We start from the raw sequence: 113691 nt of genomic DNA on the forward strand, positions 1-113691 counted from the left end.
GGTCGTTAGCTCAGTTGGTAGAGCAGTTGACTTTTAATCAATTGGTCGCAGGTTCGAATCCTGCACGACCCACCAGCCTGAATAAATTAGCAGTACATCCCGCAAGGGGTCGTTAGCTCAGTTGGTAGAGCAGTTGACTTTTAATCAATTGGTCGCAGGTTCGAATCCTGCACGACCCACCAGCCTGAATAAATTAGCAGTACATCCCGCAAGGGGTCGTTAGCTCAGTTGGTAGAGCAGTTGACTTTTAATCAATTGGTCGCAGGTTCGAATCCTGCACGACCCACCAATGTAAAAAAGCGCCCTAAAGGCGCTTTTTTGCTATCTGCGATCTGGATGATTCGAACCTGCAGCAGGTTCGAGCCGAACGTAGTGAGGCACCGGAGCCGTTTACGGCGACGGCCCGAAGGGCGAGCGAAGCGAGTCATCCTGCACGACCCACCAGTGTAGAAAGGCGCCCTAAAGGCGCCTTTTTGCTATCTGCCGTACAACAAATGCTCCGCCCATCTATTCCCGGTGACTTTTCACTCCAGATTCGCTATCTTGTTTAGTATATAAAACACAATTGCCCTGCGTTTTGCTTTGTCAGGCAAAAGAAAGGCAATATTGTTAAGCCAGTAAAACGAGAAGCCATAATGAGCGTGATGTTCGATCCTGAAGCCGCAATCTATCCGTTTCCGCCAAAGCCTGCGCCATTAAGCCAGGATGAAAAACAATTCTACCGCGAGAAGATCAAACGGCTTCTCAAAGAGCGCGATGCGGTGATGGTGGCCCATTACTACACCGATCCGGAAATCCAGCAGCTGGCGGAAGAGACCGGGGGCTGTATTTCTGATTCACTGGAGATGGCCCGCTTCGGTGCAAAACATCCCGCTTCCACGCTGCTGGTTGCAGGCGTGCGCTTTATGGGCGAAACGGCAAAGATCCTCAGCCCGGAAAAAACCATCCTGATGCCGACGCTCAATGCGGAGTGTTCGCTCGATCTCGGCTGCCCGATTGACGAATTCAACGCCTTCTGCGACGCCCATCCTGACCGGACCGTGGTTGTTTACGCCAACACCTCTGCGGCGGTAAAAGCGCGCGCAGACTGGGTGGTCACGTCGAGCATCGCCGTTGAGCTGATTGAGCATCTGGACAGCCTGGGTGAGAAAATTATCTGGGCCCCGGACCGCCATCTTGGCAATTACGTTCAGAAGCAGACCGGCGCTGACGTTCTTTGCTGGCAGGGCGCCTGCATTGTGCACGACGAATTCAAGACCCAGGCGCTGTCCCGTATGAAGGCGCTTTATCCTGACGCGGCCATTCTTGTTCATCCTGAATCACCGCAGTCGATTGTTGATATGGCCGATGCGGTTGGCTCAACCAGCCAGCTTATCAACGCGGCCAGGACGCTGCCGCACAAGCAGCTCATCGTCGCGACCGATCGCGGTATCTTCTATAAGATGCAGCAGGCCGTACCGGAGAAAGAGCTGCTGGAAGCACCAACGGCAGGTGAGGGCGCGACGTGCCGCAGCTGCGCGCATTGCCCGTGGATGGCGATGAACGGCCTGAAGGCCATTGCCGAAGGGCTCGAGACAGGCGGTGCAGCGCATGAAATTCATGTGGACGCCGCTCTGCGTGAAGGTGCGTTAATTCCGCTTAACCGCATGCTGGATTTTGCGGCTACACTACGTACTTAATTCAAAAACGCCCTGGGGAAAAGATGGATTTTTTTAGTACGCAAAACATTCTGGTTCATATACCGATTGGTGCAGGTGGCTATGACCTGTCATGGATTGAAGCCGTAGGCACGCTGGCGGGGTTGCTGTGTATCTGGCTGGCAAGCCTGGAGAAGATCAGCAACTACGCGTTCGGGCTGATTAACGTCACGCTGTTTGCGATTATCTTCTTCCAGATCCAGCTGTACGCCAGCCTGCTTTTACAGCTGTTTTTCTTCGCCGCCAATATTTACGGCTGGTACGCCTGGTCCCGGCAGAACAGCCAGCAGGAGGCTGAGCTGCAGATCCGCTGGCTGCCCTTACCGAAAGCCATCGCCTGGTTTGTCGCCTGCGTCGTCGCCATTGGTTTGATGACCGTCTACATCAACCCGGTGTTTGCGTTCCTGACCCGCGTTGCCGTTTCGGTCATGTCCGCGATTGGCCTCAACGTGACGATGCCGGAGCTTCAGCCGGATGCCTTCCCGTTCTGGGATTCCTGCATGATGGTGCTGTCGATCGCGGCGATGGTCCTGATGACCCGTAAATACGTTGAGAACTGGCTGCTGTGGGTCATCATCAACGTCATCAGCGTGGTGATTTTTGCCCTTCAGGGCGTCTATGCCATGTCGCTGGAGTATCTGCTGCTGACCTTCATTGCCCTGAACGGCAGCCGGATGTGGATCAAGAGCGCGCGTGAGCGTGGCTCACACGCGCTTTCAAGCTAGTGGTGATGATGTGAATGGTCGGGCTGCGCCTCGTTAAGGTGGCAGTCCGGCCCGCTACAGGGCTGATACTCCATCTGGATGGTGGCGTGACCTATCTCATAGTGATGTTCAAGAAAGTGCTGGATGCGTTCAAGCAGCGCGTCGTGGTCGTGGGGCGGGATGACCTGGACGTGCAGCGTCATGACCGGCTTCTCGCCTACCAGCCAGACGTGCACGTGATGAACGTTACGCACTTCCGGGACAGTACGGCGCAGGTTTCGTTTCAGCTCGTCAATGTCCATTGATGCCGGCGCCCCTTCCAGCAGTTCATTGACGCTCTCCTTCAGCAGCCGCCAGGCGCTGCGCAAGACCAGACACGATACCAGCACGGAGAGAATGGGGTCGACAGGCGTCCAGCCGGTATAGAGGATCACCAGCGCGGCGACAATCGCCCCGACTGAGCCGAGCAAATCCCCCAGCACATGCAGAGCCGCAGCGCGAACGTTGAGGTTCTTTTCCCCGCTGCCGCGATGCAAAATCCAGAACGCCAGAATATTTGCCAGCAACCCCGCCACGGCAATCACCATCATTGTCGTCCCGGCGATGGGCTGCGGGTGCCTGAAACGCTGTACGGCCTCCCAGACGATAAGAACAGTAATAACCACCAGCGCGATGGCGTTAACAAACGCGGCAAGGGTGGTCAGCCTCAGCCAGCCGAAGGTATGACGCGCGTTGGGTGGGCGGCGAGCAAACTGCACCGCCAGCAGGGCGAAAAGCAGCGCTGCGGCATCGGTCAGCATATGTCCGGCATCAGCCAGCAGCGCCAGCGAGCCGGAAACCAGGCCGCCAATGACCTCGATAACCATAAACGTGGCCGTAACGCCAAAGGCCAGCATAAGTCGTTTTGCGTTGTCGTTGCCGGGAGAAGATGGGTGTGAGTGGGTGTGCGCCATGTCTGCTTTCCTGATTCGTTATTATTTTAGTGTAGCGTTTTTAACAGGTTACTCCAAAAAGAAAGGAGAGCCTGGGCTCTCCTTTCGCATTTGAAGCATCAAATATTACTGGGTTGTGCCATCAGTTTTGGTATTGGCGTCGTTACCCACTTTGTCGTTCGGATCGGGACATTTGCCGTCCTTGCACATCGAGTTCTTATGAACCTCATCCGAGCTCATGTTGTCATGATTCATGGTATCGGAAGCACTACCGTTCGGATGCAGCATGGTACCACCGGTGTTGGTATTGCCGGTATTGATCTGGCTGTTATCGACATTATTCGGGGCGATATTCTGTTTCGCATCAGGCGCAACCTGGCCTGCCGCTGCTGCCGCATTGGCATCACCGTTGCTGTCTGAAGCACCCGTTTCTGCGGCCAGGACGCTGCCGCTGGCAAGGGTGAGTGTGGCAGTCAGGAAGAGGGTAGTCAGTTTTGTCATTTTCATGATGGTGCTCCTGTTCTTGTCGTTACGCTGGATAACATTCTCCAACAGTGCATCTTTTTAGAGGCGAAAGATTCCGCCTTACGGACTTACGTCAGTAGGGAATCGCGTTTAAGCGTTTAAAAATGGTTGTTACAGTTAAAAAGCTTAGGTTAGATCTCATTTTTCGCTATTTTGTGGCGATTTTTAGGCGAATTCCAGGAATTATCTGCGTGAAGTGTAAAACCGTGTTTACACTTCCTGGTCGACAAGATAGATTGAAAGGATTGCTTTCATTACTAAAGATATGGCAGAGCTGGAAAGAAGATGAATTATCAGAACGACGATTTACGCATTAAAGAGATCAATGAGTTATTACCTCCTGTAGCACTCCTTGAGAAATTCCCCGCCACTGAAAATGCCGCAAATACGGTTTCTCATGCTCGTAAAGCGATCCACAAGATCCTGAAAGGTAATGACGATCGTCTTCTGGTGGTGATTGGCCCGTGCTCCATTCACGATCCTGCCGCTGCGAAAGAGTATGCGGCGCGTCTGCTCACCCTGCGTGAAGAGTTAAAGGATGAGCTGGAAATCGTCATGCGCGTCTATTTTGAAAAACCGCGCACGACCGTGGGCTGGAAAGGGCTGATTAACGATCCGCACATGGATAACAGCTTCCAGATCAACGACGGCCTGCGCATTGCGCGCAAGCTGCTGCTGGAGATCAACGACAGCGGCCTGCCTGCTGCCGGCGAGTTCCTGGATATGATTACGCCACAATACCTGGCAGACCTGATGAGCTGGGGCGCCATTGGTGCCCGTACCACTGAATCTCAGGTTCACCGCGAGCTGGCTTCCGGTCTCTCATGTCCGGTGGGCTTCAAAAACGGTACTGATGGCACCATCAAAGTGGCTATCGATGCCATCAACGCCGCGGGTGCGCCGCACTGCTTCCTGTCCGTGACCAAATGGGGTCACTCCGCCATCGTCAACACCAGCGGTAACGGTGATTGCCATATCATTCTGCGCGGCGGTAAAGAGCCAAACTACAGTGCAAAACACGTGGCAGAGGTGAAGGCCGGGCTGGAAAAAGCCGGGCTGCCACCGCAGGTGATGATCGACTTCAGCCACGCCAACTCCAGCAAGCAGTTCAAAAAGCAGATGGAAGTGGGGGCAGACGTCTGTCAGCAGATCGCTAACGGTGAGAAGGCGGTAATTGGGGTGATGATCGAAAGCCATCTGGTAGAAGGTAACCAGAACCTGGAAGGCAGCGAGCCGCTGGTGTATGGCAAAAGCGTCACCGATGCCTGCATTGGCTGGGACGATACCGATGCCATCCTGCGTCAGCTGGCGAATGCGGTAAAAGCGCGCCGCGGCTGAGTCCTCACGCACAAATAAAAAAGCGCGGAAGGCTCCGCGCTTTTTTTTATGTCCGGCGAAAATTACTTCGCTTTACCCTGGTTCGCGACAGCCGCTGCTTTCGCTGCGATCTCGTCCGCGTTACCCAGGTAGTAATGTTTGATTGGCTTGAAGTTTTCGTCGAACTCATATACCAGCGGTACGCCAGTTGGGATGTTCAGTTCGAGGATCTCGTCTTCGCCCATGTTGTCCAGATATTTCACCAGCGCGCGCAGGGAGTTACCGTGAGCAGCGATGATCACGCGCTCACCGCTTTTCAGGCGTGGCAGAATGGTTTCGTTCCAGTAAGGCACAACGCGGTCGATGGTCAGCGCCAGGCTCTCGGTGGTTGGCAGCTCAGCATCAGTCAGTTTCGCGTAGCGCGGGTCGTGGCCCGGATAGCGCTCGTCATCTTTGGTCAGCTCTGGTGGGGTGACCGCGAAGCCGCGACGCCACTGTTTAACCTGCTCGTCACCGTATTTCTCAGCGGTTTCCGCTTTGTTCAGACCCTGCAGTGCACCGTAGTGACGCTCGTTCAGTTTCCAGGATTTCTCAACCGGCAGCCAGGCCTGATCCAGTTCGTCCAGCACGTTCCACAGGGTGTGGATGGCACGTTTCAGCACAGAGGTGTAAGCAAAATCAAAGCTGAAGCCTTCTTCCTTCAGCAGTTTACCTGCTGCTTTTGCTTCGCTTACGCCTTTCTCGGACAGATCAACGTCGTACCAACCGGTAAAGCGGTTTTCGTTGTTCCACTGGCTTTCGCCGTGACGCACCAGGACCAGCTTAGTAATAGCCATCTCTTACTCCTCAAGCATTTTTAGAATGATAACAATTCTCATTATATTGCTGTGGCCGTGCCAGCAGCAACGCTTAACCCTAACCATAGCGAAAATAGTCTCTGAGTGTAAGATGCTTGTGAATCCAGGGTTAGGATTTTGTCAGCGATCGGCGCTATTTTCAGCAAGACGCGCAGAAAAAAGCCCTCCGATGGGAGGGCTGGAAATCATTTCGGAATAAAATGGTATTCCGTCACGCTAATGTACTCTTCACCGGGGCGCAGCACGCAGTCCGGCTGCGGCCATTCAGGATGATTGGGGCTGTCCGGCAGGAACTCGCTCTCAAGCGCAAGTCCTTGCCAGTCGCTGTACTCATTGTGTTCGCGCGCCGTCGTGCCGCCGAGGTAGTTGCCCGAGTAGAATTGCAGGGCAGGGGCGGTGGTATACACCGTCATCTGCAGTTTCTCATCGCTGGACCAGACCTGTGCGGCAGGCTGCTTCACATCACCTTTGGCGTGCAGCAGGAACGCGTGATCGTAGCCTTTCACCTTGCGCTGATCGTCATCGCTCAGGAAATCCTGGGCGATAACTTTCGCGCTGCGGAAATCAAAGCTGGTCCCGCTCACCTCTTTCAGGCCCTGATACGGAATGCCCATCTCGTCAACCGGCAGATACGCGTCCGCCAGGATCTGCAGCTTGTGGTTACGCACGTCGCACTGGTTGCCGTCGAGATTGAAGTAGGCATGGTTAGTCAGGTTAACCGGACACGGCTTGTCGACCGTCGCACGGTATTCAATAGCGATACGGTTGTCGTCCGTCAGCGTAAAGCGCGCGGACGCGGTAAGGTTCCCCGGGAAGCCCTGATCGCCATCAAGCGAATCCAGCGAGAACAGCACTTCGCTGTCGTTTTGACGAACAATTTTCCAGCGGCGTTTATCAAACCCGTCCGGACCGCCGTGAAGCTGGTTCTCGCCCTGGCTTGGCAGCAGCGGGTACTGCACGCCGTCGAGCTCAAAACGGCTTTTCGCGATGCGGTTGGCATAGCGCCCGACGGACGCGCCCAGATAGGCAGACTGATTAACGTACTGCTCGGGTGAGGCGCAGCCCAGCAGGGTTTCGCGCACGCTGCCGTCCGGCATCGGTACGCGGGCAGAAAGCAGGGTCGCACCCCAGTCCATCAGCGTAACCACCATCCCCGCGCTGTTGCGCAGGGTTAACAGTCGATACGGCAGACCATCCGGTGCGAGTGTAGGTGTTTCGTTTAGCACTGTCCGGCTCCTTGTGATGCTTTACATACATAGAACGTTTCTTTGATGCCCGTTTGCGCTTCGTACTGCTTCGCCACGGCGTCCTGGACGGCAGGGACCAGCTCTTCCGGCACCAGCGCGACAATGCAGCCGCCAAAGCCGCCGCCCGTCATGCGCACGCCGCCTTTATCGCCAATAACCGCTTTGACGATGTCCACCAGGGTGTCGATCTGCGGCACGGTGATTTCAAAATCATCGCGCATGGAGGCGTGAGATTCCGCCATCAGCTCACCCATGCGCTTCAGGTCACCTTTCGCCAGCGCGGAGGCGGCTTCAACGGTACGGGCATTTTCGGTCAGCACGTGGCGAACGCGTCTGGCGACGACAGGATCCAGCTCGTGCGCCACTTTGTTAAATTCATCGAGCGTCACGTCGCGCAGGGCAGGCTGCTGGAAGAAGCGCGCGCCGGTTTCGCACTGTTCGCGGCGGGTGTTGTACTCGCTGCCCACCAGCGTGCGTTTAAAGTTACTGTTGATAATCACGACGGCCGCGCCTTTTGGCAGGGGAACGGCTTTGGTGCCAAGCGAGCGGCAGTCGATCAGTAAAGCATGCTCTTTTTTGCCCAGCGCGGAGATCAGCTGGTCCATAATGCCGCAGTTGCAGCCCACGAACTGGTTTTCCGCTTCCTGACCGTTCAGGGCAATTTGCGCCCCGTCCAGCGGCAGATGATACAGCTGCTGGAAGACGGTTCCCACGGCCACTTCGAGCGAGGCCGACGAGCTCAAGCCCGCACCCTGCGGCACGTTGCCGCTGATGACTAAATCGGCGCCGCCGAAGTTCTTATTGCGCTTCTGCAGATGCTTCACCACGCCGCGCACGTAGTTAGACCACTGCTGGCTGTCGTGCGTCACAATCGGGGCATCAAGGGAAAACTCGTCCGTCTCATTACCGTAATCCGCCGCAATGACGCGGACTTTACGGTCGTCGCGCTTCGCACAGCTGATAACCGTCTGGTAATCAATTGCGCACGGCAGCACGAAGCCGTCGTTGTAGTCGGTGTGCTCGCCGATCAGGTTGACGCGACCAGGCGCCTGAATTACGTGGGTGGCAGGGTAGCCAAATTTCTCAGCAAACAGGGATTGTGTTTTATCTTTCAGACTCATTTTTAGACTCCTGATTCGCGATAGTGGACGTCGCTGACGGCACGCAGACGCTCTGCCGCCTGTTCCGCCGTCAGGTCACGCTGGGTTTCCGCCAGCATTTCATAGCCCACCATAAATTTACGCACCGTTGCAGAGCGCAGCAGCGGCGGATAGAAATGGGCGTGCAGCTGCCAGTGCTGATTCTCTTCGCCGTTAAACGGCGCGCCGTGCCAGCCCATGGAGTACGGGAAGGAGCACTGGAACAGGTTGTCGTAACGGCTGGTCAGCTTTTTCAGCGCCAGCGCCAGGTCGTCGTGCTGCGCGTCGCTGAGATCGGTAATGCGCTGAACGTGCGCTTTCGGCAGCAGCAGCGTCTCAAACGGCCAGGCGGCCCAGTAAGGCACGACCGCCAGCCAGTGTTCGGTTTCCACTACGGTACGGCTGCCGTCGGCCAGCTCGCGCTGGGTGTAGTCCACCAGCATGGGTGAGCCGTTTTCTGCGAAATAGTCCTTCTGCAGACGGTCTTCACGCTCGGCTTCGTTGGGCAGGAAGCTGTTCGCCCAGATCTGGCCGTGCGGATGCGGGTTAGAGCAGCCCATCGCCGCGCCTTTGTTTTCGAACACCTGCACCCACGGATAACTTTGCCCCAGCTCAGCGGTTTGCGCCTGCCAGGTGCTGACCACCTCTTTCAGCGCGTCCACGCTCAGCTCCGGCAGCGTTTTGCTGTGATCGGGCGAGAAGCAGATCACGCGGCTGGTACCGCGCGCGCTTTCGCAGCGCATCAGCGGGTCGTGTCTCGCGGGGGCATCCGGGGTATCGGTCATCAGGGCGGCAAAATCGTTGGTAAACACGAAGGTGCCTTTGTAGTCCGGGTTTTTATCCCCGGTCACGCGCGTGTTGCCCGGACAGAGGAAGCAATCCGGGTCGTGCTGCGGCAGGGTCTGTTTTGCAGGCGTCTCCTGCGCCCCCTGCCAGGGACGCTTGGCGCGATGCGGAGAGACCAAAATCCATTGCCCGCTTAGCGGGTTAAAACGACGATGCGGATGATCGACGGGATTAAACGAAGTCATGACGGATCCTTAGTCCGGATAACCCTGCGGGTGGCGTGACTGCCAGTGCCAGGTATCCTGTGCCATTTCATCAAGCGTGCGGGTAACACGCCAGTTAAGTTCTTTATCGGCTTTGGTGGCATCGGCCCAGTAAGCAGGCAGGTCGCCATCACGACGCGGAGCGAAGTGGTAGTTCACCGGCTTACCGCAGGCTTTGCTGAAGGCGTTAACCACGTCCAGCACGCTGCTGCCGACCCCGGCGCCGAGGTTATAAATATGCACGCCCGGTTTGTCAGCCAGCTGCTGCATGGCTGCAACGTGGCCGTCTGCTAAATCCATCACGTGGATATAGTCACGCACGCCGGTGCCGTCTTCGGTCGGGTAGTCATTGCCAAAAATGGCCAGCGACTCGCGACGGCCTACCGCCACCTGGGCGATGTACGGCATCAGGTTGTTCGGGATACCCTGCGGATCTTCACCCATATCGCCAGACGGATGGGCGCCGACCGGGTTGAAGTAGCGCAGCAATGCGATGCTCCACTCCGGCTGGGCTTTTTGCAGGTCGGTCAGGATCTGCTCTACCATCAGCTTGCTTTTGCCGTACGGGCTTTGCGGCGTACCGGTCGGGAAGCTTTCAACGTAAGGAATTTTTGGCTGATCGCCATAGACGGTGGCGGAGGAGCTAAAGATAAAGTTTTTGACGTTTGCCGCGCGCATGGCGGAGATCAGACGCAGGGTACCGTTGACGTTGTTGTCGTAATACTCAAGCGGTTTCGCAACGGATTCACCGACCGCTTTCAGACCCGCGAAGTGGATCACCGCTTCGATGGCGTGGTCGTGAAGGATCTCGGTCATCAGCGCTTCGTTGCGGATGTCGCCTTCCACGAAAGTCGGCTGTTTACCGCCAAGACGTTCAATCACCGGCAGCACGCTGCGCTTACTATTGCACAGGTTGTCGAGGATGATCACATCGTGACCATTTTGCAGCAGTTGCACACAGGTATGACTTCCGATGTAACCGCTACCACCTGTTACCAGAACTCGCATAATTCGCTCCATTGGGCCTATGGTATGTAATAACCATAGCATAACAGAGACGAAAAAAGTGTGACATGGGATAAAATAGTGGAATCGTTTACACTCGTTTTCACACCCGCTTTTTCGATGACGTAGAGCATTCTAGATCAAAGAGATAGCGATGTATTGATGCAAGTTATCTGAAAAGAGGAGGGCGGTGCCCCCCGCTGTTAATCTACGTTGCTGAGAAGGTAGCGATAACCCTCGCCGTCCGCGACAAACTCGAGGCGGTGGGTGATGCAGGAGGGGGCATCTTCGGCATGGTGTGAAACGAACAGCAGCTGCGTTTCACCTTCGCTAATCAGCACGTCCACAAAGCGGCGGACCAGCTGTCGGTTAAGCGGATCCAGCCCCTGCAGCGGCTCGTCGAGGATCAGGAGCGTAGGGTGTTTTACCAGCGCGCGAACGATCAGTGCCAGACGCTGCTGCCCCCACGACAGGCTATGAAACGGCGCGTCAGCCACCCGGTTATCCATCCCCAGAATATCCAGCCACTGCTGGGCCAGCTTGTGCTGTTTATCTGACACTGCCTGATAAATGCCGATGGAATCAAAATAGCCGGAAAGGATCACGTTGCGTACCGTGGTACTGACCCGGTAATCCAGATGCAGGCTGCTGCTGACGTAGCCAATGTGCTTTTTAATATCCCAGATGGTTTCGCCGCTGCCGCGACGGCGGCCAAACAGCGTCAGATCGTTACTGTAGCCCTGCGGGTGATCGCCGGTTATCAGGCTCAGCAGCGTGGATTTCCCCGCGCCGTTGGGACCGACAATCTGCCAGTGTTCGCCAGGATTAACCGTCCAGCTGAGGTGATTCAGGATCGGTCGTTCGTCATAGGAGACTACGCCATCGCGCAGGACGATAAGCGGCTGCCGGGGATCGAGACCGTGGCGTGCTGCCGGCGCGTCGGGGTCCGGCAGCGCAATGCCCGCCAGCTTTTCGCTGTGCGCAAGCTGGGCAATCAGCGCCTGTCGGAGCAGCGCGGACTTTTCTCCGGTTTCGATCAGGCTACAGTCTGCCAGCACGCCCGCGTTCTGCACGAAGTCAGGAATTTCATCGAAGCGGTTCAGCACCAGTACGATCGTATAGCCTTCCTGATTCAGAGAGTCCAGCAGGGCAGCCAGCTGGGCGCGGGAGTGGACATCCAGCCCGTCAAAGGGCTCATCCAGAATCAGCAATTCCGGCTGGCTCATGAGCGCCTGGCACAGCAGCGTTTTCCGCGTCTCGCCGGTAGAGAGGTACTTAAAGCGCCGGTTCAGCAGCGCGGAAATGCCAAACTGTTCCGCCAGATGCTGACAGCGGGCGGGATCTTTCACCTCATCCTGAATAATTTCCGCCGCCGTGCGGCCGGTATCTTCTTCGCCAGGACTGAGTAAATCGGTATTGTTGCGCTGCCACTCGTCGCTGACCAGCTTCTGCAGCTGTTCAAAGGACAGGCGCGTCAGGCGCGTGAAATCGCTCCGGCATTCGCCTTTGAGAAGGGTAAGCTCTCCGGCCAGCGCGCGGGCCAGCGCGGATTTACCGCTGCCGTTAGTGCCGACAAACGCCCAGCTTTCACCCGCGCGTATTGTCAGATCGGCAATCGTCAGCGTTCGGGTATCGCTAAGACGAAACGTACCTTGCGAAATATGCAATGATGACATGATGTATCCCATTTTTTGCAGCAATTGATATCAGGGATACGCACTGTCGTCACGATTGTCAATGCGCTCAGCACAATGTGGCGATAATCACCCGGTCCGCGTTGAAATATGCGGTGACGACAGCACCTTCTTCTAAATCGTTCGCCTCGCTGAGCGGGACCGTGGCGCAAAGCGCCTGTCCGTCTGCCAGGGGCATCAGCACTTCGCACTGCTCCTTGCCGCGTTCGATATGACTGATGGTGCCCCGCAGCTGGTTATCAGCCGCCTTTGCCTTGTCCGGGTCGCGTGTGATATTGACCCAAGGTGCTTTCAGCAACACCAGCACCTCTTTACCTTCATCCAGGTCAAGGCGCTCTGCGCTCTGGGCCGTTATCGCCGCTTTCAGACGGGTGACACCATCGGCAAGCAGGATCTCAACATGCTGCTGAACCTGGAGATTATCGCGCGCCGTCACCGTACCAAACCACTGGTTGCGGGCGCTGGTCTGCAACGAGAAGCGGGAAATGGCGGCCAGCAAGCTGTCCAGCGGAACGTTGTCGTCGTCACTCAATACATCGAACGCTTTTTGCTGAATCTGGCCCAGGAGATCGTAGAGCTGAATCAGGCGCAGGCCGTAGCGTGTGACAACAGCACCTCCACCGCCTTTGCCCCCTGTGGCTCTGTCCACCAGCGGATGCTCGCTCAGGGTGTTCATGTCATTGATGGCATCCCAGGCGCTTTTATAGCTAATCCCGGCGTTCTTAGCGCCCTGGCTAATTGAGCCGGTTTGTTCTATCTGTTTAAGCAGGGCAATACGTCGGGGATCGGCGAAAAGCTTTTGCTGAAGTCGGAGAGTAAGAAGAATTTCGGCCTGCATAACAGTGTCCTGGCAAAAAGAATATTGTGACCCAAATGGTGCAGGGCGCAAAGGGCACCGCACAAAAGGGGATGTTTTTCTTACTTTTCAGGGTAGAATAGCCCATTCACAAAATCTGGAGAAAACCATGTTAGAGTTGTTGAAAAGTCTGGTATTCGCCGTGATCATGGTACCAGTAGTGATGGCCATCATCCTCGGTGCCATCTACGGCCTGGGTGAAGTGTTCAACGTCTTTTCGAATATCGGTCACCGAGACCGTGCGAAAAAGCAGCATTAATTTCCCACAAAACGCCCGGCTTGCCCGGGCGTTTTGCTCTCAAGCTTTTCTTACTTTCGCCGATATTATTTAACGTAACACACCGTGTTACCCCTTGAGCGGTACGAATTACCGCTGGGATCTCCCTGACGATACCGTTATATTAATATGTATATAACGCTACTCACAGGAGTTACAGATGGCACGTTCATGGGTACGCCTTTTCGCAGGGGCAACGCTGACGCTTTCACTTACCGGACACGCGCTGGCGGACGAAGGTAAAATCACGGTCTTTGCGGCGGCGTCGTTGACCAACGCGCTGCAGGATATTGCGGCGGCGTATAAAAAAGAGAAAAACGTCGAGGTAGTCTCCTCTTTTGCCTCTTCCTCTACGCTGGCACGGCAGATAGAAGCGGGCGCTCCGGCAGATCTGTTTATCTCTGCTGACCAGAAGTGGATGGACTATGCGGTGGAGAAGAAATCGATTGATGCGGCGACCCGCGAAACGCTGCTGGGCAATAGCCTTGTCGTGGTTGCACCGAAGGCCAGCGCGCAGGGTGAAATCACCATCAACAAAGAGACAAACTGGACCCGCCTGCTGAACGGTGGCCGTCTGGCGGTGGGTGACCCGGAACACGTTCCGGCCGGGATTTACGCCAAAGAAGCGCTGCAAAAGCTGGGCGCGTGGGAGACCCTGTCACCAAAACTGGCCCCGGCGGAAGATGTGCGCGGCGCGCTGGCGCTGGTGGAGCGTAACGAAGCTCCGCTGGGCATTGTGTATGGTTCCGATGCCGTTGCCAGCAAGGGCGTAAAAGTGGTTGGCACCTTCCCGGAAGACTCCCACAAGAAAGTGGAATATCCTGTGGCGATTGTTGATGGACATAAAAATGCGACCGTAACGGCCTTCCGCGATTATCTGAAGGGGCCGGAGGCGTCCGCAATCTTTAAACGTTATGGATTTACGACTCACTGATGATACTGACCGATCCTGAATGGCAGGCTGTTCTGCTGAGCCTTAAAGTCTCTTCCCTGGCGGTTGCGCTGAGTTTGCCCTTTGGGATCTTTTTTGCCTGGCTACTGGTTCGCTGTCGGTTCCCCGGCAAAGCGCTGCTCGACAGCGTCCTTCATCTTCCCCTGGTTTTACCGCCCGTGGTGGTCGGTTATCTGCTGCTGATATCGATGGGGCGACGCGGTTTTATCGGCGAAAAGCTTTACGACTGGTTCGGAATCACCTTTGCCTTTAGCTGGCGCGGTGCGGTACTGGCGGCGGCGGTGATGTCATTCCCGCTGATGGTCAGAGCGATCCGCCTCGCGCTGGAAGGCGTGGATATGAAGCTCGAACAGGCAGCCCGTACGCTCGGTGCCGGGCGCTGGCGCGTCTTTATTACCATCACGCTTCCGCTTACGCTGCCGGGCATCATTGTCGGGACGGTGCTGGCGTTCGCCCGCTCGCTGGGCGAGTTTGGTGCGACCATCACCTTTGTGTCGAACATTCCCGGCGAGACGCGGACCATCCCATCGGCCATGTATACCCTGATTCAGACGCCAGGGGGAGAGAGTGCCGCAGCGCGGCTGTGTATCATCTCTATCGTATTAGCCCTGGTTTCGCTGCTGGTTTCTGAATGGCTGGCACGGCTAAGCCGCGAACGGATGGGGAAATAAAGATGCTGGAACTGAATTTCACCCAGACGCTGGGAAACCATACTCTTACGCTTAACGAGACGCTGCCTGCAAGCGGCATCACCGCCGTCTTCGGCGTGTCGGGCGCGGGTAAAACGTCTCTGATTAACGCCATCAGCGGCCTGACGCGCCCGCAGTCAGGGCGCATTGTCCTGAACAACCGCGTCCTGAATGACGTGGAGAACAAGATTTTCCTTTCGCCGGATAAACGCCGCATCGGTTATGTTTTTCAGGACGCGCGCTTGTTCCCGCACTACAGCGTGCGCGGCAACCTGCGCTACGGTATGGCGAAAAGCATGGCCGGGCAGTTTGATAAGCTGGTGACGCTTTTAGGCATTGAACCCCTGCTCGACAGGCTGCCGTCCTCGCTCTCCGGCGGGGAGAAACAGCGTGTGGCTATAGGCCGCGCGTTGCTGACCGCCCCCGAACTGCTGCTGCTCGACGAGCCGCTGGCCTCGCTGGATATTCCGCGCAAGCGTGAGCTCCTGCCGTACCTGCAGCGTCTGACCCGCGAAATTAATATTCCGATGCTCTACGTCAGCCATTCACTGGATGAGATCCTCCATCTGGCCGATAAAGTGCTGGTGCTGGAAGAGGGCAGCGTGAAGGCCTTCGGCAACCTGGAAGAGGTGTGGGGCAGTAGCGTGATGCACCCCTGGTTACCCAGGGAACAGCAGAGCAGCATCCTGAAGGTGAGCGTTCTGGAGCATCATCCGCACTACGCGATGACCGCCCTGGCGCTGGGCGACCAGCATCTTTGGGTCAATAAGATCGACAAACCGTTGCAGTCCGCGCTGCGGATCCGCATCCAGGCGTCGGACGTCTCGCTGGTGCTGCAGCCGCCGCTGCAAACCAGTATTCGAAATATTCTGCGCGCCAAAGTGGCGGAGTGTTTTGATGATAACGGGCAGGTAGAGGTGAAGCTCGACGTGGGCAGCAGGACGCTCTGGGCGCGCATCAGCCCGTGGGCCAGGGATGAGTTAGCAATCAAGCCCGGCCTGTGGCTTTACGCGCAAATCAAGAGCGTTTCGATCACCGCCTGATTACAGCAGGTGGGTATAAATGTACTGCGCGATGCTATCGGTGGTGTTGTCGCCAATCACCACGTTAGCACGCGCTTTTACCGCGTCGTCCGCATTACCCATCGCCACGCCCGTACCGACGGCTTCCAGCATGCTGATGTCGTTGTAGTTGTCGCCGAAGGCGATCGCGTCCTGCATTGACCAGCCCTGCGATTCCACGTACTGCGTCAGGCGCTTGCCTTTGCTGTTACCCTTGCGGGCTATATCCACCTGATCGTGCCAGGACCATTCGCACTCCAGCCCCAGCGTGTCCTCGACGTGTTTCGCGAAGGTATTCAGTTTGGTGGTGTCTTCATCCGTCAGGGCAAACTTCCAGATAGCCTCAACGTCCTGGGCCGCCTGACGCAGAGAGGAAACCTGGGTAAAGACCGGACGCTGCGCTTCTGGCAGAGACAACGCCCAGTTGCTGGTGCGTACCACATGGCCGGTTGGGCGCTCGTACACCATCGCGTTATCCACATACATCAGGCCGTGAACGTTATGCTCATCCAGCAGATCGATCAGCTGCAGCGCCTGGGGAACCGGCAGCGGGTCGGAGGCTAAAACCTTTTTTGCCTGATAATCATACAAATAAGTGCCATTACAACAAATTGCAGGTGTATCCAGCGCCAGTGCCTGATAAAAAGGGTGAATGGCAACGTGATGTCGACCCGTTACGATAAGGAGTTGATATCCCACTTCCTGCGCGCGTTTAAGCGCTTCAAGGGAGGAGGGGAGCAGGGTTTTCTGAGGGGTAAGTAATGTTCCGTCTAAATCCAGTGCAATCACACGCGAGGTCATTTGTTCTTCCGGGTTAATGTTGAATTTTAGGTCTCAGGGGATGTTACACCGAGAGTAAATCGCTGCAAAATTCCTGGCTAAAATTCAGCATTCACCGTTAAAAATAATCACTTTCACGTGCAGTGAGGAAAGGAGTATTCATGAAACAAACCGTTTATACCGCCAGTCCTGAAAGTCAGCAGATCCACGTCTGGCGCTTGAATGCAGAAGGTTCGCTCACGCTGGTTCAGGTTGTTGATGTGCCGGGCCAGGTGCAACCGATGGTCGTCAGCCCGGATAAACGTTTCTTATACGTGGGTGTGCGCCCGGAGTTTCGCGTGCTGGCCTACCGCATCTCTCCTGACGACGGCGCGCTGACCTACACCGCTGAAGCGCCACTGCCGGGCAGCCCAACCCACATCTCGACCGATCGTAAAGGACGCTTCATTTTTAGCGGTTCTTACAATGCCGGTTGCGTCAGCGTGACCCGTCTTGACGATGGTATTCCGGTAGAAACTGTCGACGTGGTGGAAGGGCTGGAAGGCTGCCATTCGGCGAATATCTCCCCGGACAACCGCACGCTGTGGGTGCCTGCGCTGAAGCAGGATCGTATCTGCCTGTTCACCCTGAGCGACGATGGTCACCTGGTGGCGCAGAATCCGGCTGAAATCACCACCGTTGAGGGCGCGGGTCCGCGTCATATGGTCTTCCACCCGAACCAGCAATATGCTTACGTCGTTAACGAACTGAACAGCTCGGTGGACGTATGGGAGCTGAAAGATCCTAACGGTCAGATTGAGTGCGTACAGACGCTGGACATGATGCCGTCTGACTTCTCTGACACTCGCTGGGCGGCAGATATTCACATCACGCCGGATGGTCGCCATCTGTACGCCTGCGACCGCACCTCCAGCCTGATTACCGTGTTTAATGTCTCCGAAGATGGCAGCGTGCTGGCTATTGAGGGCTTCCAGCCAACGGAAACCCAGCCGCGCGGCTTTAATATCGATCACAGCGGTAAATACCTGATTGCGGCGGGGCAGAAATCCCACCACATCGCGCTGTATGAAATCAAAGGCGAGCAGGGCCTGCTGGAAGAGAAAGGACGCTATGCGGTAGGTCAGGGGCCAATGTGGGTGGTGGTTAACGCTCACTAAGCGGCTTAAAACAAAAAAACCTCGCGGATGCGAGGTTTTTTTATGCCCGGTGGTAGCCGGGTGAGCACATCAAAACGTAACCAACAGGGTCATCATAATGTCGACTCAAGGCGATGTAAATTCATCGTCAACGAACAAAGGAGAACACGGAATGATCAGTAAATAGTATATAAATAATAATCAGTCACTTAAGTGCTTTTGCTTTATAAATTCCTAAATTGGTTTTAACTGTTTTTATGTACAGTAGTGATTTGATATCATTCTGTGCGTTGGTTCGATGTGTTGCAGTTCCGCAATTCAGGATCCTTTTTAAGTCCTGGCTGTCGGGTGGTGCCGACGGTGCCTAAACTGCGGAGCACATCAAAACATAACCAACACACCTCTGGTGACAGGCAGCGGAAAGGTAAACCAGAGGAGAAGTGCTCTATACCAAAGGAGTGGCGTATGAGCGGTGTGGAATGGGCAATTCTGTTCCTGCAACTCATGGTTGCGATTATGCAACTATTGGATGCGTATCTTAAGTTTGGAGCCTGACGCATTCAGTCGCAGTAAAAAGGGGGATTAAACTCCCCCTTTTACTCTCATCTCGTTACTGCTTCGGCTCAGCAACCACGTTGCTGCCCAGACCGCGGTTGTTGTATTCCCACATGCGGTTGAAGTTCGCGTCGTTCAGGTTGCGCTGCACGTTTCCTTTATCGTCCACCGCACCGGTGTTGCCGGAGAACGGACGTTTGGAGACAGCCGCATCAGCCCACGGCTTCGCCACGTTAAAGCCTTCGTTGATCACGCTGTCGCGGATAACGACCTGGCCGTTGGTCGCAGAGTCCACGTCCAGGGAGCGGCCCAGCTGCGCCACGCCGTCACCGGCCGCGTTAAAGCGGCTGTTCACGGCCAGGAAGCCGTAAAACAGGTTAGACTGGGTTGCCGGAGCAAACACATAGCCTTCCTGCTGGGTACGGGAATTCACCACGCGGAAATCGGTGTTATCAAACACTACCGCGCCGCGACCGGACACCAGATCCACGTCACCTTCAACGTAGCTGTTGGTCACCAGCGTACGGGTCAGACGGTTATTCTGCAGCGTGTTCTGTACGCCGCTGTTGGTCACGAAGAAGGTGTTCTGACGGCCCAGAATATTGACGTTGTTAATCTGCACCTTATCGCCGTCGCTACGCAGCGCCACGGCCTGATGGTTACCGGCATCCACGCTGTCACCCAGGGTATTCTGAATGGTCAGGTTCTGCAGTTGCAGGCCATTATTCTGCGACCAGAACACCGCCGAGCACATCACACCAATGGTGGCGGAACGCTTGCTCTGGCAGTTATCAAACATATACCACGCCGGTTTGCCCGGCATATATTTGCCTGCCGGGTTCACCAGGTGACGCCAGGCGGTGCTGTCGATTTCGGAATCAATCGCCAGGCCAATTTTTACGTCGATGGCTTTTTCACCCAGACCGTAAATCGTAATGCTGCCAGGAGCCGCCGGAACATACACGGTGCCTTCGTATTCACCCGGCAGGATCGCGATGTACTGGCGAGACGCGCTGTGTTTAGTGATTGCCGCGTCAACCGCTGCCTGGATAGTGGTATGCGTTACGCCCTGCGCGCCAGCCGGGCCAACAACGAAGTCAGGCTGTTTAGGCAGGTTAATAGAAGACGGTGTCCACGGCGCGGCGTTAGGATCCATCGCCGAGAAGTAATGGGCGCGGTCGAAATTCTTCGCTTCATCCGCGGACAAAATCGGGCGGGAGGCGGTACCGGGCGCTACCTGCTCAGAAGGACGCTGATCCGGTGGTGTAGAACTGCATGCGGATAATGTCACGCCAAAGGCGAGCGCTAACGCCAGACGGGAAATCCTGGAAATGTTCAAGGTGAAGCTCCTGGGTATGCAAGTCTTTACGGGATAGACGAAATAGCCTGCTTTTTTATACTAAGTTGAGCGAAACGGGAAGATAAAAAGGGTAAAAGTTGCATTTTTTGCCCGGAGGTGACGGGAAAGTCATCACAAATAAATAACATTTTCCCTTAAGGCGGTTGACAGCAGACGATGGATGCAAATAAATGTCTATACAACCCATGACAAGTGGAATGCCCATGCAGCTTCAACCTGACGATGTTATATGGCGAAATGCGCGCCTGGCAACAATGGTTCCCGATACATCCGCGCCTTATGGCCTGAAAGAGCAGCACGCGCTGGTCGTGCGCGGCCAAACTATCCTTGGCGTGCTTCCTGAATCTGACCTTCCTTCCGGACACCGTCACGTCATCGATCTTGAGGGACGTCTGGTCACGCCTGGCCTGATTGACTGCCATACCCATCTGGTATTTGGCGGCGACCGCGCGGCGGAGTGGGAACAGCGTCTGAACGGCGTCTCTTACCAGACCATCAGCGCTCAGGGGGGCGGGATTAACGCCACCGTGACGGCAACGCGCAGCAGTTCCCTGGAAACCCTGCTGAAACTGGCGCAGCAGCGGCTCCAGCGTCTGATGAATGAAGGTGTAACGACCGTTGAAATCAAATCGGGATACGGACTCAACGCCGAGGCCGAAGAGAAGATGCTGCAGGTTGCCCGCCAGCTGAGCCTCGATAATCCGGTTGATATCAGCCCAACGCTGCTGGCGGCCCATGCGGTTCCGCCGGAATACCGACAGGATCCGGATGCGTACCTCACGCTGGTTTGCGAGCAGATACTGCCCACGCTGTGGCAAAAAGAGTTGTTTGAAGCAGTAGACGTGTTCTGCGAAAACGTCGGCTTTACCCCGTCGCAAACCGAGCGCCTCTTCCAGGCCGCCGCCGCGCTCGGTATCCCGGTGAAAGGGCACGTTGAACAGCTGTCGAATCAGGGCGGAGCGGCGCTGGTCAGCCAATATAACGGACTGTCGGCCGATCATATCGAATATCTCGACGACGCGGGCGTTCAGGCGATGGCGCAAAGCGGTACGGTTGCGGTACTGCTCCCAGGCGCGTTCTATTTTCTGCAGGAGCGCCAGCGTCCGCCGGTTGATCAGCTCCGAAAACGTGGTGTGCCGATGGCCGTCGCCACCGACTATAACCCCGGCACCAGCCCGTTTGCCAGCCTGCACCTGGCGATGAATATGGCCTGCGTCCAGTTTGGCCTGACGCCCGAAGAGGCCTGGGCTGGCGTCACGCGCCATGCGGCGCAGGCGCTGGGCCGCGGCGCAACGCACGGGCAGCTGCAGCCGGGGTTTGTCGCTGATTTTATCGTCTGGGATGCTCACCACCCGGTGGAGATGGTCTACGAGCCGGGACGCAATCCGCTGCATCAACGTATTTTCCGTGGGGAGGCAGTATGAAGTTATGGCGGCCCGTCGCCGAAACGGTCTGGAAGGGGCGAGACGACAGCGCCGAAGCCAGCAACGCAACGCGCATTTTCCAGACGATACAACAGCAGGCGCTGTTCACGCCGCTTTCATCCGGCATCGCGCTGATAGGCTTTGAATGCGATGCAGGGGTTAAACGTAATCAGGGCAGGCCCGGCGCCGCGCAGGCCCCTGATATTCTGCGCAAAGCGCTGGCGAATATGGCAAGCCATCAGGGACACGAACGGCTGGCGGATATGGGCTCGGTGTACGTTGAAAGCGATGAGCTTGAACCCGCGCAGCGGGCGTTAAGCGATGCCGTGACGGCCTGCCAGCAGACCGGGATGCGCACGCTGGTGTTTGGCGGCGGGCATGAAACCGCCTGGGCGCATGGACGGGGTGTTCTGGATGCGTTCCCCGGCGAGCGCGTGGCGGTGATAAACCTGGATGCGCATCTCGACCTGCGCAAGGCCGACCGGGCGACGTCCGGTACGCCGTTTCGTCAGCTGGCTCAATACTGCGATGAATGCGGGCGCGAGTTTCGCTACGCCTGCTTTGGCGTCAGCCGCGCGGCGAACACCCAGGCACTGTGGGATGAGGCCGAACGCCTGAACGTCACGCTGGTGGAGGATCTTCATTTCAGACGCGAGGCATTATCGGCGCTGGAAAAGGTGCTGGCGCAGGCCGATCGTATCTATCTGACGATCGATCTGGACGTCCTGCCCGCGGGCGAAATGCCTGCCGTTTCCGCCCCTGCGGCGTTAGGCGTCCCGGCAATGGATCTAATGCCGGTTATTGAACAAATCTGCCGCAGCGGTAAGCTGCAGGCCGCCGATCTGGTAGAGTTTAACCCGCAGTACGATCGGGACGGACAGGGCGCAAAGCTCGCCGCCCGTCTGGCCTGGCAAATTGCTCACTGGTGGGCATAACACTATTAAAGGAGTCATGATGTTTTCACGCTCGCCCCTGCCGCAACCGAGCCCGCCCGCGCCTTTCTATGAAAAGGTGAAGCAGGCGATCAGCGAAAAGATTGCTACCGGCGTCTGGCGCCCGCACGATCGCATTCCGTCGGAGGCCGAGCTGGTGGCGCAGTTCGGTTTTAGCCGGATGACCGTCAACCGGGCGCTGCGCGAGCTCACCGACGAAGGACTTCTGGTGCGCCTGCAGGGCGTGGGGACGTTTGTGGCGGAACCGAAAGGGCAATCTGCCCTGTTTGAAATCCGCAGCATTGCCGATGAGATAACCTCGCGTAATCATCAGCACCGCTGCGAAGTGCTGGTGCTGGAAGAGACCCAGGCCAGCGCCGAGCAGGCCGTTGAGCTAAATGTCAAAGAGGGTAGCCGCATCTTCCACTCTGTGATGGTGCATTTTGAAAACGACATTCCGGTGCAGATTGAAGATCGCTGCGTCAACGCAGAGCGGATACCGGAATACCTGAACCAGGATTACACCCACACCACGCCGCACGCGTATCTCTCGCTCGTCGCACCGCTCACGGAAGGGGAGCACATTGTTGAGGCCGTACGCGCTACGCCGCAGGAGTGCGAGCTGTTGCGCATTAAAGAACACGATCCGTGCCTGCTGATCCGCCGTCGTACCTGGTCATCATCGCATATCGTGTCGCATGCCCGACTGCTTTTCCCGGGGAACCGTTACCGGCTGCAGGGCCACTTTATGTCATAAGTTTTATAAGCGTGATCGCTAACGCAATATAACAAAATTGTATCTTTTTTGTTAAATCCGACCTTGTGTGTGCTTGTCTATACAAGTATATCTAAATGCATCATCTGTCCCTTATGAGGAGCACACAATGTCGTCAGGTAAATACCGCCAGCAGGACGTCCGCGCCGCGCGCGGCACCACGCTTACTGCCAAAAGCTGGCTCACCGAAGCCCCGCTGCGCATGTTGATGAACAACCTTGATCCTGAGGTGGCGGAAAACCCCCACGAACTGGTGGTCTACGGCGGCATAGGCCGCGCCGCACGCAACTGGGAATGCTATGACGCAATTGTAAAATCCCTGACCGAACTCGAACACGACGAAACCCTGCTGGTGCAGTCCGGCAAGCCGGTTGGCGTATTCAAAACCCATAAGAACGCGCCGCGCGTGCTGATCGCCAACTCTAACCTCGTGCCACACTGGGCCACCTGGGAACACTTCAACGAGCTGGACGCGAAAGGGCTGGCGATGTATGGCCAGATGACCGCCGGGAGCTGGATCTACATCGGCAGCCAGGGGATTGTGCAGGGCACCTACGAAACCTTCGTGGAAGCGGGGCGCCAGCACTATAACGGCTCGCTGAAGGGCCGCTGGGTGCTTACCGCCGGTCTGGGCGGGATGGGCGGCGCGCAGCCGCTGGCCGCCACGCTGGCCGGCGCGTGCTCGCTGAACATTGAATGCCAGCAGAGCCGCATTGATTTCCGTCTGCGCACCCGTTACGTCGATGAACAGGCCGACAACCTCGATGACGCGCTGGCGCGCATCAAAAAGTACACCGCTGAAGGCAAAGCGGTGTCGATTGCCCTGTGCGGTAACGCGGCGGATATTCTGCCGGAGCTGGTTGCCCGCGGCGTGCGTCCGGATCTCGTTACCGACCAGACCAGCGCCCATGACCCGCTGCACGGTTACCTGCCGAAAGGCTGGACGTGGGAAGACTACCAGCAAAAAGCGGAAACCGACCCTGAAGGCACGGTACTGGCGGCTAAGCGTTCGATGGCGGAACACGTCTCCGCGATGCTGGCCTTCAGCCAGTTGGGTATTCCAACCTTTGACTACGGCAACAACATCCGCCAGATGGCGAAAGAGATGGGCGTGAATAACGCCTTCGACTTCCCCGGCTTCGTGCCTGCCTATATCCGTCCGCTGTTCTGCCGCGGCATCGGCCCGTTCCGCTGGGTGGCCTTGTCCGGCGATCCGCAGGATATCTACAAAACCGACGCCAAAGTGAAGGAGATCGTCGCAGACGACGAACACCTGCACCACTGGCTGGATATGGCTCGCGAACGCATTAGCTTCCAGGGCTTGCCGGCGCGCATCTGCTGGGTAGGGCTGGAGTGGCGGCAAAAGCTGGGTCTGGCCTTCAACGAAATGGTGCGCAGCGGTGAAGTCTCCGCGCCTATCGTCATTGGCCGCGACCATCTGGACTCCGGCTCCGTCGCCAGCCCGAACCGTGAAACCGAAGCCATGCGCGACGGATCTGACGCGGTCTCCGACTGGCCATTGCTTAATGCCCTGCTGAATACCGCCAGCGGCGCCACCTGGGTCTCTCTGCACCACGGCGGCGGTGTCGGGATGGGCTTCTCCCAGCACTCAGGTATGGTCATCGTCTGTGACGGAACCGATGAAGCGGCCGCGCGCATCGCTCGTGTGCTGCACAACGACCCGGCAACCGGCGTGATGCGTCACGCGGATGCGGGTTACGAGATTGCCATTGACTGTGCCAAAGAGCAGGGACTGAACCTGCCGATGATCCCTGCCACACAAGGAAAGCATGCATGAACGCGTTAACACTCACTCCCGGCTCGCTGACGCTCGAACAGCTGCGTAACGTCTGGCGCCAGCCGGTCACCCTTTCACTTGATGAAAGCGCCCACGCCGCGATAAACGACAGCGTCGCCTGCGTAGAAGCGATTGTTGCCGAAGGGCGCACCGCCTACGGGATTAACACCGGCTTTGGCCTGCTGGCGCAGACCCGCATCGCCACGCACGATCTGGAAAACTTACAGCGTTCGCTGGTGCTGTCGCACGCGGCAGGCGTCGGCCAGCCGCTGGATGATGAGATTGTCCGTCTGATGATGGTGCTCAAAACCAACAGCCTGGCGCGCGGTTTCTCGGGCATTCGCCTGAGCGTGATCCAGGCGCTGATGGCCCTGGTGAATGCAGAAGTCTATCCGTGGATTCCGGCAAAAGGCTCCGTCGGCGCCTCCGGCGATCTCGCCCCGCTGGCGCACATGTCGCTGCTGCTGCTGGGTGAGGGCAAAGCGCGCTGGCAGGGCGAGTGGCTCCCTGCGAAAGAAGCACTGGCAAAAGTCGGCTTAACGCCAATCACTCTCGCGGCAAAAGAGGGGCTGGCGCTGCTCAACGGCACGCAGGCGTCGACGGCCTTTGCGCTGCGCGGCCTGTTTGAAGCGGAAGATCTCTTTGCCTCGGCGGTGGTGTGCGGTGCGCTGACCACCGAGGCGGTGCTCGGCTCGCGTCGTCCGTTTGACGCGCGTATTCACGCGGTGCGCGGCCAGCGCGGGCAGATTGATGCCGCCGCCATGTACCGCCACGTGCTTACCGACACGAGTGAGATTGCGGATTCACACCATAACTGCGAGAAGGTGCAGGATCCGTATTCCCTGCGTTGTCAGCCGCAGGTGATGGGCGCGTGCCTGACGCAGTTGCGCCAGGCGGCGGAAGTGTTGCTGGTGGAGGCCAACGCGGTCTCCGACAACCCGCTGGTGTTCGCCGAGGAAAACGAGGTGGTCTCCGGGGGCAACTTCCACGCCGAGCCGGTGGCGATGGCGGCGGATAATATCGCGCTGGCGATTGCCGAAGTCGGCGCGTTGTCCGAGCGCCGTATCGCGCTGATGATGGATAAACACATGTCCCAGCTGCCACCGTTCCTGGTGCGTAACGGCGGGGTTAACTCAGGCTTTATGATCGCTCAGGTGACGGCCGCAGCGCTGGCAAGCGAAAACAAAGCCCTGTCGCATCCACATAGCGTGGACAGCCTGCCAACCTCGGCGAATCAGGAAGATCACGTTTCGATGGCACCCGCTGCCGGGCGTCGTCTCTGGGAGATGGCTTCCAACACCCGCGGCGTGCTGGCGGTGGAGTGGCTGGCGGCGTGTCAGGGTATCGATCTGCGCGAAGGGCTTAAATCCAGCCCGCTGCTGGAGCAGGCGCGCCATGTGCTGCGCGAGCACGTCACGCATTACGATGATGACCGCTTCTTTGCGCCGGATATTGATAAGGCGATGCAGCTTCTGGAAGAGGGACGCCTTGTAGGACTGCTACCTTCGGTGCTGTGATTTTTGTCCGGTGGCGCTGCGCTTACCGGGCCTACGAATGCGAAATCCAGGCCGGGTAAGGCGTAGCCGCCACCCGGCTTTTTTCAGGAATACATCGCCGTAATCGACGCGCTCCCCAGGGAATGGAAATGCACGTTAAACCCGACCATCGCGCCGCTCGCGCCTTCATCGACCTCAATCTTCTCCACATCCAGCGCGTGCACCGTGAAGATATAGCGGTGGGTTTCCCCTTTTGGTGGCGCTGCGCCGCCGTAGCCCGCTTTACCAAAGTCAGTGCGCGTCTGAATGGCACCTTCAGGCAGGGCAACCAGGTCTGAACCGGAACCCTGCGGCAGCACGCGCGTGTCGGCGGGCAGGTTCGCCACAACCCAGTGCCACCAGCCCGAGCCGGTCGGCGCGTCCGGGTCGTAGCAGGTCACGACAAAGCTTTTGGTTCCTGCAGGAACGTCGTCCCACGCCAGGTGTGGGGAGATATTATCCCCCTGATAGCCCATGCCGTTGAAAACGTGGCGTTCCGGGAGTTTTTCACCGTCGCGCAGATCTTTACTGATGATTTTCATACGGTTTATCCTCGTTATTCACTCGTTCAGGAAGTGTAACGCATGGGATTAAATCGCGAAATGCGCGGGAATGTTAACGGCTGTTACGACCGCGTCGGTTAATTTACGCAGCTGCTCCGGCGTGATGCTGTACGGCGGCATCAGGTAGATAAGCTTGCCGAAAGGCCGCACCCAGACGCCCTGCTCAACGAAGAAGCGCTGCAGCGCCGCCATGTTCACCGGGCGGGTGGTTTCAATCACCCCGATGGCACCCAGCACGCGCACGTCCGCCACAAAATTCGCCCCCGAGGCGGCGCTCAGCTCTCCTTTCAGCTGTGCCTCAATCGCCGCGACCTGCGTCTGCCACTCGCCGCTCTCCAGAATGGCGAGGCTTTCGCTTGCCACGGCGCAGGCCAGCGGGTTGCCCATAAACGTCGGGCCGTGCATAAAGCAGCCCGCCTCGCCGTCGCTGATAGTGTCGGCAACCTGACGAGTGGTGAGGGTGGCGGAGAGCGTCATGGTGCCGCCGGTCAGCGCTTTACCCAGACACAGAATATCCGGGGCGATACCCGCATGTTCGCAGGCAAACAGCTTGCCGGTGCGGCCAAAGCCGGTGGCAATTTCGTCGGCAATCAGCAGAATGCCCTCGCGGTCGCACATCTTGCGGATGCGCCTCAGCCATTCCGGATGGTACATCCGCATTCCGCCCGCGCCCTGCACGATCGGTTCGAGAATAACGGCGGCGATTTCATGGCGATGTGCCGCCATCAGCCGCGCGAAGCCCACCATGTCCATCTCGTTCCATTCGCCGTCGAAGCGGCTTTGCGGCGCAGGGGCAAACAGGTTTTCTGGCAGATACCCCTTCCACAGGCTGTGCATGGAGTTGTCCGGATCGCAGACCGACATCGCCCCGAAGGTATCCCCGTGATAGCCGTTGCGGAAGGTGAGGAACCGCTGGCGCGTTTCGCCCTTCGCATGCCAGTACTGCAGCGCCATCTTCATCGCCACTTCCACCGCCACCGAGCCGGAATCGGCCAGGAAAACGCACTCCAGCGATTCAGGCGTCATCGCCACCAGACGGCGGCATAAATCCACCGCGGGCTGATGGGTGATTCCGCCAAACATCACATGCGACATCTGGTCAATCTGGGCCTTCATCGCCGCGTTCAGGCGCGGATGGTTGTATCCGTGAATGGCCGCCCACCAGGAGGACATTCCGTCAACCAGCCGCTCGCCGCTGGCGAGATGCAGCTCGCAGCCGTGGGCAGAGGCTACCGGATAGACGGGAAGGGGGCGGGTAGTGGAGGTGTAAGGGTGCCAGATATGCTGCTTGTCGAAGGCGAGATCGTCCTGGGTCATAATCGACTTGTAAACCATTTTGAAAAGTTTTAGGTTTACGAGTATAAACCGAACCGAAAATTAACAAAACCCTTTGGAGAAGCCCAATGGCTCACCACGCACGCTGGACGATGTCGCAAGTTACTGAATTATTCAATAAACCTTTCCTTGAGCTGATGTTTGAAGCGCAACAGGTGCATCGTCAGCACTTCGATCCGCGTCATGTTCAGGTCAGCACGCTACTGTCGATCAAGACCGGCGCCTGCCCCGAAGACTGCAAATATTGCCCGCAGAGCGCGCGCTACAAAACCGGTCTCGAATCCGAGCGTCTGATGGAAGTGGAGCAGGTGCTCGACTCCGCGCGCAAGGCCAAAAACGCGGGCTCAACCCGCTTCTGCATGGGCGCGGCGTGGAAGAACCCGCACGATCGCGATATGCCCTATCTGGAGCAGATGGTGAAGGGCGTGAAGGAGATGGGCCTCGAAGCCTGTATGACGCTCGGCACGCTGAACGAGGAGCAGGCGCAGCGCCTCTCTGCCGCGGGGCTGGACTACTACAACCACAACCTTGATACCTCGCCGGAATTTTACGGCAACATCATCACCACGCGCACCTATCAGGAGCGCCTGGACACGCTGGATAAAGTGCGTGATGCGGGGATCAAGGTCTGCTCCGGCGGCATCGTGGGCTTAGGCGAAACGGTGAAAGACCGCGCGGGCCTGCTGCTGCAGCTGGCGAACCTGCCGACCCCGCCGGAAAGCGTGCCCATCAACATGCTGGTGAAGGTCAAGGGCACGCCGCTGGCGGATAACGAGGACGTGGATGCGTTTGATTTTATTCGCACCATCGCGGTGGCGCGCATCATGATGCCAACGTCTTACGTTCGCCTCTCTGCGGGCCGCGAGCAGATGAACGAGCAGACTCAGGCGATGTGCTTTATGGCCGGCGCCAACTCCATCTTCTACGGCTGCAAGCTGCTGACCACGCCGAACCCGGAAGAGGACAAAGACGTTCAGCTGTTCCGCAAGTTGGGGCTGAACCCGCATCAGACCGGGGTGCTGACGGGCGATAACGAGCAACAGCAGCAGCTGGAGCAGCAGATTCTCAACGCCGATACCGACCACTTCTACAACGCGGCAGCCGTATGACCTGGCAGGCACGGATTAATGCCGCGCTGGAAGAACGCCGGGCGGCAGAGGCGTTTCGCGTTCGCAGGGTGGTGGAAAACGGCGCGGGCCGTTTTCTGACCCGCGAGGGACGGCAGTTTTGTAATTTCTCCAGCAATGACTATCTCGGGCTGAGCCAGCATCCGGCCATCGTCCGCGCCTGGCAGCAGGGCGCGGAGCGGTTTGGCGTGGGCAGCGGTGGCTCGGGGCACGTCAGCGGATACACCACGGCGCATCAGGCGCTGGAGGAAGAGCTGGCCGACTGGCTGGGCTACCCGCGCGCGCTGCTGTTTATCTCCGGCTTTGCCGCCAATCAGGCGGTCATCACGGCCATGATGGGGAAAGAGGACCGCATTGTCGCCGACCGTTTAAGCCACGCCTCGCTGCTGGAAGCGGCAAACTTAAGTCCGGCGCAGCTGCGGCGTTTTGCCCATAACGATGCGTCACAGCTCGCCTCGCTGCTGGACAAACCCTGCGACGGGCAACAGCTGGCAGTCACGGAAGGGGTGTTCAGCATGGACGGCGACAGTGCGCCGCTTGCCGCGCTTCACGAGGCCGCAAAGCGGCAAAACGCCTGGCTGCTGGTCGATGATGCTCACGGTACTGGGGTGATGGGCGATGAAGGACGCGGCAGCGCCCATCAACAAAACGTGAAGCCGGAACTGCTGGTGGTTACCTTCGGCAAAGGCTTTGGCGTCAGCGGCGCCGCCGTGCTGTGCAGCGAATCTGTCGCCGACTATCTGCTGCAGTTTGCCCGTCACCTCATCTACAGCACCAGCATGCCCCCGGCGCAGGCCGTGGCGCTGTCGGCGTCGCTGGCGGTGATCCGCAGCGCAGAAGGGGATGAACGCCGTCAGCAGCTGGCAGAGCACATCTCCTGCTTCCGTCAGGGACTGGCGGCGCTTCCCTTCCAGAGTCCCGATTCGCAGAGCGCCATCCAGCCCGTCATTGTCGGCGAAAACGGCCGCGCGCTGGCACTGGCCCAGGCGCTGCGCGAGCGGGGGATGTGGGTAACGGCCATTCGTCCGCCAACCGTTCCGCCGGGCACCGCGCGTCTGCGCTTAACCCTGACGGCGGCGCATGAGGCGCAGGATATCCAGACGCTGCTGGAGGCGCTTCATGATGCCGGTGAATAAGCAGGCCGTTGCGGCGGCGTTTGGCCGGGCCGCGCGGAGCTATTCGCAGCACGATGAACTCCAGCGCCAGAGCGCGCAGGGGCTTCTGGCCGCGCTTGGCGAGAACCGCTTCCCCCAGGTGCTGGACGCCGGCTGTGGTCCCGGCAGCAACAGCCGCTACTGGCGCGAGGCGGGGAGCGAGGTGACGGCCATCGACCTGTCGCCCGCCATGCTGGACGAGGCGCGCCAGCAGCAGGCGGCGCACCACTATGTAGTGGCGGATATCGAGGCGATCCCGCTGGCGGACGCGCAGTTCGATCTGGTCTGGAGCCATCTGGCGGTGCAGTGGTGCAGCAGCCTGCCGCAGGCGTTACGCGAGCTTTATCGCGTCGCACGACCGGGCGGAAAGGTGGCCTTTACCACCTTGCTGGAAAGTTCGCTGCCGGAGCTGAATCAGGCGTGGAAAGCGGTGGATGAGCAGCCGCACGCGAACCGTTTTTTATCGTATGAGCAGGTGACGCAGGCGCTGGCAGGCTGGCGCTGTCGCAGCACGGTGCAAACCATCACGCTTAATTTTAGCGACGCGTTCAGCGCCATGCGCTCTCTGAAGGGTATCGGCGCCACGCACCTGCACGCCGGGCGGGAGAAAAAACCGCTGACCCGGGGGCAGCTGCAACGCCTGGAGCTGGCCTGGCCGCAGCAGCGGGGCCTTTTCCCGCTCTCTTATCAACTTTTTCATGGGATTATCGAACGTGACTGAACGTTATTTTGTTACCGGCACGGATACGGAAGTGGGCAAAACGGTTGCCAGCGCTGCGCTGCTGCAGGCGGCACGACGGCTCGGAAAAAACACCGCCGGATATAAGCCCGTAGCTTCCGGCAGCGAGATGACGGCGGAAGGGTTACGCAACACCGACGCGCTGGCGCTCCAGCGTAACAGTAGCCTTGAGCTTGCCTATTCGGCGGTGAACCCCTATACCTTTGCCGAGCCGACGTCGCCGCACATTATCAGCGCTGACGAAGGCCGTCCAATTGATTTCGCCGTGCTGTCTGCCGGGTTACGGACGCTGGAAAGCCAGGCCGACTGGGTGCTGGTGGAAGGCGCGGGAGGCTGGTTTACGCCACTTTCGGACACGCAGACCTTTGCTGACTGGGTGCAGGCCGAGCAGCTTCCGGTCATTCTGGTCGTCGGCGTGAAGCTGGGCTGCATCAATCACGCCATGCTGACGGCGCAGGCCGTTCAGCAGGCAGGGCTGACGCTGGCAGGCTGGATAGCCAACGACGTGGTTGCGCCGGGCAGGCGGCATCAGGAATATCTGGCGACCCTCAAGCGCGTGCTCCCGGCACCGTTCCTCGGGGAAATCCCCTGGATTGCTGGCGATGCTGAGCAGGCCGAAACCGGGCGTTATCTCGACCTCAGCGTCTTGCTTCCCGCGACATCCAGTGAGCGATAAGCTCATCGTTCAGTTCGCTAACGTGGCCCTGAGCCACGTTACGCCCGCGATAAAGCATGCAAAACCGATCCGCCACCCGGCGGATAAACGACAACTGCTGCTCTGCCAGCAGCACCGTCATGCCTAACTCCCGGTTTAAGCGCACCAGCAGCTGCGCCAGCTTCTGGGCAAATCCGTGTCCTGCCCCATGCGTAGGCTCATCCAGAATCAGCATCCGTGGGCGGTTGACCAGTGCATTCGCCAGGGCAAGCTGATACTGATCCTCTGGCGAAAGGGCATTGCCCCGCGTCTGACGTCGCGCGTAGAGTTCCGGGAACAGATCGTATACGTCGCTTTTCGCCGCCGGGTCGGGTTTCCCCATCGCCCGCATGGCAATATGCAGATTCTCCTCAATCGTCAGTTGAGAAAAAATACGCCTGTCCTGCGGCACATAGCCTATTCCCGGCTCTGAACGTTGTTCCGGTGCCGGACTGAGCAAATCACGCGGCGGTGCGCCCGCTTCATGCCAGATAATCGTGCCGCTTTCGACGGGGATGTTTCCGGTAATACAGTTCATCAGGGTGGTTTTGCCCATCCCCGGCAGGCCTATAACGCCTGTACACATCCCTTGCGGAAAATCCAAATCCACGTTCCATAGCGTATGTTGGCTTCCGTAAAACTGATTCACTGCACGCAGACTCAACATCTTTCTCTCCTTAAAAATGCGTAGGGATAGGCCTGACGTGAAGCTGCAAAACGCTTGCCAGAAACCTGAAATCGATTAAAAAAACGACTTTTTTAGGAATAAGCCACAGGAGAGCAGGGTAAAAGCGCGTGGCTTGCACATCGACGGTGCCGGGAATGGTGAGTTGTGGTGCAGGACGAAAAATGGCTGAAATGTGAGCAGGATCGCATCTGTTGGTTATGAATGACTCAACTGTTTATCGTCAAAAAAGAGCTATAAAAATTTTTTGTTGCCGCCTCGTGGGAAAATCCGGGAATTTGCTGAGCGGCGGTCTACACGGGCTGGAAGCAGTTATCCACTATTCCTGTGGATAACCATGTGCATTAGAGTTAGAAAACACGCGATAAGCGAGAGAAGACGCGGCTTTCGCCCAAATTGACGCGAAACGCGGCTTTAGAAAATATCGTTTAAAATTTAATTGCTTAGATAAAAGCAATTACCGTACTGAAAGTGTCACTCGTTGCCATAAAACTATCATTACCTGGCTTGACAAATGTTAAAAAAGAAAAAGTTCTGGGGATAACCCAACCTGGCTGGTTTTTTATCTCGTCAGAGCCTAAATTTTGTCCGCTAACGCGCTAATGACTCCGCCGCTACGCTAAATATCCTGACACGCTACTGGTTTTTCATCCAGTGTTTTTTACTGGCATTCCTGGCAACAACGAGTAAAATTACTCACCTGCCGCTTATAACGTCATCAGGTCGTCGCCCATGAGTAAACCGTTCAAACTGAATTCTGCTTTCCGCCCCTCTGGCGATCAGCCTGAGGCGATCCGTCGTCTTAAAGAGGGGCTGGAAGACGGGCTGGCGCACCAGACGCTGCTGGGGGTAACCGGCTCGGGCAAAACGTTTACTGTCGCCAACGTGATCGCTGACCTGCAGCGCCCCACGATGGTGCTTGCACCCAATAAAACCCTCGCGGCACAGCTTTACGGCGAGATGAAAGAGTTCTTCCCGGAAAACGCGGTGGAGTATTTTGTTTCCTACTACGATTACTACCAGCCGGAAGCCTATGTGCCGAGCTCTGATACCTTCATCGAGAAAGATGCTTCGGTGAACGAACACATCGAACAGATGCGACTGTCTGCGACCAAGGCGCTGCTTGAGCGTCGCGATGTGGTTGTGGTCGCGTCTGTTTCGGCGATTTACGGCCTGGGCGATCCGGATCTCTATCTGAAGATGATGCTGCACCTGACGCAGGGGATGATCATCGATCAGCGCGCAATTTTGCGCCGTCTGGCCGAGCTGCAGTACACCCGAAATGACCAGGCCTTCCAGCGCGGGACGTTCCGCGTGCGCGGTGAGGTGATCGACATCTTCCCGGCGGAATCGGACGATATGGCGCTGCGCGTCGAGCTGTTTGACGAAGAGGTCGAGCGTTTGTCACTGTTCGACCCGCTGACCGGCCACGTTGAGTCGGTGATACAGCGTTTTACCATCTACCCTAAAACGCACTACGTGACGCCACGAGAGCGTATCGTGCAGGCGATGGAAGAGATCAAAGAGGAGCTTGCAGAGCGCCGTAAGGTGCTTCTGGATAACAATAAGCTGCTGGAAGAGCAGCGCCTGAGCCAGCGCACCCAGTTCGATCTGGAGATGATGAACGAGCTGGGCTACTGCTCGGGTATCGAAAACTACTCGCGCTTCCTCTCCGGGCGCGGGCCGGGCGAGCCACCGCCGACGCTGTTTGACTACCTTCCGGCCGACGGTCTGCTGGTGATCGACGAATCCCACGTCACGATCCCGCAGATCGGCGGGATGTACCGCGGCGACCGCGCGCGTAAAGAGACGCTGGTGGAGTACGGCTTCCGCCTGCCGTCAGCGCTGGATAACCGTCCGATGAAGTTTGAAGAGTTTGAGGCGCTGGCGCCGCAGACCATCTACGTGTCGGCCACGCCGGGCAACTACGAGCTGGAGAAATCCGGCGATGAGGTGATCGACCAGGTGGTCCGTCCGACAGGGCTGCTGGATCCGATTATCGAAGTGCGCCCGGTGGCGACCCAGGTGGACGATCTGCTCTCTGAGATCCGCGCCCGTTCCGCCATCAACGAGCGCGTGCTGGTGACGACGCTCACCAAGCGCATGGCGGAAGACCTGACCGAGTATCTTGAAGAACACGGTGAGAAGGTGCGCTATCTGCACTCGGATATCGACACCGTGGAGCGCATGGAGATTATCCGCGATCTGCGTCTGGGCGAATTTGATGTGCTGGTGGGGATCAACCTGTTGCGAGAAGGTCTGGATATGCCGGAAGTCTCGCTGGTGGCGATTCTGGACGCCGATAAAGAGGGCTTCCTGCGCTCTGAACGCTCCCTGATCCAGACCATTGGCCGCGCCGCGCGTAACGTCAACGGGAAAGCGATTCTGTACGGCGACAAAATCACCCCGTCGATGGCGAAAGCGATTGGCGAAACGGAACGCCGACGCGAGAAGCAGCAGCGCTACAACGAAGAGCACGGCATTACGCCGCAGGGGCTGAACAAGAAGGTGGTGGATATTCTGGCGCTGGGTCAGAACATTGCGAAGACCAAAGCGAAAGGCCGCGGCAAGGCACGTTCTGTGGTGGAAGAAGATACCGTCGTACTGACACCGAAGGCGCTGCAGCAGAAAATCCACGAGCTGGAAGGGCAGATGATGCAGCACGCCCAGAACCTGGAGTTCGAAGAGGCGGCACAGATCCGCGACCAGCTGCATCAGCTGCGGGATCTGTTTATCGCGGCATCATAGGTAATGCGGCGTGTATTCCCCCTCTCCCCGTGGGGGAGGGCTGGGGTGAGGGCATCAGGCCGCACAAAGCGAACCTAACCCAACGCCTGAATCGCTTTCTCCAGCGCCTCGCGCAGCAGGTGGCGGTCGTGACGATATTTAATATCGCTGGCTTCCAGCGGCTCCTGCACCACCACGCGATCGCCAATCCCTGTCACATCCACTTTTGGCCCAACCACGACACCGTCGATAATTTTCTTACCGACGTACTGCTCCATCAGGTCCAGCTTGTCCGCCAGCGACAGGCTCGCCGCTGCCGGGCTCAGCTCACGGCCCAGGTTACCGATATAGACCATCGGGGCAGGGGTGCGACGCAGCGCCTGCGCCAGCTCTTTTACCAGCAGAATGGGCATCAGGCTGGTATAAAAACTGCCTGGACCGATCAGGATAAGATCCGCTTCACCAATGGCCTCCACCGCTTCCCGCGTGGCGGGTACGCTCGGATAGGTCATCAACTCCGTTGGCGGCAGGAGGAGCTGGTCAATGTTCACCTCGCCGTAAACTTCATGCCCTTCGGCATCGATTGCCATCAAGTCAACCGGTTGTTCAGACATGGGGATCAGGAATGCGTCCACCTTGAGCAGATTACGGATTAAGTTGATGGCTTCCAGAGGCCGTACGCTCAGGTGATCCAGCGCCTTTAACATCAGATTTCCGAGGTTATGCCCGGAAAGTTCGCCATTGCCGCCAAAACGGTACTCAAACATCGCCGACGCGACGCTCGGCTCGGTAATTAACTGGTTCAGGCAGTTGCGCATATCTCCCCAGGCAATGCCGCCTTCAGCCCGCCTGATCCGCCCGGTTGAGCCGCCGTTGTCGGTGGTTGTCACTATCCCTGTCAGCCGTGAGCCCAGTGACGACAAAGAGGACATAACGCGGCCCAGGCCGTGGCCTCCGCCAAGAGCGACCACTCGGTCAAGATCCGCAAAAGTGCGATTGCGCATACGTATTCCTTATCACGTTCGATCGCGTAACAGTAACCTAACTACCCCCAAAAGACGATGCCTCACCCAATGCAAAATGACGTATATCAATGCGAAAATGCGGTTTTTAGGTATTCTGTAGCGAAAATGCAGGACTGAATCGCTATATACATAATTATATAGCGAAAAGCGACAATGGCGGAGTGTCGATTTCCACGCTACTATCGCCATAACCACGTTTTCAAAACTGAAAACATACACTCTAGCCCTGGCGCCTGTGTCGAATGATATGGCGCCCTGGCCGTGGCGGATTTGCCACCAGGGTACAGAAAGAAATGACTGTGCCTCCCGATCTGGAAAGGTGTACATGGCTTCACAACTTACTGATGCTTTCGCGCGTAAGTTTTACTACTTGCGTCTGTCGATTACCGATGTGTGCAACTTCCGTTGCACCTACTGTCTGCCCGATGGCTACAAGCCGGGCAGCGTCACCAATAATGGCTTTCTCTCCGTGGATGAAGTGCGCCGCGTCACGCGTGCGTTCTCTGAGCTCGGTACCGAAAAAGTCCGTCTGACCGGTGGCGAACCCTCCCTGCGCCGCGATTTCCCCGACATCATTGCCGCCGTACGCGAAAACGAACGCATCCGCCAGATCGCGGTGACCACCAACGGTTACCGCATGGCGCGTGACGTGGCCAACTGGCGCGACGCTGGCTTAACCGCGATCAACGTCAGCGTGGACAGCCTTGATGCCCGGCAGTTTCACGCCATTACCGGTCAGGACAAGTTCCGCCAGGTGATGGACGGCATCGATGCGGCGTTTACTGCCGGGTTCGAAAAGGTCAAAGTCAACACGGTGCTGATGCGCGACGTTAACCATCATCAGCTCGACACCTTCCTGGCGTGGATTAAATCCCGTCCCATTCAACTGCGTTTTATCGAACTGATGGAAACGGGCGAGGGCAGCGAGCTGTTCCGCCGTCACCATATTTCCGGCATGGTGTTGCGCGACGAGCTGCTGAAACGCGGCTGGATCCACCAGATCCGCCAGCGCAGCGACGGCCCGGCACAGGTCTTTTGTCACCCGGATTACGAAGGCGAAATTGGGCTTATCATGCCCTATGAGAAAGATTTCTGCGCCAGCTGTAACCGCCTGCGCGTCTCTTCCGTCGGCAAACTCCATCTCTGCCTGTTTGGCGACGGTGGCGTGGATCTTCGCGATCTGCTGGAAGACGATGCGCAGCAGGCCGCGCTTGAAGCGCGCATTTCTGAAGCGCTGACGCACAAAAAGCAGACCCACTTCCTGCATCAGGGCAATACCGGCATTACTCAGAACCTGTCCTACATCGGCGGGTAATCAGTCTTTAGAAGGAACCAGAAGATGAGTCAGGTCAGCGCAGAATTTATCCCGACACGCATTGCTATTCTTACCGTTTCCGACCGCCGTGGCGAAGAGGATGATACCTCCGGCCACTGGCTGCGTGAGGCGGCCCATGACGCGGGGCATACCATCGTCGATAAAGCGATTGTAAAAGAGAACCGCTACGCCATTCGTGCGCAGGTCTCTCAGTGGATCGCCAGTGCTGAGGTGCAGGTGGTGCTGCTCACCGGCGGCACCGGCTTTACCGCGGGCGATCAGGCCCCCGAGGCGCTGATCCCGCTGTTTGACCGCGAGGTGGAAGGCTTCGGCGAAGTGTTCCGCATGCTCTCCTTTGAAGAGATTGGCACCTCCACGCTGCAGTCGCGCGCGGTGGCCGGCGTGGCAAACAACACGCTGATTTTCGCCATGCCGGGCTCGACCAAAGCCTGCCGCACCGCATGGGAAAATATTATTGCCCCGCAGCTGGATGCCCGTACCCGTCCGTGTAATTTTCATCCCCATTTGAAGAAGTAAACTATGTCACAACTGACCCACATTAACGCCGCTGGCGAAGCGCATATGGTGGATGTCTCCGCCAAGGCCGAAACGGTGCGCGAGGCGCGTGCTGAGGCATTCGTCACCATGCTGCCGGAGACGCTGGCGATGATTATCGATGGCAGCCACCATAAGGGCGACGTCTTTGCCACCGCCCGCATCGCCGGTATTCAGGCTGCAAAACGGACCTGGGACCTCATCCCGCTCTGCCATCCGCTGATGCTGAGCAAGGTGGAAGTGAACCTGCAGGCGCAGCCGGAGCACAACCGCGTGCGTATTGAGTCCCTCTGCCGCTTAACCGGCAAAACCGGCGTGGAGATGGAAGCCCTGACGGCGGCCTCCGTCGCCGCGCTGACCATCTACGACATGTGCAAAGCGGTGCAGAAAGATATGGTGATTGGCCCGGTTCGTCTGCTGGCAAAAAGCGGCGGCAAATCCGGTGATTTTAAGGTGGACAGCCATGATTAAGGTGCTCTTTTTCGCCCAGGTGCGTGAGCTGGTCAATACCGACAGCCTGACGCTGGACGCCTCTTTTGAAAACGTCGCCGCCCTGCGCGCGCATCTGGCGGCACAAAGCGACCGCTGGGCGCTGGCGCTCGACGAAGGCAAGCTGCTGGCGGCCGTTAACCAGACGCTGGTGGAGTTCACCCACCCGCTGACTGAAGGGGATGAAGTGGCCTTCTTCCCGCCGGTCACAGGGGGCTAAGATGGCTGAAACCCGAATTCTGGTCGGTCCCGAGCGCTTTAACGTCGGTACAGAATATGACTGGCTGGCGGAGCGCGATGAAGACGGCGCGGTCGTTACGTTCACCGGTAAAGTGCGTAACCACAATCTCGGCGACAGCGTAAAAGCGCTGACGCTGGAGCACTATCCGGGCATGACGGAAAAATCGCTGGCGGCAATTGTGGATGAAGCGCGAGGCCGCTGGCCGCTCGGGCGGGTCACGGTGATCCACCGCATCGGCGAGATGTGGCCCGGCGAAGAGATTGTCTTTGTCGGCGTGACCAGCGCGCACCGCGGTAGCGCCTTTGCGGCAGGGGAGTTCATTATGGATTACCTCAAAACCAAAGCGCCGTTCTGGAAGCGCGAAGCCACGCCGGAAGGTGATCGCTGGGTGGAATCTCGCGACAGCGATAAACAGGCCGCCAGCCGTTGGTAGTCGGTTTACGTGGATGTGTTACTCTTAACGTGTGTGTCTTCTTAACCTTAATCAGGAGTGAATCATGGACCGATTTCCGCGTTCCGATTCAATAGTACAGCAGACCCGTAGCGGCCTGCAGACGTATATGGCGCAGGTGTACGGCTGGATGACGGTCGGCCTGCTGCTTACCGCGTTTATCGCGTGGTATGCGGCGAACACGCCTGAGCTGATGATGTCTATCTTCTCCAGCAAAATCACCTTCTTTGGGCTGATTATCGCACAGCTGGCGCTGGTGTTTGTGCTTTCCGGCCTGGTGCAGAAACTCAGTGCCGGAATGGCGACCACGCTGTTTATGCTCTATTCGGCGCTGACCGGTTTGACGCTCTCCAGCATTTTCATCGTCTACACCTACTCCTCCATCGCCAGCACCTTCGTGGTGACCGGCGGGATGTTCGGCGTGATGAGCCTGTACGGTTACACCACTAAACGTGACCTGAGCGGCTTAGGTAATATGCTGTTTATGGGGCTGATCGGGATTGTGCTGGCATCGCTGGTGAACCTGTGGCTGAAGAGCGACGCGCTGATGTGGGCCGTGACCTATATCGGGGTAGTAGTCTTTGTCGGGCTGACGGCCTATGACACTCAGAAGCTGAAAAACATCGGCGAGCAGATCGACGTGCGCGACAGTTCAAACCTGCGCAAATACTCGATTCTGGGCGCGCTGACGTTGTATCTGGACTTCATCAACCTGTTCCTGATGCTGCTGCGGATTTTCGGCAACCGTCGCTGAGGTTGCTTTGCCGGGTGGCGGTGCGGTCTGGTGCCCTCACCCTGACCCTCTCCCACGGGAGAGGGAACAAACACTAAAAACGGCAACAAGGTTGCCGTTTTGCTTTTATTTCGCCATTGCCTTCTCATTTTTCGCCCGTAACTTTTTCGCCCGGCTCTCCAGCACCAGATAACAGACCGTTGCCAGCGCCAGCGGCAGGAAGTAATAGAGCATGCGGTAGGCGAGCAGGGCGGCAATAATCGTCCCCTGTGAAACATGTTCTCCGGCCAGCAGCGCGATAAACACCGCCTCCAGCACACCAATTCCCGCCGGAATATGCACGATAACCCCGGCGATACTGCTCACCAGCAGCACGCCCAGCACGAAGAAGTAGTTCACGTCCTCGCCAATCAACAGCCAGATGATCGCCCCCATCGCCATCCAGTTGGCGCTGGATACCGCCATCTGCAGCACCGCGAACTTCCACGACGGCAGTACCAGTTTCTGCCCTTTAATGGTCATATGGCGGCGTTTGGCAAAGGCGCAGGCCCACAGATACACGGCGATGATCAGCAGCAGCACGATGCCGAGAATGCGCAGCGTGGCCTCGTCGATATACCAGTGCGCGGGCAGCTGCACCACGCCGATGGTGAAAATCACCCCGCCCAGCAGAATGTACCCCAGCCAGTTGGTGGTGATACTCAGCGAGAAAATGCGGGTGATGGTGCCACCCGGTAATCCGAGACGCGAGTACAGGCGATAGCGCATGCCGATGCCGCCCACCCAGGTGCTCAGCGTCAGGTTGAAGGCGTAGCAGATAAACGACACCAGCATCACCTGACGTTTAGCCAGCTTGTGGCCGCAGTAGGCGCGACCGAGCAGGTCGTAGCAGCCGTACATCAGGTAGCTGACGATAACCAGCCCTACGGCGCCCAGCAGCACCAGCCGGTTATAGTTGCGGATGACCTTCCACACCTCTTCCCAGTCCACTTTCTGCGCGTAGACCACCAGCAGTACCGCGACCGCAATAAAGAATACCCAGGTGAGGATTTTTTTCGCCAGCCGCCAGCGAGGATGAGATTTTGACATCAGGGTTTGCCTCCATCTTCCGCTTCAACGCGGTCCTGGGTTTCCATTTCAGGTTGTACCGGCGGATCAACCTGCGCCAGCTTTGGCGTATGCGCCGGCAGCCAGCCGACCATCGCCGGGAAGTGGCGCAGGAAGTGGAACACCACCACGCCGATGCCAACGTTCCACCAGCTCCGTTTCGGCACCATGGACTCATCCACCCGCACACAGTCCTTATGGATAAGTCCCTGAAGGTTATCCCGCAGGGTCTGGTTAAACTGACGGTCGTGGATGATCAGGTTCGCTTCCAGGTTAAGCGACAGGCTCAGCGGATCGAGGTTACTGGAGCCGACGGTTGCCCAGTGGTCATCCATGACGGCCACTTTGCCGTGCAGCGGGCGGCGGCGGTATTCATATATCTGCACGCCGCTTTTCACCAGGTAGCGGTAGAGCAGGCGCGCGCCCACCTTCACAATCGGCATATCCGGCTCGCCCTGCACAATCAGTTTAACGCTCACGCCGCGTCGGGCCGCGTTGCGCATGGCGTGCAGAATACGGTAGCCGGGGAAGAAATAGGCGTTGGCGATAATCACTTCGCGCTTCGCATTGGCCAGCATCTTCAGGTAATGACGTTCAATATCGTCCCGATGCTCCTCGTTGTCCCGCCAGACAAACAGCGCCTGCGCTTCGCCGGGCTTGCGGTTCTCTTCCGGGCGATGACGGCGTCGCCACCAGCGGCGAGCGGCCTCTTTACCGGGCAAGTTTTCCAGCACGAACAGCTGGATGTCCTGAACCACCGGTCCCTCAATGCGGATCGCGTAGTCCTGCTTGGCCTCCGGGCCGTAATCCGACATATGCTCGGCGGAGTAGTTAATGCCGCCCACGAACGCCACCGTTTCGTCCACTACGACGATTTTGCGGTGCATGCGCCGGAACAGGTTGGTGCGCATGCCGAACAGACGCGGACCGGGATCGTAGTAGCGGAACACCACGCCGGCGGCGGTGAGCTCGTTAACAAATTCATCGCTAAGATCCGGCGAGCCATATCCATCGAGCAGGGCCTCGATTTTTATCCCGCGCCGGGCGGCATGCAGCAGTACGCTGTGCAGCTGCTTGCCAACGTCGTCTTCAAACCAGATAAACGTTTCAAGGTAGACTTTCTGCTGTGCGTGGCTAATCGCCTCAAAAACCGCCGGATAAAAGTTATCGCCGTTTTCCAGCAGCGTAATACGGTTACCTTCCTGCCAGGTGCATTTCATAAGTGGATCTCCGCGCTCAGCGGGGCATGGTCGGAAAGATGTCGCCAGTTCAGTAACGCCAGCGCCGTCGGGCTGCTGGCATGCGCATTTTTCACGTAGATGCGGTCCAGGCGCAGCAGGGGGAAGCGCACCGGAAACGTCCGTGCGGGACGACCATGGGCCCGGGTGAAAATTTCCTCCAGTCCCGCTTTGACCTTCAGCGGATGGTTGGCGCGCTGCCGCCAGTCGTTAAAATCCCCGGCGACCACCACGGGTTCGCCTTCCGGCAGCGCATTGGTCCAGTCCGCCAGCATCTGCAGCTGCGCCTGGCGGTGGGCTTCACGCAGTCCGAGGTGAACGCAGCCCACGTGAACCGGAACGTCAAGTTCCGGCGGCGTGATGCGGCAGTAAAGCAGCCCGCGCTTTTCGCTCTCCCCGACGGAAACGTCCCGGTTCTCATAATGTTCTATAGGAAAACGCGACAGCACCGCATTACCGTGATGGCCTTCCGGATAGACCGCGTTGCGGCCGTAAGCGTAATCGCTCCACATGGTGTCGGCCAGAAATTCATAGTGCGGCGTATCGGGCCAGTTTTCGAAATGCATGGGGTGTACCTCGTGCGCGCCCATCACCTCCTGCAGGCAGACAATGTCCGCGCTGACGGTGCGTACCGCGTCGCGCAGCTCCGGTAAAATGAAGCGGCGGTTAAATGCTGTGAAGCCCTTATGAATGTTTATCGTCAGCACCTTAAGCGAGAAATGCTGCGTTTTTTTGCTCATAAACACCTTCCTGGGTGACTATCCCGATGAAAATAAAGTGTAGTCGGCGTCACAAAAAGATGCGGCGTTACGGAATTTTCCGTAAAGTGCGGTAGTCTGATTAAGCAGAGAAAAATCCTTCAGGAGAGAAGCCATGAAGTGGCAACAACGTGTTCGTGTCGCAACGGGTTTGAGTTGCTGGCAGATAATGTTGCATTTACTGGTCGTGGCCGTACTGGTGATGGGCTTGATGAGCGGCACGCTGGTGCGTGTTGGCTTAGGGCTATGCGTCCTCTATGGCGTCACCGTGCTGTCGATGCTGTTCTTACAGCGCCACCATGACGCGCGCTGGCGCGAGGTGGGTGATGTGCTCGAAGAGCTCACCACCACCTGGTACTTTGGTGCCGCGATGATCGTGCTGTGGCTGCTGTCACGCGTGCTGCAAAACAACCTGCTGCTGGCCCTGGCGGGTCTGGCAATCCTTGCAGGGCCAGCGGTAGTGTCGCTGCTCACTAAAGAGAAAAAGCTACGCAATGTTGCGTCTAAACATCGCATAGGCCACTGACCCCGTCGTGGCCGCTATGACCAGTAGCGGCCACAAACTTCCCCAGACAATGTCCAGACTCGCATCCTTCAGATAGATCTGCTTGGTGATATCCGTAAAGTGTCGAATCGGGTTTATCCACGTTAAATCCTGCAGCCACACCGGCATGTTCTCGACGGGCGAAACATACCCGGAGAGCAGAATCGCCGGCATCATAAAGACGAATACCCCGATAAACGCCTGCTGCTGCGTGGAGCAGAGCGCTGAAATCAGCAGCCCAAACCCCACCAGCGACAGCCCGTAAATCACCATCGTGAAGTAAAACAACGCCAGCGATCCGGCGAACGGGATCTCGTAGGCCCAAATTCCCACTCCCAGCACGATGGTGGCCTGGAAGGTAGCGACGATCAGCGCCGGCACCGCTTTGCCGACGAAAATCTGCCAGGTGGCGAGCGGGGAAACCAGCAGCTGATCCAGCGTGCCCTGTTCGCGCTCGCGGGCCACGGACAGGGAGGTCACGATCATCACCCCGATGGTAGTGATCATGGCGATCAGCGACGGCACCACAAACCACTTGTAGTCCAGATTCGGGTTGTACCAGTTGCGCACCACCAGTTCGCTGTTATTGGGCTTCGGTTTGCCCTCCATCAGCTCCTGCTGATACTCCTTCACTATCTGCTGCAGGTAGTTGGCCGCTATCTGGGCGCTGTTGGAGTTGCGCCCGTCGAGGATCAGCTGCATCGGCGCGGTCTGGAAGGTATCCAGATTGCGGGAGAAATCCGCCGGGAAACGCACCAGCAGCAGCGCTTTTTGCGTGTCGATAGTGGGCTGGATCTCCTGCGGGCTTTTCAGCAGCAGGATGTGGGTAAAGGCCTTCGCCCGGGCAAAACGCTGCGTCAGCTCGACGGCGTGTTTGCCGTTGTCTTCATTATAAATGGCAATGGTGGCGTTAGTTACCTCAAGGGTGGCGGCAAACGGGAACAATAAAACCTGAAGCAGCACCGGCAGCACCAGAATGGCGCGGGTTTGCGGCTCGCGCAGCAGGGACTGCAGCTCTTTGCGGATCAATGTCCATAAGCGGTGAAACATGTGCGCTCCTTAATCCAGTCGCCGTTTGGTTTTCAGCCACGTCAACCCGATAAACATCACCGCCGACGCCAGCAAAAACAGGGTATTGATAATCAGCACCACCGGAATATTCCCCGCCAGGAACAGGCTTTGCAGCGTGCTCACGAAGTAGCGCGCCGGAATGATGTAAGTCACAGCGCGGATCACCGCCGGCATGCTGTCTATCTGGAAGATAAACCCGGAGAGCATAATCGATGGCAGGAAAGCGGCGTTGAGCGCCACCTGCGCGGCGTTAAACTGGTTGCGGGTGATGGTGGAGATGAGCAGCCCCATCCCCAGCGTGCTGAGCAAAAACAGGCTGGTGGTAAAGAACAGTACCACCAGCGAGCCGCGATACGGCACGCCAAGAATAAAGACCGCGACCAGCATGCAGAGCAGCATCGCAAGCATGCCGAGGAAGTAGTAGGGGATGAGCTTGCACAGCAGCAGCTCAACCCGCGTCACCTCGGTGGAGAGCAGCGCCTCCATAGTGCCGCGCTCCCACTCGCGGGCGATGACCAGCGAGGTGAGGATCGCGCCAATCACCGTCATAATGATGGTCACCGCCCCCGGAATAATAAAGTGCTGACTGATGGCGGCGGGGTTAAACCAGTAGCGCGTCTGCACATCGATGAGCGGTTCAAACGTCTCGCCCCGGTCTTCGGCGCGCTGCATCTGCCAGAGCTGCCAGATCCCCTCCGCATAGCCCTGCACGAAGTTGGCGGTGTTCGGCTCGCTGCCGTCGGTAATCACCTGAATCGGCGCATCGGCGCCCGGGCGCGCCATGTTGGCGGCGAAATCCACCGGGATGACGATCAGGCCGCGAATTTTCCCGGCCTGCATTTTCTGAATCAGTTCCTGCCGGTTGTCGCTGACGGTGGCGTCAATGTAGGGTGAGCCGGTCATGGCGTGGGTGAAGTCCAGCGCCTCTTCGCTCTGCTGCTCCAGCAAAATACCGACCCGCAGCTTGCTGGAGTCGAGGTTAATGCCGTAGCCAAAGATAAACAGCAGCAGTAGGGGGATCACCACCGCAATCAGCCAGCTGCTGGGATCGCGCACGATCTGCCGCGTCTCTTTGATGCACAGGGCGCGCACCCGGCGCCAGGAAAGGGCGTTACTGCGCATGAGCATTCTCCTTATCCCAGTCGTGGATGAGGGTGATAAACGCCTGCTCCATGGTCGGATCTGGCTGTGCGTCGTCGGCGGCCTGCGCTTTCAGGTCGTCCGGCGTGCCGTGGGCAATCAGCTTGCCGCGATACACCAGCCCGATGCGGTCGCAGTATTCCGCCTCATCCATAAAGTGGGTGGTGACCATCACGGTCACGCCTTTTTCCACCATGCTGTTGATGTGCAGCCAGAACTCGCGGCGGGTGAGGGGATCGACGCCTGACGTGGGTTCATCAAGAAACAGGATATCCGGCTCGTGCATCAGCGAGCAGGCCAGCGCCAGCCGCTGCTTAAAGCCGAGCGGCAGCTCGTCGGTGGCGTGGGACGCAATATTCGTTAACCCGAAGGCGTCGCTCATGCGGCGGATTTTTTCATTCTGCGCCCGCCCGCGCAGGCCGTACACCCCAGAGAAAAAGCGCAGATTCTGCTCGACCGTCAGGTTGCCGTACAGCGAGAACTTCTGCGCCATATAGCCGAGATGCTGGCGCGCTTTGCCGGAACTGACCTTGAGATCCATGTCCAGCACCAGCGCCTTGCCGGACGTCGGGACCAGCAGGCCGCACATCATCTTAAAGGTGGTCGATTTTCCCGCGCCGTTCGGCCCGAGCAGGCCAAATATCTCGCCGCGCTTCACAGCAAAGTTGACGTTGTCGGTGGCGGCGAAGTCCCCGAATTTTTTGGTGAGCGATTTTGCTTCGATCACCGTTTCGCCCGGCGTGCCTTCCACCGTGTGCAGAATTGCGCCAAGGGGCGATTCCGACGTGCCCGCACCGCCCAGCAGGTCGATAAACGCATCTTCAAAGCGCGGGGCGGTCTCGTCCATTTCGATCTCAGGCATGCCCGGCGCACGGCGAATATCGTCGACGGTGGCCTCTTTTTTGAGGATCACGCGCACCGAGCGGCCCTGAATCATCCCGTCGCTCACCTGCGGCAGCTTCAGCACCCGCTGCAGCAGCCTGCGGTTGGACTCCTGCGGGCTGTGCAGCAGAAAACTGCGCCCGGCCATGGTGTGCGTCAGCTCGGTCGGTTCGCCCTGATAGAGCAGTTCGCCCTCGTTCATCAGCAGCACGTCCCGGCACTGCTCGGCCTCGTCGAGGTAGGAGGTGCTCCAGAGGATCAGCATTCCGTCGCCCGCCAGCTCGTGCACCATCTGCCACAGCTCGCGGCGGGAAATCGGGTCCACGCCGACGCCGGGCTCATCGAGCAACAGCACTTTTGGTTCGCCCACCAGCGTACAGGCCAGCCCCAGCTTCTGCTTCATCCCGCCGGAAAGCTTGCCCGCCAGCCGGTCGGTGAACGGGCCGAGGGAGGTAAATTCGAGCAGTCGGGCGAAGGTTTTCTGCCGGGTTTCACCGGTGACGCTGCGCAGGTCGGCGTACAGATTGAGGTTCTCCATCACCGTCAGATCTTCGTACAGGCCAAACTTCTGCGGCATATAGCCGAGCATGGCGTGGAGCGCGCCGTCGTCTTTTATCGGGTCAAGGCCAAGCACGCTGGCCGAGCCTTCATCCGGCTTCAGCAGCCCCGCCAGCATCCGCATCAGCGTGGTTTTGCCCGCGCCGTCCGGGCCCACCAGTCCGGTCACGTAGCCTTTCTGAATGGTGCAGTTCAGCGGCGCGACCGCCGGTTTATCCATTCCGGGGAAGCGTTTGACCAGATTGTTGAGCTGGATAACCGCATCATTCATGTCGTTCCCCGTCGTTTAAGGTCACGGTAACAGGCATGCCCTGACGCAGCGCGTCGTCCGCGTCGGTCACGATGATGCGAAGGCGATACACCAGGTCGGTACGCAGGTCCGGCGTTTCTACCGTTTTCGGCGTGAATTCGGCGGTAGGGGAGACAAAGCCCACTTTACCGTGATACGGCTTATCCGGGCGACCGTCGGTATAAAGCAGCAGCTCGCGGCCCGGCTGCATCTGGCCGAGATTCGGCTCATCAATGTAGGCCCGCACCCATACCGGACGGGTTAAGGACAGCGTCAAGACGGTACTGCCCGCGCTGAGCATGCTGCCCGGCTCTACCGCGCGGGTCATCAGCGTGCCGTCAGACGGGGCGGTTAAGATAGTGTCGTGCAGATCCAGCTCCGCCTGAGCCAGCTGCGCCTGCGCCTGCTCGAGGCTGGCTTTCGCCTGGGCGATGTCCTGCTCGCGGTTACCGGAGCGGTACTGGCTTAATTTATCCTGCGCGGATTTCAGCGTCGCCTGCGCCTGGTCGCGGGATGACCGCGCGTTTTCCAGATCGTTGGCGGAAATGGTGCGGCTTTTCCACAGCCCCTGCTGGCGGTTATAGAAGTTCTGCGCGTAGTCGTAGGCGGCTTTGGCCTGCTTAACGGCGGCAGCGGCCTGGGCAATCTCCTCATCGCGATAGCCCGCCAGCATCAGGTCATACTGCGCCTGGGCGACGGAGACGCCGGCTTTTGCCTGCATCAGCGCGTTCTCAAAGGGAGCTTTATCCAGCACGCCCAGCGTCTGCCCGGCTTTGATGGCGTCGCCTTCGTCAACGCTCAGCGAGGCGAGACGCCCGCCGACGCGGAAGCTCATATTCACGGTACGAATATCCACGTTACCGTACAGCGTCAGGCCCCGATCCTGCTGGCTCTGATACCACAGCCAGCCACCGATTCCCGCGGCAAGCAAAACAACAACCACCAGAACGATGGCGACAGGTTTTTTCATCACTTCAGGCTCCTTTGCGTTAAGCCTTGCAGGATCAGATCGAGATGGCAGGTGATGACCTGGCTAATCTGCGCGGCTTTATCCTCATCGAATTGTGCCCAGCCCGTGCGTAACAGGATGGTTTCACGCCCCAGACGGAAGGCGAGAATTTCGCCCAGCAGGGCGTGGGTATGCAAAATGGTGTCGGTATCGCTGGCGTCCCGCCCGGTGTAGGCGGCAATCAGCCGGGTCAGATGGGTGTGCATCGGGGCAATCACCTGATCGTGTACCAGCTGATAAGCGGCAGTGGGGGAGAGCTGCTCGCGGGAGATAAATTTGCTCAGGTTGAGCGTATCGTCGTGCGTCAGCAGGCGGATCATATTGTGGCAGGCATTGAGAATAAGTTGCCTGATAGCGGTACGATCCGGCGTCGGCTGGCTCAGCAGCGCGCAGGCCTCCTCAACGTGTGGGCGAAAATTGTTGCCGATAAAATCGGCAATCCACTGGGCGCAGGCGAGGTATAAATCCTCTTTTGAGCCAAAATAGTAGGTAATGGCCGCAATGTTTTGCCCGGCCTGGGCGGCGATATCCCGCGTGGTGGCATGCAGGCCATACTCGCCAAACTGCGCCAGCGCGGCGGCGATAAGCTGGCTTTTGGCCTGTTCACCTTTGGTTGTCGTCGGTGTCGTATTCATGTTGGCATTAAAAATTAATCAATCGATTGATTAAAATTATACCTGAATCGCTAAATCGTCGAGGGATACGACAGGGATATTTTATGCGCCACGTCACAAAAGCTGCTACACTCCGCACCTTCGCGACATTGTGGTTTTTGTCCTTCTATTCGTGATATCTCCCTGAAAACTACACCTGTGATGGTCGGGGCGGTTCGGAGTTTTTATGTCTTTTGATTCCCTTGGCCTGAACCCGGAAATTCTGCGCGCGATCGCAGAGCAGGGCTACGTTGAGCCAACCCCTATCCAGCAGCAGGCTATTCCGGCCGTGCTTCAGGGCCGTGACCTGATGGCCAGCGCCCAGACCGGCACCGGTAAAACCGCGGGCTTTACCCTGCCGCTGTTAGAGCTGCTGGTAAAAAACCAGCCGCACGCCAAAGGCCGTCGTCCGGTGCGCGCGCTGATCCTCACCCCAACCCGCGAGCTGGCAGCCCAGATTGGCGAGAACGTGCGTGAGTACAGCCGCTATCTCAACATTCGCTCGCTGGTGGTTTTCGGTGGCGTGAGCATTAACCCGCAGATGATGAAGCTGCGCGGCGGCGTGGACGTGCTGGTGGCAACGCCGGGCCGTCTGCTGGATCTGGAACACCAGAACGCGGTGAAGCTCGACAGCATTGAAATTCTGGTGCTGGACGAAGCCGACCGCATGCTCGATATGGGCTTCATTCATGATATTCGTCGCGTGCTGGCGAAGCTGCCGCCGCGTCGCCAGAACCTGCTCTTCTCCGCGACCTTCTCCGATGAGATCAAGGCGCTGGCGGAAAAGCTGCTGCATAACCCGCTGGAAGTGGAAGTGGCGCGCCGCAACACCGCTTCCGAGCAGGTCACGCAGCATGTTCACTTTGTGGATAAAAAGCGCAAGCGGGAGCTGCTCTCCCAGATGATCGGTCAGGGCAACTGGCAGCAGGTGCTGGTCTTTACCCGCACCAAGCACGGCGCGAACCACCTGGCGGAACAGCTGAATAAAGACGGCATCCGCAGCGCGGCGATCCACGGTAACAAGAGCCAGGGCGCGCGTACCCGCGCGCTGGCGGACTTCAAGTCCGGCGACATCCGCGTGCTGGTGGCGACCGACATCGCTGCCCGTGGCCTCGATATTGAAGAGCTGCCGCACGTGGTGAACTACGAGCTGCCAAACGTCCCGGAAGATTACGTTCACCGTATCGGTCGTACCGGCCGTGCGGCAGCAACAGGTGAGGCGCTCTCTCTGGTCTGCGTGGACGAGCACAAGCTGCTGCGCGACATCGAACGCCTGCTGAAGAAAGAGATCCCGCGCATCGAAACTCCGGGCTATGAAGTGGACCCGTCCATCAAAGCGGAGCCGATTCAGAACGGTCGTCAGGGTGGTGGTCGCGGTCAGGGCGGCGGTGGTCGCGGCCAGCAGCCGCGTCGTGCTGAAGGTGGCGCGCCGAAGTCATCCGGCAAACCGCCGCGTCGTAATAACGACGGCAAGCCGGCGGGTGAAAGCCCGTGGCGCAGCGGCGAAGGGAAACCGGCAGGCGAGGGGCAGCGCCGACGCCGCCCGCGCAAGCCTGCTAACCCGCAGTAATCTGGAAGCCCGGTCGTAAAGCCGGGCTTTTCTTTTTGCGACGGCGAAGAGAAAGTGCCACAATAGTGGCTGTTTATACAGTATTTCAGGTTTTCCAATGGCTTTAACCGCGGCGCTGAAAGCGCAAATAGGCGCCTGGTATAAGGCGCTTCAGCAGCAGATCCCCGATTTTATCCCCCGAGCGCCGCAGCGGCAGATGATTGCCGACGTGGCAAAAACGCTCGCCGGGGACGACGGGCGACATCTGGCGATTGAAGCCCCGACCGGCGTCGGGAAAACCCTGTCGTATCTCATTCCCGGCATCGCCATCGCGCGGGAAGAGGACAAAACGCTGGTGGTCAGCACTGCGAACGTGGCCTTGCAGGATCAGATCTTCAGCAAAGATTTGCCGTTGCTGCGCAAAATCATCCCCGATCTCCGCTTCACCGCCGCCTTTGGGCGCGGGCGCTACGTCTGTCCGCGTAACCTGGCGGCGCTGGCCAGCAGCGAGCCCTCGCAGCAGGATCTGCTCGCCTTTCTGGATGACGAGCTGACGCCAAACAACAAAGCCGAGCAGGAGCAGTGCGCAAAGCTGAAAGCCGAGCTCGACGGCTATAAGTGGGACGGCCTGCGGGATCACACCAGCCTGGCGATTAGCGACGACCTGTGGCGCAGGCTCAGTACCGATAAAGCAAGCTGCCTGAACCGCAACTGTCACTACTACCGGGAATGCCCGTTCTTCGTCGCCCGGCGCGAGATCCAGGAGGCGGAGGTGGTTGTTGCCAACCACGCGCTGGTGATGGCGGCGCTGGAGAGCGAAGCGGTGCTGCCGGAGCCGAAAAACCTGCTGCTGGTGCTCGACGAAGGCCACCACCTGCCTGACGTGGCGCGGGACGCGCTGGAGATGAGCGCGGAAATCACCGCTCCGTGGTTCCGACTTCAGCTGGATCTGTTCTGCAAACTGGTGGCGACCTGCATGGAGCAGTTTCGCCCGAAAACCACGCCGCCGCTGGCGGTACCCGAGCGTCTGAGCGACCACTGCGAAGAGGTTTACAGCCTTATCTCGTCTCTGAACAACATCCTCAATCTTTATCTTCCGGCAGCCCAGGAGGCAGAACACCGCTTCGCGATGGGCGAGTTGCCGGAAGAGGTGATGGAGATCTGCCAGCAACTGGCGAAGCATCTCGAAAAGCTGCGCGGGCTGGCGGAGATGTTCCTGAACGACCTCAGCGAGAAAACTGGCTCGCACGACGTGGTGCGGCTGCACCGCATCCTGCTGCAAATGAACCGCGCGCTGGGGATGTTTGAGGCGCAGAGCAAGCTCTGGCGGCTGGCCTCGATGGCGCAGGCGTCGGGCGCGCCGGTCACCAAATGGGCCACCCGGGAAGTGCGGGACGGGCAGGTGCACCTCTTTTTCCACTGCGTGGGCATCCGCGTGGCCGATCAGCTGGAAAAGCTTATCTGGCGCAGCGTGCCGCACGTGGTCGTTACCTCTGCGACGCTGCGCTCTCTGAACAGCTTTTCACGGTTGCAGGAGATGAGCGGCCTGAAGGAAAAAGCGGGCGATCGTTTTGTGGCGCTGGACTCGCCGTTCAACCACTGCGAGCAGGGCAAGCTGGTCATTCCACGCATGAAATACGAGCCGCTTATCGACAACGAAGAGCAGCACATTGCGGAGATGGCGGCCTACTTCCGCGAGCAGGTCGAAAGTAAAAAATATCCCGGCATGCTGGTGCTGTTTGCCAGCGGGCGGGCGATGCAGCGCTTCCTGGAGCACGTCACCGACCTGCGTTTACTCCTGCTGGTGCAGGGCGACCAGCCCCGTTACCGGCTGGTGGAAACGCACCGCAAACGTATTGATAACGGCGAGCGCAGCGTGCTGGTGGGGCTACAGTCCTTTGCCGAAGGGCTGGATTTGAAGGGGGATTACCTGACGCAGGTGCATATCCATAAGATCGCCTTTCCGCCTATCGACAGCCCGGTGGTGATCACCGAGGGCGAGTGGCTGAAAAGCCTCAACCGCTATCCGTTTGAGGTGCAGAGCCTGCCTGCGGCGTCGTTTAACCTGATTCAGCAGGTGGGGCGTCTTATTCGTAGCCACGGCTGCTGGGGTGAGGTAGTGATTTACGACAAGCGTTTGCTCACCAAAAACTACGGTCAGCGGCTGCTGAACGCACTGCCGATCTTTCCGATTGAGCAGCCGGAGGTGCCTGAAGTAAAAAAACGCCCGGCAAAACTGGCCGCCGGGCGCAGGAAAAGCATCCGTGCTAAGGGGCGCGGTCCTACTGGTAAGTAAAGGTCACCTGAATCACGCTGCTGAACGTTCCTGCGGAGACGGGCAAAGACGTGGCGTAGTAGCGGGCGGAGAGCGGAAACGTGGCCGTGTGGTCAGCCGGGTTAATCGGCACGTTAAACGCCGCCTGCGGGGCGATCAGGATCTTGTCCTGTCGGTCGGCCAGCTCCAGCGCCAGCCCCTTCGCGCTGCCGGTGTTGGCGAATTTGGTCGGGTGCACGCTGTCTGCCTGGCCGTAGAAATAGGCCGTGGCAAGCGCCAGCGTGGCGGGACAGTGCGACACCGAGAGCGAAAAATCTTTCCACTCGCCGGTATCCCCAACGTCCCTGAAATTGCCTGATACCGCCTGGCCTAAATCTACCGTCAGGTTGCGGCTGGCGCTGTCAATGACGCAGGTGTTGGCGTAAATATTCCCCGTCATCTGGATCTGAATATCATCGGCGTGGGCCTGGGCTATCAGGCCCAGCGCCAGCATCAAAGCTGTTTTTTTCATGATCGTCACTTATAAGCGAGGGTAACGGTGGCAACGGTGTTGGCGGGGCCTGGCGTCACGACGTTGCTGGTTTGTTCGTAGCGAACCTCAAACGGGATCGCCAGCGTCTGGTTGGCGATTGCCTGGCTTTGGGTATTCACGTAGGTATCAAAGGTGGCGAGATGGTTGTCAACCAGCATTCTGACCCCGACGCCGGTTGCCATGCCGGGCTGCCGGGTGAGTTTGATCACCCCTGCTGACCCCGGTTCATAACCATTTGAACTGGTGACCTTCACTTCAGGCTGCACGTTGCTGTTGCAGTTCACCGTCACGTCAAAGTTTTGCGCCGGGCTGGATAACATCCCCACGCTAATAAAATCGCTGACCGGGAAGTCGCCCAGATTAATGGTCAGGTTTTTTGGGGAAACGGAGCAGGTGACGTTCTGGAAGTTAACGTTTCCTGCGTAGGAGATAACATTGGGTGAACCAATGCCGTCGTTGCCATATACGCCAATACCGAACTCTGTTTGCGCCTGAAGCAGCGTGCCGGACTGTACCGCATCACTGGTTTTAACCAGCTCAAGCGTGACGTTAAAATCAAAGGATTGATATCCATCGGTCGAGACATAGCCGATGGGCGTACTGCGGGAATCGCAGGCGACCTTTCCCCCGCCTGAAATGCGCTGGCCCTGGTCGTTCCTTAAGGCAATGCCGACTCCAGGCACGCCTGTGTCATAAACGCCGGTCAACCCGGGTATCTCCGAACCACTTCCGTAATAGCAGGAGATGATTTCCATCCCGCTTTCGTAAGGATGGTTGCAGTTACCCGCGACGTGTACAGTCTGCTCCGTACCGGGAATGGTAGCGCCTACTGCCAGCGTCGTCGGAACCGAAATGGTGGCAACGTTGATCATTTTCGGCATATCGGGCGTAGTGCAGTCAGCCTTCGCATGCGGCATAAATAATGCCGCGGTGCCCAGAATCAGTAAGAAAAAGCATTGTTTTATCATTTGCATAGTCGTTAGCCTGAACGGTGAATCAATGACACTGCGCGGCAGCGTTAATGATGCTGGTTTTCTCTTTCTCATCCGTTAGCGCATAGTCAGCGATGCAGTGCTCGCTCGCGTCCTGTCCCCAGGAAACGGCGAGATGCCCCTGCTGCGGCAGACCCGAAAGATAGGTCTGGCCGTCATTACCCACAATAAACTCGCTGTCCTTATCCTCTGTGGTGACCGTCGCGCCGAACGGCAGCGGTTTGCCGTTGTGCGTCAGCGTCATCAGCACGCGGTTGCCCACGCGGGTGTTAAAGCTGGCGCGCACCACGGCCCCGCGAGTTGGGGTGACGACCTGCGCGGCGTGGGTGACGTCGGCATTGTCCGGCAGCGTTTCGGTATCCAGCGCAATGGTGTTGTGGCGATACGCGGTCACATACGGGACAACGGTGTAGCCGCGGAAGTCGGTTTCAACGCCGGTCTGGTTAGTGATGTGCGTCCCGTGCGTGCCCGGCGCTTTCACTAGCGCGATGGTCTCACCGAGCGGCTGGCTCAGGGTGATGCCGTTCGCATGGGCAACCACGCCGCCCTGCAGACCGACGTTCACGGTCTGCTGATATTTGTCCTGGCTGACGCCGCCGCTCAGTTCGCCGTATGTTGCTTTGTAATCGGCGTTGAGGCTGGTGGAGTTGCCGCTGCCGGTACTGCTCACCCCCTCCTGAATATTCCAGTTGAGGTTATCTTCTTTCAGCGCCGTACCGTTCAGACCGATATTCTGCGTGGTGCCATCTTTGGTGTTGTTCAGGTTGTAGGTGGCCCAGGTGTTATGCATCCAGTGGTCCAGCGGCACCGAGACGCTCAGCGCGAACTGGTTGTCGTTCGTCACCTCATTGCCGTCTTCGTCGCTGTCGCGGGTGTTTTTGTTCATGCTGTAGCTGAGGCTGTAGCTCACGCCGTGCCAGCTGTTGTTGTAGCTGACGCTCACCGAGGTCATGTCCTGGCTCTGGGTCCAGTAGGTCTCTTTCACCAGGCTCAGGGTTACGGAACCCCAGCCTTCCGGCAGCGTCTGGTCGACGGTGGCTTCGGTACGGGCGCGGCGCTGCTGCGGTTCAGACCAGTCGTCAGAGCGGGTATACGACTCCATGGTGTCTTCCAGGGTGTAAAACCCTTTGCTGTTATAGCGGTAGCCGGCCAGCGAGAAGTTAGTGCCTGACTGGGCGATATCTTTGCTGTAGCGCACGCGCCACGACTGGCCTTTGCTGGCCTGCTGTTTTTTCAGCAGGGCTTTGGCGCGAGTGACGTCAATGGAGAAGGCGCCTAAATCGCCCATGTTTTTCCCGACGCCCACCGCCTGAGACTGATAATGGCTGCTCTGCTGAACGCCGCCGTAGGCGGTGATACCGTAGGGTAAACCGTAGATGGCGCTGCCCTGGGCAAACGGGGTCTTTTCGACATCGTTGTCATAGGAACGATAACGCCCGGCGGTCACGCTGTAGCGCAGGTTTTTTTCACGCTGCAAGACCGGCACGGAGGCAAACGGCACGACAAAATGGCTTTCGCTGCCGTCGGTCTCTTTCACGGTAACCTGCAGGTCGCCGCTGCTGCCGGTGGGGTAGAGATCGTTAATTTCGAAGGCGCCCGGCGCGACCGTGTTCTGATAAATGACGTAGCCGTTCTGGCGAACCACCACCAGCGCGTTGCTGTGGGCCGTGCCGCGGATAATCGGCGCGTAGCCTTTCTCGCTGTCCGGCAGCATGTCGCTGTCGGATTTCAGCTCCACCCCGGTGTAGGGAACGCTGTCAAACACGTCGGCAGGGGATGAGCTCTGGCCGACGGTGATGTCGCTTTTCATTGCCACGATATCGCGTTGCGCATAGGTATAAACGGAGGTGAATTTCTGCTCCTCCTCATGGCCCGTGGTGCTGCGATTCCAGGTGGAATAGTTGCGAATGCGCCATGCGCCAACGTTCAGGCCTGGGCGCAGGTTTACGTACTGGCTGCTGTTATCCTGCTCACCGTGCTGTCGCGCGCGGCTGTGGCTGGCATTGGCGCTGTAATTAAGCAGGCCCGCAGTGATCCCTTCGTCAAACTCTTTCGGGTCAATGTAACCGCGAGGCACCTGGCCCAGCGCCGTTTGAGGGATGCTCATCAGCAGCTGCTGGTTGCGAACGCGAAAGGTGGCGGATGCCGCAGGAATGACATGTAAATCAGCACATTGGCCTTTGGCCATCAGCTGCGGAAATTTTTTGGTTTTGATGCCGAGGCTTTTTAATTCCTCAAGGCTAAAGCAAGGCTGCAGCGTGCTGTTGCCCTGCGAATCTTTCTGAAGCGTAAAGGTCACGTTGCGGGTATCAATTTTATTATTATTGATAAATACCGCGACCTCATATTTCCCCGGCGCCTGACCTGGCCCTTTTTCATAAATGGACAGATCGGTTTTACCCTGCTGGGGATTATCAATATCCAGCAGGGCAGGGTTAAAATAATCATCAGCCATAACCTGCTGCGCAAAGATCGCCATTGCCAGGCCACAGAGAATGACCAGCAATGAAGACAATCGGCAGGTGAACGGCTTTTTATGGCTGTACATAATTATTTTATTACCGGGCAAAAGAATTAATGAACGGATTTCGACCAGGTATGGCTGATGCTGCCGAAGTCGGTAATAATGGAATACGTCACGTTCGCGCCTCCGACATTACCCGGTAAGGCAAAATGCGTTTCCGTTTTCGGAACAGCCCAGGTGGCTTTCGCGACTTTATGACCATTCAGCGTAACGGTCTGGAAATTCATATAGAACGGCGTGGGGTTATTCACCACCAGATCGTTCCCTTCGCGGCGCCATTCAAGTTTATCCGCCACATCTTCTGGTCTGCCTTTTACCGCAGACGGGCGATACAGTAATTTGATTCGAGTATTAATGGCGATTTGCAGCGTATTTACCCCCTCAACGTGTTTTGAGGAAGGGATTGCTTTAATGTTCAACCAGTACAGGGATTCCCTGTCTTCCGGTAAATTTCCGCCCGTACGCACCACGCGCAGAACGTTATCTTCGTGCGCATCCAGACGGAAAAGCGGCGGGGTGATCAGGAACGGGGCTTTGGCCAGGTTTTTACCGCCGGAATCAACCCAGGACTGCACCAGATAATCCGTCGCATCTGGATTTGAAAGACCAAGAGAAGATTCCTTTTTATCTCCCTGATAGACCAGTCGGGTGCCGTTAATAATGACCCCAGCATGTGAAGCAGTTGCTACCAGTAAAAGCGTGCTCAGTAAATAACCGTGGCGCATAAAGATTTCTCAATGAATAGAGAAGATATTAATGCTCGCGAAAGCATTAATATCCCCGGATTGATAAGATCAGTTATAAATAACGGTGAAGGTTGAAACGGAGTTAGCAGGGCCTGCGGTAATTGCCGGGCCGGTTTGGATATAGCGTGCGCCGAACTCCAGATCGTTAACCGCCGTGCCGGAGGTTAACTGATACTGCTGAGACGGCGTATACAGGCTGACAGGCTGCTGCGAGGCATCCACCAGCTGAATCGCCACCCCTGTCGCCGCATCGGTATCTGGCGTTAAGGCAAGCGTTGAATTGTTATTCGCATCCGGTGTTCCGCCAAAGTTAATGGCGGCGGAGGTGACCGTGTCAGGACAATTCGTTAACTGAATATCAAACTTCGTTAAGGTGCTGGTAGAGCCTGCACCGGTAAATACCGTTTTAGACACTTTCCCCAGCTGTACATTTAATGGATTACTTAATCCATTTACGACCTGACAAGCAGAATCGATAATTTCGCCGGTGAAGTTTATTTGCCCTTCACCGTTCGTTGCCGCAAACGTGGATGCAGAACATCCCACCGCTGCGGCGATGATTAAACCTAAAGCAACCTTGTTCATAGCAAATCCTGATATGTTTCGGGTGAGAGCGTTGCCTGGACGTTTTCACCGTTGACCCTTAATGACTTTCCGCTGGTTATTTAATCAAAAAATGTATGAATACGAATCTGCTATAGAAATCACAAATAATTGAAAAAAAGCTTGTGTTTATTTTTTGCTATTAAAACAGAAGGTTGCCTTAAGGGATAAAAAACTAACGGAGAGCCATTCATCAGGGCTATAGTGTTAACAAGATAGGCTGTCAGGAGAAATGTCGTGGATTATCGCAAAATTATCAAAGAGGTAGGACGTGGGAAAAACCACGCCCGCGACCTGGACCATGAAACCGCTCGCGCGCTTTACACCCGTATGCTCAACGGCGAGGTACCGGACCTGGAAATGGGCGGCATCCTGATTGCGCTGCGTATCAAAGGCGAAGGCGAAGCGGAGATGCGTGGTTTCTACGAGGCGATGCAGGCGCAAACGCTGCGCTTAACGCCGCCAGTGGCAAAACCGATGCCGATTGTGATCCCGAGCTATAACGGGGCGCGCAAGCAGGCAAACCTGACGCCGCTGCTGGCGATATTGTTACATAAGCTGGGGTTCCCGGTGGTGGTACATGGGGTCAGCGAAGATCCCACGCGCGTACTGACAGAAACCATCTTTGAACTGCTGGGCATTGAACCGACCCTCCATGCCGGCCAGGCGCAGGCAAAGCTGGAGGGGAACCAGCCGGTCTATATTCCCGTTCGTGCGCTCTGCCCGCCTTTGGAAAAGCAGCTGGACATGCGCTGGCGCATGGGCGTGCGTAACAGTGCGCACACCCTGGCGAAGCTGGCAACGCCGTTTGCTGAGGATGCCGCACTGCGCCTTTCCAGTGTTTCTCATCCGGAGTACGTGACGCGCGTCGGTCAGTTCTTTGCCGAAATCGGTGGACGCGCACTGCTGATGCACGGAACAGAAGGGGAGGTGTACGCCAACCCGCAGCGTTGCCCACAGCTGATGCTGATCGATTCTGCCGGTACGCGCGTTGTGCTTGAACGCGGGGAAGAAAACAGCGATGTGATTCTGCCGGAGTCAAAAGATCCGCAGGTTACCGCGCACTGGATTACGCAGTGCCTGGCCGGAAATGTGCCGGTCCCACAGTCGATCAAGCTGCAAATGGCCTGCTGCTTGCTGGCGACAGGGGAGGTAGAGACGGTGGAAGCGGGGTTACAGCGGGTGGCACAGTCGTTTTAGGCAAAAAAAAAGCCCGTCCAGTGGCGGACGGGCAAGCAAGGGTAACAAACAACAGGGTCAATGAGGGTTGGAGCAGCTCACCAGAGGGTTTGGCGAGGGTACAGCATTCATTTCAGGCGATTATTTGTAGATAACCGCAGTACCGCTCAGCTTGTTATTGGTGTTAGCGGAGGTGATGGTGTATCCGCTTGCACCGGCAGCAGCGGCTTTCTCAGCCAGCTTGGCTTCCAGGCCGTCCAGCGTGGTCGCGCCTTCTGCACTTACCACACCGATTTTATTCATGCTCTGGGCCTGAGTGGATGAAACAGGCTCTACGGCGAATGCGCCGAAAGACAGAGCGGACAGGGCAACAGCAGCTACAGCATATTTGATGGTTTTCATAATTAATCTCTCGCAGGTGTTTTCTGTTAAGGGGACGATGTTCCGTCGATGTGATAAGTATCACGTTTTTTCCTGAGGGATAAAATCGAAGAGAATTGACGTGATCAGTCAAAAAAATTGAATGACAAATAACTTATTGAATATTAATAAATTCAAACCAGCGCTTTACACTTCTTGTGGATGCGCTTTACAGAAGAAAGATGAAGGGCACATTTTGCCACGCGGTTCGCTAAAAACCGTGAGCGTAAAGGTAAGTGCAGGCAGGGTTAACTTAGGTAAAGGAGAGTCAGCGTAACTGGCTATCTTTCGATCCTCTGCGATTATAACCTGAATGTGAGGCATTTTTTGAATCTTTATCCTGCTGGCAGGTAATGCATAACCTTACGCCTGGAATGGCTTTACGCCGTGCCTCCGGGATCGGCTCTCCGCATTCTTCGCACTCCTTCAAACTTTCGCCGCGCGGAATCTCACCGCGAGCGCGCGCAACCGCATCTTCAATGGTACTGTTGATCTGTTCGTTAACGGCGTCGTCATTCGCCCAACCGGAAGCCATGGCATCCTCCTGAAATCGGTTTATACCCTGCTTTTAATATGGGGTTAAAAAATGAACAATCAAGATAAAGTGGAAATGAACTGCATCCGGCAGGCAGATGCAGTCTTGTTGTGGAAGAAAAAAATTATTTATAGATGGTTGCTGTGCCGTACATATGGTTATCTCCGCCAGCGGAGTTCACGACAAAGCCTTTCGCACCTTCCTGGCGGGCTTTTTCGGCCAGTTTATTCTGCAGATCGTCCAGGTTACTTGCGCGACTTACCGAGACGGTGCCCGCCGGGCGCAGCTGGCTAGTATCGGTACTTTCATTCAGTGACTGAACGGCCATCGCAGAAAATGAAGCCGTTGCCAGGGCGCCGGCGATAACGACAAGGGTCAGGTACTTTTTCATAATCACATCCTCATGAGGAAACAACAGGTGATTCCCTTTAAGTTTAGAAGCCTGACGAGTGTGACTTAGCGCAAATATTTGATGATGATCTGCTTATTTTTTGAACGATAAAAACTGACAATTCGCTGACAGATCATAGACGTAGAGGTGTTTGATTTCCGGCATTTTTTTAAGCGCCGCAGAGAAAGATTTACCGCTGGGCCAGCACAGGGTATCTTACGCCGCTGTTTAAAGGAGAACGCCATGACTTCCCAAAAGCCGGGATTGCACCCACGAAATCGCCACCGCAGCCGCTACGACATGAACGCCCTGTGCCAGAGCTGCCCTGCGCTGCAGGACTATATTGTCCAGACCCCAGCGGGTGAGCCGACCGTCAATTTTGCCGATCCGCAGGCGGTGAAAACGCTGAACAAAGCCCTGCTGGCGCATTTTTACGGTGTGGCTCACTGGGATATTCCGGAAGGCTTTCTCTGCCCCCCTGTGCCGGGCCGCGCTGATTACGTTCATCACCTTGCCGATCTGCTTGCCGAAGATCGTGACGGCGCTGTACCGCAGCAGGCTTCCATCCTGGATATAGGCACCGGGGCAAACCTGATTTACCCGCTGATTGGCGTACATGAATATCACTGGCGCTTTACCGGGAGCGAAATCGGCACCGAGGCCTTTGCCAGCGCGCAGGCGATTATCAGCGCGAACCCTGGCCTGAGCCGTTCCATTCGTCTGCGTCGTCAGAAAGAGGCGGCTTCCATCTTCAACAGCATTGTTCATAAAAACGAAAGCTATGACGCTACGATGTGCAACCCGCCGTTTCATGATTCGGCGGCAGCGGCTCGCGCGGGCAGCGAACGTAAACGCCGCAACCTCGGTCAGGCGGAAGACGCCGCGCTGAACTTCGGCGGGCAGCAGCAGGAGCTGTGGTGCGAGGGCGGTGAAGTTGCCTTCATCCTGCGCATGATTGCGGAAAGCCAACAGTTTGGCCGTCAGGTGAAGTGGTTCACGACGCTGGTTTCCCGCGGGGATAACCTGCCGCCGCTCTACCGCGCGCTGAGCGAAGCGGGTGCCGTAAAAGTAGTAAAAAAAGAGATGGCGCAGGGCCAGAAGCAGAGCCGCTTTATCGCCTGGTCGTTTATGGACGATAACAAACGTCGCAAATAGTATCCCGCCGTAGGCCGGGTAGGGCAAAGCCGTCACCCGGCTCGGTTACAGCGTCGGCTCCTGCGGAGGGAGCGGCGAGGCGGGCGGCGACAATACCTGATACGTCTGCACCGGCGTTCGCACGTTCGCCAGATCGAAGTGCTTTTTCACCATGCTGTCGAGGGCAAAGCGCACCGTCCACTGCTTCAGCGGCTGGGTGGTGAACGACACGCGCAGGGTGAACGCCGTGTTGGTCAGCCCAACGATGCCGGCAAACGACGGCTCGCCAATCACCAGCCCGCGAATATCCTCCATTTCCATCAGTTCACTGACCGCATCCCGCAGCGCCTGCTTCGCTTTGTCGGCATCCTCATGACGATCCACATCGTAGTTGGCCACAACGGAGCCAATGCCGCGCACAAAGTTGGCGAAGGTAGTGATCGATGACCAGGGAATGATGTGATATGCCCCGGTATCCTGACGCACGCCTACCGAGCGAATCGACATCCGCTCCACGGTACCGGTCAGCGGCCCGATGGTCACCAGATCCCCTGTGTTCATCCCGTTCTCAAACTGGATAAAGATGCCGGTAATAATATCCTTCACCAGCGTTTGCGAGCCGAAGGAGATCGCCAGCCCCAGCGCGCCGGCGCCTGCCAGCAGCGGGGCGATATTCACGCCGATTTCCGACAGCACAATCATGATGGTGATGGTGCTGATGATCACCGCCAGCGCGTTGCGGAACAGGGTCAACAGCGTGCGCGCGCGGGCGCTGGGGAGCGGTCTGCCGTGAATATCCGATACCAGACGGTTCTCGATAAGGCTCGCCAGCAGCGTCCAGCCGACGGCGGAGAAGAACAGAATCAGCGCGATACGAATTAAAATATCGACGGTCTTCTCGCCTGCACCGTTATGCAGCCAGTTCCAGAAATCAAACAGGCTCCACGCATTCAGCAGCAGCATGATCGCCACGCAGACGGTAAGAATGCGCGCCACCTTAAGCGATACCGACATCCAGCCGTTCACCCGTTTTTGCAGTTCCGGGTAGTTACGCTGGACCTGCGGCGACAGGGTGATGGTTTTCGAGATCCAGCGGGACAACAGCCCTGACACAAACGCCGCGATGCCGATAATCGCCAGGCTTTTAAACGTCGCCCCCATCATAAATTTCAGGCTGTTTCCCGGGTCGAACAGCGAGAAGAAGCACAGCACAATAAAGTACGCGCTTGCCAGCCAGTGCCACACCAGCGCGAAGGCGCGGATAAACAGGCTGAAGAAAGAGAGGGAACGGTCGGCCAGATGCAGCAGACTCTCGGTGATCGTCCTTTTATTGTGAAAGATAAGGTACAGAGACCAGACGGTTATACAGAGCATAATCAGCACGTTCGCCAGCGCGCCAAACTGCACGTTAACCTGGTTGGAGATAATCGGCACGGCAACCAGCAGGCCGTATCCTATCAGCCCGCTGAGCACGCTTAACCGCACGGCCCAGTATTTCGCGCTGTCGTCGTTGATGTTGAAAGGGCGAAGTTCAGGCACGCGCGGGCAAAAGATGACGCGCAGCACCGCTTTAAAAAATTCGATGAGCGCAAACGCATTCAGGAAGAGCGCCTGCTGGAAGGCAATGGTTTTGTTGCCCGTATTGAGGCGATCCGCCAGCACCTGACCGACAAACAGCGTCAGGGCCAGCAGCAGTAAATCGATGATAAACGCCCCGGTAATCATGGCCGGGAGGTGCAGCCAGCTGCTTTTATGCTGATTTTTTTTCCGTCCCCAGTGGCCCATCTTCCGGTAGAGCGGCCAGGCGCACAGGCGCAGCAGCCAGTAAAAAATGAATACGGCACCCGCCAGAATCGCAAACTGCGTGGCGGCTGCGGTGAAGGTGTGGGGGTTAAAAGGTTTATGCGAGGTGCCAACAAGATTTCGATAGAGCTGGGCAAAACGCGACGACAGGGCTTCCCCGTAGCGGCGGCTGATGTCGGTGACATTTTCCAGTACCGTCTTTTCCTCTTCGATCTGCGGTGGCGTAATGGTCGGAACCGGATCCTGAGGCGGCGTGGCGGCCACCTTCCTCAACTGTTCGATCAGCTCCTGCCGGGAGGTGTCATTCTCAAGGACGTCGGCAAGTGCGCTATAGGCCGCTTTTTTTTGTTCTGCATCCGGCTCCGGAGGCGGCGTATTTTGCTGAGTAGCAGTTGCTCCGGTGGTGACGCCGGGGATTGCCACGGCGAGCGATGGCGTACTAAACAGGCTTATCAACAGCAGCAGGATCCACGGCACGGCGTCCTCCGACAAAAATATCGTGCAAAATGATAAGTATAGAGGGCGAGAGGCGGAGGGGAGTTTTTGGGAACAATCTGGCGTAAAAAAGCCGGGCAAGCCCGGCTTGGTATGTAGCGAGGGATCAGGAGACGTGCTGCAGGAACTCCTGCAGACGCTGGCTAGGCGGATTCGCGATCAATTCCTGCGGGTTACCGTCTTCGGCGATGCGGCCTTTATCAATAAAGATCAGGCGGGAAGCCACTTTCTCAGCAAAGCCGATTTCGTGGGTCACGATCACCATCGTCATCCCTTCTTCCGCCAGATCCTGCATGACTTTCAGCACCTCGTGGCGCAGTTCCGGGTCGAGTGCAGACGTCGGCTCATCAAACAGCATCATCTTCGGTTTCACCGCCAGCGCGCGCGCAATCGCCACGCGCTGCTGCTGGCCACCGGAGAGCTCGGAAGGGTAGTGGTGCGCACGCTCCGCCAGGCCAACCTTCGCCAGCAGATCTTTTGCCAGCGCTTCCGCCGCCGCTTTGTTGGCACCGCGCACGCGCAGTGGGCCAAACATCACGTTTTCCAGCGCCGTCAGGTGCGGGAACAGGTAGAACTGCTGGAACACCATGCCCGCTTCCTGACGAATCAGACGCTCGTCCACTTTCGGGTCGTTTACCTTCAGACCGTCAACGATCAGATCGCCGCTGGTGATCTCTTCCAGCTTGTTGATGCAGCGCAGCAGGGTCGATTTACCGGAACCGGAAGGCCCGATAATCACCACCACTTCACCCTGCTTGATATTCAGATCGATATTGTGCAGCACCTGGGTTGGGCCAAAGTGCTTGGAGACGTTTTTAAATTCAATCACAGGATTTTCATCCTTCTTTCAAGACGGCGCAGAACGAAGCTCAGTACCAGCGTAATGATCAGATAAACAACGGCGACCGCACTCCAGATTTCCAGCGCGCGGAAGTTGCCCGCAATAATTTCCTGGCCCTGACGGGTCAGTTCGGCCACGCCGATAACGATGAACAGCGATGTATCTTTAATGCTGATGATCCACTGGTTACCCAGCGGCGGCAGCATGCGGCGCAGCGCCAGCGGGAGAATAACGTGACGGATCGTTTCGCGACGAGAAAGACCTAATGCCAGACCGGCTTCGCTGAAACCTTTATGAATCGACAGCACCGCCCCGCGGGTGATTTCCGCGATGTAGGCGCCCGAGTTGATCATAATGGTCACGACGGCCGCGCTGAACGGATCGATGCGCAGGTCGTTAAAGGCCATTGGCAGGGCGAAGTAGATAAACATGACCTGCACGACAATCGGCGTGCCGCGGATCACTTCGATGAAAACCAGTGCAATGTGGTTTGCAATCCAGCCACCGTAGGTGCGGGCGAAACCGGCGACAAGACCGATAATCAACCCACCTACCAGACCCAGGACCGAAATCCACAGGGTCATTTTAGCGCCTTCAAGCAAGAGTGGAATGGCAGGCCAGATGGCGCTCCAGTCAAACTGCATGATGTATTCCTGTATACCGTGGTGAAAAACGAAAAATGTAGGCCCGGCAAGCGTGAGCGCCGCCGGGCGCTATAAACCTGAATTCAGGTAAAATTATTTAGGCTCAGTACCGAACCATTTTTTATAGATTTCGTTGTAGGTGCCGTTCTCTTTCAGCGTTTTCAGCGCGCCGTTAACTTTGGTGCGCAGATCGTCGCTGCCTTTCGGGAACGCGATACCGTACTGCTGAGCTTCCAGAGAGTCGCCCACGGCTTTGAACTTGCCGTTACCAGCCGTTTTAATGAAGTACAGGATGTTCGGCGTGTCGTGCAGAACAGCGTCAGCACGGTTGGTGCCGAGTTCCATATACGCGTTGTCAATGTTCGGGAACTGGCGCAGGTCTTTGGTTTTGATGTTCGCTTTCGCGTAATCCACGGAACCGGTGCCGCTCTTCACTGCCACCACTTTACCGTCGAGGTCTTTCACGCTTTTTACGTCGTTATTATCCGCTTTGACCATCACCAGCAGGCCGCTTTTGTAGTAGCCGTCAGAGAAGTCGATCGCTTTTTTACGTTCTTCGGTAATGGTGATGCCCGCCAGCGCCAGATCGACGTTTTTGGTTTGCAGCGCCGGGATGATGCCGCTGAAGTCCATCGGCTTCAGGGTGTAGTCCAGTTTGAGTTCTTTGGCGATAGCGGCCCACAGATCAACATCAAAACCAACGTATTTGTCACCCTGTTTGAATTCAAACGGAACGAACGCCGTGTCGGTCGCCACAACCAGTTTGTCGGCAGCCTGAGAGGACACCGCAAAAGCCAGGGTAAGTGCAGCCAGTGAAACTTTTAATACAGACTTCATAGCATTTCCTTTTATATCCACGGGGCGATCCCCTGCGAGAACGACTGGCACAATGAAAAAATCGTGCCAACTTTACAAGCTGTTGTTTTACAAAGGGGATGAAATCATACATTGCACAAAAAGCGTGGCAATGATGTCGTGTTGCACCAGCATGGAGCACCATTTTGGTGCGCTTCGTTTGGGTCAACTGACGGGGAGATATTAAGCGTAAATTCTGACGAAAAAACAATCTTCCATTAACGGTTGTGTGAGGTGATTATTACAATTTATTCACTTTTGCACCGTCTCAGGCAAAAACTGTGCACCATAAATGTGCAAAACCCTCACCAGAGGCGAGGGTTTGACAGGAAAGTCTTATGGATTACTCGATGTTAGATTCGATAAACCACAGGAACTGATCCAGGTCGCGGGATGCGGCGGTGAAGATGTCTGCGGTATCTTCATCCTTGGCTTCGCTAATCGCTTTGCGCACGTCATTGGCCACAATCGCGTAGCGGTCCGCCAGCTCTTTCAGGTGATCCTGAACAGTGTGGATATCCAGCGGGTAGCTTTTCAGCGGCGTTTTGCTGTTGATCACCTGCGTGGTCCCAAGCGCGACACCACCCAGTTGAACGGCACGTTCAGCCATCGTATCGAGGTGTGTCACCAGTGCTGTGCGGAAGCCATCCAGCATTTCATGGACGGCAATAAAGTTTGCACCGCGCATATTCCAGTGGGCCTGTTTGGTGATCAGCGAAAGATCGATGAACTGGATCACCTGGCGATTCAGCAACTCAATGGTCGCTTTTTTGTCGCTATCCGATACATCGTTACGGGTATAAAGCAGATTAGACGCTTTCGTTTTCACCAGTTTAGCGGTACTCATAATCTCATATCCTCTTGATGTTTATGTCCCAGGTAATTACGGAACTAAGTATAGCACCGGATTTTTTCTCTGCGGTCTGGCTGTGCCTATCGGTTTAATAGCAAGAAGGAGGTTGATAATTTAATTTATTGAAATTAATAGATAATTTTAAAATTGATACAGATCAATCTTAATTCGCATTGAGGAGAATGGGTGGGGAAGGATATTTCGGTAATTTGACAAACTATGTAAGAAATTATAACGGATGGCATTCTGGCCTTTATTCTGCATGGCCGTGAAGCCATGCAGAATATATGGCATTAGCCGATGTCGATTTTCTCAACTTTAGGTTCAGGGCGCATGGTGAGCGTTGACCCCATTGACGCCGCGATAATTGAGCAGAGCGCCAGCGTCTGGGTAAACGTCAGCGTTTCGCCCAGGAACACCATCCCGGAGATCGCCGCAAGGGCGGGCTCCATGCTCATCAGGGTGCCAAATATGCGCGTCGGCAGACGCGTCAGGGCAATCATCTCCAGAGAATAGGGGAGGGCCGTTGAAAGAATAGCGACCGCCAGCCCGATGGGCATGACTGACCATTGCCAGATAGACTCCGTGGCCTGCGCCATACCGATCGGCACAAAAACGATAGCCGCAATCACGGAACCCAGGGCGACCGTTGCCGGGCCATGCTCTTCACCCGCTCGCTGCCCGGTGAGTATATAGACAGCCCAGCAGGCTCCTGCTCCCAGCGCCAGCGCTGCGCCCGTGAGATCAATCTCAGAGACATTCTGGCCGAGCGGCAGCAGAAACCATAAGCCCAGAACGGCCAGCACGACCCAGATAAAATCCACCGGACGACGTGACGAGAAAAGCGCGACCGCCAGCGGGCCGGTAAACTCCAGCGCGACGGCAATCCCCAGTGGGATGGTCTGGATGGAGAGGTAGAACATATAGTTCATTGCCCCGAGGGACAAACCATAAAAAAGCAGGGGGAGACGTTGCTCTTTTTTGAAGCGCAGACGCCAGGGTTTGAAGATGACGACCAGTATCGCCGTTCCCAGCACGATACGCAGGGCTGTTACCCCGGGCGCACCCACCAGTGGAAAAAGCGATTTTGCCAGCGAAGCACCGCTTTGGATGGACAACATGGCAATAAGTATGACGGCTACCGGCAACCAGACCGACGACGTGCGGGATAACCCAGGCATCCTTTCTCCTGTCAGCTAATGTCAAGTGGAGTAAAGGTTGCAGTGTAAAGGAAATATACAGCTACGGTTGAGACTAGGTTGAAAAAAAAGACCCGTGAAATCCGTAAAATGGTTAAGCGCTGGTGGATTTATCACCTGAAAGATTAGGAATAATCTGGATGAATGTAACGGCGCAGACGCGCAATATGGGCGTTTAGTAGGAAAAATCGCATGTGATTTGAAAGAGTTAGCTGAGGTTGGAAACGTTCTGTTACAGGAAAGGCCTCATTAGACATCACGAATCACAAAGAGTTTCGCAAAATTTTTTGATATATTTAAAACTTACGGACTTACTTGAAGCACATTTGAGGTGGTTATGAAAAAAATTGCATGTCTTTCAGCACTGGCCGCTGTACTGGCTGTTTCCGCAGGTACCGCTGTAGCTGCTACTTCTACTGTAACTGGTGGTTACGCTCAGAGCGATATGCAGGGCGTGATGAACAAAACCAACGGTTTCAACCTGAAGTATCGTTACGAGCAGGATAACAACCCGCTGGGCGTGATCGGTTCTTTCACCTACACCGAGAAAGATCGTACTGAAAACGGCGCATACAACAAAGGCCAGTACTACGGTATCACTGCTGGTCCAGCTTACCGTCTGAACGACTGGGCGAGCATCTACGGTGTTGTAGGTGTTGGCTACGGTAAATTCCAGCAGACCGAAAACCAGGGTCTGAACCGCACTGCAAGCAACAGCGACTACGGCTTCTCCTATGGCGCAGGCCTGCAGTTCAACCCAATCCAGGACGTGGCTCTGGACTTCTCCTATGAGCAGAGCCGTATCCGCAACGTTGACGTTGGCACCTGGATCGCGGGCGTAGGTTACCGCTTCTAATCACTTCGGTGAGCTAATAAAAAATCCGCCCAATGTGGCGGATTTTTTTTAGCTTTTTCCCTCTCCTTGTGGGAGAGGGTCAGGGTGAGGGCATCAGACCGCACGAGATCGCACAGCTTACTTACTCTTAATATCAAAAATATCGGTACCCAGATGGTTATAGTCAACTTTCTGTAACTTGAAGTTGGTAACGTACACTGGGGGTGCTTTCTTGTTGGAGATAAACGGGTAATCATTTTTTATCTCTTTGGCCTTAATCCCCGTCCACTGCGAGAAGAACTGCAGGAAATCATTCGCCGAGCGCCGCGCTTTGATAATGCGATGCGTTTTATCATCGCTCGACAGCACCATAAACGGCACCTGGAAATTCTGCTGGAACTGGTCGTCGTGCGCCAGATACTGCACTTCTTTGCCACGCTCTTTAAACGCCAGCCCGTGATCAGAGAAATAGACCACAGAGAAGCTTTCGCCCGTATTGCGCAGCTGATCGTAAAGCTTGCTGAGCAGCTCGTCGGTTTGCGTCATGGTATAGAGATAGCAAGAGGTCTCTTTCGACTGCACAAACTCCGCGTATTTACCGCCAGTGCGATCGCAGGCCTGCGGGTGCGATCCCATCAGATGCAGAACAATCAGCTGCGGCTGGGTGCGCGGGGTAGCAAAGACCTGCGCCGTCATCTTCAGCAGCGCCTCGTCTTTGGTGTTTTTGTCGGCTTCAAAATCGCCGCTCTTCAGGAACTGCACTTCGTCAGCACGCTTAGCAATACTGGCGATGGCGGTGTCGTATTCGCCAATTTGCCCCTGATTGGAGAACCACCAGGTCTGAAAACCGGCGCGGTTGGCCAGCGTGACGAAATTATCCTGAAACTGAGGTTTGCCATCCACCACGCGGTTCAGCGTCAGGCCGAGCGATTTCTGCGTCGAGCCGCTGGCCGCCACATAATCGGTAAACAGGGTGCCGTTGACAGAGCTGGCAAACGGTGTGTTATTCCAGTGCCCGCCGAATGCGCCCAGCGCGTCGCGACGTGCGCTCTCGCCAATCACCACCACATAGGTATGGTACTTCGGCTTAACCGCCAGCACGTTCCAGGTGTCTTTCATATTGGAAAGTTCAGCCATGCGCGCCTGCTCGTCGAGAACCTCTTTATTGTTCACGACGACGTCTTTAACGAAACGGAACACCGGATAGCCCGTATCTTTCAGCTTGAACACGCCGCCCCAGGCCAGGTTTTGCACCGGCGCAACGAAAAACGTCCCCACGCTAAACGCCAGGCACAGAGACTCCATTTTTCCCCATGATCTCTTCGCGTCTGCTTTGCGACGAACCGCGATGACGCCAAGCGCAAAGATAAAGAGGCCGACGACGTAGCTGTACCAGGGGAAGATCGTCAGGATCTCTGTCGACTCTTCCATATTGGTGGAGTGCAGCGCCAGCAGGGTGTTGAAGTTTGGCGCGCCGTAGGCCTGGCCAAACGGGAAATACATCGCAGCAATCAGCGAACAGACCCCTACCAACGCTTTCTGCACGCGCGGGGCCGCTCGCCACAGCACATGCAGGATGCAGGTGAAAGCCACTGCATAAAGCAGGCTGAAGGGATAGCCGAGCGCAAAGTTAATCAGCAGCGACTGCAAAAAGTAAAATCCCGTCCACGGGCTTAAGGCCCGGCTGCGGGTAACGATGGTATCTATCAGGGTTACATTCATAGGTCACTATCACAAAAACGCCATGTGCTCACCCTGGCGCCAAGGGTCAAAGCCTGCCGGACAGTGCGTGGAAAGGGAATGAGAGGTCCGCTTCAGCGAGCCGCAAATTGTGCAGGGCTGCAAGAAGATAGTGCGAGCGTGAATTAAGGTCAACAGTTGCTAAACAGATGTTTTGCGAAGGGGGCTGCAAATCCGCAAAAATTATCGGGAATTGGTCAGTTTACAGCGGAAGTGTGACAGAAAAATGAAGCGGCGTACCGCAACGCCGCTTAGTGGGAAGGTTTGTCGTCCTGATGCGGTTTGTTGTTAAACATATCGCACAGCATGTTCAACAGCATTAAGCGCACTTTAAAAGGAGAGTGGGTAAACACGGTCATGCACCTCTTGAATTCGTTCATGAGACCTCCTGATGTTTGATCCCTTCGATCCGTGAAGGGTGACTGCATTACATACAGATATAGCACAGGCTATATTGTATAGCTATGGCTATTTCGTTAATTTTTTGTGCTTGTGGAGGGATGGTTTACAATGTGCGCTCTCGATACCGGGCGCTGGAAGCGTCACCCCAATGAGGAAGTACAATGAACCGTCGCGCAGGTAAGCCAACCATTAAAAAAACGACGCAACTGGTGAATGTTGAAGAACATGTCGAAGGTTTTCGCCAGGTCCGTGAAGCGCACCGGCGTGAACTGATTGATGATTATGTTGAACTGATTTCCGATCTGATCCGCGAGGTTGGGGAAGCGCGTCAGGTCGATATGGCCGCCAGGCTGGGGGTTTCGCAGCCAACGGTCGCTAAAATGTTAAAACGTCTGGCCTCGGTAGGCCTGATCGAAATGATCCCCTGGCGCGGCGTGTTTCTGACGCCGGAAGGGGAGAAGCTTGCGCAGGAGAGCCGCGAGCGCCATCAGCTTGTCGAGAACTTTTTGCTGGTGCTGGGCGTCAGCCCGGAAATTGCCCGTCGGGATGCGGAAGGAATGGAGCACCACGTTAGCGAAGAGACGCTGGTGAAGTTTCGCGAATTTACCCTTAAATATGGTCCCTCTGCTGAATGAAAATCCCTGGACTGCAGGCCCTCTCACGCGATCGTTTCTTCCATCTCTTATTAATCATTGGCGCCGGGTTAAGCCTGTTTGTGCCGTTTGCGCCACAGGCCTGGTCTGCGGCGATTGACTGGCGCACCATCATTACCCTGAGTGGGTTAATGATGCTGACCAAAGGGGTCGAGCTGAGCGGCTATTTTGACGTCCTGGGGCGTAAAATGGTGCGCCGTTTTGCCACCGAGCGCAGGCTGGCCCTGTTTATGGTGTTCTCCGCCGCGGTGCTGTCGACGTTTCTGACCAACGATGTGGCGCTGTTTATCATCGTGCCCCTCACGCTCACCCTGCGTAAGCTTTGCGAGATCCCGGTCAGCAGACTGATCATCTTTGAAGCGCTCGCCGTTAACGCCGGTTCTCTGTTGACGCCCATCGGCAACCCGCAAAATATTCTTCTCTGGGGACGTTCCGGTCTGTCATTCGCCGCCTTTACCTGGCAGATGGCGCCTCTGGCGCTGGTGATGATGCTGTCGCTGCTGGCGGTCTGCTGGTTCGCGTTTCCGGATAAAAAGCTGCAATACCATAGCGGGACCACGGGCCCGCAGTGGCAGCCGCGGCTGGTCTGGAGCTGCCTCGGGCTGTATATCGTCTTTCTGTTCGCCCTGGAGCTGAGGTATGAGCTGGCTGGCGTCCTGCTCGTCGCCGCGGGCTTTGTCGTGCTGGCGCGGCGCGTGCTGGTGAGCGTGGACTGGACGCTGCTGCTGGTCTTTATGGCGATGTTCATCGACGTGCATCTGCTTATTCAGCTTCCGGTGCTGCAAAACGTTCTGCACAGCGTCAGCACGCTGTCGCAGCCGGGGCTGTGGCTGACGGCGATTGGCCTGTCGCAGTTTATCAGCAACGTGCCTGCCACCATTCTGCTGCTCAACTACGTTCCGCCGGACACGCTGCTGGCCTGGGCGGTGAACATCGGTGGGTTTGGGCTGCTGCCCGGCTCCCTGGCAAACCTGATCGCCCTGCGCATGGCCAACGACCGTCGCATCTGGTGGCGCTTCCACCTCTGGTCGATCCCGATGCTGCTCTGGGCTGCGGCGATCGGTTTCGGACTATTCCTTCTCATATAGTGCGCAATTTGTCAGTTTTTCCTGGCAAATGTATAGCAACGTCCTAGCTTTAGTGAACGGCATAGTGTGATGCCGCTCACTGACAGGACCGTTGCTGAATTATGGCAGAAGAACAAAATCCACCTGCTGACGAGCAGGATAAAAACAATAACGAGCGTAAACGCCCGGGCAAAAAACCGTTAATTATCCTTGGCATCGTGGTCATCGTGATGGTGATCGTGGCGCTGGTCTGGTGGTTTTTAACCCGCAACGAAGAGACCACCGACGACGCCTTTACCGACGGCGACGTGGTGACCATTGCCCCCAAAACGGCGGGCTACGTTACCGAGCTTCGCGTGCGGGATAACCAGCGCGTGAAGAAAGGGGATGTGCTGGTGGTGATCGATCCGCGTGATACCACCGCCCAGCGCGATCAGGCTCAGGCTCAGCTTGGGCTGGCTATCGCGCAGCTGCATCAGGCCCAGGCGCAGCTGGCGCTCTCAAAAGTGCAGTATCCCGCCCAGCGTGACGAAGCCAAAGCGCAGGTGCTGAAAGCGCAGGCCGATCTGGCGAACGCGCAGGCGGAATACCGCCGCCAGCGCGGCGTCGACCCGCGCGCGACCACCCAGCAAAGTATTGATTCTGCTAACGCTCAGCTGCGCAGCGCCCAGGCTGGCCTTGCCAGCGCACAGGCGCAGCTGGAAGTGGCGGAGCAGGTACAGCTGCAAATCCGCCAGCAGGAGACCAACGTCGAAGCCCGCGAGCGTCAGGTCGAACAGGCCAAAGCGCAGCTGGAAACCGCGAATCTGAACCTCTCTTACACCGAAGTCCGCGCCCCGTTCGACGGCTTTGTCACCAAACGCAACGTGCAGCCCGGCACGCTGGTTCAGGCGGGCACCGCGCTGTTCTCGCTGGTCTCCCCGAACGTGTGGGTGGTGGCGAACTTTAAAGAGTCCCAGCTTGAGCGCATGAAGCCCGGCGATAAGGTTAGCGTCTCCGTGGATGCCTGGCCTGATATGGAGCTTGAAGGCCATATCGACAGCATCCAGCAGGGCAGCGGCTCGCGCTTCTCCGCCTTCCCGTCGGAAAACGCCACCGGTAACTTCGTGAAGATTGTTCAGCGCGTACCGGTAAAAATCGTCATTGATAAAGGTCTGGATCCGAACAAGCCGCTGCCGCTGGGGCTGTCGGTTGAACCGAAGGTCACCGTGGAATGACGGATCATAGCCACGATAACTGGAAGCCCGCCAGTAACCCGTGGGCGGTGGCGATTGTCGTCACCCTGGCGGTGTTCATGGAAATTCTGGACACCACCATCGTCAACGTCGCGCTGCCGCACGTGGCGGGGTCGCTCTCGGCCAGCTACGACGAATCCACCTGGGTACTGACAAGCTACCTGGTGGCGAACGGCATCGTGCTGCCCATCTCGGCGTTCCTGAGCCGGCTGTTTGGCCGCAAGCAGTTCTTCCTCATTTGCATCGTGATGTTCACCATCTGCTCGTTTCTGTGCGGCATCGCCACCGAGCTGTGGCAAATCATCCTGTTCCGCGTGATGCAGGGCTTCTTTGGCGGCGGGTTGCAGCCCACCCAGCAGTCGGTGCTGCTTGACTACTTCAAGCCGGAGGACAGGGGCAAAGCGTTTGGGCTTTCCTCCATTGCGATTATCGTCGCGCCGGTGCTCGGCCCGACGCTGGGGGGCTGGATCACCGACAACTACTCCTGGCGCTGGGTGTTCTTTATCAACATCCCGGTGGGGATTGTGACGGTGCTGGCGATCTACCAGCTGCTGGAAGATCCGCCGTGGGAGAGCAAATCAAAAGAGAAGCTGACCATCGACTGGACGGGGATCGGCCTGATCGCCCTCGGTCTGGGTTGTTTGCAGGTGATGCTCGACCGGGGCGAGGATGACGACTGGTTCTACTCGAACTTTATCCGCACCTTCGCGGTGCTGACGCTGGTCGGCATTATCGGCGCAATCTACTGGCTGATGTATGCCAAAAAGCCGGTGGTGGATCTGCACTGCATGAAGGACCGCAACTTCGCGATCTCCAGCCTGCTGATGGCGGGGATGGCGATGATCCTCTACGGCAGCTCGGTGGTGATCCCGCAGCTGGCGCAGCAGGATCTGGGCTATACCGCCACCTGGTCCGGGCTGGTGCTTTCGCCCGGCGCGGTGCTGATCGTGCTGACCATCCCGCTGGTACTGAAGCTGATGCCGGTGGTGCAGACGCGCTGGATCATCGCCTTTGGCTTTACCTGCCTGGCGGTGTCGTTCTTCTGGTCGCGCACGCTGACGCCGGATATTGACTTCGAAACCCTGGTGCTGTTCCGCAGCGCCCAGTCGATTGGTCTGGGGTTCCTGTTTGTGCCGCTCACCACCATCGCCTTCATCTCGATACCGAGACGGCTCAACGCCGATGCGGCGGCGCTGTTTACCATGTTCCGCAACGTGGCGGGGTCCATCGGGATTTCGCTCTCGACGGCGGCCATCACCGAGCGCGCGCAGGCGCACAGCGCACACCTTGCCTACCACGCCTCGCCGTTTAACGAGCAGTTCCAGCTGGCGATTCGCGAAAGCGCCCAGGCGATTCAGAACTTCACCACCCAGGTGGGCGATCCGACCGGGATTGCCACCGGGCGGATGTACCAGACGATGATCGAGCAGTCCCGCTTCCTGGCCTACATCGACGTCTTCACCATTCTGAGCGCCGTGGCCTTGCTATTGATTCCGTTTTGTTTGTTGCTCTCGCCGGTTAAGAGCGAGGGGAGTGCAGGAGCACACTGATGATACACAGACGTTTACACCCCCTGATGATAATGATGCTGCTGGTGGGCTGCGCCGTCGGGCCGGACTACCAGCAGCCTGCGCCACCCGCCGTTACGCACTGGAACGATAAGGGCGACAGCGCGGTAAAATCGCAAACCACCTCCGCCGCGACCAATCCGCGCTGGTGGAAAACCTTCGGCTCGCCGCAGCTCGACAGTCTGGTTGAACGCGCCATCGCCGGTAACCTGACGCTGCAGCAAACGGTACTGCGCATTGCCGGGGCGCGTGAACAGATTAACCAGGCGGGCGGTGCATTTTTCCCGTCGGTTAACGGCAATCTGCAGGCGACGCGCCAGCAGCTCGGGCTGGAAGGGGAGCTAAAATCCCACGGCGTGTACGACCAGCTGGATAATGTCGACCCTGAACTCAGAGGCGCGCTGGGGCCGCTGACGCAGCCGATTAACCTTTATCAGGGCAGCTTCGACGCCCAGTGGGAAATCGACCTTTGGGGCAAGGTGCGCCGTCAGGTGGAAGCCGCCGAGGCGCAGCAGAAGGCCGCCATCGAACAGCGTAACGATGCGCTGGTGTCGCTGGAAGCGGAAGTGGCGCGCGCGTGGCTTCAGTTGCGCGGGGCGCAGAGCATTATCGCTACCCTGAACACCCAGATTAAAAGCGCGCAGCAGACGCTGGACCTGACCGAAAGCCGCCAGCGCGGCGGGCTGTCACCGCAGATGGACGTGGAAAACGCCCGGGCGCAGCTGGGCAATCTTGAAGCCCAGCTGCCGCAGTATCAGGCCCAGGAACGCCAGGCGATGAACGGGCTGGCTATTCTGCTCGGCAAGCCGCCGGGGGCGCTGGATAGCGAGCTGCAATCCGCACAGCCAATGCCCGCGCTGCCGGATATCGTGCAGACTGGTATACCGTCCACGCTGGCGCGCCGCCGTCCGGACGTGCGCGAAGCGGAGGCCAACCTTCATGCCGCCACGGCGCAGATTGGCGTCTCGGTGGCCGAGCTGTTCCCGAGTTTTACCCTCTCCGGACAGTTTGGCCTGCGCAACAGCGAATCCGGCTGGCTGACCGACTGGAGCAGCCACTTCTACAGCTTCGGCCCGCAGGTTTCCATTCCGATTTTCCAGGGCGGTCGGCTGGTCTCCAGCGTCAAGGTGGCGCGCGCGCAGCAGGGCGCTGCGGTACTGGACTATCGCCAGACGGTGCTGACCGCGCTCGGCGATGTCGAAAATGCCCTGGTGAGCTATCGCACCGACCAGCAGCGTGAGGCGGGCCTGGCGAAAACCATTGATGCCCTGCAAAACGCCTTTGATTTAGCCAGCGACAGCTACCGCCAGGGGATCGCCAGCTTTATCGACGTGCTGGACGCCCAGCGGCAGCTGGCGCAGGCCGAGCAGCAGCGGGCGCAGGCGCAGGTCCAGAGCGCCCTCGATCTGGTGGCGCTCTACAAGGCGCTCGGCGGCGGCTGGGAGCCGTATCAGCAGGTGCAGCTGCCGGACTACAGTGTCTTTGGCGACGCCCCGCGCGGATAAATATTCAGAGGATTGGGCAAGAAACGGACAGGAACGCCACATTCGCGATGGCTGAGGGGCGGGTATAACTATCGGGTACCCAATCGACATGCGAGGATTATCTTATGCGTTATCAAAAACTGGGCAACACCGGACTGTTCGTTTCTGAACTGTGCCTCGGCACCATGACCTTCGGCGGAGAAGGCGGCATGTGGGGCAAGATTGGTCAGCTCCAGCAGAGCGAAGCAGAACAGCTGGTGGGCCGCGCGCTGGATGCCGGGATCAACTTTATCGATACCGCCGACGTTTACTCGGAAGGGCGCTCGGAGGCGATCCTCGGCCAGGCGCTGAAAAACCTCAACGTCCCGCGCGAGAACGTGGTGGTTGCGACTAAAGTATTTGGCGAAACCGGGACGGCAGGAGTGAACTCGCGCGGCAGCTCGCGCTATCACATCATCAGCAGCGTGAAGGAGAGCCTGCGCCGCCTGCAGCTGGATCATATCGATCTCTATCAGCTTCACGGTTTCGATCCGGCCACGCCGATTGAGGAGACGCTGTATGCGCTGGATAACCTGGTGCAGCACGGCCACGTGCGCTACATCGGCGTCTCGAACTGGGCGGCGTGGCAGATAGCCAAAGCGCTGGGCATTTCCGAGCGACTCGGGCTGGCGCGTTTTGCGTCATTGCAGGCGTACTACACTATTGCCGGACGCGATCTTGAGCGCGAGCTGGTGCCGATGATGCAGAGCGAAGGCGTCGGGCTGATGGTCTGGAGCCCGCTGGCGGGCGGCCTGCTGAGCGGAAAATATGGTCGCGACGGGCAGAGCGAAGCCGGTAGCCGCCGTCTGGCGTTCGACTTCCCGCCGGTGGACAAAGATCGCGCCTTTGACTGCGTGGACGTGATGCGCGTGATTGCCGAAAGTAAGGGCGTCTCCGTCGCACAAATCGCGCTGGCGTGGCTGCTGCACCAGAAGGCGGTGACCAGCGTCATCATTGGCGCGAAGCGCGTTGAACAGCTGGACGACAACATTGCCGCCACCGGGATCCGCTTAAGCGAAGACGAGCTTAAACAGCTGGATGCCGTCAGCGCGCTGCCGCGTGAATATCCGGGCTGGATGCTGGAGCGTCAGGGGGAGTATCGTCGCAATCAGCTTGCGCAACAATAACGCTCCTCATCCCCGGCGGCGCTTCGCCTGCCGGGGATGATATCGAAGAAAATGACGATAAGCTGCTTTTGCCGATTCAACGATGGGCTGTGGCGGTAATCAGCAGCCGTCTTTGCAGGTTGCGGCTGGGTTTTGCTCAAGGACTCTTACCAGCAGGGCTCGGGGTTCTCTGACCACATCTGTTCCAATTGCCAGTACTTTGCCGTCCCGTTCCGCTGAATACTTCGCGACAACATCACCGAAAGCATTTCGCTGCAGGGCGACCTCTTGTCCTGCTTTTACCGTGTCGCCGGGTTTAACGAAAACTTCCGCAAACCCACCCGTAGTTGCTCGTATGGAACTGATCGCATTACCAATATACGTTTTATTGCTGCTGGCGGTTGCGCCGATTTTGCCTTCAATCACCTTGTAATGGATCAGTACATTGAGGGCACCCTCTACACCCCGGGCAATCATATCCTGCTGGTAAATCCTCGGCTCTCCCGTCTCGGCCGTTATCGCCGGGATACCATTTTGAATAAAGGTGGTTTCCATTGACCCAGCTTCGCCGGGGTCTTTCTTAATTTGATCTGCCGGAAAAAGTTCCGCAATTGTCCGGGCATCCGCATTGCGGTAGTCGGCATAAATGAACAGCGGATAAGCCGTTCCGGTAGACTGGGTGTGATAGTCAATCGCCAGGTCGACATTCCCCTTGTAAACCTTGTTCCACATCATCCATGCCTGACGCTCAGCAGGGTTACCCGTTTCTTTTCCTGGATGGACGCGGTTGTAGTCGATCGTTTCACCCCCATCGGTTGAAACAGACCATGTCCGGGAGACTCTTTCAAGGCCAGAACGGTTTGGGCCAATGATGCCAATAACGCTGCCGTTCATTTTTTCGGGGTCCAGTTGTTCCATCACTTTTTGTACGATGCGCACGCCGTTTAGCTCATCCCCGTGGACGCCCGCCTGCAAAAGGACTTTCTTCCCGTCCGTTTTCCCTTTGGCCACCATTATGGGGACATACCAGCGCTGTCCCGTTCCTGTCTCAACCCCCTCGAACATGAAGCGATGTTGTCCGGCTGGCAGGTCTGATACATCCAGCGTAGAGATAACCGGCACTCCCTGCACTTTATCACCCGTATACACCGTTGCCGCGTGAGTCATTGAGCCGGGCAACGCTAAGCTGAGAGCGAATGCGATACGGCGAGTAGATATCTTCATGAGCGTCATTTTCCATTTGATAGGGTTGAGATTTTTATGTTCCGGCCTGAGCCGTGGTTGGTGCGCATTAAGTTAATAATGATTTTATGAGGCCAGCCAGCGGCACGAGCAGGAAATGTGATTCTGCATAGGCTAATGCTCAGGCCTAAATAACAGGATTTCGTTATCCATTTTTCCTGCTCAGCGCTTCTTTCCGACATTCCTCACAAAAAACGATCCTCCCCTTTGATCGAAATTTCATCTTCGCCTATATGACTAGTCATGAGATTTTAAATGACTAGTCATATAGGGAGAGAGCATGAACAATTCACTGCCGGCCAACTTTTTATGGGGCAACTCGGTGTCCAGCATGCAGACGGAAGGGGCCTGGAACGAGGGTGGGAAGGGGATGTCGGTGTACGACATTCGTGAAGCCGGAGAAAACGTCTCCGACTGGAAGGTGGCAACCGACTCCTACCACCGCTACCGGGAAGATTTCGACCTGATGCAGGATCTGGGCATGAACTGCTACCGCTTCCAGATCTCCTGGAGCCGCGTCTGCCCGCAGGGCGACGGCGCGTTCAACGACGAGGGCATCGCCTTTTACGACCGCTTTATTGACGATCTCATCGCCCGCGGCATCGAGCCGATGGTCTGCCTCTACCACTTCGACATGCCGCTGGCGCTGGCGCAGGAGTACAACGGCTTCAACGATCGCCGCGTGGTGGCGGCTTTTATCCGCTACGGCAAAAAGATGATCGACTGCTTCGGCGACCGGGTAAAGTACTGGCTGACCTTTAACGAGCAGAACATCTTCCATATGCCGGAAGCGTTCCGCATTTCCGGCTATATGAAAGGCGAGAAAACCCTGCGCGAGCTGTATGAGCTTCAGCACCATGCGATGGTGGCGCATATGTCGCTGACCGAATACCTGCACCAGACTAAGCCAGGCCAGCTAATGGGCGGCATGCTGGCGCACCAGCTGATCTATCCGGCCACCTGCAAGCCGCGCGATATCTTCTGCGCCCAGCAGTATGACGAATTCCTCAACCAGAACCTGCTGCGCGTCTTTGCCGGCCAGGGCTACAGCCCGGCGGTGATGGCGGTGGTAGAGCAGGAGGGCTTCGGTGATATCTATCGCGCCGACGATCTCGCTCTGTTTGCCCGCACGAAAAACGACTTTATGGCCTTCAGCTACTACGCCAGCAAAACGCTGGACAGCGATGCGATCCCGGAAGGCACGCCGGTCAACTATTACCTGCTGCACGGTGAGAAAAATAACCCCTACCTGAAAGCCACCGAGTGGAACTGGCAGATCGACCCACTCGGTTTTCGCACCATCATCACGCGTTATGCCAACGACTGGCGCATGCCGGTCTTCCCGATTGAAAACGGTATTGGGGTGATTGAGTCCTGGGACGGGGTTAACCCGATTGAGGATACCTACCGCATCGACTACCACCGGGCGCATATCGAGGCCATGAAGGAAGCCATGTTCGAGGATGGCGCAGAGGTCATTGGCTATCTCGGCTGGGGGTTAATTGACATTCTCAGCTCGCAGGGGGACATGCGTAAGCGCTACGGCGTGGTCTACGTCAACCGCGAGAATCATGACCTGAAAGACCTTAAGCGCGTGCCGAAGAAGAGCTACGCGTGGTTAAAACAGGTTATCCATACCAACGGACGCGAGATGTAAGCCGTACGCTGCCGGGCCGTTTTTGTGACTGATTGATGGGAACACTCCGCTATGTCTGAAGCAAAAATAACACCGCACATGCAGTCTTTTGTCGACAAATTTGTTGAGTTCTCGGCGCGCCTGGCAAACCAGGTGCACCTGCGCTCCCTGCGCGACGCCTTCGCCACGGTGATGCCGATTTTCATCCTCGCCGGTCTGGCGGTGCTGGTGAACAACGTGGTGTTCCCGTGGATTTTTGAGGGCGACACGCTCACACAGTTTAAGGTCTGGGGCGAGGCGATTATTAACGGCACGCTGAACATCGCCGCGCTGCTGTTGGCGCCGATGATTGCCTGGTCGCTGGCGCGCAACAAAGATTTCGACAATCCGGTCTCGGCAGTGGTTATCGCCGTCAGCAGCTTTATCATCATGATGCCGATGCGCTTACAGGTTACGCCCGTTGGCAGCGACGCTGCGGTGAACGTCACGCAGGTGCTGACCTTCGCCAATATCGGCTCCACCGGGATTTTTGCCGGGGTGCTGATTGGCCTGCTCTCCACCGAGCTGTTCATCGCCATTTCGCGGCTGAAGGCGCTGCACATTTCGCTCGGGGAAAACGTGCCCCCGGCGGTGAGCAAATCCTTTACCGCGCTGATCCCGACGATCCTCACGCTCTCCCTGTTCGCCGTGCTGGCGGCGCTGCTGGCAAACGTGCTCCATACGGATCTGATCCATCTCATTACGACCTTTATCCAGCAGCCGCTGCGGCTGATCAACACCAGCCTGCCGGGGACGATTTTCATCTACAGCTTCGGCAACTTCCTGTTCACGCTCGGCATTCATCAGTCGGTGGTCAACAGCGTGGTGCTGGAGCCGTTTTTGCTGATTAACACCAACGAGAACATGCTGGCCTTCGCCAACGGACAGCCGATCCCGCACATCATCAACAACATCTTTGTGCCGACGTTTGGCATGGTGGGCGGTACGGGCAGCACGATCTCGCTGCTGATCGCCATCTTTATCTTCTCGCGGCAACAATCGGCGAAGCAGGTGGCGCGTCTGTCGCTGGCACCTGGCTTATTCAACATCAACGAGCCGGTGATTTTCGGCCTGCCGATCGTCTTTAACCTGCCGCTGATGATCCCGTTTGTGCTGCTGCCCGCCATCGGCATTTACTTCGCCTGGCTCTGCACCACGCTGGGGTTAATGTCGCGCTGCGTGGTGATGATCCCGTGGACCACGCCGCCGATCCTGAGCGCCTGGCTGGCGACGGCGGGGGACTGGCGCGCCGTGGTGGTCCAGTTGGCAATCATCGTATTTGGTGTATTCTTCTACCTGCCTTTCCTCAAAATTGCCGAGCGAGTGGCCTTGAAAAACAGCGGGATAGAAAACTAACAGAAAGGAAGGACGATGGCGGCGAAGTACATCACCATAGCGCGGGAAATTAAGAAACGCATTATCAGCCAGCAGTACGCCGCCAACGAACCCCTGCCGGACCAGTTTGCACTGGCGGCGGAGTTCAGTACCAGCCGGATGACTATTCAGCAGGCGATGCGCCAGCTGATCGTCGAAGGGCTGGTCTACACCCGCCAGGGGCAGGGGACGTTCATCCGCAAAAACTTCCTCCAGCTCTCGCAGTGGGATCTCTCCGGCAGCGACTACTTTGGCGCGACCAAAACCTGGGCGCATCTGGGTACGGTCACGAGCCAGGTGGTGCATTTCGAACTGCGCTTCCCGAACGAAAAAGAGCAGGCGTCGCTGATGATTAACGCCGATGCGCCGATCTACGACTTCATTCGCCTGCGTTTACTGAACGGCGAACCCATGTCGCTGGATTCCACGGTGATGCCGATGAATCTGGTGCCGGGCCTGACGAAAAACCACCTTGAAGGTTCGGTGTTTCAGTACGTTCAGGAAACCCTGGGGCTGAAAATTATGGGGTCATACCGGGTCGTGCGGGCGTTAAAGCCCAGCGCGCTGGACAGAGAGCATCTGGTCTGTGAGGAAACCGATCCGGTGCTGGAGGTGGAGCAGGTCATTTATCTGGAAGATGGCACGCCGCTGGAGTATGCCCACTGCCACTATCGCTACGACCACGGCGGGATTGTGATTGTGAATAACGGATAAAAAAAAGCGGGCCTCGAGGCCCGCTTTTTTGATGCGCGTGATTAGTTCAGACGCACCGGCATACCGGAACGGTTCTGAATCGCCTGGTCGACGATGGTGGTTTCCACGTCTGGCTGAGAGGTCACTGACTGCACCGCGCTGTTCAGCGTAATCGGCACGATCTCGTTGTTGTTGATCTGGTCTTCGCTGGTGGACAGCGGGTTGTGCACTTCGATGTAGCGGCTGCCGTCTGGCTCAGACGTCGCTTTCACCGGTTCGTTGATGAACTGCACGCGCGTACCGACCGGCACGTTTTCGAACAGGAACTTGATGTCGTCGTTACGCAGGCGTACGCAGCCGTGGCTCACGCGCAGGCCGATACCGAAGTTGGCGTTGGTGCCGTGGATGGCGTACAGACGACCAATGTACAGCGCGTACAGGCCCATCGGGTTATCCGGGCCGGCTGGCACAACGGCGGGCAGCGGTTCGCCCGCAGCGATGTATTCCGCGTGCATTTTGGCAGTTGGGGTCCAGGTTGGGCCCGCTTTCTTACGCTCTACTTTGGTGGTCCAGTTCAGCGGGGTGTCTTTGCCCAGCTGGCCGATACCGATTGGCAGCACGATAACGGTGTTGGTGCCTTTCGGGTAGTAATACAGGCGCATTTCGGCGCTGTTAATCACGATGCCTTCATGAACGGTATCCGGCAGGATCAGCTGCTGAGGAATATTCAGCACGGTACCTGCTTTTGGCAGATACGGGTCAACGCCCGGGTTCGCTTCCAGCATGTTGGACAGGCCCAGCTGGTACTGCGCGGCGAAATACTCCAGCGGCTGAGAGTTACCCTCAGGCACCGTCACCACCTGGTTTTGACCCACCAGACGGCTTCCGTCTGTCGGCAGGGGATACGTCACCGCAGACGCGGTCTTACAAAAACCTACTACGGCTAACGCCGCCGCAAAAAGCGTTGTTAATTTCATGTTCATGTTGTGCGAGGTATCTAAGCCATTCAGGCGATGAGTTGATAAGTCTGAATCTGTGATGGGAGCGCATTATATGTGCATTCCCGCTAACAGGGAATTCAGATGTGTACGAAATCACATTTTTTTCGATTTTGTTAAAGTTTAGTGGATTGCCGCAACACGGGATCTCAATTCGGAATTGTGGCATAATGCCGTGTTTATCACACTTTTCGCAGGAATCTCTCCGTGTTAGTTACCAGCAACGTCACTATGCAGTTTGGCAGTAAGCCGCTGTTCGAAAACATTTCCGTCAAATTTGGCGGCGGCAACCGTTACGGCCTGATTGGTGCCAACGGTAGCGGAAAATCCACCTTTATGAAGATCCTCGGCGGCGATTTAGAGCCGACGCTGGGCAACGTGTCGCTCGATCCGAACGAGCGTATCGGTAAGCTGCGTCAGGATCAGTTCGCCTTCGAAGAGTTCACCGTGCTCGACACCGTGATCATGGGGCACGCGGAGCTGTGGGAAGTGAAGCAGGAGCGCGATCGTATCTACGGTCTCGCCGAAATGAGCGAAGAAGACGGCTATAAAGTGGCCGATCTGGAAACCCAGTACGGCGAAATGGACGGCTACTCCGCGGAAGCCCGCGCGGGCGAGCTGCTGCTGGGCGTGGGTATTCCGGTTGAACAGCATTACGGCCCGATGAGCGAAGTCGCGCCAGGCTGGAAGCTGCGCGTGCTGCTGGCACAGGCGCTGTTCTCTAACCCGGACATCCTGCTGCTCGACGAACCAACGAACAACCTGGACATCGATACCATCCGCTGGCTGGAGCAGACGCTGAACGACCGCGACAGCACCATGATCATCATCTCGCACGACCGTCACTTCCTGAACATGGTCTGTACGCACATGGCGGATCTGGACTACGGCGAGCTGCGCGTATATCCGGGCAACTACGACGAATACATGACGGCAGCCACCCAGGCGCGTGAACGTCTGCTTGCCGACAACGCTAAGAAGAAAGCGCAGATTGCGGACCTGCAATCCTTCGTGAGCCGCTTCAGCGCTAACGCCTCTAAATCCCGTCAGGCAACATCGCGTGCCCGTCAGATCGACAAAATTAAGCTGGAAGAAGTGAAGGCCTCCAGCCGTCAGAACCCGTTCATCCGCTTCGAGCAGGACAAGAAACTGTTCCGTAACGCGCTGGAAGTTGAGGCGCTGACCAAAGGCTTTGATGAAGGCCCGCTGTTTAAAAACTTCAACCTGCTGCTGGAAGTGGGTGAGAAGATTGCCATTCTGGGCGCCAACGGCGTGGGTAAATCTACCCTGCTGAAAACCCTGGTGGGTGAACTGCAGCCGGACAACGGCACCGTGAAGTGGTCTGAAAACGCGCAGATTGGTTACTACGCGCAGGACCACGAATATGAGTTCGAAAACGACCTGACCGTCTTCGACTGGATGAGCCAGTGGAAGCAGGAAGGTGACGACGAGCAGGCGGTGCGCAGCATTCTGGGTCGTCTGCTGTTCAGCCAGGACGACATCAAAAAGCCGGCCAAAGTGCTCTCCGGTGGTGAAAAAGGCCGCATGCTGTTCGGCAAGCTGATGATGGAAAAACCGAACATTCTGGTGATGGACGAACCGACCAACCACCTGGACATGGAATCGATCGAATCGCTGAACATGGCGCTGGAGATGTATCAGGGCACCCTGATCTTCGTCTCTCACGACCGTGAGTTCGTCAGCTCACTGGCGACCCGCGTGATCGAAATTACGCCAGAGCGCGTGGTGGACTTCAGCGGTAACTACGAAGATTACCTGCGCAGCAAAGGTATCGACGGCTAATTTCCCGTCGTCTTTCACGCTGCAGATGCGTTGGCTGCACCTGTTCACCCCGGTCACTTACTTATGTAAGCTCCCGGGGATTCACAGGTTTGCCGCCTTCCTGCAGCGCGAAATACTTAGGGAAAGGCGTCGTGCCTTTATCCCCTCTCCCTGTGGGAGAGGGCTAGGGTGAGGGCATCAGGCCGTACTACACCACCCACTCGCTCCCTTCAATCCCGTTTACCCGCAGCGTACGTTTTTCCCCCGCCGGTAACGACACCTTCAGCGCCTTCCACGCCGGACGATAATCTCCGCGCGCGTTGACCTTCAGGTTGATGGTTGCGCCATCACACTCCATTTCCCATTCCACCCACAGCGCATTGCCCTTCTGATAGCCCCAGCTTTCACCGTCGTCCTCAAACAGCAGCCCCGTGGTTGTGCCGACGCCTTTAACCGGGAACAGCTTCAGCTCGCGGGTCGTATCTTTTTCAGCACTCACATGCCTGATGCGCTCGCTCAGCGGCAGACCGGCCCCGGCGCGCACCAGCAGCGGCAGTTTTTCCAGCGGCGCGTCGAGAACGATCGACTGGCCGCCGGCGAACCACGCGTGGGTGTAAAAATCGTACCAGCCCGTTTCGTTATCCGGCAGCCAGACGCGGCGCTCGCGCTGCCCGGCTTCGACGACGCTGGCGACCAGCAGGTCGCGGCCCAGCAGGAAGTCATCGCACTCTTCGAAGGTCTGCGCGTCGTGCTCGTGGTCGAGGAAGGTCGGGCGCAGCATCGGCTCGTCGTCGGCGTGCGCCTGCCAGAGCAGGGTGTAGAGATACGGCAGCAGGCGGTAGCGCAGCTCAATCGCGCCGCGAATGGCAGGCGTGACGCCCGGATACATCCACGGCTCGTTCACCGTGTGGTCATCGTTCCACGAGTGAATGGTAAAGCGCGGGTGCATCACGCCGTTCTGCACCCAGCGCACGAACAGCTCGGCGTCCGGCTTGTCGCCGGAGAAACCGCCCACGTCGTGACCGACGTTGAATAATCCGGACAGGCTCATGCCCAGCCCCATGCGGATGTTATAGCGCAGGGTGTCCCAGTTAGTGCGGTTGTCGCCGCTCCAGGTCTGAACGTAGCGCTGCATCCCGGCGCAGCCGGAGCGGGAGATGAGATACGGGCGTTTTTCCGGCGCAAAGCGCTGCTGCGCTTCCAGCGAGGCGCGCATCATCAGCAGCGGCATCACCGGGCGAATGTGCTTGATGGCGATCTCCTTGCCGAAGCCAAAGCAGCGGGCTTCACCGTCCCACACTTCATACTCGTTGTTGTCGTTCCAGGTAGAGTCGATACCCATTTCCAGCAACTGCGTGGTCACGCCGTTCTGCCACCACTGCACCGTCTGCGGGTTGGTGAAGTCGAGGTGCGAGCCTTCGTCATCCCAGAAGCTGGAACGTTCAGGCGCATCGGTTTCTGAATCACGGATGAACAGGCCGCTCTCCGCCACTTCGTTATAGCGGGGATGATCCTGCAGCAGGCACGGCTTGATATTGGCCGCAAGCTTCAATCCCGCGTCGTGGAAGGCCTGGCTCATCGCCTTCGGCTGCGGCACTTTGTCGTAGTTCCAGTTGAAGACGTAGCGCTTGCCGTTGATGGAGGTATAGCCGGACGAGAGCTGGAACGAATCGCACGGAATGGCGTGCTCTTCGCACAGGCGGATGAAGTTCATCAGCTGATTCTGCGCGTCCGGTGCGTCGGTGTAGTGCATGGTCGAGCCGCTGTAGCCCAGGCTCCACTTCGGCCCAAACAGCGTTTTCCCGGTCAGGCGCACAAAGGCTTTGGTGACGTCCAGCGCGCGCTTGCCGGTAAAGAGGTAGTAATCAATATCACCCGCTTCCGCCTGCCAGCGGCGATAGGCGGTGTGATAGTTGTCGATCTCGTTGCCCAGATCCAGCCAGCAGCTGCTCAGGTTGTCGTAAAACAGACCGTAGCTCACGTCGTCGCGGCGGGTAAGGGTGAACGGAATGTGCTTGTAGAGCGGGTCGGTGCTGGCGGCGTTATGGCCCATGGCGTCCAGGTTGCGCATCTCGTAGCGTTTGCCGTTGCGCTGCAGATCGCCCGCTTTCTCGCCCAGACCGTAGAAACGCTCATCCTTGCGACGGCTGAGATAGTGCGCCACGCCATCGCCGTGGGCGTTCAGCAGGTAGGCGCTGGTCGGGCGATCCTGGACCAGCGGCTGCCATTCGCCCGCATCATTACGGTAGTGCCACTCCAGCCACAGGGGCTGGTGGACGGTCACGCGCAGCTGCTCGGTTGCCACCGTCACTGCGTCATCCTGCTGCGTCAGGGTCCAGGCCGGGCAGGAGAAACCGCTCAAGTCGTCACGACGGCGGCCTTCCCACGGCACGTCTTGTTCCGGGGCGATGCTCCAGGTGCGGTCCAGCGCCATCTCGCCTTTGCGTTTGATCAGCACGCGGAACAGGTTCTGTTCCAGCACGTACAGGCACAGGCGGTGCTGATTATCGACCAGCAGCTCCAGATGATTCGCAGATTGCTTATCGACGGTCCAGTTTTTCAGGGTTTTCATATGCAATACATCCACTATCAGGCGCGCTTGGCGCGACGTTCAGCAATAAATGCCACCAGGAAGAAAGCGCCAATCAGGTCAAAAAAGCCCATGGCAATAAAGAGCGGGTTGAAGCCGATTTTGTCGGCGGTCACCCCGATTAACAGGGAGAACAGGAAGCTGGCGATCCACGCCGCCGAGCCGCGCATGCCGTTGACGGTCGCCATCTGGCCTTTGTCGAACGACTCCACGACCAGAGCACTCAGCATGCAGGAGATGATCTGGTGCCCGAAGCCGCCGATGGAGATCAGCACGATGGTGATATACGGGTCGCGGGTCACGGCGACGATGGCCAGAGAAATCATCAGAAACGCGCCGGTGACGGAGCTTGCCACCACCGAGTTCACGCGGGAGCAGCCGAACCAGCGGGTGTACAGACGCGTCAGGTAGCCGCTCGCTACGCTGCCGAGGTCGGCGGCGAGGAAGGGCAGCCAGGCAAACATCGCAATCTGCTTCAAATCCATGCCGTGCTCTTTGGCGAGGTACAGGGGCACCCAGAAGCTCAGCACCGCCCAGGCGGGTTCTGCCATAAAGGCCGGGATGGCGATACCGTAGAAGCGTTTGTTTTTCGAGACAGTTTTCAGCGCGGTCAGGAAGGGCAGCTTGACCGGTGCGGGTTCGTTATCCTGTTTGATAAACGCCAGTTCGTCGCGGCTCAGGTTCGGGTGTTGTTCCGGGTTGTGGTAGAACGCCCACCAGAGGATCACCCACAGCAGCGCCAGCACGCCGGTAAACATAAACGCGCCCTGCCAGCCGAACGAGGCGTGAGCAAAGTAGATGATAGGCGGGGCCAGCATCGCGCCGATGGAGAAGCCCACGCCCGCCCAGCCAGCGGCAACGGGACGCTCTGATTTCGGGAACCATTCGCCGATGGTTTTGGCATTCGCTGGCGTGGCGGCAGCTTCGGAAGCGCCCATAAAGAAGCGCAGGATCGCGAGATGCAGCCAGCTTCCGGCACCCGCGTGGAAGATACACATCAGTGCCCAGATCCCGGCGCAGACCATAAAGCCAATCTTCAGGCCAATAACGTCGATCAGCCAGCCGCACAGGGGCTGGAAAATGGTGTAGGCGATCTGAAACGCGCCGACTATCCAGGAGTACTGCTCGGTGGTGATCCCGAGGCTCTCTTTCAGTTCCGGGGCGAGGATGCCCAGTGAGTTACGGGTGATGTAGTTAACGGTGACGCCAAGTAAAAACAGCACCAGCACGTACCAGCGCAAATTCTTAATGACGCGACGGGTTTTGCTTGTCGCAACGGTATTATTGATGTCCTGACTCATTTTACTCTCCACAAGACGGACGGTAAGGGGACGGAGGTTCAGGTGTCACACAGATTGTTATGCCTTTGATTTCTATCCGCTTAGAATGCTTAAGTTGCTATACAACTAGTATGGAAGCTGTGTGACAAGTTCACCTTAGGGAAGAAAATGAGAGGGCAAAAGTGGATTTTGTGCAAAATTTCTCATAACTGACGTAAACCCTCTGGCATGATGGTCTTTATGTCAGTTATTGCCTGATGAATACGCTATGAAAATTTTTTCATTTCGCAAATGGAGCCAGATCACAAAATGGACAAAAGGCTAAAAATCACCGAAATCGCCGCCCGTACCCAGCTCTCCATCAGTACGGTTTCCCGTGTGCTGGCAGGCAAAGCGAATACCAGCGAAAAGGCGCGGGCTAAGGTGCTGGCGTGCGCGCGGGAGCTGGGGGTAATGGACGGCATGGCGGCGGGGCGTCTGCTGCTTAACAGCCTGGTGGTTTTTGCCCCTCAGCGTGCCTTCGACGAGCGGTCCGACATCTTTTACTACCGCGTGATCCAGAGCGTGAGCAAAGGGCTTGCCTCGCACGAGGTTCGGCTGCGCTACTGCGCGCTGGAGGAGAACGACAGCGACGCCCAGATTTTTCTGGCACGCATGAACGAGCCGGATACCCAGGCGGCCATTCTGCTCGGTATCGACGATCCGCATATCCACGATCTGGCGGTGGATGTGGGGAAACCCTGCATGCTGATTAACTGCCGGGACCGCCGCATGCGCCTGCCTGCCGTTGCCCCGGATCACCGTGCTATTGGCGAGCGGGCGGCGGAGTACCTGTTCGAGATGGGGCACCGCGAGGTGATGAACGTGCTGTGCCTGCGTCGCTACACCATGGAGCTGCGCCTGGCGGGGATCCGCGACGCGTGGCAGTCCCATAACCTGGCGTTCAAGGACAAGCGCGATCTGCTGGTGGTGCCAAGCTTCAGCGCCAGAGAGACGGAGCAGCTGGTGAGCGAGTGGCTTAACCAACAGAAGGGAAAAGACCTGCCGACGGCGTTCCTGGTAGGCGGGGACTTTATGGCGGCAGGCACTATCAGCGCGCTGCAAAATCACGGTCTGCGCGTGCCGCAGGACGTCTCGGTGATGAGCATTGACGGCTTTAATCTGGCGGCGATTCAGGATGTGCCCTTAACGGCGGTGCATGTTCCCCGCGACGAGCTGGGAACGGAAGCGGTGCATATGCTCCAGCAGCGGCTGATGCGCCCGGACGCGCCGGTAGGAACATTGCTGCTGAACGGCACGCTGGCCGTGCGGGAATCGGTACGGCGGATACGTCAGGGGAAACGACGCACCGCCGTGGAGCGGGAAGGGCTGTACGACAGTTAAGCCATGCCCAGCGCACGCTTGCCGTGGATATTGAGATCGTTCACGGTAAAACGGTCCTGCCAGCTTTTTTCATAATCCTCGCGCGGGAAGTCTCCCGGCGACGCGCCGGTTTCCAGCGCTTCCTTGACCTTTTTCGCATAGGCGAGGTTCTTCTCGCACATTGGCGCGGCGGGGATGTACATCACATTGCCCCAGCCCTGCTGATTTTCCACCGGCGCGACGGAGTGGATCACGTCGCAGTGCCACCACACGGAATCACCGGCTTCCAGCGCCGGAATGCTGGTCAATGCTTCGACAAGCAGCGGGTGCCACTTCTCGGAAATCGGCAGCACGCGCCCCGGCGCCACGCCGCAGAGTTCGTCTTCCGGCACGTCGTCCAGCAGCGGACGCAGCAGAATGTAGGCCATTGCTTCCGGGATCGGCACCACGTGCAGCAGCCCCAGGCCGGGGATCATATCCGACAGCGCCGTCCAGCCCTGGAAGGTGCGGAACACCGAGCACTTGGTGGTGTTATCCACGGTGTACTCTTCCACTTCAGTACGGTGCGCGGCGTTCCACGGATCGTATTTCTCGACGTTGCCGTCAAACACGCGGGCAAACACCTGCTGGTAAGCCGGCAGCAGCCAGCGCTCCAGCGCGCCGGAATCGGTATGCGCCCCCAGCCCTTTTGAAGTGGTTCCCGGCGGACGACGGCGAATGCGGTCCGGATAAATCACGCTCACGTCAGGGTTAAACCACTGCTTGCCGTTGCTCTCGAATGTCCATAAACGGTTCAGGAACGACTGCACCTGCGCCATCGCTTCACTCTGGCGCGCCTGCATTTGCGCCTGGGACCAGTAGATCGGGTAAATCTCCGGACGGGAGGCGGTTAAGGTGCCGAAGAAGTTGTCGCCCGGCCCTTTGTATACCTCGTCAAACTTGTTCAGATCGAGGTAGTCGAGCATCGACCGGTCCCACGCCAGCGCCTGCTCGCGGGGGAAGTGACCTTTAATCACCGCGCAGCCGCGGCGCTTAACGGCCTCGCGCTGAGCGTCGGTAATCGTGCCGTTTTTCACATCTGCAAACGGAATCACCGGCCAGACGGATTCGCCTTTATTTTTCAGGGCGTTGATCTCCGCCACGCGGGTGGCGATTTTATCGCTGAGCTTGTCGAACACCGCCTGCACGTCGCCGATCTGCGCGCGTAACTCACGTTTTAACTGACGGATTGCCGCTTTGTGGTCCGCTGGCAAGGTTTCACTGGTAAAGGTCATAACTGCCTCGCATCTTTCATTCGAAAGTAAAAATATCTACAAGTGATACTTTAAGTTAAAAATAAGTTAATGCAAGTTTAAAAACTTGACGCAAGCCACAGGACGGAAAAAGAGTGAGAGGCCGGAGCGGGGCTCCGGCGAGGAAAGGATCAGACGTCGAAAGGAGAGTGGTTGTCGAGCACGGCCTGAATGACGTTCAGCGCGCCCTGATGGTTGTTATCGTCGGTGCTGTAGCGGCTAATGTCTTTAATGCTCTGCGCCGCGTTGCCCATCGCAAAAGAGTATTTCACCAGCTTCAGCATCTCGGCATCGTTGCCGCTGTCGCCAATGCCGACGCACTCCTGCGGGGAGATTTTCCAGCGTTTTAGCAGGCGGCTGATGCCGTTGGCTTTGTGCAGGCCGGGGATAATCAAATCGACAAAACCGAAACCGCTGGTGACCGGCTTCATGATGCCGTCCAGGGAGACGTGCAGTTTATCGACCAGGTTCGGGATATCGCTGTCCGGCAGGTTCAGGGAGAACTTAAACAGCACGTCGTCGATTTCGCGGTAATCGCTGATGCGTTTTAAGCGGTGATAGTGCTTTGACATCAGCGCCACGAAGGCGTCCGGGGCTTTGTCGCTGACGTAGGCGCTCTCCAGACCGCAGGCTACAAAGTTCAGCCCTTCGTCTTTCAGCAGTTCGCCAATAACGATCTGCGACTCATGGCGGGTCAGCTCGCCGTGGAAAACCTGTTCGCCGTGGTCAAACACCAGCGCGCCGTTCTCCGCCACGAAGGAGATCTGCTCTTTCAGCTCGGGGAAGAAGGAGATGAGCTGGTAATACTGATTGCCGCTGGCGACAACGAATTCAATATCGCGGGATTTAAGCTGCTCAAACTGTGCCTGGAAGCGGTCACGATCGTACTGCTTGGCATCATCAAGGAAAGTTCCGTCCATATCGGTGACGATAACTTTAACGGTCATACTGTGCTCCTGGGTCACTGCGTTTTGAAACATTCTAATAACAAGGTGACGGGGAGCACAAATTTAATTTCATTCGAAAGTAAAAGCAAAACGGCAACCGAGGTTGCCGTTTTTAGTGTTTTCTCCCTCTCCCACGGGGAGAGGGAATACTTCGCTACAGCGTATGCTCAGTACGGGCGATAATATCGTCCTGCGCATCCGGCGACAGGGCGGTGAAGAACGCCGAGTAACCCGCCACGCGCACTACCAGGTCGCGGTACTGGTCCGGGTGTTTCTTCGCCTCCAGCAGCGTTTCGCGCGAGACGATGTTGTACTGAATATGCCAGCCCTTGTGCACCTCGAAGAAGGTACGCAGCAGTACCATCAGCTTCTGGCGATCGCTGTCGTTTTCCAGCGTCGACGGGTTCAGCTTCTGGTTAAGCAGCACGCCGCCCAGGATCGCCTCGGTAGGCAGTTTACCCACGGAACCGATGACCGCCGTTGGACCAAGGTGGTCGGTACCGGAAGCCGGGCTGGCCCCTTCCGCCAGTGGGGTATGCGCCTTACGTCCGTCCGGCGTGGCCATCGTTGCCGCGCCGAACGGCACGTTAGCGGAGATAGACGACGTGCCCGCGTAGTAGTTACCACCAATCGGGCCGCGGCCGTAGCGCGGGTTGTGGTACTGCTTCAGCTCCTCAATGTAGGTCTGGTAGGCGCGTGTCAGCAGCATGTCCACGCTGTCGTCATCGTTGCCGTACTTCGGCGCGCCGTTGATCAGGCGCTGGCGCAGCTGCTCGTGGGTCAGCCCGTCGAAGTCATCGGCCAGCGCCGCCGCCAGCTGCTGCTGGCCGATGACGCCCTGCTCAAAGACCAGCTTTTTCACCGCTGCCAGGCTGTTGCCGAGGTTGGCGATACCCACCTGCAGGCCGGAGACCCAGTCATACTTCGCGCCGCCCTGCTTGATGCTTTTCGCGCGTTCGATGCAGTCGTCCACCAGCGCCGAGCAGAGAATATCGTGGACGTTCTCCTCCAGCATGGTGTCTACCACGTACTCAATTTCGATAGATTTGCGGGTGTAGTAGCGGATCTGGCTGTCCCACGCCGCCATCACCTCCTCGAAATTGTCGAAGTTGCCGGCTGAGAGCGCTTTTTCCTGCGGCAGGAACACCTTGCCGCTGGTGGCGTCGCGGCCGCCTTCCAGCGCCGCCAGCATGACGCGGGCGAAGTTGATAAAGCTCATGCCGGTGCAGCGGTAGCCCCACTTGCCGCCTACCGCGGTTTCGATGCAGCCGATGGCCGCGTAGTCGTAGGCATCATCGCGCTCAACGCCAAGCTTGATAAATTCCGGGATCACGATTTCATCGTTGTTAAAGGCCGGCATCCCGAAGCCGCAGCGGATCACCTGCACGCAGGCGTCGAGGAAGTCGTTGCTCATGCCCGCATGGTAGCGCACGCTCAGGTTCGGCTGGGTAGAGCGCAGACGGCCGCAGGACTCCAGAATCGCGTAGGAGAGCGGGTTCACCGCGTCCATCGGCTCGCCGTTAACCAGCTTCTGACCACCAATGGTGACGTTCTGGTACAGCGGGCTACCGGCAGAGGCTTTGGAGTGCGAGCCGGAGCGGATTTTGTTCACTTCCAGCAGCTTCAGCCAGCAGCTGTGCAGCAGCTCGATGGCGTGCTCGCGATCCAGGCTCTGGTCCAGCTCCACGTCGCGGCGATAGTACGGGTAAAGATATTGGTCCATACGGGCGAAGGAAACGGAGTGACCGTTGGACTCAATCTGCAGGATCAGCTGAATGAAGTAGCACAGCTGCAGCGCCTGCCAGAAGGTTTTTGGCGGCTCGTGGGCAATCACGTCGCAGTTTTCCGCCATCGCCAGCAGCTCGTCGCGGCGGCTTTCGCGGGTTTCCGTAGACGCCATCTCACGCGCCAGGTCGGCGAAGCGTTTGATGTGCAGGCTGACGGCTTCCAGCACGATATCAATTGCCTTCAGGAACTGATCGCCGTGCAGGTCTTCCAGCACCGTCAGGTTGATGCGCGAGCGGCGCTCGTCCACTTTGGCGCGCAGGCCGTCGAGACCTTTCTCCAGCACCAGCGGGAAGTTTACCGCCAGGTGGGCGTCGCCGGAGGTCATGTTGCCTTCGGCTTTGATGATGCCGGTTTCCAGCAGGCCTTTCTGCTCGTCGGTGAACATGCCGTAGCAGCGATCCTGCACCGTCTGGCCGCGCCACCACGGGCAGATTTCATGCAGCACACGCTTGTTTTCTTCACTCACCGCGAAGCCCGCACCCGGACGGTCCGCCAGATCGTCAATCTCTTTCTCAATCCAGGAGACGGTATATTCCGGGAAGATCGGCGCGGCGCGCACTTCGCTTGCCTGGTTGCCGATAATCAGCTCGTCGTGCTTGATCCAGATGGTGCGTTCCGCCAGGTGATGTGCCAGCGCCAGGGCGCGGCGCACCGGGATCGGCTTGTCCATGTGCTGCTGGTACATTTCGGTGTAATGCTGCGCGCGCTCGGTACAGACCGGCGGCTTGACGATATGCACCAGCGCCATTTTATGCGCTTTAATACGTTCGCTGAGGGTGTTGAGATTCAGGGTGGTCATAGGTTTATCCTCGTAAGGTCGCGGTTAACCCTTTCTGGCAGGCGTACTGCTGCGCGAAATCCAGCAGGGCAGGGTTATCCAGCGGTTTGTCAGGGGCAGAGTAGGGTTGGCCGAGCAGGGTGTATTTGTTCATGCCCAGCGTGTGATACGGCAAAAAATGAATATCATCGACGCCGAGTTCGTCGGCGGCGAAGTTGGTAATGGCTGTGATGGACGCTTCATCGGCGTTAAAGCCCTGGATCAGCGGCACGCGGATGGTGATCTTTTTCCCGGCAGCGGCGAGGCGCTTCAGGTTGTCCAGGATCCGTTTGGCCGAACCGTCGGTCCACTGTTTGAACACCGCTCCGTCGACGTGCTTAAGGTCGGCAAGGAACAGATCGACGTACGGTAATGACGGCTCGATATAGTGCCACGGCACGTGAAGGCAGGTTTCGACGGCGGTGTGGATACCCTGTTCGTGGCTGGCCTTGAACAGGGCGTGCGCCAGCTCCGGGTTCATAAACGGCTCGCCGCCGGAGAGGGTGATCCCGCCGCCGCTGCGGTCATAAAAGGGTTTGTCGCGCAGCACGGTGGTCATGATCTCGTCCACCTGCTTCTCTTCACCGCAGACGGTAAGCGCCTGCGTCGGGCAGCAGTCGGTGAGGGCGTTAAGCGTCTCTTCACTCAGCTTTTCGCGGTGGATGACCAGGCCATTGAGCGCGCGTTCGATACAGCCCGGTGCCGCCAGCTGACACAGGTCGCAGCCTTCCAGACACAGGCGCGCGTCAAACAGCACGTCCCGGCTGCGCGAGCGGCTTTCCGGGTTCTGACACCAGCGACAGCCCAGCGAGCAGCCTTTCAGGAACACCACGGTTCGAATACCGGGGCCGTCGTGGGTGGAATAACGCTGAATATTGAAGATCATATTTTTGCCCTCAAGTTGCATATGAAGATTAAGTGACTTTCGAATGAAAGTTATCTTGATTCAGGTCAACTCTTGAGCAGGTTTTATCGTGATAGGGTAAGTGCAGGCTAATTTTGAGGGTGACATCATGGAACTTTATCTCGACACATCTGACGTTGCGGCAGTCAAAAAGCTGGCGCGTATCTTCCCGCTGGCGGGCGTGACCACCAACCCAAGCATTGTGGCGGCAGGAAAAACGCCGCTCGACGAGCTGCTGCCCGCGCTGCACGACGCGTTGGGAGGTAAGGGCCGTCTGTTTGCGCAGGTAATGGCAACCACCGCCGAAGGGATGGTGGAAGACGCGCGCAAGCTGCGCGCTATCATTAACGACCTGGTGGTGAAGGTGCCGGTGACCGCAGAAGGGCTGGCAGCCATTAAGATGCTGAAAGCGGAAGGGATCCCGACGCTGGGCACGGCGGTGTATGGCGCCGCGCAGGGGATGCTGTCCGCCCTGGCCGGAGCAGAGTATGTGGCCCCTTACGTTAACCGCGTGGACGCGCAGGGCGGGGACGGGATTCAGACCGTAATTGAACTGCAGCAGCTGTTGGCGCTGCACGCGCCGCAGTCAAAGGTGCTGGCCGCGAGCTTTAAAACCCCGCGTCAGGCGCTGGACTGCCTGCTGGCAGGGTGCGAGTCCATCACGCTGCCACTGGACGTGGCGCAGCAGTTTATTACTTCCCCTGCGGTGGATGCGGCGATCGTGAAGTTTGAGCAGGACTGGCAGGGAGCGTTTGGACGGACGTCTATCTGACGGGGGCGGCCTGATGCCCTCACCCCAACCCTCTCCCACACGGAGAGGGAGCAAACACTAAAACGGCAACCTGAAGGTTGCCGTTTGCTTTAACCTCCGCAAACCTCACACCCCGGGTTACGCATCAGCTTCATCTCGCGGAACTGGCAGGTCATCGCGTCATACATCACGATTTTCCCCGCGGCAGGCGTGCCGTAGTGCGCCAGCACTTTGATCGCTTCCATTGCCTGCAATGAGCCAATCACGCCGACGAGTGGCGCCATCACGCCCGCCTCGACGCAGGTCAGCGCATTCTCGCCAAACAGACGGCTCAGGCAGCGGTAGCAGGGTTCACCATCCGCGTACGTGAAGACGCTGATTTGCCCCTCCATGCGGATTGCCGCGCCGGAGACCAGCGGGGTTTTGTGGGCAAAACAGCCCGCGTTCAGCTGGTTACGGACCGCGATGTTATCGGTGCAGTCGAGCACCAGATCGTGCTGCGCAATCTGCGCGAACAGCGCGTCGTCATCCAGCATCGCGTCAATCAGGGTGAACTGAACGTTGGGGTTGATGCGCGCCAGCGCCGTGCGGGCAGAGTCCACTTTCGGCTGGCCAACCGTCGCGTCGCTGTGCAGCGTCTGGCGCTGCAGGTTGGACACCGAGACGGTATCGAAATCCAACAGCGTCATCCTGCCCACGCCCGCCGCCGCAAGATACTGCGCGGCGGCGCAGCCCAGCCCGCCGAGACCGACGACCAGCACATTGGCTGCCTTAAGCGCTTCCTGGCCCTCGAAGTCAAACCCGCGCAGCACGATCTGGCGGTTGTAGCGCATCATCTCCTGGTCGCTCAGCTCCACCGTCATGTCAGCCTCCGAACAGGTGGTTAAAGCGCTCAACCTCAACCCATTCGCCGGCTTCCACGTTGCCGCGCTCGCGCTCCAGCACGATGAAGCAGTTACCCAGACTGAAGGAGCTGAAAATGTGCGAGCCCTGATGTCCGGTGGTGCTCACTTCGAGCTCACCGTCCGCGCCGCGTGCCAGAATGCCGCGCTGGAAATCGAGACGACCCGGTGATTTTTTCAGGCGCGTAGCGGCACGCACGCGCAGGCGTTCCGGCAGCGGGCTGGCTTTGTTGCCGGAAAGCTTCGCCAGCAGCGGGATCGCCAGCTGGTAGAAGGTGAGTGCCGCAGAGACCGGGTTACCCGGCAGGCCGCAGAACCAGCTGTGCGGAAGCTTGCCAAACGCGAACGGTTTGCCCGGCTTGATCGCCAGCTTCCAGAAGGCGATTTCGCCCAGCTCTTCAAGAAGGGTTTTGGTGTAATCCGCTTCGCCCACGGAGACGCCGCCGGAGCTGATGACCACGTCGGCGGATTTGTCCGCCTCGATAAACGCCGCGCGCAGTTTTTCCGGGTCGTCTGGAATAATCCCGAGGTTAATCACCTCGCAGCCCAGCTGCTCCAGCATCAGGTGTACCGCCAGGCGGTTGGTGTCATAAATCTGGCCGTCCTGCAGCGGCTGGCCCGGAAGCTGCAGCTCGTCGCCGGTGGAGAAAACCGCCACGCGCACCTTGCGGACAACGTCAACTTCCGCGATGCCGAGCGACGCCAGCACCGGCAGTTCACCTACCGTCAATTTCTGCCCGGCGGCAAAAACGGTCGCGCCGAGGGTGATGTCTTCGCCCGTGCGGCGGATGTTCTGGCCCGCTTTAACGTTCGCGGTAAAACGCACCCCGTCGTCGGTCTGCTCGGTCTCTTCCTGCATCACCACGGCATCGCAGCCCTGCGGAACCGGCGCGCCGGTCATGATGCGCACGCAGGTGCCCGCAGGCCATTCGCCGACAAACGGCTGGCCCGCAAAGGCTTTACCCGCTACCGGCAGGGCGTTACCCGTCTGGAGATCCGCCAGGCGCACCGCGTAACCGTCCATCGCGGAGTTATCGAACCCCGGCACGTTCATCGGCGAGACGATATCGCGCGCGGCAATACGACCAAAACAGCGCACAAGCGGCAGCGTCTCAACGTCATGCAGCGGAGAAATACGGTCAAGCATCTGCGAGAGTGCCGTCTCAAGCGGCATCAGTCCGGCGGTAAAATCCATGGTGGGCTCCTGCGGAGTAACAACGAAAGCGCCCATTATGGCAGAAAAGTGCGGCTAACTGTATGACCCGATGGGTGTACGCTTTACATCACTGTTGCGTCTTTCTATATTCAAAAATCATCTGAAGTTTCATCGACGATAATGATATTTATAGAAAAAGCCGCGAATCAGGCTAACGGGTGATGCGAATGGTTAATGCGGTAATCGCAATTCATGGCGGCGCAGGGGCAATCACCCGTGCACAGCTTAGTCCCGAGCAGGAAAAGCGCTACATTGACGCGCTGTACGCCATTGTGGAAACGGGCCAGAAAATGCTGGAAGCGGGCGAGAGCGCGCTGGATGTGGTCACCGAGGCGGTGCGCCTGCTGGAAGAGTGTCCGCTCTTTAATGCCGGAATAGGTTCGGTCTTTACCCGGGATGAAACCCACGAGCTGGACGCCTGCGTGATGGACGGCGTCACCCTGAAGGCGGGCGCCGTGGCGGGCGTGAGCCATCTGCGAAACCCGGTGCTGGCGGCGCGTCTGGTGATGGAGGAGAGCCCGCACGTTCTGCTGGCGGGCGCTGGGGCGGAAAAATTTGCCTTTGAGCACGGAATGGAACCGGTATCGCCGGATCTGTTTTCCACGGAAGAACGCTATCAGCAGCTGCTGGAAGCCCGTACGGCGGGCATAACGCAGCTTGACCATACTGCGCCGCTGGATGAAACCACCAAAATGGGCACGGTCGGCGCGGTGGCGCTCGATAAAGCCGGTAACCTCGCGGCGGCGACGTCAACGGGCGGCATGACCAACAAGCTGCCGGGACGCGTCGGCGACAGCCCGCTGCCCGGCGCGGGCTGCTATGCCAATAACGCCACGGCAGCGGTGTCGTGTACCGGCACCGGGGAAGTGTTTATTCGCGCCCTCGCGGCCTACGACATCACCGCGCTGATGGATTACGGCGGTTTAAGCCTGAGCGAGGCCTGCGAGCGCGTGGTGATGGAAAAATTACCTGCCCTGGGCGGCGTCGGCGGGCTGATTGCGGTCGATCGTGAGGGCAACGTGGCCCTGCCGTTCAACAGCGAAGGCATGTACCGCGCCTGGGGTTATGCCGGTGATGAGCCGAGCACGGGCATCTATCGTGAATAAGGGGGCAGCGCGTGCCGCACACTGAAGAACTGGACAACCGCGAGGTGCTGGCTGTCCATCAGCTGAATATTGCGTTTCAGGAAGAGCGGCAGTTCATCCCCGCAGTACAGAATTTATCGTTCTCGCTCAGACGCGGCGAGACGCTGGCGATTGTTGGCGAATCCGGCTCCGGTAAATCGGTCACCGCGCTGGCGCTGATGCGCCTGCTGGAACAGACGGGCGGGCAAATCAGCAGCGAGAAAATGCTCCTGCGCCGCCGTAACCGTCAGGTCATCGATTTAAACGAGCTGAGCGGCGCGCAGATGCAGGGCGTGCGCGGGGCGGATATTGCGATGATCTTCCAGGAGCCGATGACCTCCCTGAACCCGGTGTTCCCGGTCGGGGAGCAAATTGCCGAGTCCATCCGGCTGCATCAGGGGCTGAGCGGCGATGAGGCGCTTAAAGAGGCCCGACGGATGCTGGAGCTGGTGCGCATTCCGGAGGCGCAGGCCATTCTGGGGCGCTACCCGCATCAGCTTTCCGGCGGCATGCGCCAGCGGGTGATGATTGCCATGGCGCTCTCCTGCCGTCCGGCGGTGCTGATCGCCGATGAGCCGACGACGGCGCTGGACGTGACGATTCAGGCGCAGATCCTGCAGCTCATCAAAGTGCTGCAGCAGGAGATGGAGATGGGGGTGATTTTCATCACCCACGATATGGGCGTAGTGGCTGACATCGCCGATCGGGTGCTGGTGATGCATAAGGGCAATGCTGTGGAAACCGGTGCGGTCGAGCAGATTTTCCATGCCCCCGAGCATCCTTACACCAAAGCGCTGCTGGCGGCGGTGCCGCGGCTTGGGGCAATGAACGGCAGCGATTTGCCGCGTCGTTTTCCGCTGATTTCCCTGGAGGCGACAGAGCCGCAGGAGGATGAAGGCGAGCAGGACACCGTGGTGTCGGGCAAACCGATACTCGAAGTGCGCAATCTGGTGACCCGCTTTCCGCTGCGCAGCGGAATTTTCAACCGCCTGAAGCGCGAAGTGCATGCGGTGGAAAACGTCAGTTTTGATCTCTGGCCGGGTGAAACGCTGGCGCTGGTAGGAGAGTCCGGCTGCGGGAAATCCACCACCGGGCGGGCGCTGCTCAGGCTTGTGGAGACCCAGGAGGGGACGATAACCTTTAACGGTGAACGTATCGACACTCTGCCAGATAATAAATTACAGGCGATACGGCGAGATATTCAGTTTATCTTCCAGGATCCGTATGCCTCTCTCGACCCGCGCCATACGGTAGGGTACTCAATTATGGAGCCGCTGCGGGTGCATAACCTGCTCGACGGCGAGGCGGCTCAGCGTCGCGTGGCCTGGCTGCTGGAGCGCGTTGGCCTGAAGCCGGAACACGCCTGGCGTTATCCGCACGAGTTTTCCGGCGGGCAGCGGCAGCGTATCTGCATCGCCCGCGCGCTGGCGCTGAACCCGAAGGTGGTGATTGCGGATGAGTCCGTCTCGGCGCTGGATGTCTCGATCCGGGCGCAAATTATCAACTTACTGCTGGATTTACAGCGGGATATGGGGATTGCCTTCCTGTTTATCTCGCACGACATGGCGGTGGTTGAGCGCATCAGCCACCGCGTGGCGGTGATGTTTATGGGGCAAATCGTGGAGATTGGCCCGCGAAGGGCGGTGTTTGAGAACCCGCAGCACCCCTATACCCGCAAGCTGATTGCGGCGGTGCCGGTTGCCGATCCCGCGCACCGCCACGGCCAGCGCGTGCTGCTGCAGGATGAGATGCCGAGCAACATTCGTAAACGCGGCGAAGCCGTGGAGCGCGTCACGCTGCGTGAGGTTGGTCCGGGCCACTTCGTGGCTCCGCCGCGCCAGGACAATGCCTTCTCACGTTTATAACTTACAACAGGCAGGAGAACACAATGGTTACATTTGTAGCGCGTAGATGGTTGTTAGCCGCGAGCGTGACGGCAGCCCTGGCCGCTGCCCCCGCGTTCGCCGCCAAGGACGTGGTGGTTGCCGTCGGCTCCAACTTCACCACGCTCGATCCGTACGACGCCAATGACACGCTCTCCCAGGCGGTGGCGAAATCGTTCTATCAGGGGCTGTTTGGTCTCGACAGAGAGATGAAGCTGAAAAATGTGCTGGCGGAGGGGTACACCGTATCCGACGACGGGCTGGTCTATACCATCAAGCTCCGTTCCGGCGTGAAGTTTCAGGACGGGACTGATTTCAATGCGGAGGCGGTAAAGGTCAACCTCGACCGTGCCAGCAATCCTGAAAACAGCCTCAAGCGCTATAACCTGTATAAAAATATCGCCAGCACCGAGGTAGTTGACCCGGCAACGGTAAAAATCACCCTGAAAGAGCCATTCTCCGCGTTTATCAATATTCTGGCGCATCCGGCGACGGCGATGATCTCGCCCGCCGCGCTGAAAAAGTACGGTAAAGAGATCGGCTTCCACCCGGTGGGAACCGGTCCGTACGAGCTGCTCACCTGGAACCAGACCGATTTTGTGAAGGTGAAAAAATTCGCGGGATACTGGCAGCAGGGTCTGCCGAAGCTGGACACCATCACCTGGCGTCCGGTGGTGGATAACAACACCCGCGCGGCAATGCTGCAAACCGGCGAGGCGCAGTTTGCCTTCCCCATCCCGTATGAGCAGGCCGCCATTCTGCAGAAAAACAGCAAGCTGGAGCTGGTTGCCAGCCCGTCTATCATGCAGCGCTACATCAGCATGAACGTCACGCAGAAGCCGTTCGATAACCCGAAGGTGCGTGAAGCCATCAACTATGCCATTAACCGTCAGGCGCTGGTGAAGGTCGCTTTTGCGGGTTATGCCACCCCGGCCACCGGCGTGCTGCCGCCGTCTATTGCGTATGCGCAAAGCTATCAGCCGTGGCCGTACGATCCGGCCAAAGCGCGCGAGCTGCTGAAAGAGGCGGGTTTCCCGAACGGCTTCAGCACCACGCTGTGGTCGTCGCATAACCACAGTACCGCGCAGAAGGTGCTGCAGTTCACCCAGCAGCAGCTGGCGCAGGTGGGGATTAAGGCGCAGGTCACCGCGATGGATGCCGGGCAGCGTGCGGCAGAAGTGGAGGGGAAAGGGCAGAAAGAGAGCGGCGTGCGGATGTTCTACACCGGCTGGACGGCCTCGACCGGTGAAGCCGACTGGGCGCTGTCGCCGCTGTTCGCCTCGCAGAACTGGCCGCCAACCCTGTTCAACACCGCGTTTTACAGCAATCCGCAGGTGGACAAAGACCTGGCCGATGCCCTGAAAACCACCAAACCGGAAGAGAAAGCCCGCCTCTACAAGGACGCGCAGGACATTATCTGGAAAGAGTCGCCGTGGGTACCGCTGGTGGTGGAGAAACTGGTCTCAGCCCATAACAAAGCGCTGACCGGGTTCTACATCATGCCGGACACCGGCTTTAGCTTTGACGATGCGGATTTAAAATAAACCTCATGCTGAATTATGTTTGTAAACGTCTGCTGGGGCTTATCCCGACGCTGCTGATAGTGGCGGTGCTGGTGTTTTTGTTTGTCCACATGCTGCCGGGCGATCCGGCGCGTCTGGTAGCCGGGCCCGAAGCGGATGCCACCGTCATTGAGCTGGTGCGTAAACAGCTGGGCCTCGACCAGCCGCTGTATATGCAGTTTCTGCACTATATGTGCAACGTTTTGCAGGGCGACTTTGGTATTTCAATGGTGTCGCGGCGTCCGGTGTCGGAGGAGATTGCCAGCCGCTTTATGCCCACGTTCTGGCTAACGATTGCCAGCATGGGCTGGGCGGTGGCGTTTGGGCTGGGCGCGGGGATTATTGCGGCCGTCTGGCGCAACCGTTGGCCGGACAAGCTCGGCATGGCCCTGGCGGTGACCGGCATCTCCTTCCCGGCGTTCGCGCTGGGGATGCTGCTGATGCAGATCTTCTCCGTCGAGCTGGGCTGGCTGCCGACCGTCGGGGCCGATACCTGGAAGCATTACATTCTGCCCTCCATGACGCTGGGCGCTGCCGTGTCGGCGGTGATGGCCCGCTTTACCCGCGCCTCGTTCGTGGACGTGCTGAGCGAAGATTATATTCGCACCGCGCGGGCGAAAGGAGTCAGCGAGAAGTGGGTCATTCTCAAGCACGGGTTCCGCAATGCGATGATCCCGGTGGTGACGATGATGGGGCTGCAGTTTGGTTTCCTGCTGGGTGGCTCTATCGTCGTGGAAAAGGTCTTCAACTGGCCGGGGCTGGGGCGCCTGCTGGTCGATTCCGTCGAGATGCGCGACTACCCGGTGATTCAGGCAGAAGTCCTGCTTTTCTCGCTGGAGTTTATTCTTATCAACTTAGTGGTGGACGTGCTCTACGCCGCCATTAACCCGGCCATCAGGTATAAGTAAGATGCGATTGTTGAACTGGCGGCGTCAGGCCGTTTTGAACGCGATGCCGGGGCTGAAACCGGAGCATGTCCGCACCCCGTGGTCCGAATTCTGGCGACGTTTTCGCCGTCAGCCAGTCGCAATGGCGGCGGGGCTGTTCGTGCTGGTGCTAATTGCGGTGGCGATCGTTGCGCCGTGGGTAGCGCCGTTTGATGCGGAAAACTACTTTGACTACGACCGCCTGAACGACGGCCCCTCAATGCTGCACTGGTTCGGCGTGGACTCGCTTGGCCGCGATATCTTCAGCCGCGTGCTGGTGGGGGCGCAAATTTCTCTCGCCGCCGGGGTAGTCGCGGTGCTGATCGGCGCGGCTATCGGTACCGTGCTGGGGCTCGTCGCCGGGTATTATGAAGGCTGGTGGGATCGCATCATCATGCGCATCTGTGACGTGCTGTTTGCCTTTCCCGGCATTCTGCTGGCGATTGCCGTGGTGGCGATCATGGGCAGCGGCATGGCCAACGTCATTATCGCGGTGGCGGTCTTTTCGATTCCGGCCTTTGCCCGCCTGGTGCGCGGCAACACGCTGGTGCTGAAACAGCAGACGTTTATTGAATCCGCCCGCAGCATGGGGGCCAGCGATACCACCATTCTGTTCAGCCATATTCTGCCCGGGACGGTGTCGTCCATCGTGGTCTATTTCACCATGCGTATCGGCGTGTCGATTATCTCGGCGGCCAGCCTGTCGTTTCTGGGGTTAGGGGCACAGCCGCCGACGCCGGAGTGGGGTGCGATGCTGAACGAGGCGAGGGCCGATATGGTGATTGCGCCGCACGTGGCGATCTTCCCGAGCCTGGCGATTTTCCTGACCGTGCTGGCGTTTAACCTGCTGGGGGATGGACTGCGCGACGCGCTGGATCCGAGGATAAAGGGGTAGTGCAGTGAAATGTGCCGGGTGGCGGCTTCGCCTCACCCGGCCTGTAAAAGATGTGCAGTGAGATTAAACCCGGCTACCCCACAGGTCATACTCGTCCGCGTTTTCAACTTTGACGCGAATAATATCACCTGGCTTAACGTTGGTTTCGCCGTTCAGGTACACCGCGCCGTCGATTTCAGGGGCGTCCGCCATGCTGCGGCCAATCGCGCCTTCTTCGTCCACTTCGTCGATGATAACCATGATCTCGCGGCCCACTTTTTCCTGCAGACGCTCGGCAGAAATCTGCTGCTGAAGCTGCATGAAGCGGTTCCAGCGCTCCTCTTTCACCTCTTCCGGCACCTGGTCTGCCAGCTCGTTGGCGGTTGCGCCTTCCACCGGGCTGTATTTGAAGCAGCCGACACGGTCCAGGCGCGCTTCTTTCAGGAAGTCGAGCAGCATCTGGAAGTCTTCTTCGGTTTCACCCGGGAAGCCGACGATAAAGGTGGAGCGCAGGGTCAGATCCGGACAGATCTCACGCCACTGCTTGATGCGCGCCAGCTGTCGGTCAACGGAGCCAGGACGTTTCATCAGCTTCAGGATACGCGGGCTGGCGTGCTGCAGCGGGATGTCCAGGTACGGCAGAATTTTGCCTTCCGCCATCAGCGGGATCACGTCGTCAACGTGCGGGTACGGGTAGACGTAGTGCAGACGCGTCCAGATACCGAGCTTAGCCAGCTGCTCGCACAGGCCCACCATGCTGGTTTTCACCGGCTCGCCGTTGTGGAAACCGGAGCGGTGTTTAACGTCTACGCCGTAAGCCGAGGTGTCCTGGGAGATGACCAGTAGCTCCTTCACGCCCGCATCGGCCAGACGTTTCGCTTCCGCCAGCACTTCGCCAATCGGACGGCTCACCAGATCGCCTCGCATCGACGGGATGATGCAGAAGGTGCAGCGATGGTTGCAGCCTTCAGAAATTTTCAGGTAGGCGTAGTGACGCGGCGTCAGCTTCACGCCCTGTTCCGGCACCAGGCTCAGGAACGGGTTGTGCTTTGGTTTTGGCACGTAGTGATGAACATGTTCCAGCACCTGCTCGTAGCTGTGCGGGCCGGTGATCTCCAGCACCTTTGGGTGCACTTCGCGGATTTGGTCCACTTTCGCGCCCAGGCAGCCGGTAACAATCACTTTACCGTTTTCGGTCAGCGCTTCACCGATGGCTTCCAGTGACTCCTGAACCGCGCTGTCGATAAAGCCGCAGGTGTTAACGATCACCATATCGGCGTTGTCGTAGCTTGGCACCACGTCATAGCCCTCGGTGCGCAGTTCGGTCAGGATGCGTTCTGAATCCACCAGGTTTTTCGGGCAGCCCAGGGAGACGAAGCCGATTTTCGGCTGGTGCGTAACATTGCTCATAGGTTAAAAATTCATCAATTATGGAGTTATCAGGGCGGGATTTTACAGCGTATCGCGGGGGATTTATACACTCTTTGCAAGGAGGATGCGCCAGGCAAAGGTTGTAACATTGTAAATAATGTTAATCAGTTAAGAATAATTGATCTCAAGCATTAAACTGTACAAAAAATGACCTTATTCTGAATGTGCAACATGGCTGACAGAGGAGGAAATAGCATGTCCGTTGACAGACTGAAACGCGATCTGCTTAACAAGCTGATCAACGCCCGAATCGACCTGGCCGCCTATCTGCAGCTCAGAAAGGCAAAGGGCTATATGTCAGTCAGCGAAAGCGAACATCTGCGTGATAATCTGTTTGAACTGTGTAATTTCATGCGTGAAAAAGCACCGACCCTGAAGGCGGAATACGATGAAAGCGAGCTGATGGCGCTGCGTCGCGCCGCTGAGGTGCTCTCCATTGCAGGGGTATGTTTGATGAACGGACGCCACGACTGCCCGACTTTTATCGCTGTTAACGCGGAGAAGCTTGAAAACTGCCTGACAACGCTCTCTCTTTGCATCATGTGTCTTAACAAGCACGAGACGCTTGCACAGCACTGAGTTCGGGGGGAGACAACTCCCCCCATCTGATTAAGCTTTTGTAAAAGTGGTAACGCGCCCGGAGGTAATGGCTAATCTTTATGCCATATGCCGAAAAAGGAGCGCTTTATGCCTCGATCCTCGTTGATTTTCCTGCCTGCATTGTTCATTCCGTTTTCGCTTCTTGCTGCGCCAGAGGCGGTAAAGGTTGAGGTGCTGCAAAACCGACTCGATCACCCCTGGTCGATGGCGTTCCTGCCGGGTAATGACGGTTTACTGGTCACTCTTAAGGGCGGGCAGCTCAAGCGCTGGCAGGCCGGGAAAGGACTTTCCGATCCCATTGTCGGCGTGCCGAAGGTGTGGGCGAACGGCCAGGGAGGACTGCTGGACGTGGTGCTGGCGCCTGATTTTGAAAAGTCGCGCCGCGTCTGGCTGAGCTATGCCGAAGCCGGGCGTGACGGCAAGGCCGGAACGGCGGTGGGCTATGGCCGCCTGAGCGACGATCTTTCCCGCATCGAGGGATTCCAGGTGGTGTTCCGCCAGATGCCGAAACTCTCAACCGGTAACCATTTTGGTGGGCGACTGGTGTTCGACGGCAAAGGGTATCTCTTTATTGGACTCGGTGAGAACAACCAGCGCCCGACGGCGCAGGATCTGGACAAGCTGCAGGGTAAAGTGGTGCGCCTCACCGAAGACGGTAAAGTGCCGCCGGATAACCCCTTTGTTAACACCTCCGGCGCGCGGCCGGAAATTTGGTCCTACGGCATTCGTAACCCGCAGGGGATGGCGATGAACCCGTGGAGCGACACGCTGTGGCTGAACGAGCACGGCCCGCGCGGCGGGGATGAAATTAACATCCCGGAGAAGGGCAAAAATTACGGCTGGCCGCTGGCGACGCACGGCATTAACTACAGCGGGCTGAAAATCCCGGAAGCCAAAGGCGAGCACGTTGAGGGAGCCGAAAAGCCGCTGTTTGTCTGGAAAGTGTCGCCCGCGGTCAGCGGCATGGCGTTCTATAATAGCGACGTGTTCCCGCAGTGGAAAAACAAGCTGTTTATTGGGGCGCTGAAGGAAAAGGACGTTATCGTGCTGAGCGTGGACGGCAATAAGGTGACGGAGGACGGGCGGATCCTGGGCGACCGGGAGCAACGTATTCGCGATGTGCGGGTGGGGCCGGATGGCTATCTGTATGTCCTGACCGACGAAACGGACGGGCAGCTGTTAAAAGTCAGCCCGTCCGGTGCGTAATCAGGTGACCGGGATCATCACCACGTTACGGTACGCCGGGCGCTCGCTAAGCTGCTTAAGCCAGCGGTCAAGGTTCGGGCGCGGCGTCCATTTCAGACCGAGGTTAGTCAGGTTCCAGATGAACGGCGCTACGGCAATGTCCCCCACGCCGAACGTATCGCCGGAGAACCAGGCGTGCTTCGCCAGCTCATCGTCCATCATCGCAAACAGGTTTTCGCAGGCATCCTGCGCGGCATGAATGGCGGGGTAGTCGCGCTCGGCTTCAGGGGTTCTCACCAGCCCCATCAGGATCACGCGGTGAACGGGAGAGAGCGTCTGATTTGCCCAGTCCATCCACTTCTCACCCTGCGCGCGCTGCGCCGGGTTTTCAACCCACAGGCGGCCAAGACCGTACTGGGCGGCGAGGTAACGCACAATAGTGTTGGACTCCCAAAGCGTTGCGTCTGTTTCGTCATCGCGCAGCAGCGGCACCAGGCCGTTCGGGTTCATCGCCAGATAGTCGGCCTCTTTGTTCACGCCGAACGACATGCCAGCCATGATTTGGTTAAACGGTAAATCCAGTTCCTCCAGCGTCCAGAGCACTTTCTTAACGTTGGTCGAATTATTCCTGCCCCACAGCGTAATCATATTTACTCCTGTTGAGTGTGAATCCGGGTCGGCTTTTTGCCATGGTGAGATAAACCTAACAATTACGCAACAGAAGACAAAAAAATCGCCTGAATCAAAGCGTAAATGAATGTTATTGCATAAACTTTAATAACTTTACCCTCGTTGGGTTTCTTTAACCGTTTTAGTGCGCTATTACTCATCGCTTCTTGCGACACGGTGATGTGACGTAATTTTTGAATGGACACTCGGGTGGCATTTATGACGCGAAAAATGACTTCTCTGCGCAGCCTGGCGGCAGGCTCTGCGCTTCTTTTCCTGTTTGCACCAACACTCTACGCGGCTGAACAGGCTGCGCCCGAAGCGCCGCCTGTGGACGCGCGCGCCTGGATCCTGATGGACTATTCCAGCGGTAAGGTGCTGGCGGAAGGCAATGCGGATGAGAAACTCGATCCGGCCAGCCTGACCAAAATCATGACCAGCTATGTGGTCGGGCAGGCGTTAAAAGCGGGCAAGATCAAGCTGGACGATATGGTTACCATCGGGAAGGATGCCTGGGCGACCGGCAACCCGGCGCTGCGGGGCTCGTCTGTGATGTTCCTGAAGCCTGGCGATCAGGTCTCCGTCTCCGATCTGAACAAAGGGGTAATCATTCAGTCGGGAAATGATGCGTGTATCGCGCTGGCCGACTACGTTGCCGGCAGTCAGGATTCTTTCATTGGTTTGATGAATGGCTATGCGCAAAAGCTCGGCTTAACCAACACCACCTTCAAAACGGTCCACGGCCTGGATGCGCCGGGACAGTTCAGTACCGCGCGCGACATGGCGCTGCTGGGAAAAGCGCTGATCCACGACGTGCCGGATGAATACGCCATCCACAAAGAGAAAGAGTTTACCTTCAACAAAATTCGCCAGCCGAACCGCAACCGCCTGCTTTGGAGCAGCAACGTTAACGTGGACGGAATGAAGACCGGCACCACGGCCGGCGCGGGCTACAACCTGGTGGCCTCCGCGACGCAGGGCGACATGCGCCTGATCTCGGTGGTGCTGGGCACCAAAACCGACCGCATCCGCTTTAACGAGTCAGAAAAACTGCTGACCTGGGGCTTCCGCTTCTATGAAACCGTGACGCCGATTAAACCGGATGCCACGTTCGTCAGCCAGCGCGTCTGGTTTGGTGACAAGAGCGAGGTGAATCTGGGGGCGGGTGAGGCCGGTTCCGTGACCATTCCACGCGGTCAGCTGAAAAACCTGAAAGCAAGCTATACCCTGACCGACCCGCAGCTCACCGCGCCGCTGAAAAAAGGCCAGGTGGTCGGGACGATTGATTTCCAGCTAAACGGCAAGTCGATTGAACAGCGTCCGCTGATTGTGATGGAAGCGGTGGAAGAGGGCGGCTTCTTCAGCCGGATGTGGGATTTCGTGTTAATGAAATTCCATAGCTGGTTTGGCAGCTGGTTTAGTTAAGTTTGATGCCGGGTGGCGCTGCGCTTACCCGGCATAACCTCAATACATCAACTTCACCTGCTGTGCCTTTGCATGGGCCACAATCTCGTCATCGGGGCGGCAATCGCTGACGATGGCGTCAAACTGCGCCAGCTCGCCCATTCTTGCCGAACGCACCTTGCCAAACTTGCTGTGATCGACCACCAGCACATGATACTGCGCGGCATTTAACGCCCAGTGCTTGACCGGCAGCTCCTCCAGATTAAAGCAGGTTGCACCCTGGCGCACGTTCACGCCTGCGGCAGAATAAAACGCGATGTCCGGGCATAAATTGCTAAGCGTGTCCTGCAGGTTAAGCGGTTTAAAGATGGCGTTGCTGGCGTGAAACTCGCCGCCGCAGAGGATCACCCGGCACTCGGGTTTCTCCTGAAGCGCCAGAAAGGTGTTCAGGGAGTAGCACACCGCGGTAAAGGGAATACTGCTGTCAATGGCTTCGATAATCCACGGCGTAGTGGTGCCGCAGTCAAAAAACAGCGTCTGGTGCGGCTGAACCAGCGTAGCCGCAAGGCGCGCGGCTTTACGCTTCTCTTCAACCAGACGCGTCTTCTGGTCGCTGATCAGATAATGGCTGGCGCTGCGCGGCTCAAGGACGATGTACCCGCCCAGCAGTACCACGGGGGCGCTGTCGCTGTTCAGATCGCGACGAATGGTCATCTCTGAGACGCCGAGGAGGTTGGCGGCTTCCTTCAGATGCAGCTTATCGCTGCGCTTCAGCGCCTGCAGCAGCTGAGCAATGCGGTCATCGCGTCGTGTTTCCATAGTTCCTCGGGATAAAAAAGTGAGCCCCCGCAGGGCGGGGGCTCAGTGTAACCTGTCCGGTTGGGGTTAGTCACGTATCCAGCCCTTGCGGATCGGGATGGCAAAAATGGCGCGATAGAGCGAAGAGAGCCCGCGGTAGAGCGCCTCACCGAAGAGATTCCACAGGATAGCCGCGCTCACGCAGCCAATCAGCCCCACCAGGAAACCGCCCACCATATCCAGCGGCCAGTGGACGCCAAGATAGACGCGCGACCAGGCGATAGCCACAGCGACCACCATCAGCACCGCACCCGACCACAGGCGATGCCAGAACAGGAAAGCCAGCGCGAAGGTGAAGATAACCGTACCGTGATCGCTCGGGAAAGAGTCATCCGGCGCGTGGTGCAGGAAGGTGTAGCCAATGCGATCGACAAAAGGACGATCGTGCGGGAACGCGTGGCCGAGAAGATAGCTGACCAGCACGCTTACCCCGAGCGCCATCGCGACTTTGATCACCAGTTGGCGCTGAGCCTTAACCTGGCTGC

General features: G+C 57.7%; 104 protein-coding genes, 2 tRNA genes, 1 other RNA gene and 1 riboswitch (1 of these 108 only partly in view). Of the genes, 54 read left to right on the forward strand and 53 right to left on the reverse strand.

The genetic code is table 11. The features are described 5' to 3' along the window. Positions 1-106 precede the first annotated feature (106 nt). From IM294_RS11465 to pnuC, 5 genes are all read left to right on the forward strand, one after another. Positions 107-182, forward strand: a tRNA-Lys gene (locus tag IM294_RS11465). 31 nt (positions 183-213) lie between these two features. Then, a tRNA-Lys gene (locus IM294_RS11470) sits at positions 214-289 on the forward strand. Positions 290-315: 26 nt separating this feature from the next. Continuing rightward, a non-coding RNA gene (locus IM294_RS11475) (RtT sRNA) lies at positions 316-444 on the forward strand. 191 nt (positions 445-635) lie between these two features. Next, on the forward strand, positions 636-1679 hold the full coding sequence (nadA, locus tag IM294_RS11480) for a quinolinate synthase NadA (protein ID WP_126817781.1): 1044 nt from the start codon (positions 636-638) through the stop codon (positions 1677-1679). A gap of 23 nt (positions 1680-1702) precedes the next feature. Further along, on the forward strand, positions 1703-2422 hold the full coding sequence (gene pnuC, locus IM294_RS11485; RefSeq protein WP_028012391.1) for a nicotinamide riboside transporter PnuC: 720 nt from the start codon (positions 1703-1705) through the stop codon (positions 2420-2422). Here pnuC and zitB read toward each other — a convergent pair. Both zitB and IM294_RS11495 read right to left on the reverse strand, forming a co-directional pair. After that, on the reverse strand, positions 2419-3354 hold the full coding sequence (gene zitB, locus IM294_RS11490; RefSeq protein ID WP_028012392.1) for a CDF family zinc transporter ZitB: 936 nt from the start codon (positions 3352-3354) through the stop codon (positions 2419-2421). The genes pnuC and zitB overlap by 4 nt on opposite strands. A 105-nt stretch (positions 3355-3459) precedes the next feature. Then, a complete protein-coding gene (locus IM294_RS11495) occupies positions 3460-3840 on the reverse strand; it encodes a protein YbgS (protein ID WP_045259933.1) in 381 nt (126 codons plus the stop codon). Between the two features lie 303 nt (positions 3841-4143). Between IM294_RS11495 and aroG the strand changes: the two genes are divergently transcribed. Next, a complete protein-coding gene (gene aroG, locus IM294_RS11500) occupies positions 4144-5196 on the forward strand; it encodes a 3-deoxy-7-phosphoheptulonate synthase AroG (protein ID WP_028012394.1) in 1053 nt (350 codons plus the stop codon). Between the two features lie 62 nt (positions 5197-5258). Here the strand turns inward: aroG and gpmA are convergent, their stop codons facing one another. The 7 genes from gpmA to modE all read right to left on the reverse strand — a co-directional run bounded on the left by gpmA (position 5259) and on the right by modE (position 13004). Next, positions 5259-6011, reverse strand: a complete 753-nt coding sequence (gpmA, locus tag IM294_RS11505) for a 2,3-diphosphoglycerate-dependent phosphoglycerate mutase (RefSeq protein WP_008501111.1) — start codon at positions 6009-6011, stop codon at positions 5259-5261. A 206-nt stretch (positions 6012-6217) separates the two neighbouring features. Continuing rightward, positions 6218-7258, reverse strand: coding sequence for a galactose-1-epimerase (gene galM, locus IM294_RS11510; protein ID WP_126817779.1), 1041 nt, complete (start codon positions 7256-7258; stop codon positions 6218-6220). Next, positions 7252-8400, reverse strand: a complete 1149-nt coding sequence (gene galK, locus IM294_RS11515; protein WP_028012396.1) for a galactokinase — start codon at positions 8398-8400, stop codon at positions 7252-7254. Before galK ends, galM begins: the two co-directional genes overlap by 7 nt. A gap of 2 nt (positions 8401-8402) precedes the next feature. Further along, entirely contained in the window at positions 8403-9449 is a 1047-nt protein-coding gene (gene galT / locus IM294_RS11520) for a galactose-1-phosphate uridylyltransferase (RefSeq protein ID WP_126817777.1), read from the reverse strand. A gap of 9 nt (positions 9450-9458) precedes the next feature. Next, positions 9459-10475, reverse strand: a complete 1017-nt coding sequence (gene galE / locus IM294_RS11525; protein WP_041910754.1) for a UDP-glucose 4-epimerase GalE — start codon at positions 10473-10475, stop codon at positions 9459-9461. Positions 10476-10675: 200 nt separating this feature from the next. After that, complete coding sequence (gene modF, locus IM294_RS11530) at positions 10676-12148, reverse strand: molybdate ABC transporter ATP-binding protein ModF (protein WP_028012399.1); 1473 nt, start codon at positions 12146-12148, stop codon at positions 10676-10678. 67 nt (positions 12149-12215) lie between these two features. Beyond that, the gene (gene modE / locus IM294_RS11535) at positions 12216-13004 is read right to left on the reverse strand and encodes a molybdenum-dependent transcriptional regulator (protein ID WP_047367754.1); all 789 of its coding nucleotides are present in this window, start codon (positions 13002-13004) and stop codon (positions 12216-12218) included. A gap of 127 nt (positions 13005-13131) precedes the next feature. On the opposite strand from modE, the gene IM294_RS11540 reads away from it, so the two are divergent. The 4 genes from IM294_RS11540 to modC all read left to right on the forward strand — a co-directional run bounded on the left by IM294_RS11540 (position 13132) and on the right by modC (position 15983). Continuing rightward, complete coding sequence (locus IM294_RS11540; RefSeq protein WP_013097516.1) at positions 13132-13281, forward strand: AcrZ family multidrug efflux pump-associated protein; 150 nt, start codon at positions 13132-13134, stop codon at positions 13279-13281. 178 nt (positions 13282-13459) lie between these two features. After that, complete coding sequence (gene modA / locus IM294_RS11545; RefSeq protein ID WP_041910750.1) at positions 13460-14233, forward strand: molybdate ABC transporter substrate-binding protein; 774 nt, start codon at positions 13460-13462, stop codon at positions 14231-14233. Beyond that, positions 14233-14922 (forward strand): molybdate ABC transporter permease subunit, encoded by a 690-nt coding sequence (modB, locus tag IM294_RS11550; protein ID WP_126817775.1) that lies wholly within the window; start codon positions 14233-14235, stop codon positions 14920-14922. Before modA ends, modB begins: the two co-directional genes overlap by 1 nt. Positions 14923-14924: 2 nt before the next feature. Beyond that, a complete protein-coding gene (gene modC / locus IM294_RS11555) occupies positions 14925-15983 on the forward strand; it encodes a molybdenum ABC transporter ATP-binding protein ModC (RefSeq protein WP_126817774.1) in 1059 nt (352 codons plus the stop codon). Here the strand turns inward: modC and IM294_RS11560 are convergent, their stop codons facing one another. Then, on the reverse strand, positions 15984-16802 hold the full coding sequence (locus tag IM294_RS11560) for a pyridoxal phosphatase (protein ID WP_045259940.1): 819 nt from the start codon (positions 16800-16802) through the stop codon (positions 15984-15986). Between the two features lie 140 nt (positions 16803-16942). On the opposite strand from IM294_RS11560, the gene pgl reads away from it, so the two are divergent. Both pgl and tisB read left to right on the forward strand, forming a co-directional pair. Continuing rightward, positions 16943-17938 (forward strand): 6-phosphogluconolactonase, encoded by a 996-nt coding sequence (gene pgl / locus IM294_RS11565; RefSeq protein WP_126817772.1) that lies wholly within the window; start codon positions 16943-16945, stop codon positions 17936-17938. Between the two features lie 444 nt (positions 17939-18382). After that, positions 18383-18472: a type I toxin-antitoxin system toxin TisB gene (gene tisB, locus IM294_RS11570; RefSeq protein WP_023332440.1), complete on the forward strand. Its 90-nt coding sequence runs from the start codon at positions 18383-18385 to the stop codon at positions 18470-18472. 55 nt (positions 18473-18527) lie between these two features. Here the strand turns inward: tisB and IM294_RS11575 are convergent, their stop codons facing one another. Continuing rightward, positions 18528-19811 (reverse strand): putative acyl-CoA thioester hydrolase, encoded by a 1284-nt coding sequence (locus tag IM294_RS11575; RefSeq protein ID WP_041910745.1) that lies wholly within the window; start codon positions 19809-19811, stop codon positions 18528-18530. A gap of 224 nt (positions 19812-20035) precedes the next feature. On the opposite strand from IM294_RS11575, the gene hutI reads away from it, so the two are divergent. From hutI to hutH, 5 genes are all read left to right on the forward strand, one after another. Further along, positions 20036-21256, forward strand: coding sequence for an imidazolonepropionase (gene hutI, locus IM294_RS11580; protein WP_126817770.1), 1221 nt, complete (start codon positions 20036-20038; stop codon positions 21254-21256). After that, positions 21253-22191 (forward strand): formimidoylglutamase, encoded by a 939-nt coding sequence (gene hutG / locus IM294_RS11585; RefSeq protein WP_126817768.1) that lies wholly within the window; start codon positions 21253-21255, stop codon positions 22189-22191. Before hutI ends, hutG begins: the two co-directional genes overlap by 4 nt. 19 nt (positions 22192-22210) lie before the next feature. Beyond that, complete coding sequence (locus IM294_RS11590; protein WP_047367758.1) at positions 22211-22945, forward strand: histidine utilization repressor; 735 nt, start codon at positions 22211-22213, stop codon at positions 22943-22945. 127 nt (positions 22946-23072) lie between these two features. After that, the gene (hutU, locus tag IM294_RS11595) at positions 23073-24761 is read left to right on the forward strand and encodes a urocanate hydratase (protein ID WP_126817767.1); all 1689 of its coding nucleotides are present in this window, start codon (positions 23073-23075) and stop codon (positions 24759-24761) included. Then, positions 24758-26278: a histidine ammonia-lyase gene (gene hutH, locus IM294_RS11600; RefSeq protein WP_126817765.1), complete on the forward strand. Its 1521-nt coding sequence runs from the start codon at positions 24758-24760 to the stop codon at positions 26276-26278. Before hutU ends, hutH begins: the two co-directional genes overlap by 4 nt. A gap of 83 nt (positions 26279-26361) precedes the next feature. Here hutH and IM294_RS11605 read toward each other — a convergent pair whose 3' ends face one another. Together IM294_RS11605 and bioA are read right to left on the reverse strand one after the other, a co-directional pair. Continuing rightward, positions 26362-26838, reverse strand: coding sequence for a kinase inhibitor (locus tag IM294_RS11605; RefSeq protein ID WP_028012412.1), 477 nt, complete (start codon positions 26836-26838; stop codon positions 26362-26364). A 48-nt stretch (positions 26839-26886) separates the two neighbouring features. After that, positions 26887-28194, reverse strand: coding sequence for an adenosylmethionine--8-amino-7-oxononanoate transaminase (gene bioA / locus IM294_RS11610; protein ID WP_088204423.1), 1308 nt, complete (start codon positions 28192-28194; stop codon positions 26887-26889). A gap of 68 nt (positions 28195-28262) precedes the next feature. Here bioA and bioB point away from each other — a divergent pair, with 68 nt between their 5' ends. Genes bioB through bioD form a run of 4 tightly spaced genes read left to right on the forward strand, consistent with a single transcriptional unit; the run spans position 28263 to position 31890 of the window. Further along, a complete protein-coding gene (bioB, locus tag IM294_RS11615) occupies positions 28263-29303 on the forward strand; it encodes a biotin synthase BioB (RefSeq protein WP_063154681.1) in 1041 nt (346 codons plus the stop codon). Continuing rightward, a complete protein-coding gene (gene bioF, locus IM294_RS11620; RefSeq protein WP_126817763.1) occupies positions 29300-30457 on the forward strand; it encodes an 8-amino-7-oxononanoate synthase in 1158 nt (385 codons plus the stop codon). Before bioB ends, bioF begins: the two co-directional genes overlap by 4 nt. Then, entirely contained in the window at positions 30441-31196 is a 756-nt protein-coding gene (gene bioC / locus IM294_RS11625) for a malonyl-ACP O-methyltransferase BioC (RefSeq protein ID WP_045259949.1), read from the forward strand. Before bioF ends, bioC begins: the two co-directional genes overlap by 17 nt. Continuing rightward, positions 31189-31890, forward strand: a complete 702-nt coding sequence (gene bioD / locus IM294_RS11630; RefSeq protein WP_126817762.1) for a dethiobiotin synthase — start codon at positions 31189-31191, stop codon at positions 31888-31890. Before bioC ends, bioD begins: the two co-directional genes overlap by 8 nt. On the opposite strand, the gene IM294_RS11635 is transcribed toward bioD, so the two are convergent. Beyond that, on the reverse strand, positions 31853-32575 hold the full coding sequence (locus IM294_RS11635) for an ABC transporter ATP-binding protein (protein ID WP_047363785.1): 723 nt from the start codon (positions 32573-32575) through the stop codon (positions 31853-31855). The genes bioD and IM294_RS11635 overlap by 38 nt on opposite strands. Positions 32576-33325: 750 nt before the next feature. Here IM294_RS11635 and uvrB point away from each other — a divergent pair. After that, entirely contained in the window at positions 33326-35341 is a 2016-nt protein-coding gene (uvrB, locus tag IM294_RS11640; protein WP_126817760.1) for an excinuclease ABC subunit UvrB, read from the forward strand. A 74-nt stretch (positions 35342-35415) separates the two neighbouring features. Here uvrB and yvcK read toward each other — a convergent pair whose 3' ends face one another. After that, positions 35416-36324, reverse strand: coding sequence for a uridine diphosphate-N-acetylglucosamine-binding protein YvcK (yvcK, locus tag IM294_RS11645; protein ID WP_028012420.1), 909 nt, complete (start codon positions 36322-36324; stop codon positions 35416-35418). Positions 36325-36549: 225 nt separating this feature from the next. Further along, positions 36550-36683, forward strand: a riboswitch (molybdenum cofactor riboswitch). Here yvcK and moaA point away from each other — a divergent pair. The 6 genes from moaA (at position 36671) to IM294_RS11675 (ending at position 40150) form a co-directional block, all read left to right on the forward strand. Next, entirely contained in the window at positions 36671-37660 is a 990-nt protein-coding gene (gene moaA / locus IM294_RS11650; protein WP_047368137.1) for a GTP 3',8-cyclase MoaA, read from the forward strand. Its footprint overlaps the riboswitch before it by 13 nt. 24 nt (positions 37661-37684) lie before the next feature. Further along, entirely contained in the window at positions 37685-38197 is a 513-nt protein-coding gene (moaB, locus tag IM294_RS11655) for a molybdenum cofactor biosynthesis protein B (RefSeq protein WP_126817758.1), read from the forward strand. Between the two features lie 3 nt (positions 38198-38200). After that, complete coding sequence (gene moaC / locus IM294_RS11660; protein WP_008501142.1) at positions 38201-38686, forward strand: cyclic pyranopterin monophosphate synthase MoaC; 486 nt, start codon at positions 38201-38203, stop codon at positions 38684-38686. Further along, positions 38679-38924 carry a molybdopterin synthase sulfur carrier subunit gene (gene moaD / locus IM294_RS11665; protein ID WP_045259953.1) on the forward strand — a complete coding sequence of 82 codons (246 nt, stop codon included), beginning with the start codon at positions 38679-38681 and terminating at the stop codon, positions 38922-38924. Before moaC ends, moaD begins: the two co-directional genes overlap by 8 nt. A gap of 1 nt (position 38925) precedes the next feature. After that, positions 38926-39378 (forward strand): molybdopterin synthase catalytic subunit MoaE, encoded by a 453-nt coding sequence (gene moaE, locus IM294_RS11670; RefSeq protein WP_028012424.1) that lies wholly within the window; start codon positions 38926-38928, stop codon positions 39376-39378. A 64-nt stretch (positions 39379-39442) separates the two neighbouring features. Further along, on the forward strand, positions 39443-40150 hold the full coding sequence (locus tag IM294_RS11675) for a Bax inhibitor-1/YccA family protein (RefSeq protein ID WP_126817756.1): 708 nt from the start codon (positions 39443-39445) through the stop codon (positions 40148-40150). 105 nt (positions 40151-40255) lie between these two features. Here the strand turns inward: IM294_RS11675 and IM294_RS11680 are convergent, their stop codons facing one another. The 3 genes from IM294_RS11680 to IM294_RS11690 are packed head-to-tail and all read right to left on the reverse strand — an operon-like array spanning position 40256 to position 43214. Further along, positions 40256-41218: a YbhN family protein gene (locus IM294_RS11680; RefSeq protein WP_028012425.1), complete on the reverse strand. Its 963-nt coding sequence runs from the start codon at positions 41216-41218 to the stop codon at positions 40256-40258. After that, positions 41218-42456 carry a cardiolipin synthase ClsB gene (clsB, locus tag IM294_RS11685; RefSeq protein WP_059357982.1) on the reverse strand — a complete coding sequence of 413 codons (1239 nt, stop codon included), beginning with the start codon at positions 42454-42456 and terminating at the stop codon, positions 41218-41220. Before clsB ends, IM294_RS11680 begins: the two co-directional genes overlap by 1 nt. After that, positions 42453-43214, reverse strand: coding sequence for an endonuclease/exonuclease/phosphatase family protein (locus IM294_RS11690; RefSeq protein WP_041910727.1), 762 nt, complete (start codon positions 43212-43214; stop codon positions 42453-42455). The genes clsB and IM294_RS11690 overlap by 4 nt, the downstream gene beginning before the upstream one ends. 133 nt (positions 43215-43347) lie before the next feature. Between IM294_RS11690 and IM294_RS11695 the strand changes: the two genes are divergently transcribed. Then, complete coding sequence (locus tag IM294_RS11695; RefSeq protein ID WP_028012428.1) at positions 43348-43758, forward strand: YbhQ family protein; 411 nt, start codon at positions 43348-43350, stop codon at positions 43756-43758. On the opposite strand, the gene IM294_RS11700 is transcribed toward IM294_RS11695, so the two are convergent. From IM294_RS11700 to cecR, 5 genes are read right to left on the reverse strand one after another with little or no spacing between them, the layout of a single operon-like run. Continuing rightward, positions 43720-44826 carry an ABC transporter permease gene (locus IM294_RS11700; RefSeq protein ID WP_041910726.1) on the reverse strand — a complete coding sequence of 369 codons (1107 nt, stop codon included), beginning with the start codon at positions 44824-44826 and terminating at the stop codon, positions 43720-43722. The genes IM294_RS11695 and IM294_RS11700 overlap by 39 nt on opposite strands. A gap of 9 nt (positions 44827-44835) precedes the next feature. Further along, a complete protein-coding gene (locus tag IM294_RS11705) occupies positions 44836-45969 on the reverse strand; it encodes an ABC transporter permease (protein WP_126817754.1) in 1134 nt (377 codons plus the stop codon). Further along, entirely contained in the window at positions 45959-47698 is a 1740-nt protein-coding gene (locus tag IM294_RS11710) for an ATP-binding cassette domain-containing protein (RefSeq protein WP_041910725.1), read from the reverse strand. Before IM294_RS11710 ends, IM294_RS11705 begins: the two co-directional genes overlap by 11 nt. Next, a complete protein-coding gene (hlyD, locus tag IM294_RS11715) occupies positions 47691-48686 on the reverse strand; it encodes a secretion protein HlyD (protein ID WP_049136972.1) in 996 nt (331 codons plus the stop codon). The genes IM294_RS11710 and hlyD overlap by 8 nt, the downstream gene beginning before the upstream one ends. Beyond that, the gene (cecR, locus tag IM294_RS11720) at positions 48686-49360 is read right to left on the reverse strand and encodes a transcriptional regulator CecR (RefSeq protein ID WP_045630915.1); all 675 of its coding nucleotides are present in this window, start codon (positions 49358-49360) and stop codon (positions 48686-48688) included. Before cecR ends, hlyD begins: the two co-directional genes overlap by 1 nt. 205 nt (positions 49361-49565) lie before the next feature. Here cecR and rhlE point away from each other — a divergent pair, with 205 nt between their 5' ends. Together rhlE and dinG are read left to right on the forward strand one after the other, a co-directional pair. Then, complete coding sequence (gene rhlE / locus IM294_RS11725) at positions 49566-50948, forward strand: ATP-dependent RNA helicase RhlE (RefSeq protein WP_028012434.1); 1383 nt, start codon at positions 49566-49568, stop codon at positions 50946-50948. Positions 50949-51045: 97 nt separating this feature from the next. Next, positions 51046-53223 (forward strand): ATP-dependent DNA helicase DinG, encoded by a 2178-nt coding sequence (dinG, locus tag IM294_RS11730; RefSeq protein WP_063449288.1) that lies wholly within the window; start codon positions 51046-51048, stop codon positions 53221-53223. On the opposite strand, the gene IM294_RS11735 is transcribed toward dinG, so the two are convergent. From IM294_RS11735 to IM294_RS11755, 5 genes are all read right to left on the reverse strand, one after another. Beyond that, positions 53210-53713: a fimbrial protein gene (locus IM294_RS11735; protein WP_126817752.1), complete on the reverse strand. Its 504-nt coding sequence runs from the start codon at positions 53711-53713 to the stop codon at positions 53210-53212. The two genes, dinG and IM294_RS11735, sit on opposite strands and share 14 nt — an antisense overlap. Positions 53714-53718: 5 nt before the next feature. Next, positions 53719-54708, reverse strand: coding sequence for a fimbrial protein (locus IM294_RS11740; protein WP_126817751.1), 990 nt, complete (start codon positions 54706-54708; stop codon positions 53719-53721). Positions 54709-54730: 22 nt separating this feature from the next. Continuing rightward, the gene (locus tag IM294_RS11745; protein WP_139128217.1) at positions 54731-57274 is read right to left on the reverse strand and encodes a fimbria/pilus outer membrane usher protein; all 2544 of its coding nucleotides are present in this window, start codon (positions 57272-57274) and stop codon (positions 54731-54733) included. A 26-nt stretch (positions 57275-57300) separates the two neighbouring features. Further along, positions 57301-57975, reverse strand: coding sequence for a molecular chaperone (locus IM294_RS11750; RefSeq protein WP_028012439.1), 675 nt, complete (start codon positions 57973-57975; stop codon positions 57301-57303). Between the two features lie 69 nt (positions 57976-58044). Beyond that, entirely contained in the window at positions 58045-58581 is a 537-nt protein-coding gene (locus IM294_RS11755; protein WP_028012440.1) for a fimbrial protein, read from the reverse strand. A 255-nt stretch (positions 58582-58836) separates the two neighbouring features. On the opposite strand from IM294_RS11755, the gene ybiB reads away from it, so the two are divergent. Next, positions 58837-59799, forward strand: a complete 963-nt coding sequence (gene ybiB, locus IM294_RS11760; RefSeq protein ID WP_048999192.1) for a DNA-binding protein YbiB — start codon at positions 58837-58839, stop codon at positions 59797-59799. Positions 59800-59919: 120 nt separating this feature from the next. Here ybiB and ybiJ read toward each other — a convergent pair whose 3' ends face one another. The 3 genes from ybiJ to mcbA all read right to left on the reverse strand — a co-directional run bounded on the left by ybiJ (position 59920) and on the right by mcbA (position 61124). Further along, positions 59920-60180 carry a DUF1471 family protein YbiJ gene (gene ybiJ, locus IM294_RS11765; protein WP_014883102.1) on the reverse strand — a complete coding sequence of 87 codons (261 nt, stop codon included), beginning with the start codon at positions 60178-60180 and terminating at the stop codon, positions 59920-59922. 286 nt (positions 60181-60466) lie between these two features. Next, positions 60467-60733, reverse strand: a complete 267-nt coding sequence (locus tag IM294_RS11770; protein WP_028012442.1) for a DksA/TraR family C4-type zinc finger protein — start codon at positions 60731-60733, stop codon at positions 60467-60469. Positions 60734-60857: 124 nt separating this feature from the next. Then, positions 60858-61124 (reverse strand): DUF1471 family periplasmic protein McbA, encoded by a 267-nt coding sequence (gene mcbA, locus IM294_RS11775; RefSeq protein WP_126817749.1) that lies wholly within the window; start codon positions 61122-61124, stop codon positions 60858-60860. 243 nt (positions 61125-61367) lie between these two features. On the opposite strand from mcbA, the gene rlmF reads away from it, so the two are divergent. Then, complete coding sequence (gene rlmF, locus IM294_RS11780; RefSeq protein ID WP_185860341.1) at positions 61368-62279, forward strand: 23S rRNA (adenine(1618)-N(6))-methyltransferase RlmF; 912 nt, start codon at positions 61368-61370, stop codon at positions 62277-62279. A 45-nt stretch (positions 62280-62324) separates the two neighbouring features. Here the strand turns inward: rlmF and ybiO are convergent, their stop codons facing one another. The 6 genes from ybiO to rhtA form a co-directional block, all read right to left on the reverse strand. Further along, a complete protein-coding gene (ybiO, locus tag IM294_RS11785; protein WP_126817798.1) occupies positions 62325-64538 on the reverse strand; it encodes a mechanosensitive channel protein in 2214 nt (737 codons plus the stop codon). Positions 64539-64662: 124 nt separating this feature from the next. After that, entirely contained in the window at positions 64663-65385 is a 723-nt protein-coding gene (gene glnQ, locus IM294_RS11790) for a glutamine ABC transporter ATP-binding protein GlnQ (protein ID WP_028012446.1), read from the reverse strand. After that, the gene (gene glnP / locus IM294_RS11795; protein ID WP_010428919.1) at positions 65382-66041 is read right to left on the reverse strand and encodes a glutamine ABC transporter permease GlnP; all 660 of its coding nucleotides are present in this window, start codon (positions 66039-66041) and stop codon (positions 65382-65384) included. Before glnP ends, glnQ begins: the two co-directional genes overlap by 4 nt. 93 nt (positions 66042-66134) lie before the next feature. Further along, a complete protein-coding gene (glnH, locus tag IM294_RS11800) occupies positions 66135-66878 on the reverse strand; it encodes a glutamine ABC transporter substrate-binding protein GlnH (RefSeq protein ID WP_014831177.1) in 744 nt (247 codons plus the stop codon). 361 nt (positions 66879-67239) lie between these two features. Continuing rightward, positions 67240-67743, reverse strand: a complete 504-nt coding sequence (gene dps / locus IM294_RS11805; protein ID WP_008501171.1) for a DNA starvation/stationary phase protection protein Dps — start codon at positions 67741-67743, stop codon at positions 67240-67242. A 299-nt stretch (positions 67744-68042) separates the two neighbouring features. Further along, a complete protein-coding gene (gene rhtA, locus IM294_RS11810) occupies positions 68043-68930 on the reverse strand; it encodes a threonine/homoserine exporter RhtA (protein ID WP_041910716.1) in 888 nt (295 codons plus the stop codon). Between the two features lie 355 nt (positions 68931-69285). Between rhtA and ompX the strand changes: the two genes are divergently transcribed. Continuing rightward, positions 69286-69804 carry an outer membrane protein OmpX gene (gene ompX / locus IM294_RS11815; RefSeq protein ID WP_028012448.1) on the forward strand — a complete coding sequence of 173 codons (519 nt, stop codon included), beginning with the start codon at positions 69286-69288 and terminating at the stop codon, positions 69802-69804. A 117-nt stretch (positions 69805-69921) separates the two neighbouring features. On the opposite strand, the gene IM294_RS11820 is transcribed toward ompX, so the two are convergent. Further along, a complete protein-coding gene (locus IM294_RS11820; protein ID WP_126817745.1) occupies positions 69922-71505 on the reverse strand; it encodes a phosphoethanolamine transferase in 1584 nt (527 codons plus the stop codon). A 269-nt stretch (positions 71506-71774) separates the two neighbouring features. Continuing rightward, positions 71775-71903, reverse strand: coding sequence for a manganase accumulation protein MntS (gene mntS / locus IM294_RS11825; RefSeq protein WP_014831181.1), 129 nt, complete (start codon positions 71901-71903; stop codon positions 71775-71777). Between the two features lie 183 nt (positions 71904-72086). Between mntS and mntR the strand changes: the two genes are divergently transcribed. From mntR to IM294_RS11855, 6 genes are all read left to right on the forward strand, one after another. Beyond that, the gene (mntR, locus tag IM294_RS11830; RefSeq protein WP_008501176.1) at positions 72087-72560 is read left to right on the forward strand and encodes a manganese-binding transcriptional regulator MntR; all 474 of its coding nucleotides are present in this window, start codon (positions 72087-72089) and stop codon (positions 72558-72560) included. After that, the gene (locus tag IM294_RS11835; protein ID WP_028012451.1) at positions 72557-73666 is read left to right on the forward strand and encodes an anion transporter; all 1110 of its coding nucleotides are present in this window, start codon (positions 72557-72559) and stop codon (positions 73664-73666) included. The genes mntR and IM294_RS11835 overlap by 4 nt, the downstream gene beginning before the upstream one ends. A 101-nt stretch (positions 73667-73767) precedes the next feature. After that, positions 73768-74862, forward strand: a complete 1095-nt coding sequence (locus IM294_RS11840; protein WP_041910714.1) for an HlyD family secretion protein — start codon at positions 73768-73770, stop codon at positions 74860-74862. Continuing rightward, positions 74859-76430 (forward strand): DHA2 family efflux MFS transporter permease subunit, encoded by a 1572-nt coding sequence (locus IM294_RS11845; RefSeq protein WP_028012453.1) that lies wholly within the window; start codon positions 74859-74861, stop codon positions 76428-76430. The genes IM294_RS11840 and IM294_RS11845 overlap by 4 nt, the downstream gene beginning before the upstream one ends. Next, complete coding sequence (locus IM294_RS11850; RefSeq protein WP_028012454.1) at positions 76430-77953, forward strand: efflux transporter outer membrane subunit; 1524 nt, start codon at positions 76430-76432, stop codon at positions 77951-77953. The genes IM294_RS11845 and IM294_RS11850 overlap by 1 nt, the downstream gene beginning before the upstream one ends. A 104-nt stretch (positions 77954-78057) precedes the next feature. Continuing rightward, the gene (locus tag IM294_RS11855; protein ID WP_126817743.1) at positions 78058-79098 is read left to right on the forward strand and encodes an aldo/keto reductase; all 1041 of its coding nucleotides are present in this window, start codon (positions 78058-78060) and stop codon (positions 79096-79098) included. A gap of 99 nt (positions 79099-79197) precedes the next feature. Here the strand turns inward: IM294_RS11855 and IM294_RS11860 are convergent, their stop codons facing one another. Then, positions 79198-80301 carry a succinylglutamate desuccinylase/aspartoacylase family protein gene (locus tag IM294_RS11860; protein WP_080472188.1) on the reverse strand — a complete coding sequence of 368 codons (1104 nt, stop codon included), beginning with the start codon at positions 80299-80301 and terminating at the stop codon, positions 79198-79200. 298 nt (positions 80302-80599) lie between these two features. Between IM294_RS11860 and IM294_RS11865 the strand changes: the two genes are divergently transcribed. From IM294_RS11865 to IM294_RS11875, 3 genes are read left to right on the forward strand one after another with little or no spacing between them, the layout of a single operon-like run. Next, positions 80600-81976 (forward strand): glycoside hydrolase family 1 protein, encoded by a 1377-nt coding sequence (locus IM294_RS11865; RefSeq protein ID WP_047368153.1) that lies wholly within the window; start codon positions 80600-80602, stop codon positions 81974-81976. 51 nt (positions 81977-82027) lie between these two features. After that, a complete protein-coding gene (locus tag IM294_RS11870) occupies positions 82028-83350 on the forward strand; it encodes a PTS sugar transporter subunit IIC (RefSeq protein ID WP_126817741.1) in 1323 nt (440 codons plus the stop codon). 15 nt (positions 83351-83365) lie between these two features. Then, positions 83366-84082, forward strand: a complete 717-nt coding sequence (locus IM294_RS11875; RefSeq protein WP_025912880.1) for a GntR family transcriptional regulator — start codon at positions 83366-83368, stop codon at positions 84080-84082. A 41-nt stretch (positions 84083-84123) separates the two neighbouring features. Here IM294_RS11875 and ldtB read toward each other — a convergent pair whose 3' ends face one another. Further along, positions 84124-85044: a L,D-transpeptidase gene (gene ldtB, locus IM294_RS11880; RefSeq protein ID WP_008501186.1), complete on the reverse strand. Its 921-nt coding sequence runs from the start codon at positions 85042-85044 to the stop codon at positions 84124-84126. 222 nt (positions 85045-85266) lie between these two features. Between ldtB and IM294_RS11885 the strand changes: the two genes are divergently transcribed. Continuing rightward, positions 85267-86862, forward strand: coding sequence for an ABC-F family ATPase (locus tag IM294_RS11885; RefSeq protein WP_047368156.1), 1596 nt, complete (start codon positions 85267-85269; stop codon positions 86860-86862). 187 nt (positions 86863-87049) lie between these two features. Here the strand turns inward: IM294_RS11885 and IM294_RS11890 are convergent, their stop codons facing one another. Both IM294_RS11890 and IM294_RS11895 read right to left on the reverse strand, forming a co-directional pair. Then, positions 87050-89413 carry a TIM-barrel domain-containing protein gene (locus IM294_RS11890; protein WP_126817739.1) on the reverse strand — a complete coding sequence of 788 codons (2364 nt, stop codon included), beginning with the start codon at positions 89411-89413 and terminating at the stop codon, positions 87050-87052. Between the two features lie 17 nt (positions 89414-89430). Further along, positions 89431-90732 carry an MFS transporter gene (locus tag IM294_RS11895; protein WP_126817737.1) on the reverse strand — a complete coding sequence of 434 codons (1302 nt, stop codon included), beginning with the start codon at positions 90730-90732 and terminating at the stop codon, positions 89431-89433. A gap of 288 nt (positions 90733-91020) precedes the next feature. Between IM294_RS11895 and IM294_RS11900 the strand changes: the two genes are divergently transcribed. Beyond that, entirely contained in the window at positions 91021-92094 is a 1074-nt protein-coding gene (locus IM294_RS11900) for a LacI family DNA-binding transcriptional regulator (RefSeq protein WP_045259976.1), read from the forward strand. Here the strand turns inward: IM294_RS11900 and IM294_RS11905 are convergent. The 4 genes from IM294_RS11905 to IM294_RS11920 all read right to left on the reverse strand — a co-directional run bounded on the left by IM294_RS11905 (position 92091) and on the right by IM294_RS11920 (position 97803). Continuing rightward, the gene (locus IM294_RS11905; protein WP_193360349.1) at positions 92091-93347 is read right to left on the reverse strand and encodes a DUF1479 domain-containing protein; all 1257 of its coding nucleotides are present in this window, start codon (positions 93345-93347) and stop codon (positions 92091-92093) included. The two genes, IM294_RS11900 and IM294_RS11905, sit on opposite strands and share 4 nt — an antisense overlap. Before the next feature lie 149 nt (positions 93348-93496). Next, on the reverse strand, positions 93497-94312 hold the full coding sequence (locus IM294_RS11910; protein WP_045259978.1) for a Cof-type HAD-IIB family hydrolase: 816 nt from the start codon (positions 94310-94312) through the stop codon (positions 93497-93499). Positions 94313-94466: 154 nt separating this feature from the next. Beyond that, positions 94467-96899: a formate C-acetyltransferase/glycerol dehydratase family glycyl radical enzyme gene (locus IM294_RS11915; RefSeq protein WP_047362751.1), complete on the reverse strand. Its 2433-nt coding sequence runs from the start codon at positions 96897-96899 to the stop codon at positions 94467-94469. Positions 96900-96903: 4 nt separating this feature from the next. Beyond that, complete coding sequence (locus IM294_RS11920; RefSeq protein ID WP_063154643.1) at positions 96904-97803, reverse strand: glycyl-radical enzyme activating protein; 900 nt, start codon at positions 97801-97803, stop codon at positions 96904-96906. A gap of 127 nt (positions 97804-97930) precedes the next feature. Here IM294_RS11920 and fsa point away from each other — a divergent pair, with 127 nt between their 5' ends. Beyond that, complete coding sequence (fsa, locus tag IM294_RS11925) at positions 97931-98593, forward strand: fructose-6-phosphate aldolase (protein ID WP_028012473.1); 663 nt, start codon at positions 97931-97933, stop codon at positions 98591-98593. Between the two features lie 89 nt (positions 98594-98682). On the opposite strand, the gene moeB is transcribed toward fsa, so the two are convergent. Together moeB and moeA are read right to left on the reverse strand one after the other, a co-directional pair. Beyond that, positions 98683-99435 carry a molybdopterin-synthase adenylyltransferase MoeB gene (gene moeB / locus IM294_RS11930; RefSeq protein WP_126817733.1) on the reverse strand — a complete coding sequence of 251 codons (753 nt, stop codon included), beginning with the start codon at positions 99433-99435 and terminating at the stop codon, positions 98683-98685. Position 99436: 1 nt separating this feature from the next. Further along, on the reverse strand, positions 99437-100669 hold the full coding sequence (gene moeA / locus IM294_RS11935; protein ID WP_126817730.1) for a molybdopterin molybdotransferase MoeA: 1233 nt from the start codon (positions 100667-100669) through the stop codon (positions 99437-99439). 188 nt (positions 100670-100857) lie between these two features. On the opposite strand from moeA, the gene iaaA reads away from it, so the two are divergent. From iaaA to gsiD, 5 genes are read left to right on the forward strand one after another with little or no spacing between them, the layout of a single operon-like run. Next, complete coding sequence (gene iaaA / locus IM294_RS11940) at positions 100858-101796, forward strand: beta-aspartyl-peptidase (RefSeq protein ID WP_045260003.1); 939 nt, start codon at positions 100858-100860, stop codon at positions 101794-101796. Between the two features lie 11 nt (positions 101797-101807). Continuing rightward, the gene (gene gsiA / locus IM294_RS11945; RefSeq protein ID WP_045630941.1) at positions 101808-103679 is read left to right on the forward strand and encodes a glutathione ABC transporter ATP-binding protein GsiA; all 1872 of its coding nucleotides are present in this window, start codon (positions 101808-101810) and stop codon (positions 103677-103679) included. A gap of 23 nt (positions 103680-103702) precedes the next feature. Next, positions 103703-105241 carry a glutathione ABC transporter substrate-binding protein GsiB gene (gene gsiB, locus IM294_RS11950; RefSeq protein ID WP_063154631.1) on the forward strand — a complete coding sequence of 513 codons (1539 nt, stop codon included), beginning with the start codon at positions 103703-103705 and terminating at the stop codon, positions 105239-105241. 5 nt (positions 105242-105246) lie between these two features. Next, positions 105247-106167, forward strand: a complete 921-nt coding sequence (gene gsiC / locus IM294_RS11955; protein WP_045630942.1) for a glutathione ABC transporter permease GsiC — start codon at positions 105247-105249, stop codon at positions 106165-106167. Between the two features lies 1 nt (position 106168). Beyond that, a complete protein-coding gene (gene gsiD, locus IM294_RS11960; RefSeq protein ID WP_028012480.1) occupies positions 106169-107080 on the forward strand; it encodes a glutathione ABC transporter permease GsiD in 912 nt (303 codons plus the stop codon). A gap of 63 nt (positions 107081-107143) precedes the next feature. Here the strand turns inward: gsiD and rimO are convergent, their stop codons facing one another. Beyond that, positions 107144-108469, reverse strand: coding sequence for a 30S ribosomal protein S12 methylthiotransferase RimO (gene rimO / locus IM294_RS11965; RefSeq protein ID WP_041910688.1), 1326 nt, complete (start codon positions 108467-108469; stop codon positions 107144-107146). A gap of 216 nt (positions 108470-108685) precedes the next feature. On the opposite strand from rimO, the gene bssR reads away from it, so the two are divergent. Both bssR and IM294_RS11975 read left to right on the forward strand, forming a co-directional pair. After that, the gene (bssR, locus tag IM294_RS11970) at positions 108686-109069 is read left to right on the forward strand and encodes a biofilm formation regulator BssR (RefSeq protein WP_047368169.1); all 384 of its coding nucleotides are present in this window, start codon (positions 108686-108688) and stop codon (positions 109067-109069) included. Positions 109070-109177: 108 nt separating this feature from the next. Further along, positions 109178-110296: a PQQ-dependent sugar dehydrogenase gene (locus IM294_RS11975; RefSeq protein ID WP_048957049.1), complete on the forward strand. Its 1119-nt coding sequence runs from the start codon at positions 109178-109180 to the stop codon at positions 110294-110296. Here the strand turns inward: IM294_RS11975 and IM294_RS11980 are convergent, their stop codons facing one another. Continuing rightward, the gene (locus IM294_RS11980) at positions 110297-110923 is read right to left on the reverse strand and encodes a glutathione S-transferase family protein (RefSeq protein WP_126817728.1); all 627 of its coding nucleotides are present in this window, start codon (positions 110921-110923) and stop codon (positions 110297-110299) included. A 240-nt stretch (positions 110924-111163) separates the two neighbouring features. Between IM294_RS11980 and dacC the strand changes: the two genes are divergently transcribed. Next, on the forward strand, positions 111164-112369 hold the full coding sequence (gene dacC / locus IM294_RS11985) for a serine-type D-Ala-D-Ala carboxypeptidase (protein ID WP_045260004.1): 1206 nt from the start codon (positions 111164-111166) through the stop codon (positions 112367-112369). A 39-nt stretch (positions 112370-112408) separates the two neighbouring features. Here the strand turns inward: dacC and deoR are convergent, their stop codons facing one another. After that, positions 112409-113167: a DNA-binding transcriptional repressor DeoR gene (deoR, locus tag IM294_RS11990; RefSeq protein WP_047368171.1), complete on the reverse strand. Its 759-nt coding sequence runs from the start codon at positions 113165-113167 to the stop codon at positions 112409-112411. Between the two features lie 66 nt (positions 113168-113233). Continuing rightward, positions 113234-113691, reverse strand: partial view of an undecaprenyl-diphosphate phosphatase gene (gene ybjG, locus IM294_RS11995; RefSeq protein WP_028012487.1) — the 3' portion only. Its footprint extends 151 nt past the window's final position; 458 of the gene's 609 nt are visible here — the last part of the coding sequence; the start codon falls outside the window, past its right edge; the stop codon is at positions 113234-113236.

Source organism: Enterobacter cloacae complex sp. P43RS (assembly GCF_014930585.1).
Taxonomy (GTDB): Bacteria; Pseudomonadota; Gammaproteobacteria; order Enterobacterales; family Enterobacteriaceae; genus Enterobacter; species Enterobacter bugandensis.

What these genes read in the sequence shown, in the direction of transcription:
- modC (WP_126817774.1), top strand. Translation starts at nt 14,925, where the DNA reads ATGCTGGAACTGAATTTCACCCAGACGCTGGGAAACCATACTCTTACG.
- gsiC (WP_045630942.1), top strand. Translation starts at nt 105,247, where the DNA reads ATGCTGAATTATGTTTGTAAACGTCTGCTGGGGCTTATCCCGACGCTG.
- cecR (WP_045630915.1), bottom strand. Translation starts at nt 49,360, where the DNA reads ATGAATACGACACCGACGACAACCAAAGGTGAACAGGCCAAAAGCCAG.
- fsa (WP_028012473.1), top strand. Translation starts at nt 97,931, where the DNA reads ATGGAACTTTATCTCGACACATCTGACGTTGCGGCAGTCAAAAAGCTG.
- IM294_RS11895 (WP_126817737.1), bottom strand. Translation starts at nt 90,732, where the DNA reads ATGAGTCAGGACATCAATAATACCGTTGCGACAAGCAAAACCCGTCGC.
- rlmF (WP_185860341.1), top strand. Translation starts at nt 61,368, where the DNA reads ATGACTTCCCAAAAGCCGGGATTGCACCCACGAAATCGCCACCGCAGC.
- moaC (WP_008501142.1), top strand. Translation starts at nt 38,201, where the DNA reads ATGTCACAACTGACCCACATTAACGCCGCTGGCGAAGCGCATATGGTG.
- IM294_RS11915 (WP_047362751.1), bottom strand. Translation starts at nt 96,899, where the DNA reads ATGACCACCCTGAATCTCAACACCCTCAGCGAACGTATTAAAGCGCAT.
- IM294_RS11705 (WP_126817754.1), bottom strand. Translation starts at nt 45,969, where the DNA reads ATGCGCAGTAACGCCCTTTCCTGGCGCCGGGTGCGCGCCCTGTGCATC.
- IM294_RS11495 (WP_045259933.1), bottom strand. Translation starts at nt 3,840, where the DNA reads ATGAAAATGACAAAACTGACTACCCTCTTCCTGACTGCCACACTCACC.
- clsB (WP_059357982.1), bottom strand. Translation starts at nt 42,456, where the DNA reads ATGAAATGCACCTGGCAGGAAGGTAACCGTATTACGCTGCTGGAAAAC.
- IM294_RS11975 (WP_048957049.1), top strand. Translation starts at nt 109,178, where the DNA reads ATGCCTCGATCCTCGTTGATTTTCCTGCCTGCATTGTTCATTCCGTTT.
- ybiJ (WP_014883102.1), bottom strand. Translation starts at nt 60,180, where the DNA reads ATGAAAACCATCAAATATGCTGTAGCTGCTGTTGCCCTGTCCGCTCTG.
- dps (WP_008501171.1), bottom strand. Translation starts at nt 67,743, where the DNA reads ATGAGTACCGCTAAACTGGTGAAAACGAAAGCGTCTAATCTGCTTTAT.
- yvcK (WP_028012420.1), bottom strand. Translation starts at nt 36,324, where the DNA reads ATGCGCAATCGCACTTTTGCGGATCTTGACCGAGTGGTCGCTCTTGGC.
- mntS (WP_014831181.1), bottom strand. Translation starts at nt 71,903, where the DNA reads ATGAACGAATTCAAGAGGTGCATGACCGTGTTTACCCACTCTCCTTTT.
- IM294_RS11605 (WP_028012412.1), bottom strand. Translation starts at nt 26,838, where the DNA reads ATGAAAATCATCAGTAAAGATCTGCGCGACGGTGAAAAACTCCCGGAA.
- glnP (WP_010428919.1), bottom strand. Translation starts at nt 66,041, where the DNA reads ATGCAGTTTGACTGGAGCGCCATCTGGCCTGCCATTCCACTCTTGCTT.
- pgl (WP_126817772.1), top strand. Translation starts at nt 16,943, where the DNA reads ATGAAACAAACCGTTTATACCGCCAGTCCTGAAAGTCAGCAGATCCAC.
- gpmA (WP_008501111.1), bottom strand. Translation starts at nt 6,011, where the DNA reads ATGGCTATTACTAAGCTGGTCCTGGTGCGTCACGGCGAAAGCCAGTGG.
- ompX (WP_028012448.1), top strand. Translation starts at nt 69,286, where the DNA reads ATGAAAAAAATTGCATGTCTTTCAGCACTGGCCGCTGTACTGGCTGTT.
- rhlE (WP_028012434.1), top strand. Translation starts at nt 49,566, where the DNA reads ATGTCTTTTGATTCCCTTGGCCTGAACCCGGAAATTCTGCGCGCGATC.
- IM294_RS11635 (WP_047363785.1), bottom strand. Translation starts at nt 32,575, where the DNA reads ATGTTGAGTCTGCGTGCAGTGAATCAGTTTTACGGAAGCCAACATACG.
- IM294_RS11840 (WP_041910714.1), top strand. Translation starts at nt 73,768, where the DNA reads ATGGCAGAAGAACAAAATCCACCTGCTGACGAGCAGGATAAAAACAAT.
- IM294_RS11850 (WP_028012454.1), top strand. Translation starts at nt 76,430, where the DNA reads ATGATACACAGACGTTTACACCCCCTGATGATAATGATGCTGCTGGTG.
- ldtB (WP_008501186.1), bottom strand. Translation starts at nt 85,044, where the DNA reads ATGAACATGAAATTAACAACGCTTTTTGCGGCGGCGTTAGCCGTAGTA.
- bioF (WP_126817763.1), top strand. Translation starts at nt 29,300, where the DNA reads ATGACCTGGCAGGCACGGATTAATGCCGCGCTGGAAGAACGCCGGGCG.
- moaB (WP_126817758.1), top strand. Translation starts at nt 37,685, where the DNA reads ATGAGTCAGGTCAGCGCAGAATTTATCCCGACACGCATTGCTATTCTT.
- IM294_RS11675 (WP_126817756.1), top strand. Translation starts at nt 39,443, where the DNA reads ATGGACCGATTTCCGCGTTCCGATTCAATAGTACAGCAGACCCGTAGC.
- rimO (WP_041910688.1), bottom strand. Translation starts at nt 108,469, where the DNA reads ATGAGCAATGTTACGCACCAGCCGAAAATCGGCTTCGTCTCCCTGGGC.
- IM294_RS11740 (WP_126817751.1), bottom strand. Translation starts at nt 54,708, where the DNA reads ATGCAAATGATAAAACAATGCTTTTTCTTACTGATTCTGGGCACCGCG.
- gsiB (WP_063154631.1), top strand. Translation starts at nt 103,703, where the DNA reads ATGGTTACATTTGTAGCGCGTAGATGGTTGTTAGCCGCGAGCGTGACG.
- IM294_RS11835 (WP_028012451.1), top strand. Translation starts at nt 72,557, where the DNA reads ATGAAAATCCCTGGACTGCAGGCCCTCTCACGCGATCGTTTCTTCCAT.
- IM294_RS11695 (WP_028012428.1), top strand. Translation starts at nt 43,348, where the DNA reads ATGAAGTGGCAACAACGTGTTCGTGTCGCAACGGGTTTGAGTTGCTGG.
- IM294_RS11875 (WP_025912880.1), top strand. Translation starts at nt 83,366, where the DNA reads ATGGCGGCGAAGTACATCACCATAGCGCGGGAAATTAAGAAACGCATT.
- IM294_RS11890 (WP_126817739.1), bottom strand. Translation starts at nt 89,413, where the DNA reads ATGAAAACCCTGAAAAACTGGACCGTCGATAAGCAATCTGCGAATCAT.
- aroG (WP_028012394.1), top strand. Translation starts at nt 4,144, where the DNA reads ATGAATTATCAGAACGACGATTTACGCATTAAAGAGATCAATGAGTTA.
- galT (WP_126817777.1), bottom strand. Translation starts at nt 9,449, where the DNA reads ATGACTTCGTTTAATCCCGTCGATCATCCGCATCGTCGTTTTAACCCG.
- bioB (WP_063154681.1), top strand. Translation starts at nt 28,263, where the DNA reads ATGGCTCACCACGCACGCTGGACGATGTCGCAAGTTACTGAATTATTC.
- hutG (WP_126817768.1), top strand. Translation starts at nt 21,253, where the DNA reads ATGAAGTTATGGCGGCCCGTCGCCGAAACGGTCTGGAAGGGGCGAGAC.
- gsiD (WP_028012480.1), top strand. Translation starts at nt 106,169, where the DNA reads ATGCGATTGTTGAACTGGCGGCGTCAGGCCGTTTTGAACGCGATGCCG.
- IM294_RS11920 (WP_063154643.1), bottom strand. Translation starts at nt 97,803, where the DNA reads ATGATCTTCAATATTCAGCGTTATTCCACCCACGACGGCCCCGGTATT.
- IM294_RS11845 (WP_028012453.1), top strand. Translation starts at nt 74,859, where the DNA reads ATGACGGATCATAGCCACGATAACTGGAAGCCCGCCAGTAACCCGTGG.
- IM294_RS11860 (WP_080472188.1), bottom strand. Translation starts at nt 80,301, where the DNA reads ATGAAGATATCTACTCGCCGTATCGCATTCGCTCTCAGCTTAGCGTTG.
- IM294_RS11910 (WP_045259978.1), bottom strand. Translation starts at nt 94,312, where the DNA reads ATGACCGTTAAAGTTATCGTCACCGATATGGACGGAACTTTCCTTGAT.
- IM294_RS11700 (WP_041910726.1), bottom strand. Translation starts at nt 44,826, where the DNA reads ATGTTTCACCGCTTATGGACATTGATCCGCAAAGAGCTGCAGTCCCTG.
- IM294_RS11905 (WP_193360349.1), bottom strand. Translation starts at nt 93,347, where the DNA reads ATGACCTTTACCAGTGAAACCTTGCCAGCGGACCACAAAGCGGCAATC.
- modE (WP_047367754.1), bottom strand. Translation starts at nt 13,004, where the DNA reads ATGCAGGCCGAAATTCTTCTTACTCTCCGACTTCAGCAAAAGCTTTTC.
- IM294_RS11870 (WP_126817741.1), top strand. Translation starts at nt 82,028, where the DNA reads ATGTCTGAAGCAAAAATAACACCGCACATGCAGTCTTTTGTCGACAAA.
- tisB (WP_023332440.1), top strand. Translation starts at nt 18,383, where the DNA reads ATGAGCGGTGTGGAATGGGCAATTCTGTTCCTGCAACTCATGGTTGCG.
- moaE (WP_028012424.1), top strand. Translation starts at nt 38,926, where the DNA reads ATGGCTGAAACCCGAATTCTGGTCGGTCCCGAGCGCTTTAACGTCGGT.
- bioA (WP_088204423.1), bottom strand. Translation starts at nt 28,194, where the DNA reads ATGGTTTACAAGTCGATTATGACCCAGGACGATCTCGCCTTCGACAAG.
- moaA (WP_047368137.1), top strand. Translation starts at nt 36,671, where the DNA reads ATGGCTTCACAACTTACTGATGCTTTCGCGCGTAAGTTTTACTACTTG.
- galE (WP_041910754.1), bottom strand. Translation starts at nt 10,475, where the DNA reads ATGCGAGTTCTGGTAACAGGTGGTAGCGGTTACATCGGAAGTCATACC.
- IM294_RS11745 (WP_139128217.1), bottom strand. Translation starts at nt 57,274, where the DNA reads ATGTACAGCCATAAAAAGCCGTTCACCTGCCGATTGTCTTCATTGCTG.
- galK (WP_028012396.1), bottom strand. Translation starts at nt 8,400, where the DNA reads ATGAGTCTGAAAGATAAAACACAATCCCTGTTTGCTGAGAAATTTGGC.
- hutU (WP_126817767.1), top strand. Translation starts at nt 23,073, where the DNA reads ATGTCGTCAGGTAAATACCGCCAGCAGGACGTCCGCGCCGCGCGCGGC.
- IM294_RS11820 (WP_126817745.1), bottom strand. Translation starts at nt 71,505, where the DNA reads ATGAATGTAACCCTGATAGATACCATCGTTACCCGCAGCCGGGCCTTA.
- hutH (WP_126817765.1), top strand. Translation starts at nt 24,758, where the DNA reads ATGAACGCGTTAACACTCACTCCCGGCTCGCTGACGCTCGAACAGCTG.
- modB (WP_126817775.1), top strand. Translation starts at nt 14,233, where the DNA reads ATGATACTGACCGATCCTGAATGGCAGGCTGTTCTGCTGAGCCTTAAA.
- dinG (WP_063449288.1), top strand. Translation starts at nt 51,046, where the DNA reads ATGGCTTTAACCGCGGCGCTGAAAGCGCAAATAGGCGCCTGGTATAAG.
- moeA (WP_126817730.1), bottom strand. Translation starts at nt 100,669, where the DNA reads ATGGATTTTACCGCCGGACTGATGCCGCTTGAGACGGCACTCTCGCAG.
- IM294_RS11755 (WP_028012440.1), bottom strand. Translation starts at nt 58,581, where the DNA reads ATGAACAAGGTTGCTTTAGGTTTAATCATCGCCGCAGCGGTGGGATGT.
- nadA (WP_126817781.1), top strand. Translation starts at nt 636, where the DNA reads ATGAGCGTGATGTTCGATCCTGAAGCCGCAATCTATCCGTTTCCGCCA.
- iaaA (WP_045260003.1), top strand. Translation starts at nt 100,858, where the DNA reads ATGGTTAATGCGGTAATCGCAATTCATGGCGGCGCAGGGGCAATCACC.
- IM294_RS11770 (WP_028012442.1), bottom strand. Translation starts at nt 60,733, where the DNA reads ATGGCTTCCGGTTGGGCGAATGACGACGCCGTTAACGAACAGATCAAC.
- hutI (WP_126817770.1), top strand. Translation starts at nt 20,036, where the DNA reads ATGCAGCTTCAACCTGACGATGTTATATGGCGAAATGCGCGCCTGGCA.
- IM294_RS11710 (WP_041910725.1), bottom strand. Translation starts at nt 47,698, where the DNA reads ATGAATGATGCGGTTATCCAGCTCAACAATCTGGTCAAACGCTTCCCC.
- IM294_RS11560 (WP_045259940.1), bottom strand. Translation starts at nt 16,802, where the DNA reads ATGACCTCGCGTGTGATTGCACTGGATTTAGACGGAACATTACTTACC.
- glnH (WP_014831177.1), bottom strand. Translation starts at nt 66,878, where the DNA reads ATGAAGTCTGTATTAAAAGTTTCACTGGCTGCACTTACCCTGGCTTTT.
- moeB (WP_126817733.1), bottom strand. Translation starts at nt 99,435, where the DNA reads ATGACGGTGGAGCTGAGCGACCAGGAGATGATGCGCTACAACCGCCAG.
- bssR (WP_047368169.1), top strand. Translation starts at nt 108,686, where the DNA reads ATGTCCGTTGACAGACTGAAACGCGATCTGCTTAACAAGCTGATCAAC.
- bioC (WP_045259949.1), top strand. Translation starts at nt 30,441, where the DNA reads ATGATGCCGGTGAATAAGCAGGCCGTTGCGGCGGCGTTTGGCCGGGCC.
- moaD (WP_045259953.1), top strand. Translation starts at nt 38,679, where the DNA reads ATGATTAAGGTGCTCTTTTTCGCCCAGGTGCGTGAGCTGGTCAATACC.
- IM294_RS11980 (WP_126817728.1), bottom strand. Translation starts at nt 110,923, where the DNA reads ATGATTACGCTGTGGGGCAGGAATAATTCGACCAACGTTAAGAAAGTG.
- mntR (WP_008501176.1), top strand. Translation starts at nt 72,087, where the DNA reads ATGAACCGTCGCGCAGGTAAGCCAACCATTAAAAAAACGACGCAACTG.
- mcbA (WP_126817749.1), bottom strand. Translation starts at nt 61,124, where the DNA reads ATGAAAAAGTACCTGACCCTTGTCGTTATCGCCGGCGCCCTGGCAACG.
- IM294_RS11735 (WP_126817752.1), bottom strand. Translation starts at nt 53,713, where the DNA reads ATGAAAAAAACAGCTTTGATGCTGGCGCTGGGCCTGATAGCCCAGGCC.
- IM294_RS11590 (WP_047367758.1), top strand. Translation starts at nt 22,211, where the DNA reads ATGTTTTCACGCTCGCCCCTGCCGCAACCGAGCCCGCCCGCGCCTTTC.
- IM294_RS11750 (WP_028012439.1), bottom strand. Translation starts at nt 57,975, where the DNA reads ATGCGCCACGGTTATTTACTGAGCACGCTTTTACTGGTAGCAACTGCT.
- zitB (WP_028012392.1), bottom strand. Translation starts at nt 3,354, where the DNA reads ATGGCGCACACCCACTCACACCCATCTTCTCCCGGCAACGACAACGCA.
- IM294_RS11690 (WP_041910727.1), bottom strand. Translation starts at nt 43,214, where the DNA reads ATGAGCAAAAAAACGCAGCATTTCTCGCTTAAGGTGCTGACGATAAAC.
- modA (WP_041910750.1), top strand. Translation starts at nt 13,460, where the DNA reads ATGGCACGTTCATGGGTACGCCTTTTCGCAGGGGCAACGCTGACGCTT.
- IM294_RS11900 (WP_045259976.1), top strand. Translation starts at nt 91,021, where the DNA reads ATGGACAAAAGGCTAAAAATCACCGAAATCGCCGCCCGTACCCAGCTC.
- IM294_RS11855 (WP_126817743.1), top strand. Translation starts at nt 78,058, where the DNA reads ATGCGTTATCAAAAACTGGGCAACACCGGACTGTTCGTTTCTGAACTG.
- IM294_RS11865 (WP_047368153.1), top strand. Translation starts at nt 80,600, where the DNA reads ATGAACAATTCACTGCCGGCCAACTTTTTATGGGGCAACTCGGTGTCC.
- IM294_RS11680 (WP_028012425.1), bottom strand. Translation starts at nt 41,218, where the DNA reads ATGTCAAAATCTCATCCTCGCTGGCGGCTGGCGAAAAAAATCCTCACC.
- hlyD (WP_049136972.1), bottom strand. Translation starts at nt 48,686, where the DNA reads ATGAAAAAACCTGTCGCCATCGTTCTGGTGGTTGTTGTTTTGCTTGCC.
- deoR (WP_047368171.1), bottom strand. Translation starts at nt 113,167, where the DNA reads ATGGAAACACGACGCGATGACCGCATTGCTCAGCTGCTGCAGGCGCTG.
- IM294_RS11540 (WP_013097516.1), top strand. Translation starts at nt 13,132, where the DNA reads ATGTTAGAGTTGTTGAAAAGTCTGGTATTCGCCGTGATCATGGTACCA.
- modF (WP_028012399.1), bottom strand. Translation starts at nt 12,148, where the DNA reads ATGTCATCATTGCATATTTCGCAAGGTACGTTTCGTCTTAGCGATACC.
- rhtA (WP_041910716.1), bottom strand. Translation starts at nt 68,930, where the DNA reads ATGCCTGGGTTATCCCGCACGTCGTCGGTCTGGTTGCCGGTAGCCGTC.
- uvrB (WP_126817760.1), top strand. Translation starts at nt 33,326, where the DNA reads ATGAGTAAACCGTTCAAACTGAATTCTGCTTTCCGCCCCTCTGGCGAT.
- pnuC (WP_028012391.1), top strand. Translation starts at nt 1,703, where the DNA reads ATGGATTTTTTTAGTACGCAAAACATTCTGGTTCATATACCGATTGGT.
- dacC (WP_045260004.1), top strand. Translation starts at nt 111,164, where the DNA reads ATGACGCGAAAAATGACTTCTCTGCGCAGCCTGGCGGCAGGCTCTGCG.